This window comes from Halopenitus salinus (genome assembly GCF_042662125.1).
Classification (GTDB): domain Archaea; phylum Halobacteriota; class Halobacteria; order Halobacteriales; family Haloferacaceae; genus Halopenitus; species Halopenitus salinus.
The window spans coordinates 1-111306 of the sequence record NZ_JBHSXL010000008.1 but is presented as its reverse complement, the minus strand read 5'-3'; the positions used below and the strand labels follow the sequence as shown (position 1 = coordinate 111306).

The following is a 111306-nucleotide window of genomic DNA, read 5'->3' as shown; positions in this document are numbered from 1 at the left end:
GCTCGGCCGAACCGTCACGGATCCGGCCACACGACGCTTTCGCCTACTCCTGCTCGCGACCGTTCGCCTCGTCGAGGGTGATCTCCGTGACCTCGATGATCCGGTCGTCCGCGAGGAGGTCCTCGACGGCCGCGTCGGGGACGTCCTGGTCGAGGTTGTAGACGGTGATCGCCTCGCCGCCGTACACCTCGCGGGCGTTGAACATCCCGGCGATGTTCACGTCGTGGTCGCCGAGGACGGTCCCGATGAGGCCGATCACGCCCGGCTCGTCGTAGTTTCGCGCGACGAGCATGTGGCCGTACGGGACGGCGTCGACGCGATAGCCGTCGATGCGAACGATCCGCGGGTCGTCGCCGGCGAAGAGCGTCCCCTCGACGGACAGCTCCTCGTCGCCGTCGGCCACGGTGACGCGGACGAGGCTCTGGAAGTCCTCGCTCTGGCGCGTCTTCGACTCCACGACGTCGATTCCGCGGTCCTCGGCGAGCTGTGGCGCGTTGACCGCGTTGACCTGCCACTCGAGGGGCTCGAAGACGCCCTTCAACGCGGAGGCGGTCACGAGGTCGACCTCCTCGGCGGCGATGTCACCCTCGTAGGTCACCTCGACCGACTCGATGCGCTGGTCGAGCAGCTGTGCTGCGACCTTGCCGGCCGTCTCCGCGAGGTCGATGTACGGCTCGATGCGCGGGAAGGCGGTCTCGTCGACAGAAGGTGCGTTCAGCGCGTTGAGCACCGGCTCGTCGTTGAACGCCGCGATCACGGCGTCCGCGGTGTCGGTCGCGACGTTCTCCTGGGCGGCCTCGGTCGAGGCGCCGAGGTGCGGGGTCAAGACGACGTCGTCGACGTCCAAAAGCGGCGAGTCCTCCGGAAGCGGCTCGCTCGCGAACGAGTCGAGCGCGGCGCCGGCGAGCGTCCCGTCCGAGACCGCGACCGCGAGGGCGTCCTCGTCGACGATCCCGCCGCGGGCGCAGTTGATGAGGTACCCTCCCTCGAGCTGGGCGAGCTCCTCCTCGCCGATCATGCCCTCGGTCTCGGGCAAAAGCGGGGTGTGGACCGTCGCGAAGTCGCCGCGGGCCAGCGCGTCGTGGAGGTCCTCGACCAGCTCGGCGCCGAGGCGGTCCGCGCGCTCCTCGGAGATGTAGGGGTCGTAGACGACGAGATCCATCCCGAGCGAGTCGAGACGCTTTGCGACCTCCTGGCCGACGCGGCCGAGCCCGACGATGGTGAGCGTCTTGTTGTTGACCTCCGCGCCGAGGTACTCGCCTTTCGCCCACTCGCCGCCCTTCAGCCGGCCGTGGGCCTGCGGGATGGAGCGTGCGACCGCGAAGGTCATCGCCACGGTGTGTTCGGCGGCGGCCCGGACGTTCCCCTCCGGGGCGTTGGCGACGATGACGCCGTGATCGGTCGCGGCCTCGATGTCGATGTTGTCGACGCCGATGCCCGCGCGCCCGACGATGACGAGCTCCTCCGCGGCCTCGAAGACCTCGCGGGTGACCTCGGTGCCGGACCGAACGATCAGCGCGTTCGCGTCGGCGATGGCCTCGTACAGCTCCTCGCCGCCGTCGACGTCGTAGGCCGTCTGTACCTCATAGCCCGCCTCCCGGAGTCGATCGAGGCCCGCGTCCGCGATCGGATCCGTCACGAGGACGTTCATACGTGTAGAACTCCTCGGGTCGTGGTTAATCCTTTTTCATCGAGCGCGGCGTTCGTGTCCCGTGATATCACGGATCGAGAGCAGGGGGATCACCCGGAGAGCGGGAGTCGATGTCCCGTCAGCGAGGATCGGTCACCCCGAAAGCGGGAACGACTCGACCGTCTCGTAGACGGGCCCGTCGGACGTGAGTCGCGACCGCTTCAGCCGCACCGCCTCCGCGGTGAACGTCCCGACGTCGGGATCGCGCTCTCGGACGACCCGCTGGACCAGGTCCTTCCCACGCGCGTCGTTCATCCGCGCCAGGGTGACGTGCGGGGTGAACTCGTGGTCGTCCGGCTCGTAGCCGAGCGCCGCGGTTCGCTCCTCGAGCGTCTCGTGGAGCCGCGCCAGCTCGGCGGCCCCATCGTCGACTCCGGCCCAGACGACGCTGATGTACTCCATCGACGGGAAGACGCCGAGCCCGCCCACCCCCACCGTGAACGGCTCGACGTCCGCCTCCTCGACCGCTCGACGCCCGGCCTCGATCGCGGCGTCGACGTCGCCCTTCGGGGTCGGCTCGTCGCTCGCGCCGGTTTCCGTCCCCGTTGTTTCCTCCGGCACGTCGCCGAGGAACGCGAGCGTCACGTGCGCCTGTTCGGGATCCGTGAATCGTAACCCCGCCGCACCCCGAAGGCCGTCTTGCACGTCCGAGATCCCGTCGGCCAGCTCGTCCGGAAGATCGATCGCGAAGAACGCGCGCATTCGTCCGGACGGTCGGGACGAATCCGCAAAAATCGATCGCCGACCGCCGTTGCGGCTCCCGTACTCCCCCGTCCGACCTCGTCGTCTCAGACGCCGACTCCCCCGCGGACGTAACCCTTACCCGCGACGACCGCCAAATCGAAGCATATGACCGACACGCCGGACGATCAGGGCCACGAGTTCTCCTCGGGACAGGGGCTCGACGAGGACTACGAGGAGTTCACCCTCGATCCGCCCGAGCTGAAGGCCGACCCGACCGCGGTCGACCCCGTCGACACACGCGTCATCACCGACGAGCTCGACCGGCGGAACATCGCCGACGACCAGGTCGACGTCGAACAGCTCGTCGACGTCGGGCTCTCCTACATGGGGATCAACCGCTTCGAGGAGGCCACGGAGACCCTCGAGCGGGCCGTGATGTTCGCCGAGGACGACTCCCTCGAGGCCCAGGAGGCGCTCGTCAACAAGGGCGCCGCCCACGCCGAACTCGAGGAGTACGACCGGGCGATCGGCGCCTACGAGGAGGCGTTACGGATCGACGACGACTCCGAGCACGCGGCGACGGCCGAGACCAACCTCGCGTACGCGCTCTGGGAGTTCGGCCGCCACGAGGAGGCGCTCGAACACGCCGAACGCGCCGTGGAGGTCGATCCCCGGTTCGCCCAGGGGTGGTACAACCGCGGATTCTTCCTGCTCGAGCGGGGGCTCGCCGAGGACGCGGTCACCGCCTTCGACAACGCGATCCGTCTCGGCCACCGGAACGCGGACGTCCTCGAGGAGAAGGCCCGCGCGCTCGAGAAGGCCGGCGACCACGAGGAGGCCGAGGAGGTGGCCGAACAGGCGGAGGAGCTGCGCGAGGAGCGCGAACGGGAGATGGTCGACGAACACGGCGGGCGAGCCCCCGGAGAGGGCGCTCGAGGTGGCGGCGGCGCGGGCGGACTCGACTCGGAGTTCGGAGGCCTGTAGATGCTCCTCCGCGAGCGCGACACGCCGAAGGGACTTCTCGTCTCCGTCTGTGATGCCGACTGTCTCGGCGAGACCTTCGAGAACGGAGTCGCGACGCTCACGGTCGAAGAGGAGTTCTACGGCGGTCCCGACGCCGTCGAGGCGACCGACGAGGAGGTCGTCGCCGGACTCCGTCGCGCCCAGGTCGCGAACCTCGTCGGCGAGGAGGCCGTCGGCGTGGCCGTGGAGGCCGGCCTCGTCGACGAGGAGACCGTCCTCGAGTTCGAGGGGACGCGCCACGCCCAGATGCTCCGGATGTGACTCCCCCCTTCTCCGCTCCGTTCACCTCCTCGGGAGTCACGGCCGAAGCGGAACCACGCGGGTCGCCGTCGCCTTCCAGGTGAGCCCGATCCGCCGTCCGGACGAGAGATCCAGCCGCGAGACGCTCTCTGCGGTGACGAGCACCCGAAACGTGACCTCCCCGGCGTCGACGTGAACCGTCCGGATCGTCTCTCCCCGCTCGACGGCCGCCACGGTCCCCTCGATCCTGTTTCTCGCGCTCGTCGCCTCGGGCGTCGGCGTCTCCTCGAGCGCGGAAAGCGTCACCGCGTCCGCGCCGATCCGCAACTGGACGCGGTCGTCCACGGCCGCGTCCGCGCCGAGGCCGCGAACCTCGCCGATCGGCGTCTCGACCGTGAGGATCTCGCCGTCCGTTCCGGTCACGGAACCCTCGATCACCGTCTCCGGGGCCCGTGCCGCCGCCGTCAACGCGGCGTGTAGCCGGTCGTACCGGGCCAACAGCGCGTCTGCAGTTTCGGTCAACCGGCTCCCGCCGCCGCCCCGGCCGCCCCGCGTCCGCTCGACGAGGTCGCCGAAGGCCGACTCGAGCGTCTCGATACGGGTGAGCGCGCGTGCCCGAGAGCGCTCCAGTTCGGCGGCGGCGCTCGCGGTCGACCCGGTCCGATCGATCGCCCGCAGCAGCGCGGCGTCGCGTGCGTCGAACTCGACGCCGTCCTCCGAGAGGACCGCCTCGCCGCGGCCGGTCGTTTCGTTTCTCACGCGAGCCGATCCGCGGGCCACGCTCTTGAATCGCGGGGTCGCCGATCGCACTCCGCCTCAGCTCGCGTCCTCCTCAGCTCCCGTTCGCCGCCATCGCGTTCTCGATCTCGTCGAACAGGGCGGCCACGCGCCCCTCGATCTCCTCGCGAATGTCGCGCACCCCGTCGATCCCCTCTCCCTCGGGGTCCGAAAGCGCCCAGTCGCGAACGTCGACGTCCGCGCCGACGTCGCCGACGTCGAGCGTCGAACAGCCCATCGTGGCGACGTAGTCACACGACCGGAGCTCCTCGAGGGTGATCGCGCGCGGCGTCCGATCCGAGAGGTCGAACCCCTCCTCGGTCATGACCTCGATCACCTCCTCGTGGACCGATTCGGCCGGGTCGGTCCCGCCGGTCACGATCTCGACGCGGTCCGAGAGCCCGCGACGCTCGCGCTCGCGTTCGGCGAAGGCGGTGGACATCTGCGATCGCCCGGCGTTCTGGACGCACATGAAGGCGATTCGGATCGGTTCGGTGTCGGTCTCCGTCGGTTCGGTGTCGGTGGGTTCGGTGTCGGTGGACATGGTGTCGTGTCGGGTGTTCGATCGCCGGGTGTTCGGTGTTCGATCGTCGGGTGTTCGGTGGTCGATCCGGTCGTGTGTCCGATGGTCGTGGGCGATCTGCGTCAGTTCTCGGTCGTCGTTCAGTCGTCGGTCGTCGTCGATTCGGCCGACCCGTCGAGGCGTCCGGTCGTCTGGCCGGTCCAGTCGTATCGATCCTGGAAGTACAACGCGACGTTCACGAGTCCCAGGAGGACGGGCACCTCGATGAGCGGCCCGACGACGGTCGCGAACGCGATCTCGGAGCCGACGCCGAAGACGGCGACTGCGACCGCGATCGCGAGCTCGAAGTTGTTCGAGGCGGCGGTGAAGCCGATGGCGGTCGTCGTCGAGTAGTCGGCGCCGACCTCCCGGCCCATCCAGAAGCTGACGAGGAACATCACGACGAAGTAGATCGCAAGCGGCACGGCGATCTCCAGGATGTCGCTGGGCTGGCCGACGATGCGTTCGCCCTGCATCGCGAACATCACGATCACCGTAAACAGCAACGCGACGAGCGTCAACGGGCTGATCCGCGGCTCGAAGGACTCCTCGTACCACTCGACGCCCTTCGTTCGCGTCCCGACGTATCGCGAGAGGATCCCGGCAGCGAAGGGAATGCCGAGGAAGACGGCGATCGCCCGAAAGACCTGCATCGGCGTGACGCCGAACTCGGAGATCCCGGCGACGAGCGTCTCCATCCCGAAAAGCGGCGGGAGGAACAGGGCGAAGAACCACACGTACACGCCGTAGGTGACGATCTGGAAGACGCTGTTGAACGCGACGAGCCCCGCGGCGTACTCCGAGGAGCCGTCGGCGAGCTCGTTCCAGACCAGCACCATCGCGATACACCGGGCCATCCCGATGAACACCAGTCCGAGGAAGAACTCCGGGCGGGCGGGGAGGCCGGGGACGAGACCGCCGAAGAACACGACCGCCAGGGCGAACATCACCGTCGGCCCGATCAGCCAGTTCTGAACCAGACTCAGCCCCAACACCCTCACGTTCCTGAAGACGGCCGGGAGCCGGCCGTAGTCCACCTTCGCCAGCGGCGGGTACATCATGAGGATGAGCCCGATCTCCACGAGGTGGAGCTCCCGGATCGGCCGGGTCACCGACGGCGCGACGGTGCCGAGTCCGATGCCGACGGCCATCGCGCCGAAGATCCAGACGGTGAGATACTTGTCGAGAACGTCCATCGAGCGCGGGTCCCCACAGTCCGGACACTCGCAGCTCGGCCCGTGGTCGTGTGTGAGCTCACTCATCGACGCTCACGCTTCCCTCCAGGACCGTCACGATCGCGACCGCGCGGTTGGTCGCCCGATACATCCGCCAGCGGCCGTCCTTCCTGGCGTCGACGAGTCCCGCATCGACCAGCCGCGAGAGCGCGTGACTGAGCCCGCTCTCGGTGACGTCGACGAACGCCTGGAGCTCGCACACGCACAGTTCCTCGTCCGCGGCCGCGAGCACGCGCACGAGCGTGTAGCGCGTCTCGTTGGCGAGCGCGGCGAGCACCTCGAGCTCCGCGGTCGCCCGATCGGATCCGAACGCCGTCTCCAACGTCTCGAGCTCGTCGAGGCGCCGATCGACGTCCTCGCTACGGCACTCGTCGAGTTCGTCCTCGAGGTACCGACGAAGCCGCCTCGTTGCTTGTGCCATCACGAATTAGTTGAGCGACTATTCAATTAAACTCTTCGAGGAGGAAATACTGCGTTCTTCAGATACCGATTCAATGGCGATAATGGCCGATATTTCTCGTTGGACGGTGTACACTAGTTGAACTGTCGTGAAAGTGATCTGGGGTCGACCATGCTCGCGGACAGGACGGCGGGAGCCACGTCTCGCCCCGTCCCCGGATCATTCTGTATCGTTCTATGCAGTTTATCGATGCCGATCGAACTCGATCGCGGCGATCCACCGTGATCGGGAGGCATCGTTCACGGGCGAGCGATCAGTCCCGCGAGCTCGCTTGCACCGTCGGCCGACTCGTGATACGGCGATCGGTGGAACGGTTCGGTCCTCACGACGACTCTTCGATCGCGAGCATCGTCGGCCTCAGCGATCGCGATTCACCCACTCCAACGACATGTGACCCTCCCGCGCTGAAGCGGAGGTATCGCTATCGCCCCGTCTCACGGCCCGTTCGAACGAACTCCACCGCTCACCGGATCCACGGTCGGTTGCTACCCTTCTCGGTTCGGTCGAAACGCCGGGACGATCGGAACCCTCGTCGCTTTCGCGTCTCCTCTCGTTCCGTCGTCCCCGTTGTTCCCGATCTCGTCGATCGATCCGATCTTCTATAGTACATATCGCGATATCAACACACGTCGACGATGGATCCGTCCCTCGCTCGGCGTGTGACCGTTCGATGTCCTCCACCGCCGAGTTGCGCTCGAGGGCGCGACGTCGGGGTCAAACCAACGTCTGTATATCCCCCTCGCCACATCTACGTGGTAGAGACGGAACAATGGTCGACGTAACCATCATCGGATGCGGGAACCTCGGAAGCGCCCTCATCACCGGACTGGCGAAGGCGGGGAACCACGACGTCACGGCCTACGACATCGACGAGAGCGCCCTCGAACGGGTCGCTTCGTACTGTGAACGGACCACCTCGGACATCGAGGAGGCGGCGACCTCCGAGGTGGTCGTCGTCGCGGTCAAGCCGGACATCGTCGAAACCGTGCTCGAATCCCTCGAGCTGTCCGCCGATCAGACGCTCGTCACCGTCGCCGCGGGCGTGCCGATCGACTTCGTCAACGCGCACACCGACGCCACCGTGGTTCGCATCATGCCGAACCTCGCGGCCGAGACCGCCGACATGGCGGCCGCGGTCGCCTGGGACGAGGTCGACGAAGGCGTGCGTGCCCTCCTCGCGGACCTCGGCGAGTTCGTCGAGATCGACGAGGAGCACATGGACGTGGCGACCGCCCTCAACGGGAGCGGTCCCGCCTTCGTCTTCTACTTTTTGCAGGCCATGAAGCGCGCCGCCGTCGAGGAGGGCCTCGACGACGAGGACGCCGAGGTGCTCGCGGCCCAGACGGTGAAGGGCGCCGCCGAGACCGTCCTCCGGTCCGACCGGAGCGTCGACGAGCTGATCGACGCGGTCTGTTCGCCGAACGGCACGACGATCGAGGGCATGGAGGTCCTCTGGGACAGCGACCTCGAGGCGGAGACCGGCGACGCGCTCGCGGCGGCCGCCAGACGCTCCAGGGAGTTGGCCGAGGAGTTCGAGCATGATTGAGGCGGTAGAGACCGACGCGGTCGACCGAACTCGACGCCTCGCCGCGAACGCCGACCGCGTCGTCGTCAAGGCCGGAACGAACTCGCTCACCGACGACGAGTCGAATCTCGACGACGAGAAGCTGGACGCGTTCGTCGACGGCATCGCCTCGCTGATCGACCGCGACAAGGACGTCGTGGTCGTCTCCTCGGGCGCCATCGGCGCCGGACAGGGCCGCATCGGCCGGACCGGCGGAACCATAGAGGAGTCGCAGGCGCTGTCGACGATCGGCCAGAGCCACCTCATGCGCCGCTACACCGAGAGCTTCGAGCGGTACGACGAGACGGTGGCACAGCTGCTCGTCACCGAACACGACCTCGAAAACCCGGAGCGGTTCACCAACTTCCGCAACACGATCGAGACGCTCCTCGAGTGGGACGTCGTCCCGATCATCAACGAGAACGACGCGGTCGCGACCGAGGAGATCCGGATCGGCGACAACGACATGCTCTCGTCGTCCATCGCCATCGGCGTCGACGTCGATCTCCTCGTCACGCTCACCGACGTCGGCGGCGTCTACACGGGCAACCCCAAGGAGGACCCCGAGGCGGAACGCATCGAGGCGGTCGGCCGCAACTACGCCGAGGTGGAGTCGATCATCGACGAGAGCGCCTCCGACGGCTTCGGCGGCATCCGAACCAAGGTCCAGGGCGCCCGCACCGCGAGCGAGCACGGCATCCCGGCGATCATCGCCCGGTCGGACGAGCCGGACGTGCTCGATCGGATCGCCACCGGCAAGCCCGTCGGAACCGTATTCATCCCCGTAAACGGAGATCACGATGACTGAGAAATCCACGGAAACGATGGTGACCGGAACATCAACGGAGACGAAGGTTTCGGAGGCACAGTCCGCGGCCCTCGAGCTGGCGAAGCTGTCCGAGGACGAACGGAACGCGGCGCTTCACGACGTCGCGGACGCCATCGAGTCCGAACGCGATCGGATCCTCGAGGCCAACGCGGTCGACGTCGAGGAGGCCGAAGCGCGCCTTGCCGAGGGCGAGTACACCCGTGCGCTCGTCGACCGCCTCGAGTTGTCCCCCTCGAAGCTCGAGGACATCGCGGAGATGGTCCGAAGCGTCGCCGGCCAGGACGACCCCCTCGATCGGACCCTCGAGTCGAGGCGGCTCGATTCCGGACTGGAGCTGTACAAGGTCTCCGTCCCCATCGGCGTCATCGGCACCGTCTTCGAGTCCCGGCCGGACGCGCTCGTCCAGATCGCCGCGTTGAGTCTCAAGTCGGGCAACGCCGTGATCCTGAAGGGCGGAAGCGAGGCGAGCGAGTCGAACCGCGTGCTCTATGAGATCATCCGGGAGGCCACCCCGGAAGTCCCCGACGGCTGGGCACAGCTCGTCGAGGCGCGCGAGGACGTCGACACGATGCTCGGGATGGACGACGAGATCGACCTCCTCATGCCGCGGGGCAGCTCGGCGTTCGTGAGCTACATCCAGGACAACACGAGCATCCCGGTCCTCGGCCACACCGAGGGCGTCTGTCACGTGTTCGTCGACCGCGAGGCCGACCTCGAGATGGCGACGGAGATCGCCTACGACGCGAAGGTCCAGTATCCGGCCGTCTGCAACGCCGTCGAGACCCTTCTCGTCCACGAGGCGGTGGCCGAGGAGTTCCTGCCTGCCGTCGCGGAACGCTACCGCGAGGCGGGCGTCGAGCTCCGGGGCGACGAGACGGCCCGGTCGATCGTCGAGATGGACGCCGCGACCGAGTCGGACTGGTCGAGCGAGTACGGGGACCTCGTGTTGTCCGTCCGCGTCGTCGACTCGCTCGAGGCGGCGATCGATCACGTCAACGATTACGGATCGAAACACACGGAGTCCATCGTGACCGAGGACGCGGGTCGCGCCAGCACGTTCATGCGGAGCATCGACTCCGCGAGCGTGTTCCACAACGCCTCGACGCGCTTTAGCGACGGCTACCGGTTCGGACTCGGAGCCGAGGTCGGGATCAGCACGGGCAAGACCCACGCCCGCGGTCCGGTGGGCCTCGAGGGACTCACCACCTACAAGTACCACCTCGAGGGAAGCGGCCAGATCGTCGGCACCTACGCCGGCGACGACGCGAAGCCCTTCCTCCACGAGGAGTTCGAGGGCGAGTGGAACCCCGGCCACCTCCGCGGGGAGTGAGCACGGTAGATAGACTGTCGGATACCTGTCTATTCCGAGAAAACGATCGGAACGTTACGTTTCGGACTTCCGATTGATTCGATCCGGACCGGTCCGACGTTCGATCGGCGATTCGCCGTTCATTGGTTCCATTCTCCGAGTATTCGACCACCGCTGATATTCCGTCCCGATCGCGTCCGTAGGAATCACTCTGATTCGGATCTCGATAATTACGAATTCCGTCATTCATCCAAAACTGTCAATTGACGCCTGTATCGACCATCGCTTGAGGGCTCCAATTCGAGTTACACGAATACGGATGTAAGTTCGGGTCGGCGTAGCGATCGACGTTCGGTCGTGGCGTTCGGTAGTTCTGAACGATATCGGATCCCGCGGTGTCCGTGTTCCAACTCCAGTTCGTTCGCTTCCGTCCCCGTCCAGATCCGTGATCCCGTGATGGAGACCCGATGAGCGCTCCGTCGATCCCTTTGGCTCGGACGGTGGTCGTCGCTGGCGGATCCGCTTCGTCCGGACGTCCGTTCGACAATGTGGTAAGATTTTTGCCGGCGCGCCGTAACGTCGAGTCATGGGAAACACGGCACGAAACCGGATCGGCTCGGTTCGGACGGCATTCGACATCGTCGAGTCGCTGCAGGACCTCGACGGAGCCGGGGTCTCGGAGCTCGCCTCCCACCTCGACGTTCCAAAGAGCACCGCGCACAACTACCTCAGTACGCTCGAGGAGATGGGCTATCTCACGAAGGAGGACGGCCAGTATCACGTCGGCGTCCGATTCCTCGGACTGGGCGCGTACGTCCGGAACAGACGGAAGATCTACGAGATCGCCAAACCCGAGGTCGAACGGCTCGCCGAGGAGACGACGGAGCTCGCGAACCTGCTCGTCGAGGAGCACGGCACCGGGACCTACCTCCAGCGCGCACAGGGCTCGCGAGCGGTTCAGGTCGAAGCGCACGTCGGCACCAGCGTCCCGCTTCACTGTACCGCGCTCGGCAAGTGCATCCTCGCACACCTCCCCGAGTCCCGGGTCGACTCGATCCTCGAGGAGGCGGGCTTCGAGCCCGTCACGCCGAACACCGTGACGAGTCGCGAGGAGCTCGAAGAGCAGCTCGAACGCATTCGCGAGTGCGGGTACGCCCTCGACGACGAGGAGCGGATCGAGGGGCTCCGATGCGTCGCCGCCCCGATCCTCAGCAACGACGACCGGGTGCTCGGGTCGATCAGCGTCTCCGGCCCCTCGAACCGGATCCAGGGCGACCGATTCCGGGAGACGCTCCCGAACAAGGTGCTCGAGACGGTCAACGTGATCGAGCTCAACGTGACCTATTCGTAGGTCCCTCGACGCTCCGACCGATCGCGATCGGCGCTACCCGTCGAAGGTGAAGACGGGCTTGCAGGTCTCGGAGGCGAGGAACGCCTCGAACGCGGCGGTGGGGTCCTCCACCGAAAAGCCGTCGTCCACGATCGCTTCGGCGTCGACCGAGCCGTCCTCGAGTAGTCGAAGCGCCTGCTCGAAGTTCCGCCACGTCGACCCGTAGGAGGTCTCCACGGTCACCTCCCCGCGGACCGCCCCGGCGAGCGAGACGGTGCTCGGACCGTTCGGGATCCCGACCATCACGATCTCGCCGCCCTTGCGCACGTGCTCGATCCCGGTCTCGATCCCCGAACGGTGCCCGGTCGCATCGAAGATCCGGTCGAAGCCGCCGCCTCTGGTTCGCTCGTCGGCGACCCCCTCGAGCGACGTCTCCTCGACGTTGACCGTGTCGATTCCCAGATCCGAAACGAGCGGCAGGCGGGCCGCCGTATCGCGTCCGAGCCCGGAGACGACGACGTCCGCGCCGATCGAGTCCGCGATCGCCGCGGTCAGGACGCCGATCGGACCCGGGCCCTGGACCAGAACGTCGTCACCCGGTTCGACCGAGGATCGCGTGAGGACGGCACGCGCCGCGATGCTCGTCGGCTCGGTGAGCGCGGCCGCACGAAGCGGAACGGTCTCCGGGACGCGATGGAGGTGCTCCGGCGGGACGCACACGTACTCCGCGTACGCGCCGTCCCGGTGCATGCCGGTAATGTCGAAGTTTTGACACACGTTCGACTGCCCGTTTCGACACTGGAAGCACTCCCCGCAGTCGTGGACCGGCTCCTCGGTCACCGTTTCGCCCGGACGGAAGCTCGTGACGTCGTCCCCGACGGCCTCGACGGTGCCGGCGTACTCGTGGCCCATGACCCGGGGGATGGGCACCCAGTGGTACTCCTCGTCGTATTTGTACGCGTGCGCGTCGCTCCCGCAGATCCCGGCGGTGTGGACGCGCACCAGGACCTCGTCCGGGGCGGGCGTCGGGCGCTCGCGGTCCTGCAGTTCGACCGTCTCGGCTCCGGTTTGTACGATCGCCTTCATTCTGGTTCCCGTCGCGGCCGGCCGTCGGCCGACCGAGTCGATTCGTACTATCTCGCGCCGATATATAGCTCTCGGGGTGGCAGAATTACCGCTCGACGTCGTGTTCGAGGGTGCCGATGCCCTCGATCTCGATCTCCACGTGGTCGCCGTCCTCGAGGTCGTCGACGCCGGCGGGGGTGCCCGTGATGATGACGTCGCCCTCCTCGAGGGTCATGTATTCGGTGATCTCCTCGATGATCTCCGGGACGGAGAAGATGAACTCCTCGGTGTTCGAGGACTGGCGGACCTCCCCGTTGACGCGAAGTTCGACGTCGGCGTGTTCGGGAACGTCCTCGGCCAGGACGGGACCGAGCGGACAGGAGTTGTCGAACGCCTTTCCGCGGATCCAGTTCTGCTCGATGTGCTGGTCGTCGCGGTTGGAGACGTCGTTCGCGATGGTGTAGCCCGCGATGACGTCCTCGGCGTCGTCGGCGCTCACGTTGCGACACTGCTCGCCGATGACCACGGCGAGTTCGACCTCGTGTTCGACGTCCTCCTTCCCCTCGGGAAGCGTGATCGTGTCGCCGTGGCCGGAGACGGCGTTCGGCGGCTTCAAGAAGAGCAGGGGGCGATCGGGGATGTCCATGCCCTCCTCCTCGGCGTGCCGCTCGTAGTTCAGGCCGACACAGACGATCTTCGAGGGTTCGGTCGGCGAGAGGACGTCGACCTCCTCGGGGTCGTAGGTCTCCTCGCCGAACTCGATGCCGTCGTCGTTCCATGTGCCGCTTCGGATCGTTCCAGCCGGGTCACGGAACCGTACTCGTGCCATACGTTCAAGGTTCGAACCCATCTGAATATGTCTTTCCATCGCGGCGTAATTCGTTTCCGTCGCCGGTCCGGATCCCCGTCCTCGCCCCGCCTTTCCCCGGGACGGGAAGAATTTTATAGCAACGAGCGACACCTCGTTGTATGCCGAAGACGAACTTCCGACAGCGGCTCCTCGACGGGGAGACGGTCGTGGGGACCTTCCAGCTCCTCGATTCCGCGATGGTCTCGGAGATGATCGGCGTGGCCGGAATGGACTACGTCATATACGACCAGGAACACGGTCCGCTCACCGCCGAGACGACCCTCGATCTCGCGGCGGCGGCACAGAACCGCGGCGTCGCGCCCATGGTTCGGGTCCGGACGAACAGCGAGGCGGAGATCCAACGCGCCCTCGACATCGGCACCGCCGGCGTCCAGGTCCCCCAGGTGGAGACGCGCGAGGAGGCCCAACGCGCCGTCGATGCCGCCCGGTACGACCCCATCGGCAGCCGCGGCCTCTCGCAGTACGTCCGGGCCGGCGACTACTGGGGCAGCGAGACCTACACCGACGACCAGAACGAGGAGGTCTTCCTCATGGTCCAAGTCGAGGGCGAACGCGGCGTCGAGAACATCGAGGAGATCCTCTCCGTGGAGGGGCTCGACGCCGTCTTCCTCGGCCCCTACGACCTCTCGCAGTCGCTCGGCATCCCCGGACAGGTGACCCACGAGAAGGTCGAGTCGCTGATGACGGAGGTCTGTGACCGCGCCGCCGAGGCGAACACCGTGGTCGGCGCCTTCGCCGACACCCCCGAGATCGCGAACCGGTGGATCGACGCCGGCGTCCAGTACGTGACCCTCGGCGTCGACGTCGGCCTCTGTACGGAACACCTCGGGTCGCTCGCCGACGACGTGAACACGGACGCGAACTGATCGTCGGCGTGGGCTGATCGCCGATACCGACGCGAACTGACTGGCCGCTCGCCGACACGGCCGCGACCCGGCGTTCGACCGACGGGAACTACCGCTCGACGTCGATCGCCTCGCCGCTCGCCGCCGACCGGTGGAGCGCCTCGACGATCTCCAGGTCCCGGAGCCCGTGGCGACCGTCGGGTTCGATCTCGGCGCCCGTGAGCACGCGGTCGGCGAAGTAGTCGAACTCCTCGCGCATCTCGTCGACCTCGTCGCTCGTCCCGTGGGCGACGTCGAGTTCGAGGTCGCCGGCGGCGACGTGGAGGGCCGCCTCGCCGTGGAACGCGGGACGAAGCTCGATCTGCCCGTCGGTGCCCGTGATCTTGAGCTGGGTGTCCTGATGTGCGTTCTGTGAGGCGGTCGAGACGAACTGCACGTCGTCCTCGAAGGCCATGATGAACGCGGAGCGCTCGTCGTCGAGCCCCTCGAAGGCCGGATGGTTCGACGCCATGTTCGCCTGCACGGAGACCGGGTCGCGATCGAGGAGGTATCGCGTCGTGTTGATCGAGTAGATGCCGAGATCCATCACCGAGGTCCCGTATCCGGTCAGGTCGGGGGTGAGCCGCCACTGGTCGGCGTCGGGGATCATCTCGAGGAGCGGCTGGGTGTTGTCGCCGTACGCCTGGACGGGCTCGCCGATGAGTCCCTCCTCGATGAGTTCGCGCGCGCGCCTGACCGCCGGCTCGGTCTGCATGCGGTAGGCGATCATGAGCGGGACGTCGGCCCGTTCGCACGCCTCGACGAGTCCCTCGGCCCGCTCGACCGTCGCCTCCATCGGCTTCTCACAGAGGACGCCCTTGCCAAGCTCCGCGGCCGTCTCGGCGTACTCGCGGTGGAAGGCGTTCGGCGTCGCCACGTAGACCGCGTCGTAGGCGTCGACGGCGACCCCGTCGTGATACTGGTCGTAGGTGATCCCGTGGGCGACGTCGTGGCGCTCGGCCAGCCGGTCGGCCTTCTCGGCGTCGCCGCTTACGAGCACGGTGGTCTCGCCGAGCGTCGACTCCTCGATGGCCGGCATCGCGACGTCCGTGGTCCACCACCCGAGCCCGACGAGGGCGTACCTGACGGTCCCCTCGGTCGTCGTCTGCCAGTCGCGGGCGTCGTAGCCGCGCATCCAGTCGGCGAGTGACATACCGTCAGATCGCCGGCGGTTCGCAAAAGGGTTTCCACGCGATCGACGGTCGCATTCCCTCGATCGTTGGAAGATCAGCCTCCGGTCGAGCGTCGAGAAGGCCGCTCCGATGACGCTATCGGCGGTCGACTTCGCGCTTTTCCCAGTCCTTCTCGAAGAGGTTGATCGTGTGGACCGCGTCCTCGGTGTAGGCGTGCTCCTCGACGACGTCGTGGTTCAGCTCGATGCCGAAGCCGGGACCGTCGGGGACCTGCACGTAGCCGTCCTCGACCTCGAGGGGATCGACGAGGAGATCGTCGACCCAGTCGACGTCGTAGGTCTGGAACATCTCCTGGATGCGGAAGTTCGGGATGGACGTACAGAAGTGGGAGTAGATCGCCCCGGCAACCGGACCCTGCGGGTTGTGCGGCGCGATGTCGACGTGGTCGGCCTCGGCGAGCCCGGCGATCTTCTTGCCCTCCGTGATGCCGCCGGTGTTCATGAGGTCGGGCTGGAAGACGTCGATGTCCGTCCGGGTGACGAGCTCGAAGAAGTCGTGTTTCGTCATGTGCCGCTCGCCGGTCGCGACCGGGATCGGCGACTTGTCGGCGACCTCGGCGAGGCTGTTGAAGGAGTCCGGGGGACACGGCTCCTCGAACCACGTCGGGTCGAACTCGTCGAGCTTCTGCGCGATGTCGACGGCCTGGCCGGCCGAGAAGCGGCCGTGACACTCGATGAGGAGGTCGACGTCGGGACCGACCGCCTCGCGGACGGCCCGGACGATGTCGACGGAGTGGTTCATGTCCTTTCGGGACATGGACTGCCAGGCGGTCCCGAACGGGTCGAACTTCATGGCGTCGTAGCCGTCGTCGACGACCCGCTCCGCCGCCTCGGCGAAGCCCTCCGGCTCGCCCTCGGTGTCGGTGTACCATCCGTTCGCGTACGCGCGAAGCTCGTCGCCGTGAACCTGCCCGCCGAGCAGGTCGTAGACCGGCTCGTCGAGCAGCTTGCCCTTGATGTCCCAGCAGGCCATGTCGACCGCCGAACAGACGGTCGTGTTGACCACGTTCCGCGAGAACCACTCGTCGCGGTACATCTCGAGCCAGATCTTCTCGGTGTCGAAGGGGTCCTCGCCGATGAAGTACTTCGACATCTCGTCGATCGCCGCCGCGACCGTCCGGGGCTTGTCGTGGGTCGTCGCCTCCGCGAGCCCGGTGACGCCGGCGTCCGTCTCCAGCTCGACGAACACCCACGGCTTCCACGGGTTCGCGACGATATACGTCTCAACGTCGGTGATCCGTACGTCTGACATACGATCGATAAGGTTCCCAGCGGAGTATTAAACCTGTTGATACTGTTCGACTCACTCGTCCGATCGTTCCACAATATTGAACAAATTCGGGCCGAGAGGCGTCTCGAGGGGCGCCGTCGATCGCCTTGTTGGCCTCCGCTTGGGAGCCTCCGATCGGCGGATCGCGACGACCGTTTTCACAACAGATGAGCTATGTATTCAAACATACATCGGAATGATTCTCTATTCATATCGAGTATTCACGGCCATCGGATCGAGCGTACCGAAATCCCCACATATTCCTCCGATATATGTGGATACTCGCCATTTCTCCACCGTCAACCGCCACTCCCGATCCGGTACAGCGAAGGGTGACTTCCTGTGTCTCCTCAGATTATTTTGTATTCTGTCCATTCGTTATTTTGGGGAGTATCTCCCGCTACTGACGGATCGAACGGGGAACCGGTCGCCGTCCGCCTGTCGCTTGTCATCGGTCGTCGGTCGTCGATCGTCGGTCGTCGGTTGCTTGTCGTCGGCCGCCGGCTGCTTGTCGTCGGCCGCCGGCCGATGCCGTCCCGAACGCGACGCGAAGCTTTTTGCACGCCACTCGCCTCACGTGCGTGTATGCGTTACCGAGCCGTCGAGTCGACGGGGGAGTATCTCGCCCGCCTCGAGACGGACGCGGACTGGCGCTCGGAGATCGAGGACCTGGCCCGCGAGGTCGACGCGGAGGCGGGCTGGTTCCAGGCGGTGGGCGCCGTGCGGGACGCCGACGTCTGGTACTACGACCAGGCGGCCGCCGAGTACCGATCCGTCACCTTCGAGGAGCCGCTCGAGGTCGCCGCTTGCCTCGGGAACGTCGCCCGCCTCGAGGGCGACGTCTTCGCCCACACCCACGCCGTCCTCTCGCGCGAGAGCGGCCAGGCCCTCGCGGGCCACCTCGACGCCGCGACGGTCCTTTCGGGTGAGGTCCATCTGCGAACCTTCGAGGAACCGCTGGTGCGCGAACACGACGAGGCGACGGGACTCGACCTGTGGCTTTGACCCGCGGAGGTCGACCTCGATGACCGAGATGCGTCCCGACGACGAGCGGTACTTCGCCCGCATCGAGGAGCGGCTGGACGAGGCGTTCGATCGCGCGGAGGCCGCACGCGAACAGGGTCGCGACCCCGAGACGGAGATCGAGATCCCGGTCGCGCGCGACATGGCCGACCGCGTCGAGAACATCCTCGGGATCGACGGCGTCGCGGAGCGTGTCCGCGAGCTCGACGGGAAGATGTCCCGCGAGGAGGCCGCCCTCGAGCTCGTCACCGACTTCGTCGAGGGGACCGTCGGGGACTACGACTCGCGCGCCGGCAAGGTCGAGGGCGCGGTTCGGACCGCGGTCGCGCTGCTCACGGAGGGAGTCGTCGCGGCCCCGATCGAGGGGATCGACCGCGTCGAGCTGCTCGAGAACGACGACGGCAGCGAGTTCGTCAACGTCTATTACGCCGGGCCGATCCGCTCGGCCGGCGGGACGGCCCAGGCGCTTTCGGTGCTCGTGGCCGACTACGCGCGGTCGCTCCTTGGAATCGACGAGTTCCGTCCGCGAACGGAGGAGGTCGAACGCTACGCCGAGGAGGTCGCCCTCTACGACAAGGAGACCGGACTCCAGTACACGCCGAAGGACGCGGAGACGAAGTTCATCGCCGACCACATGCCGATCATGCTCGACGGCGAGGCCACCGGCGACGAGGAGGTCTCCGGCTTCCGCGACCTCGAACGCGTCGACACCAACTCCTCGCGCGGCGGGATGTGTCTGGTCATGGCCGAGGGGATCGCCCTGAAGGCCCCGAAGATCCAGCGGTACACCCGCGAGCTCGAGGAGGTCGACTGGCCCTGGCTCCAGGACCTGATCGACGGGACGATCAAGGCGGATGACGAGGAAGGCGATGACGCGACGGACGACGACGGCGGGCCGGACGGGAACGACGGCGAGGTCGGCGACGGAACGGCTGACGACCACGAGATCGAGGGATCGGATGGGGACGCTTCCGCGGAGCCCGGATCGGACGCCGACGATCGGGCCGGCGAGCCCGACGGTCCCGCCCGCGTCGACCCGGCCACGAAGTACCTGCGCGATCTGATAGCCGGACGGCCGGTGTTCTCACACCCCTCCGAGTCCGGCGGGTTTCGACTCCGGTACGGCCGAGCGAGGAACCACGGATTCGCGACCGCGGGCGTCCACCCGGCGACGATGCACCTCGTCGACGACTTCCTCGCGACCGGCACGCAGATCAAGACCGAACGCCCCGGCAAGGCCGCCGGCGTCGTGCCCGTCGACTCGATCGAGGGGCCGACCGTTCGGCTCGCCAACGGCGACGTCCGGCGGATCGACGACCCCGAGGAGGCGCTCGCGGTCAGAAACGGGGTCGAGAAGGTCCTCGATCTGGGCGAGTATCTCGTCAACTACGGCGAGTTCGTCGAGAACAACCACCCGCTCGCGCCCGCTTCCTACGTCTTCGAGTGGTGGGTACAGGACTTCGAGGCCGCCGGCGCCGACGTCCAGGCGCTCTCGGACGACCCGCACGTCGACCTCGGGTCCCCCACCGTCGAGGAGGCGCTCTCGTGGGCCACCGAGTACGACTGTCCCCTCCACCCCGAGTACACCTACCTCTGGCACGACGTCTCGGTCGAGGACTTCGAGACGCTCGCGCGAGCCGTCGCCGACGGCGAGGTCGTCGAGGGCGTCCTGGCGATCGAGCACACCGAGGCGACGACGGGGGCGCTCGAGTCGCTGCTCGTCGAGCACTCGCGGACGCCGGACGCGCTTCGGATCCCGAAGTGGCGTCCCCTCGCCCGATCGCTCGGGGTCGACGACGGACTTCGACGGACGTGGGAGGACCTCTCCGCGGAGGCGCGATCGTGGGACGGCGGCGAGAACGCCGTGAAGGCCGTCAACGAGGTCGCGCCCTTCGAGGTGCGCGAGCGGGCGCCGACCCGGATCGGCAACCGGATGGGCCGCCCGGAGAAGTCGGAGAGCCGCGATCTCTCGCCGGCCGTCCACACGCTCTTTCCCATCGGCGAGGCCGGCGGCTCCCAGCGAAACGTCACGGATGCCGCCCGGCTCATGGACGACTCGGGCCACCGTGGCCGACTCGAGCTCGACGTCGCGGACCGCGAGTGTCCGGACTGCGGAACCCACACCTTCCGAAATCGCTGTCCCGACTGTACGTCCCACACCGAGCCGTACTACGAGTGCCGCGACTGCGGCACGGAGTGCGAGCCCGACGAGGCGGGCCGCGTCGAGTGTCCCCGCTGTGAACGCGAGGTGACGGCGGTCTCCCGCCGGGAGATCGACCTCAACGACGCCTATCGCTCCGCGCTCGAGTCCGCGGGCGAACGCGAGTCCGCCTTCGAGATCCTCAAGGGCGTAAAGGGGCTCACCTCGACGAACAAGACGCCCGAACCGATCGAGAAGGGCGTCCTGCGCGCGAAAAACGGCGTCACCTCGTTCAAGGACGGCACGGTCCGCTACGACATGACGGACCTGCCCGTGACCTCGGTCAGGCCGGCGGAGCTCGACGTGACCGCCGACCACTTCCGCGAGCTCGGTTACGAGACCGACATCGACGGCGAGCCGCTGCGCCACGACGATCAGCTGGTCGAGCTGAAGGTCCAGGACATCGTCCTTTCGGACGGTGCCGCAGAGCACATGCTCCGGACCGCCGACTTCGTCGACGACCTCCTCGAGCAGTTCTACGGCCTGCCCGCCTTCTACAACGTCAACGAGCGCGACGACCTCGTCGGCGAGCTCGTCTTCGGCATGGCGCCGCACACGAGCGCCGCGACCGTCGGTCGCGTCGTCGGATTCACCTCCGCGGCGGTCGGGTACGCACACCCGTACTTCCACGCCGCCAAACGACGCAACTGCTTCCACCCGGAGGCGACGATCCGGTACGTGGACGACGGGGGAGCCCACGAGGATCCGATCGGCACGTTCGTCGAGGAACGTCTCGATCCCGCCACCGCGGAGGAGGACGACTTCGGGACGCTCGTTTCGGACCTCGACGGGGAGGTCCGCGTGCCGTCGATCGACGACGACGGGACCCGAACGGCACGGCCGGTGGAGGCCGTCTCGAAACACCCCGCACCGGATCACCTGATCCGCGTCGAGACCGCGGACGGGCGAACGCTTCGCGTCACCCCGGATCACACGATGTTGCGGCGTTCAATCCCCGATGACGACCGTAATTCGGGGGGCGACGACGGCTCCGCCATCGAACGCGTTCCCGCGACCGAGCTGGCCCCCGGCGACCGCGTTCCGGCGGCCGCCGTCTCCGATGATCCTTCTCGACGTCAACCCGATCGAGCCCCGGCCCGAGCGGACGGCGGTGCGGCGGAAGCGTTCGGCGGCGACGCGACGGAGCTCCCCGTCTCGGACCGGAATTCTCGTGAATATGTGGCCGTTTCGTCGGTCGAGACGGTGACGACGGGTTCGGACTACGTATACTGCCTCACCGTCAGCGAGACGCACTCGCTGACCTGTAACGGGATCTACGCCGGCCAGTGCGACGGCGACGAGGACTGCGTCATGCTGTTGATGGACGGGCTGTTGAACTTCTCGAAGTCGTTCCTCCCCGACAAGCGAGGCGGTAGCATGGACGCGCCCCTGGTGATGTCCTCGCGCATCGATCCGTCGGAGATCGACGACGAGGCCCACAACATGGACATCGTCAGGCGATATCCCCGCGAGTTCTACGAGGCGACCCTGGAGATGGCGGACCCGGGCGACGTCGAGGACGCCATCCGGATCGGCGAGGACACCCTCGGCACGCCCGAGCAGTACCGCGGGTTCGATCACACCCACGACACCTCGGATCTGGCGCTCGGACCCGACCTCTCCGCGTACAAGACCCTCGGGTCGATGATGGACAAGATGGACGCCCAACTGGAGCTCTCGCGCAAGATCCGGGCCGTCGACGAGACCGACGTCGCCGAACGCGTCATCGAGTACCACTTCCTGCCCGACCTGATCGGCAACCTGCGGGCGTTCTCCAGACAGGAGACGCGGTGTCTCGACTGCGGCGAGAAGTACCGACGGATGCCGCTCACCGAGGAGTGCCGCGAGTGCGGCGGCCGGGTGAACCTCACGGTCCACGAGGGCTCGGTGAACAAGTACATGGAGACCGCCATCGAGGTCGCGGAGCGCTTCGACTGCCGCCCCTACACCAAACAGCGGCTCCAGGTGCTCGAGCGCTCCCTCGAGTCCGTCTTCGAGGACGACACCAACAAGCAGTCCGGCATCGCGGACTTCATGTAGCCGCGTTCGGTTACCGTTCCGTGTCAACGTGGGTCATGCTTAAGCAAGGCGGACGCGTATCGTTACGCATGGCCTCCGAAGAACCGGTATTCGCGGACGTGAGCATCGGTCAGACCGTCTACGACGAGGACGGGACCGAGCTCGGCTCGGTTCGCGGCGTCGACGACGACGGATTCTACGTGGCGACCGGGGACGGCGATCTGACGCTGACCGAGGCGCGCGACGTGTTCGGGACCGCCTACGTCATGTGGCGCTGTTGGGACTGCGGGGAGATGGGCGAGATCGCCGACGACCTCCCGGCCGAGTGCCCGAGCTGCGGCGCGCCGCGCGAGGACCTCTACTACTGGGCCGAGGACTGACCGGGACGCCGATCCCCGTTCTCGACGACGACCGACGACCGCCAACGATTTTTCCGCCGCCGCCCGAGTTTCGGACATGCACGTCCTCGTTTTCGGCGCCGGCAGCCTCGGCAGCCTCGTCGGCGGCCTGCTCGCGCGCGCCCACGAGGTCACGCTCGTGGGTCGTGATCCCCACATGCGGCGCGTCCGCGAGGACGGCCTCGCGATCGAAGGAGCGATCGAGGCCCACGTACGGCCTCGGGCGCTCACCGACGGGACCGGCGAGCGCGCCGACGTGGCGATCCTCACGACCAAGGCGTACGACACGGACGCGGCCGCACGGGTGCTCTCGACCGGCGAGTACGACACCGTCCTCTCGCTGCAGAACGGGCTCACGGAGGAGCGGCTCGTCGCCGCGCTCTCCACGCGGGTGCTCGCCGGGACCGCGACCTACGGCGCCCGCCTACGCGATCCGGGGACCGTCGAGTGTACCGGGACCGGCGAGGTGACGATCGGGTCGCTCTCGGGGGGGATCGACCCGGACGCCGAGCGGATCGCGGAGGCGTTTCGATCCGCCGGCATGCGCGCCGCACTCGCCGAGGACATGCCCCGCCGGCGATTCGAGAAGCTCGCGGTCAACGCCGGCATCAACGGTCCGACCGCGCTCGCGGACGTCGACAACGCCGCGGTCCTCGCGGGGCCGGCCGGCGACGTCGGCTGTGCGGCGGCTCGCGAAGTCGCGCGCGTGGCCCGCGCGGAGGGGATCGACCTGTCGAACGCCGACGCGCTCCGCGCGCTCGAACGCGTCGCGGAGGCCACCGCGCGGAACCACTCGTCGATGCGGCGGGACCTCGCGAACGGCCGTCGAACCGAGGTGGAGGCGATCTACGGCGCAGTCGTGGACCGCGCCGCGGCTCACGACGTCGACGTTCCCGTCTGTCGGACGATCGGGGACCTGATTCGTGCGGCCGAGTCCGACGGGCGTGACGGCTGACGACGCGGTTCGCTTCGGAGGATTCGATCGGCCGCTCAGCACCACTCCTCGAGGACTGCGGCGTCGGTCTCCTCGACCGACATCCACGCGTCCTCCCGCGAGACGTCCGCGATGACGAACTCGGAGCGCGACCGCGTCGCGTCCACCGACGCCATCACGTCCGGGGAGGATGCACCATCGAGCGCGTCCCGGGCCTGCGGCAGGACCGGATCGCGTGAGTCGGTGTCCGGCTCGTCCCAGGGAGTGGAACTCCGTGACATACGTGTCATCAATTGACACCCACATATAAACCCATCGGAACGAGATCATCGAAATCCGAAATATACACGATCGTGGTGGACGTTTGGGTTCATATATGACGAATACTACCCCGTGTGTTGTCCTATATAGCGATATTGTGTGATCATTGGAGTATTCAGTTCCGTTCGGAAGTCGATGTGCGAACGCCGTCGGGCGGCGGTTCGCCCCTCGACGACCCGCCTTCGCAGTATACAAGAGGTGTGACGGCGAAAGGCGGTCCATGAAGGTAGCCGACGCGATGACGCCCCGCTCGGATCTCGTGGTCGTCGAGATTCCGGGCACGCGCGACGACGTCCTCGAGTACATTCAGGAGTACGGCTTCTCCTCGGTTCCGGTCGTCAAATCCACCGACGCCGGCGAAGTCTACCGCGGGATCATCTCGCGTGACGATCTGATCGACCAGCCCGACGAGGACCAGCTCGCGATGTTGATGCGCGAGGTCCCGACCATCGGCGCCGACGCGGACATCCGCGACGCCGCCGAGTTGATGGTCGCGGAGTCCGCTCGCCGGGTCCCGGTCGTCGACGGCGACGCGCTGGAGGGCATCCTCACCGTCACCGACGTGATCCACGCGATCGCACGCGACGAGGTCGACGGCGACGCGACCGTGGGCGAACTCGCGACGCGCGCGGTCAACGCGACCCACGTCGACACGCCGCTTCCGGTCGCGGAACGCGAGATCGGACTCTCCGAGGTCCCCTACGCGGTCGTCCTCGACGACGAGGCCACCATGGCGGGGATCCTCACGGAGGTCGACGTGCTCGAGGTCGCCCGCGTCGTCGAGGGCGAGGAGGGGACCGGCGACAGCTTCGCGAACCAGGACGACGAGTGGGCCTGGGAGGGGATCAAGGCGGTCGGAAACCGGTATCTCCCGACCCGTAACGTCGAACTCCCGCTCGGCCCGGTGAGCGAGTTCATGACCGCGGACGTCGTGACGGTCTCGAGCCGGCGCACCGCCGCGGAGACCGCCCAGGAGATGATCAAACACGACGTCGAGCAGATCCCCCTCGTCGCCGGCGGCGAGCTCGTGGGCATCGTCCGCGACATCGACCTGCTGGAGGGCGTCTGATCGATGGCCGGCAGCGACCTGGTCGAGCTGGCGAAACGGCGCGGGTTCTTCTTCGGCTCGAACGGGGCCTACGGCGGCACCGCCGGGTTCTACACCTTCGGTCCGCGCGGCGCCGCGCTCAAGCGGAACCTCGAGGACGCCTGGCGCGACCGGTTCACGCTCAAGGAAGGCAACCAGGAGATCGAGGCCCCGACGGTGATGCCCGAGCCCGTCTTCGAGGCCTCCGGCCACCTCGAGGGGTTCGACGACATGCTCGTCGAGTGCGGCGAGTGCGGCGTCTCCCACCGTGCCGACCACCTCGTCGAGGACGCGACCGACATCGAGGACGCGGAGGCGCTTCCCGGCTCGGAGGTCGAGACGCTCATTCGCGACCACGACATCGCCTGTCCCGCCTGCGGGACGCCGCTCGCGGGCCGGGAGGTCGAGGACTTCAACCTCATGTTCGCGACGAACATCGGCCCCGGCGATTCGAAGCCGGGCTATCTCCGACCCGAGACCGCCCAGGGGATCTTCGTGGAGTTCCCGCGGCTCAAGGAGTACGCTCGCGGCCAGCTTCCCTTCGGCGTCACCCAGATCGGCCCCGCCTACCGCAACGAGATCTCGCCGCGCGGCGGCCTGCTCCGGCTCCGTGAGTTCACCCAGGCCGAACTCGAGCAGTTCATCGACCCCGAGGACGACGACCCGCCCCTCGATCGCGTCGCCGACGTCGAGGTCCGGCTCTACCCCGCCGACGAACAGGGGACGGACGGCGAGACCTACCTCGAGATGCCGATCGGCGAGGCGGTCGCGGAGGGCGTCGTCGGCTCCGCGTGGGTCGGCTACTACCTCGGGCTCGCGAACGAGTGGTACGAGCGGATCGGCGTCGACATGGACCGGTTCCGCTTCCGCCAGCACCTGCCGGGCGAGCGGGCCCACTACGCCGCCGACTGCTGGGACGCCGAAAGCGAGATCGACGGCGACTGGATCGAGATCGCGGGCTTCGCCTACCGGGGCGACTACGACCTCTCGAAGCACGCCGAACACGCCGACGACACGTTCACCGTCTTCAAACGCTACGACGAGCCACGAACCGTCGAGCGCGCGACCGTCGACCCGGACATGTCCGTTCTCGGGCCCGAGTTCGGCGGTCGTGCCGGCGAGGTCGCCGCGGCCCTCGAACGGCTGGTCGAACGCGATCCCGACGCCTTCGAGGCCGACGCCGTCACCCTCGAGCTTGACGACGGCGAGACCGTCACCGTCGAGACGGACCTCGCGAACTTCTCGATCGAGGACACGACCGAGACCGGCGAGCACGTCACCCCGCACGTCGTCGAGCCGTCCTTCGGCGTCGGTCGGACCGTCCAGACGCTCCTCGCACACGCGTACGCGGAGGACGAGGTCGACGGCGAGGACCGAACCTATCTCGGTTTAGTCCCCGAGATCGCGCCGGTCGACGTCGCGGTCTTCCCGCTCGTGAGCAACGCCGACCGGCTCGTCGAGCTTTCCGAACGCGTCGCCGACGACCTCCGTGATCGCGGACTCGCCGTCTCCTACGACGACTCCGGATCGATCGGTCGTCGCTACCGCAGACAGGACGAGATCGGCACGCCATTTTGTGTCACCGTCGACCGCGACGGGATCGAGGGCGAGGGACCGGACTCCGTGACGGTCCGCGAGCGCGACGGCGCGCGCCAGGTTCGCGTTCCCGTCGACGACCTCGTCGAGGAGCTCGACGCGCTGTTGGGCGGGAACGACGCCGCCTTCGAGGACCTCCTCGAACGCCACGACCCCGTCGAGACCGACGTCGAGACGGCCTAACCCGGGACACATGGACGATCGACACGCCCGCCACGACGGCGGGGCAGCGGTCCGCTGGCGCGAGCGCGTCGAGTTCGAACGCCGGATCGTCCACGCGGCCGGCGCGCTCTACGTGGCCCCGTACCTCCTCGGCTGGCTCTCGTGGGACGGGACGCGAGCCCTGCTCGTCGCGGGGCTGATCGTCGTCTCGCTCCTCGAGTTTCTCCGGCTCGTGATCGGTCTCGATCACGCGATCTACCGCACCCTCACGCGCCCCTACGAGCGCGAGACCGTGGCCGGCTACGCGCTCTATCAGGCGAGCATGACCTGCGTCGGCCTCTGGTTCGCGCCCGCGATCGCGATCCCCGCGATGTGGATGCTGGCGCTCGGCGACCCCGTAAGCGGCGCGCTCGGGCGGAACGCGGCCGACGAGTGTAAGCGTCCCCGCGTCTGGATCGCGACGTTTCTCGTCTGCCTGGCGGTCGCGCTCCCGATCACGGTTCCGGCCTTCGGCCCGGTCACGGGCGCGACCGCGGCCGTGGTCGGCGGGTTCGCCGCGGCCGTCGCCGACGGGCTTCCGCCGATGATCCGCGGTCGGGCGGTCGACGACAACCTCACCATCCCGATCCTCGCCGCCGCCGGGATCTGGGCCGTCGTGTCGGTGCTCGGGTGAGGCGGTGGGGACGCCCGGGTGAGGCGGTGGGGACGTCCGGGCCATCCCGCGTTGACGTCCAGTCGCGCCGCCGGCTCCGACCAACCCCATTTATCCCTCCGTTCGTCCTACTGGAGGGACATGCCGGTCTCCGAAACCGAACTTCCCGGCGTCGGGAAGAAACACGAGATCGACCTCGGCGACGGGGAGACGCTCGTGATACTGACACACAACAGCGGCCGACGCGAGGTCTACAAGCGGCCGAGCCCGGACGCCGACTCCGAGAAGCTCTTCGATCTCCCCGACCAGCTCGCACGAACCGTGGGAACCATCCTCGAGGGCGCCTACTTCCAGCCCGTCGAACACGACGCCCAGGAGGCGATGCTGCCGGGCGGAGCGATGATCGAGTGGTTCGAGGTCATCGAGGGTTCATCCGTCGTCGGCAAGACGCTCGGCGAGATGGACTTTCGCGCCGAGACCGGGGCGTCCGTCGTGACGATCCAACGCGGCGAGAGCGACGTCATCGCGAGCCCGGGCCCCGACACGGCTCTCGAGGTCGGCGACACCCTCATCGTCGTGGGCGATCGCGAAAGCGTCGAGGCGCTCGGCGACCACCTCGGGCGTCCCATCGACGAGCGGTGATCGTCGTCGTGTCGATGCTTCTTCGCCTTCGCCCGGAGATGATGTCCGATGGCGGCTGAGAGCCTGCTGTTCGAGGTCGGCGTGCTCTTCGCGGCGGTGGCGCTCGTGGGTGCCGTTGCGACCCGGTTCGGACAGTCGGTCATCCCCTTTTACATCCTCGCCGGGATGGCGTTGAATCCCCACGTCCTCGGGGCGTCCCCGCTCCCGATCGTCGGCGGGTGGCACGTCCAGGAGACGACGTTCGTCACCGTGGGCGCGGAGCTCGGGATCGTCTTTCTGCTCTTCTTCCTCGGGCTCGAGTTCAACCTCGAGCGTCTGGTCGAGAGCAAGGACCGGATCGGCCGCGCCGGGACGATCGATCTGCTCGTCAACTTCGGTGTGGGATTCGTCCTCGGGTACGCGATCTTTCGTTCGTTTCTTCCCGCCTTCCTGTTCGCGGGGATCGTCTACATCTCCTCGTCCGCGATCATCACGAAGTCGCTCATCGATCGCGGCTGGATCGCAAACGACGAGGCCGGACCGATCCTCGGGACGCTCGTCTACGAGGATCTCTTCATCGCCGTGTACCTCTCCGTCGCCTCCGCGCTCGTGCTCGGCGGCGGAGACGTCGGCGAGGCGGCGAGATCCGTCGGCGTCTCGCTCGGGTTCATCCTCCTCCTCTTAGCGCTCGTCGTCTACGGGAGCGATCCCTTCGAGCGGCTGTTGGCGACCGACTCCAGCGAGTTCTTTCTCCTCCGGGCGATCGGCGCCACCGTCTTCGTCGCCGGCGCGGCGCTCGCCGTCGGGGTGAGCGAGGCCGTCGCGGCCTTCTTCGTCGGGATGACCTTCTCTGCGACCTCCCACGTCGACCGGCTCGAACACCGTCTCGAGCCGATCCGCGACGTCTTCGCCGCGGTCTTCTTCTTCTGGATCGGCCTCGTCACCGACCCGTCCCTCTTCGCCGGGGTCGCCGCGCTCGTCGCGCTCGCGGTCGTCGTCACGGCGCCTGCGAAGTTCTACTCCGGTTATCTCGGCGGGCGCGTCTACGACCTGAGCGTCCGTCGCTCGACCCGCGTCGGACTCGGGATGGTCACCCGCGGCGAGTTCTCGCTCATCATCGCCGCCGTTGCGATCGTCGAAGGCTCGCGGCTCGCCGGCCCGGTCGCGGACACGATCTACGCGTTCGCGGTCGGTTACGTCCTCTGTATGAGCGTCCTCGGGACGATGCTCATGCAGTACTCGGCCCCCTTCGAGCGGCTCCTCGTCGATCGGCTGGGGGAGCCCGCGGCCGGCGAGTGATGACTTCGACGATCGTCGAAGTACAATATCGACGGTATGGTTAGCTTTTTACTTCGGTCCCCGGAATCGGTGTACATGGGACTGGAAGACGACGCGAGGGAGTACCACCGACAGGAGCCCTCCGGAAAGATCGAGATCTCGACGACCAAACCGACGAACACCCAACGCGATTTGAGCCTGGCGTACTCGCCCGGCGTGGCGGCGCCGTGTCTCGACATCGAGGCGGACCCGGAGCGTGTCTTCGAGTACACGGCGAAGGGGAACCTCGTCGGCGTGGTCTCGAACGGCTCGGCCGTCCTCGGCCTCGGCGACATCGGCCCGGCCGCCTCGAAACCCGTCATGGAGGGCAAGGGCGTCCTCTTCAAGCGGTTCGCCGACATCGACGTCTTCGACGTCGAGCTCGATCTCACGGACGTCGACGCCTTCGTCGAGACGGTCGCCGCGATGGAGCCGACCTTCGGCGGCATCAACCTGGAGGACATCGGCGCGCCGGCGTGTTTCGCCATCGAGCGTCGCCTCAGCGACCGGATGGACATCCCCGTCTTCCACGACGACCAGCACGGCACCGCCATCATCTCTGGCGCGGCGCTCCTCAACGCGGCCGAGGTCGTCGACAAGGACCTCGAGGACCTGGAGATCGTCTTCTCGGGTGCGGGCGCGTCGGCGATCGCGACCGCGCGGTTCTACGTCTCCCTCGGCGCGCGAAAGGAGAACATCACGATGTGTGACTCCTCGGGGATCCTCACCGAGGAGCGCGCGGAGGCGGGCGACCTCAACGAGTTCAAACGCGAGTTCGCCCGCGACATCGAGGGCGGCGACCTCGCCGACGCCATGGAGGGCGCGGACGTCCTCGCCGGCCTCTCCGTCGGCGGGATCGTCTCGCCGGAGATGGTCCGGTCGATGGCCGACAACCCGATCATCTTCGCGATGGCCAACCCCGATCCGGAGATCACCTACGAGGAGGCGAAGAACGCCCGCGAGGACACGGTCATCATGGCGACCGGCCGATCGGACTACCCCAACCAGGTCAACAACGTCCTCGGGTTCCCGTTCCTCTTCCGTGGCGCCCTCGACGTCCGCGCGACCGAGATCAACGAGGAGATGAAGCGTGCGGCCGCCGAGGCGCTCGCGGAACTCGCCCGCCAGGACGTCCCCGACGCGGTCGTGAAGGCCTACGGCGACGAGCCCCTCCAGTTCGGGCCCGAGTACGTCATCCCGAAGCCGGTCGATCCGCGGGTCCTCTTCGAGATCGCGCCGGCGGTCGCCGAGGCCGCGATGGACTCCGGCGCCGCCCGCACCGACGTCGACGCCGAGCAGTACCGCGAGCGGCTGGAGGCCCGCCTCGGAAAGTCCCGCGAGATGATGCGCGTCGTGTTGAACAAGGCGAAAAGCGACCCCAAACGCGTCGCGCTCGCGGAGGGGACCGACGAGAAGATGATCCGCGCGGCCTACCAGATCGCAGAACAGGGCATCGCGGAGCCGGTGTTGCTCGGCGACGCCGACGAGATACACCGCGTCGCCCAGCGGCTCGGCCTCTCCTTCGAGCCGGAGATCGTCGATCCGAGCGAGCGGAGCCTCGAGTCGTACGCCGACCGGCTCCACGAGCTGCGAAAGCGCAAGGGGATCACCCGCACCGAGGCCGGCGAGCTGGTCCGTCGCGACACGAACTACCTCGGCAGCGTGATGGTCGAACGCGGCGACGCCGACGCGCTGCTCACCGGTCTCACCCACCACTACCCGTCGGCGCTTCGGCCGCCGCTGCAGGTGGTCGGCTCGGCCGAGGACGCCGACCACGTCGCGGGCGTCTACCTGCTCACGTTCAAAAACCGGGTGGTCTTCTGTGCGGACACCACGGTCAATCAGAACCCCGACGAGGAGGTCCTCGCCGAGGTGACCAAACACACCGCCGAGCTGGCCCGCCGGTTCAACGTCGAGCCGCGCGCCGCGATGTTGTCCTACTCGAACTTCGGCAGCGTCGACGACGCGGGGACGCGGCCCCCGCGCAAGGCGGTCGAGCTGCTCCACGAGGACCCGGAGGTCGACTTCCCGGTCGACGGCGAGATGCAGGCCGACACCGCCGTCGTCGAGGACATCCTCGAGGACACCTACGACTTCGCCGAGCTCGAGGAGCCCGCGAACGTGCTCGTCTTCCCGAACCTCGAGTCGGGCAACATCGGCTACAAGCTGCTCCAGCGGCTCGGCGGCGCCGAGGCGATCGGCCCGATGCTCGTCGGCATGGACGCGCCCGTCCACGTCCTCCAGCGCGGAGACGAGGTCAAGGACATCGTGAACCTCGCCGGCGTGGCCGTCGTCGACGCCCAGGAGTAGCCTCGCTCCGTTCCGTCCCCATGGCCGACCTGAACCCGATCGCGAAGCGCATCCACAACGTGCAGCCGGATCCCGTCCGGATCGTCCTCGAGAGCGGCGACGCCGGCGTCTATCGGTTCGACTCGACCGAGTTCTTCCAGCGCGAGTTCCGCGGGGAGGGACGTCGGATCGACGCGGACGCGGACGCGGACGCCGACTACCGACTGATCACCTCCGAGGACTACGAGCGCGTTCTGCTCGGTCGCAGCGCCCCCGACGTGGAGGGCTGGGAGATGATGGGCGCGATCGCCGAGGCCGAACCGGTCGAGGAGTAGCTCTCCGAAACCACTAACCCCGCCTCCCGCCTTCTCTCCACAATGAGCGACTGGACGGAGACGTACCGCCCGCAAAGCCTCTCGGAGCTGCGCGGGAACGACAAGGCGGCCTCGAAGCTGGCCGAGTGGGCCGACACGTGGGACGACCACCGCGAGGCCGTGATCGTCCACGGCAGCCCCGGGATCGGCAAGACGAGCGCTGCCCACGCGCTCGCGGCCGACCGCGGGTGGGAGACCGTCGAGCTCAACGCCTCCGACAAGCGCACCGCCGACGTGATCGAACGCTTCGCGGGGCGGGCGGCGAAGAACGCCACGCTCGCGGGAAGCGCCTCCGGCGGCGGGGCCGCCGGCGGAGATACCGAGAGCCGCCAGCTCGTGATCGTCGACGAGGCCGACAACATCCACGGGAACTACGACCGCGGCGGGGCCTCCGCGATCACGGATCTGGTGAAGGAGTCCGGCCAGCCCATCGTCCTCATCGCCAACGACTACTACGGGATGTCCCGCGGCCTCCGGAACGCCTGCCGCGACATCGAGTTTCGCGACGTCTCGGCGCGTTCCATCGTGCCCGTCCTCCGCGACATCTGTCGCCGCGAGGAGGTCGAGTACGACGGCGACGCGCTCGAGCGGATCGCGGAACGCAACGCCGGCGACCTTCGCGGCGCCGTCAACGACCTCCAGGCGATCGCGGAGGGCCGCGACCGCCTCGCACTCGAGGACGTCGTCACCGGCGACCGGGACCGGACGATCGGGATCTTTCCCTTCCTCGACGCAGTCTTGAAGGAGGAGAGCGCGAACGAGGCGCTCCAGTCGGCCTACGCCGTCGACGAGACGCCGGACGACCTCACGAAGTGGATCGAGGACAACATGCTCGAGGCCTACGACGCCTCGGAGGCCACGCGCGCGTACGAGTTCCTCGCCAACGCCGACGTCTGGCTCGGTCGGGTTCGCGCCACGCAGGACTACTCCTACTGGCGGTACGTCACCGACAACGCGGCCGCCGGCGCCGCCGCCGCACGCGACGGGACGAAGGGCGGATGGACTCGCTGGGGCAGACCGCAGTTCTGGCCGGCCACCGACTCGACGGCCGAGGCCGTCCTCGAGCGGATCGCGGCCGCGGAGGGCTGTAGCGTGGCGACCGCCCGCCGGGAGATACTGCCGTTCCTCGCCGCGATCACCCACCACTGCTCCCCGCGGGATCTGACCGTCCGGATGGCCGCCGCCTACGACCTCGACGAGTCCGAGGTGGCCTTCGTCACCGGCTCCGGCGAGTCGACGAACAAGGTCGAGTCGATCGTCGAGGACGCACGGGCGCGTCGCGAGGAGCTCCTCGAGGAACACGCCGCCGGCGCGTTCGCCGGCGTCCCGGATCGGGACGGCGACGAGGAGGGAGCGGATGCGTCGACGTCGGATACCGAGGCGGTCGCCGAAGCGTCCCCCTCCGGCGACTCCGGTGGAGGACCCGCGGACCCCGCTGTGGAGTCCGGGGACGACGATAGCTCCGACGGAACCGGCGGAAACGGCGACGACGACCAGCTCGGGCTCGGCGACTTCGCGTGACCGTCCCCCTCGGCTACCGTTCCTGCTTCACTCACTCCCGCCGTGACGCGGCGGCGCCGAGCGTTCCCGTATCCGACCCGGACAGTTCCCACCCTGCGGTCGCCGTGGCCAGCACGGTCGCCGCGAGCAGGACCCGGTTGACCGTCTCCCAGAACCCCGGATAGATCACCAGATCCCGACCGAGGAGGAGGGTAACGAACAGCGCCACGAGCGCGATCGCGGACAACACGCGAACGCGGCCGCGCGCATCATCGGGGATCCCCGCGTTCGGGACCCGGAGGACGACGGCGAGGAGCCCGAGGAATCCCACCAGCGTACATAGGTAGAACACGGCCTGTGCCCCGGGCGAGTAGGTCACCAACGGCACGGCCCGCGAGAACACGGCTCCGAGGAGGACGCCGCCGAGGCCGGCACCGATCGCGAATCGAAGCGTTCGGGGCGACGTGGGACCGTCCCCGTCGCCGCTCTCGAACAGGACCACGCCGAGCAGGGTGACGATCGCCAACGCGACGACCAGGTGGGCGGCGTGCGTCGAGAGGGTGTAGCCGCCGGGAACGAGCCCGCCGATCGTCACCGTGATCGCGCCCACGAGGATCTGCACGGGGAGGATGGCGACCGCGAGCGTGGCGGCGATCCGGGTCCGACGGGATCTATCGCCGAGCCACGTCCAGGCGGCGAGGCCGAGTATCAAAAAGCCGGTCACCATCGCCCACACGCGGTGGAACCACTCGATGAAGTCGGGGTTGAGCGTGAGCGTCGGAATGAGCTGGTCGGAACAGAGCGGCCACTGCGCCTGACAGGCCAGCCCGGAGCCGGTTCCGGAGGTGTAGACGCCGAGCGCGACGAGGACCGTCGTCATCGCCGTCGTCACGGCGGCGTACCGTCGGAAGGTGAGCCGTGACGGCCACCACGAGTGACTCATGGGTCGAAAATCGGACGCGCCCGTACTTAGGGGATTCGACGCTTGCCCGCGCGTGGGAACGGCGGCGAACGTCGTTCGTGTCCTCGAGGCAGTCGTTCACGCTCCGGTGGACGTCGTTCGTGTCCTCGAGGCAGTCGTTCACGCTCCGGTGGACGTCGTTCGCGCGTCCTCGTGCCGTCCCGACTGGCGTCGTCGGAATCGGCTCGGCTGCTCGAGCCGTCGGATCGGCTCCGTTACTGGAACCCGATCCGGCCGCTGCCCCGCTCGCCGAGCGTCTCCTGACCGCCGCCTTTGAACTGCTGTTCGACGTCCTCGTAGTAGCTCATGATGTCCTCGGTGATCGTCGGGCGGACCGACTCCATGGCGCGACGGAAGTGTTTCATCTCGACCTCCGTGGCCTCGTCGTCGTCGCGCAGCGCCTCGATCGCGGCCTCGCGAGCGATCCCCTCGAGGTCGGAGCCGACGTAGCCGTCGGTGATCTCGGCGATCTCACGCAGGCTCACGTCCGGGGCCAGCGGCGTGTCGTCGGTGTGGATCCGGAGGATCTGCTCGCGGCCCTCCTCGTCCGGCTGGCCGACCATCACGAGCCGGTCGAACCGGCCCGAGCGCAACAGCGCGGGGTCGATCATGTCGGGGCGGTTGGTGGCGCCGATCACCATCACGTTGCCCATCTCCTCGAGGCCGTCGAGCTCGGTGAGGAGCTGGTTGACCACGCGCTCGGAGACGTTGTTGCCCATCTCCTGGCCGCGCGAGGGGGCCAGCGAGTCGAGCTCGTCGAAGAAGACGATGGTCGGCGACACCTGTCGCGCCTTGCGGAAGGTCTGTCTGATCGCCTTCTCGGACTCGCCGACCCACTTCGAGAGCAGCTGGGGCCCCCGAACCGAGATGAAGTTCGCGTTCGTCTCGTTGGCGACCGCTTTCGCCATCAGCGTCTTGCCGGTGCCCGGCGGACCGTAGAGCAGGACCCCTTTCGGGGCCTCGACGCCCATCCGGTCGAACTTCTCGGGGGCGGTGAGCGGCCACTCGACCGCCTCCTCGATCTGCTGTTTGGCGTCGTCGAGTCCGCCGACGTGGTCCCAGGAGATCTTCGGCAGTTCGACGAGCACCTCGCGCATCGCCGAGGGCTCGACCTCGTTCAACGCGCCCGAGAAGTCCTCGCGTTTGACGATCATCCGGTCGATGAGGCTCGGCGGGATGTCCTCCTCGTCGAGGTCGATCTCCGGGAGGTACCGCCGCAGCGCCTTCATCGCGGCCTCCTTGGTGAGGCTCTCGATGTCCGCGCCGACGAAGCCGTGGGTGTCGTCCGCGAGCCCGTCGAGGTCGACGTCGTCGGAGAGCGGCATTCCGCGGGTGTGGATCTGGAGGATCTCCTTGCGGCCGACCTCGTCGGGGACGCCGATCTCGATCTCGCGGTCGAACCGGCCGGGCCGGCGGAGGGCGGGATCGACGGAGTCGACGCGGTTCGTCGCGGCGATGACGATCACCTGGCCGCGCGTCTCCAGCCCGTCCATCATCGTGAGCAGCTGGGCGACGACCCGGCGTTCGACCTCGCCGGTGACGTCCTCGCGTTTGGGCGCGATCGAGTCGAGCTCGTCGATGAAGACGATGGAGGGCGACTCCTCCTTCGCGTCCTCGAAGATCTCACGGAGCTGCTGTTCGCTCTCCCCGTAGTACTTCGAGATGATCTCCGGGCCGGCGATGGAGAAGAACGACGCCGACGTCTCGTTGGCGACGGCCTTCGCGAGCAGCGTCTTGCCGGTGCCCGGCGGGCCGTGCAACAGCACGCCCTGTGGCGGCTCGATGCCGAGCTTCTTGAAGATCTGCGGGTGCTTCATGGGGAGCTCGACCATCTCCCGCACGCGCTGGATCTCGTTTTGTAAGCCGCCGATGTCCTCGTAGGTGATCCCGCCGCCGGCCTTCTCGAACCCGGATATCGGCTCCTCGCGGAGCTCGACCTCCGTGTCCTCCGTGATCAAACAGACGCCCTCGGGCTCGGTCTCGACGGCGATGAGGGGGATCGCCTGTCCGGGCGAGCGCATGAACGGGTGGTTCGTCGAGCTCATCACGGGGACGATGTCGCGTTCGACGACCGGCCGCTTGAGGATCTGGCGTTTCACCATTCCCGCGGCGTCGGAGCCGAACTGCACGGACGCCTCCTCGGGCGGGGCCAGGACCAGCTTGCGCGCCTTCTCGGGTTCCGCCTTCCGGATCGTCACGCGCTCGCCGATCCCGACGTCCGCGTTCTGCCGGGTGAACCCGTCGATGCGGACGGTGTCTGTGTTCCAGTCCTGCCGGTCCGCGCGCCACACCTTCGCCGCCGTCGTCTCCGCGCCGTCGATCTCGATGATGTCGCCGGGGGAGAGCTTCAGGTGCAACAGCGTGTCGGGATCGAGTCTGGCGATGCCGCGTCCCGAGTCGTTCGGGTACGCCTTCGCCACTTCGAGTTGGACTTCGTTCATGGTTGGCTCGCGGGGGGTACCACTACCTGCTCGTGGCCCGAGGATAAGCCTGTTGCTCCGGCCGATCGTACGCCCGCTTCCGGCGATTCCGCGCGTTCGCGGAACCGTTCGCGTGTCATCATATCACACGGTAGGGAGAGGGGATACAAAACCCCGTCGCCCGTGTCGGTTTTCGCTCCGGCCCCGAAGCGAAGGTCGCCGCGATCCCTCCGACTCCACGTCCGGTCACGCTCGGCACCTCGAAACTGGGGACTCTTTACCTGCGAGGTCGATTCCCCGGCATGAACACCCTCGCGTTCGACGGGCGGACGGGTGCCGCCGGCGACATGATCTGTGCGGCCCTGATCGCGGCCGGCGGCGACCCCGCCGTTCTCGCCCCGATCGAGGACGCGCTTCCGGTCCGGTTCGACGTCGGGGAGACGACGAAGAACGGGATTCGCGCCACGACCGTCGACGTCCGGCTCCTCGAGGACGAGATCGAGGACGAACGTCCACACGGCCACCACGGTCACGGCGATCACTTGCACGACCACGATGACCAGTCACATGGCCACGATGACCACCCGCACGAACACGACGATCATTCACATGGCCACGACCACTTCCATGATCACTCCCACGCCGAGGGTTCGGGCGCTCATCGCACGTACCCGGAGGTCGTGGCGATCGTCGAGGGGATGGGCCTCCCCGCTTCCGTCGAGGAGAACGCCCTCGTCGCCTTCGAACTGCTCGGGGAGGCCGAGGCCTCGATCCACGGGACGGACCTCGCGGAGACGCACTTCCACGAGGTGGGCGCGGACGACGCGATCGCGGACGTGGTCGGCGCCTGCCTGCTGCTCGCGGACCTCGAAGTCGACCGCGTCGTGACCGGGCCCCTCTCGGTCGGCGACGGCGAACTCGAGATGGACCACGGGACCTATCCGATCCCCGCGCCGGCTGTCGTCGAGATCGCCGACCGTGCCGGGCTCACGCTCCGCGGCGGTCCCGTCGAGGCGGAGCTCCTGACGCCGACGGGCGCCGCGATCCTCGGCGCCGTCGCCGAGAGCGTTCCGACGCTCCCGGAGATCGCGGTCACGGCCGCCGGCTACGGCGCCGGACGTCGGTCCTTCCCCGACCGTCCGAACGTCCTACGCGCCCTGATCGGCCGGTCGATCGAGGAGGAGACGGACCGATCGCGCGACGAGCGCTCCCGGGGGGGTCTTTCCCCGAGCCGCGGCGGGCTCGTTCGCGACGAGGTCGCGGTCCTCGAGACCAACGTCGACGACGTCTCCCCGGAGGTCCTCGGCGGGCTCCAGGAGACGCTCGCCGCGGCGGGCGCGCTCGACGTGAGCGTCGTCCCCGCGACGATGAAGAAGTCGCGGCCGGGCCACCTCGTCACGGTCGTCTGTGACCCCGCTGACGTCGATGCGGTGGTCGAGCGACTCGCCCTCGAGACGGGCACGCTCGGAATTCGCGAGTCGAGCGCCCGGCATCGGTGGATCGCGGAGCGGTCCATCGAGACGGCGACGATCGACGTCGCCGGCGACCTCCACGACGTCGACGTGAAGGTCGCCGCCACTGCCGACGGCGAGGTATACGACCGAAGCGCTGAGTACGACGACGCCCTCGCGGTCGCCCGGGAGACGGGCCTTCCGGTCCGCGAGGTGATGTGCCGGGCGGAGGAACGTGTTCGTGAGGACGCTCGCGACACGGGTGCGGAAGACGGGAGTTGACGGAGGGACATGCGGGAGCAGAGAGAAGGGATTTGAACCCCGTGAAGACGGTGGCCCCGCTCCGCTCGGCGCTGCGACTTCCCTGGTACAAATTCCTTCGGCTAACCACGGCGCTCACGAACTGTTCGCGCCGCGGATGCGGGAGAAGGGATTTGAACCCTCGAACCCCTACGGGAGCGGATCTTAAGTCCGCCGCTTTTGGCCAGGCTCAGCCACCCCCGCGCGTTCTCCGCGTACCCCGGGCGGGGACAAACAACTTTCGGCACGCGTTTTCCATCCTCCTCGCCATCCGATCGGGCGGGTGACCGCCGTGCGACCGTCGACGGATCCGAACGACCGTCGCTACCAGTCGACGGAGAGCGTCCCGTCGCCGTGTGGATCCGGCGCGATCTCCTCGTCGGTTCGTCGGTCGACGACGTGAATGACGCCGTCGCCCTTCTTGGCGGGACACAGTTCCGCCGCCTCGACGTTCGCCTCGAGCTCGTCCTCGCCCACGTAGTAGGACCGCGGACGCGCCATCCCGGTCGAGAGGTCCATCTCCCAGTTGTCGGCCGCCTCCGCGCAGCGTCCGGCCCCGAAGCACTTGTTCGCCTCGAAGACGATCTTGTACGGCTTCTCCTCGATCGGAGGTCCCTCCCCGCCGAGATCGCTGGGCCGAACGACGTCGTCGCGCTCCTCGCTCATACCTCTCCGTCCGTGTTCGGTCGCCTTTCGTCTGTCGGTCGCTGCAGTTCGCGATCGCGGGTCGGTCGGCGCGACCATCCCGCTTGGAGTTCCGGTCGTCGCCCCGACACGCTTAGGCGCCCGCCGGGAGTAGCCGTCCCCAGTGATCGTCGTCGCCACCGACGACTTCCGGCTGTATCACGCCGTCGTCCAGGAGCTGCGCGACCGCGGCGTCGTGTTCACGACGGTAGAGCCCGACGAGCCGCTTCCCGAGGGCGCCACCGTGATCATCACGGCTCCGGACGATCGTCCCGAGGCCGGCGACGAGCCGCCCTCGGACGTCGAGTTCGTCACGGCAGATCCGGATCGACCGCGTGCGGCCGTCGATCAGGCACTCGCCGTGCTCCGTGGCGGCGGCGGGCGGACGATCGTCGGCGTCGATCCCGGGCCCTCACCCGGTATCGCGGTCCTCGTCGGCGGGACGGTCGTCGCGGCCTTCCAGGTCCCGCTCTCCGAGGCGGTCGAGACCATTCGCTCGGAGGTCGAGGAGGAGCCGGACCCGCTCGTGCGCGTCGGCGACGGCGACCGTCTGAAGGGCGCCAGAATCGTCAACGACCTCCCGGAGGACCTCGAGGTCGAACTCGTCGACGAGACGGGAACGTCGCCGTATCTCGGAACCGGCGCGCGCGGGATGGGGGACGTGCTCGCCGCCGTCAACATCGCTCGGATCGCGGGCGAACCGATCTCGAGTCGCCACGTCGAGCCGACCGAGGGTGAGATACAACGGATCAAGAACGAATCTCGGCGGCGCTCCGCCGGCGACCGGACCATCGACGAGTCCCTCGCGCGTCGGGTGGCCGTCGGCCAGTTGACCCTCGAGGAGGCGCTCGAGGAACACCGCGACGGAACGGACGGTTCCTGAGGCGGCGCTACTCGCGAACGCTCCGAGCGGGAGCGACCCCTCCGAACTGAACGCTCCGGAACTCGATCGAACGCCGCGGCTCGTGGTTCGTGAAAACGAAAGGGGAGCCCACGCCGAAACGGCGTGGGCGTGCCGCCCTAAATAGGTCCCCGCTGACGCTTCGGCCCTCCAAGCGAAGCGTCACCTGAACGCAATGGCTACGTCAACTTAAGCGTGCCGGGGACGGCAGCAATCCCCTGTCCGGCCGGTCAATCGGTCAGCCCGTAGCCGCGTCGGAACAGGGCCACGTCGATCAGCGCGACGACCGCCGTCAACCCGACGAGAACGACGAGGGAGAACCGCGGATCGACCTCCGCGGTCCCGAGGAAGCCGTACCGGACGCCGTTGACCATGTAGACCATCGGGTTGAGAAGCGAGACGTCGCGCAAAAGCGGCGTGAGGTCCTCGAGCGAGTAGAAGACCGCGCCGAAGAAGACGAGCGGACGGAGGATGAACTGGTTCATCACGGTCAGGTCGTCGAAGTCGGTCGCGAGCAGTCCGCCGATCACGCCGAAGCTCGCGAACAACAGCGTGATGGTGATCATGAACGCGAGGAGGTAGACGGGCTCCTCGACCGGCACGGGCCGATACAGCCCGGAGATGATCCCCCAGCCGATGACCGCGATCAGCCCGCCGACGAGCAGCCCGCGGGTCGCCGCCGAGAGGATGTACGCCCAGACCATCCCCGTGTAGGACAGCGGCGAGGTGAGTACCTCGTGGATGTACTCGTTCCAGCGCCCGTGGAAGATCGAAAACGACGCGTTCTCGAAGCTGTTCGAGACCGCTCCGAGGACGATCAGCCCCGGGAGGATGAAGAGGATGTAGGGCACGTCGGCGATCGTTCCCACACGCTGGCCGAGGATGACCCCGAAGACGGAGAAGTAGAGCACGTTCGTGATGAACGGCGGCGCGAACGTGTTGCGCGGCCGGCGCACGAACCGGAGGATCTCGCGTTTCGTCAGGGTGAGGAACCCGGTGAGATCCACCGACGTGCTCGTGTTCGACTCGTCGGTACCCATCATCGGCCTCCCTGCGTACGATCGTCCCCGTAATGTGAACCCGTCCCGCGGGTGCCGCCGTCCGTGGCCATCGCCTCGAGTTCGTCCGCCGCCGCCGCGTCGTCGGTCGGCTCCTCGTCCTCGCGCTCCGTCTCCTCCCGGCCAGCCTCGCCGTTTTCGCCGTCCGTCGTCTCCTCGCGCCGGGTGAGGTCGACGAACACCTCCTCCAAGGACGTCCGCTTGATCTCCAGATCGAGGATGGCGTGGCCCGCCCGGTCCAGCTCGCGGACCAGATCGGGGGCCACGAGTCCGCCCTGGCGCGCGGTCACGACGAGGCGGTCGCCCTCGCCCGTCACCGATTCGACGCGGTCGTCCCCGTCGCGGATCGACTCGGCGATCGTGGCCGCGTCCGCGTCGTCGTCTCGGAGGGTGACCACGATCCGGTCGCTGCCCTGGTCCATCAGATCCTCCGGGGAAGCGACCGTCACGATCTCCCCCGAATCGAGGATGGCGACCTCGTCGCACAGCCGTTCGGCCTCCTCGATGTAGTGGGTGGTGAGCAGGATCGTCGTCCCCCGGTCGTTGAGATCGGTGACGAGCTCCCACAGGTCCCGGCGCAACTGGACGTCGACGCCCGCGGTCGGCTCGTCGAGGATGAGCAGGTCCGGGTCGGTGACGAGCGCGCGAGCGAGCATGAACCGGCGTTTCATCCCGCCGGAGAGCCAGTCGAATCGCGTGTCGCGTTTCTCCCAGATCCCGACCTGTTTCAGCGCCTCGTCGGCCCGCCGGCTCGCCTCCTCGGGCGGGACGCCGTGGTAGCCCGCCTTGTGCTCGAGGACCTCGCGGATCGGGAAAAAGCGGTCGACGTTGAACTCCTGGGGGGCGAGCCCGATCCGGTCTCGCGCCTCCCGGTAGTCGTCCTCGACGTCGTACCCGAAGACGGACGCCGATCCTCCCGAGGCGCGAACCAGCCCGACGAGGACGTTGATGAACGTCGTCTTCCCGGCCCCGTTGGGACCCAACAGCCCGAAGAACGACCCCTCCGGGACGGAAAGCGACACCCCCTTCAGCGCCTCCACGTCCCCGTAGCGTTTGCGGAGATCGCGGATCTCCAGCGCGTTCGTCATGTTTCGTATCGACGCCGCGCGCGTGGTTAAACGCCGCGAAGGGCGAACCCCGTGTCGATGGACGACACCCGACACGACGGCGCGGATCCGCACGCTTTAGCGGCGGCGGCGCCTGGCTCGCCCATGGACGTACTCGAGGTCGCCGCGGACGCGATCGCGACCGGGCCGGTGTGTGATCCCTGCCTCGGCCGGCTCGTCGCCGACCGGAGCTTCGGGCTCTCGAACGCGGAACGCGGTCGATCCATGCGAACCACGCTCACGCTCTCCCGCGACGAGCCCTTCGAACCTCCCGAGCCGGCCGACTGCTGGGTGTGTGAGGGTCGGTGCACCGAGTTCGACGAGTGGGCCGAACGCGCCGCCGCGGCGGTCGCGGACGTCGACTTCGACACCTACAACGTCGGCACGCGACCGCCGCCGCTCATCGAGGAAAACGGGCGGCTACTGCGCGAGGAGTGCGGACTCGATCCCGACGCCGGCGAGGCGTTCAAATCCGAGTTCAACCGCGAGGTCGGAAAGCGCGTCGGCCGGCTCACCGGCACGGAGGTCTCCTTCGACCGCCCGCACGTCCAGTTCACGATCGACCTCGCCGAGGAGCGGATCGACGCCAAGGTGAACTCGGCGTTCGTCTACGGACGCTACCGGAAGATCGAACGCGACATCCCGCAGACCGAGTGGCCCTGTCGGGAGTGTCACGGATCCGGTCGCGACGGCCGGGAGCCGTGTGACCACTGTGGGGGGACCGGCTACCTCTATGAGGACAGCGTCGAGGGGTTCGTCGCGCCCGTGGTCGAGGACGTGATGGACGGCACCGAGAGCGTCTTCCACGGGGCCGGCCGCGAGGACGTCGACGCGCGGATGCTCGGGACCGGCCGGCCGTTCGTCGTCGAGGTCGAGGAGCCACGCCGCCGTCGAGTGGACGTCGAGCGCCTCGAGGCCGACGTCAACGCGCTCGCCGACGGAGCCGTCGAGGTCGAGGGGCTCCGCCTCGCGACCCACGAGATGGTCGAGCGCGTCAAGCGGCTCGACGCATCCAAGCGGTACCGGGCGTTCGTCGAGCTCGCCGAGGCCGTGGACCGCGACGACCTGCGGGACGCGGTCGAGGAGCTCGAGGGGGCGACGATCGAACAGTACACGCCGAACCGCGTCGATCACCGGCGCGCGAACCTCACGCGCGAGCGCGAGGTGTACGACGCGGCGATCGTCGAGTCGGTGGAAGTGGCGTCGGAGGATGCGTCGTCGGCCGAGATGACTCTCGCGGACACAGCACCCGACTTCGATCCGGACGATCCGCGTCACGTGATCGTCGACGTCCACGGAGAGGGGGGCCTCTACATCAAGGAGCTCGTCTCGAGCGACGAGGGACGGACGGAGCCGAGCCTCGCCGGGCTGTTGGGCGTCGATGCGACCGTCATCCACCTCGACGTTCGCTCCGTCGAGGGCGAGGACGAACTGTTCGAGGACGAGTCGTACTTCCTCGATCCCGACGAGTAGCTCCCGATCGTTCGTTCGATCCTCGTCGCCTCGTGGTTCCCTCCGAATCGACGGCCCGTCCTCGGTCCTCCAGCTTCACTCGGTGATCGCCACTCGTCCTCCTCGAACGCCAGCGCCCCCAGTGAGCGATCAGCTTTCATCCGTCATCGAGCAGGGTGTCCACTTGGCGGTTCGTCCCACCAGGTGCAACGACTCCCCCGTCCCGCGGTCGACCATCTCTCGGGTCTCCGCGTGTGGGTCCATCGAACCGATGGAATCTGTTCTGGATTCCGTTGGACGTCGGCACACATGGACTCGCCGATCGTCGAGACGTTTTTTCGGCTGCGGCCACCACTCCGCGTATGAGCGAGATCTCACTGGCGATCCCCCAGGGCGTCGTGGACGGGCTACCCGACGATGGCGAGACGACGAAACGCGACGTCGAACGCGCGGTCGCCGGTATCGAGTCGCGGATCAACCGCGAGATCGACGAGGCGGACGGCGTTTCCCAGGCGGCGGAGATCGTCGTTGACGCCATCGAGTTCCTCGAGGAGCGCATGGAGCGATACGACGAGTTCGTCCCGGAGCTGCGCGCGTGGGGGCAGTCGCCGATCTACGCGATCACCTGGCGGAACCTCTATGCCGAACTGATCGCCCAGCTGTACGATCACGAGTGGCTCGCCGAGGAGCTCGACCGGGAGCGCAACTACCGGATCGTCGAGGACGGGATACGGTTCGGCGGGTAAACGGTTTCCGCTTGTCGAGGACGGGGCCCGGTTCGACGACTGACCGGCTTCCGTCCGTCGCGGACCGGTTACCGATCTCTCACCGACCGCATTTAAGCGTCCCCCGCCCCTTGCTGGCGTATGGAGATCGAGTTGCGCTTTTTCGCCACCTTTCGGGAGGCCGTGGGGTCGAAGACGACCTCCATCGAGGTCGCCTCCGACGCCGCCGTCGAGGACGTGCTCTCGGCGCTCGAGGACGAATACGACGGACTCCGCGGCAACCTGATCGAGGACGGCGGGCTCGCCCCCCAGATCAACGTCCTCTTGAACGGCCGCGAGGTGTTGCACATGGAGGGCCTCGACACGGCGCTTTCGCCGGGAGACACCCTCTCCATCTTCCCGCCCGTCGCCGGCGGAGCTACGGACACCGACCGCCGCGAGCGATCCTACCGCGGGATCTCGAGGCGGCTCGCCGCCCACTACCTCCGCAACCTCGGCGGCTCGTTCGTCGACGCCGACGACCCCGAGGACGCGACCCGGATCGAGGGCGACGGCTGGGCCGCCGACCTCGACGCCGGAAAGGTGACGGTTGGAGGGTCGCTGCAGCTGACCGAGGTCCGGATCGCGTTCACGGGGGAGCCGGGCGTTCTCGACGACCTCATCGATCGCTTCGCACAAAAAGCGATGCGCGCCGGCGGATAGCGCCCGGGCGGATGGACGCCGACGTCGACCTCCCGTTCGACGGCCCGGTCCTTGTGACCGCCGGCGCGCTCGCGAGCGTTCCCCTCTCCACGCTTCCGGACGCGTTGTCGGCCGTTCAACGCCATCTCTCGGCTCGGACCGGGGAATACCGCCGCGAGTACGAACGCGTCCTCGTGGAGGCCGATCGGGAGGTGTTTCTCGTCGAATCCGACCACTGGCTCGAGATCGGCGACGCGCTCGGGTTCGACGATCGGACCCGAAAGGCCGTCCGACGGACCCACGAGACGCAGCTCGAACGCTCCGGCTCCGCCCACGACCGCCGCGAGGAGTTCGAGTCCGCCCTGGAGATCCGATCCGCGGTCGTGATCGGCGTCGCCTGATGTCTCCGCCATCGACTGAGGTGTCCCACCGTCGGTTGGCGTGTCCCGGCGTGGGTCCGTGTCCATCGCCGCGACTCCGATACCGCTTTGATGCACCCCCCGCTCACTCGGAGGTATGAACGCGGATCTCCGCTCGGGCGTTCGCGACTGCCTTCCGCTTCTCCTCGGCGTCGTTCCCTTCGCGATGGTGACCGGAATCGCGGCGATCGACGCCGGCTTGACGCCCGTTCAGGCGGTCGGCATGTCGGCGGTCGTCTACGCGGGCGCCTCCCAGATCGCCGCGGTCGACCTGCTCGGCGAGACCGCGCCGCTCGCGGTGGTCGTCTTCACCGCGGTCGTGATCAACCTCCGGCTGCTCATGTACTCGGCCTCCATCGCTCCACACCTCGCCGACTACTCGCGGCGGACCCGCGCCGCGCTCGCGTATCTGCTCACCGACCAGGCGTACGCGCTCTCGCTCACGAAACAGGAGACCGGCGAGGTCGACGACATCCGGTCGTACTACCTCGGCGTCGCGTTGACCCTCTGGATCACGTGGATCGTCTGTACCGCCCTCGGCGTCGTCGTCGGCACCAGCGTCCCCCAGGAGTGGGGACTCTCCTTCGCCGTCCCGCTCGTCTTTCTCGCGATCCTCGTCCCCGTGATGACGGATCGTCCCCGGATCGTGGCCGCCCTGGTCGGCGGCGCGGTCGCGGTCCTCGCCGCGGGCGCGCCGTTCAACCTCTCGCTCCCGATCGGCGCGGTCGCCGGGGTCGCGGCCGGACTCGTCTCCGAGGCGGTGGGGAACCGATGACGGAGTACGGCGCCCCCGCGATCTGGCTCGCCACCGTCGCGATAGGGATCGCAACCTACGGCCTCCGGTTCTCGTTCATCCACCTGTTCGGCCGGATCGACGACGTGCCGCCGAAGCTGGAGCGGACGCTCCGGTACGTCCCGCCCGCGGTGCTCGCCGCCCTCGTCGTGCCCCAGCTCGTCTCGATCGAGGCGACCGCCCGGGCGACCCTCCTCGACGCGCGTCTGATCGCCGGGCTCGCCGCGGGCGTCGTGGCCTGGCGAACCGGGAACGTCCTCGCGACGATCGCCGCGGGGATGGGCGTGTTGTGGCTCCTTCGGTTCCTGATCCTTTGAACGGGTCCCCGTCGAGCCGGTCGACCGGAGTCCGCCGTCGTCTCCTTCGCCACCCACCATCGTTTTGGTCCCTTCGCTCGAACGGACACGCATGTACGATCGGATCCTGTTGCCCGTCGCTCCCGATGGCGACACGATGCGAGCGGTCCCCCACGTCGCGACCCTGGCCGAGCGATACGGCGCGACGGTTCACGTTCTCTCCGTGGTCGACTCGATGGAGGAGGTGCTCAACGACCCCCGAATCGGCACGCTCGCGGACCGCCTCGAGACGGCGGCCTACGACCGCGTTCACGACGTGGCCGAGGCGCTCGAGGCGACCGACGCCGACATCGATGTCGTCACCCACGTCGAGCGCGGAACGCCCCACGAGACCATCCGTTCGGTCGTCGAGTCCATCGACGCCGACCTCGTGGTGATGCCGACGCACACGCGACAGGGACTCGAGCGCGTGCTGCTCGGCTCGATCACCGAACGCGTCATCCGGGAGTCGCCGGTTCCCGTGATCTCGGTTCCGATGGACGACGACAACGACGACTGATCGACCGTCCTCGAGGATCGAACGCGACGACGATCGTCCCCCTGGACCTACCGCCCCGACGATCGTTCCCGGCCGACGGGGATATGTACCTTCCCCGACCAGACCCGTCCGTGCGCGCGTTCCGGATCGCCTACGACGGTCGTCCGTTCTCCGGGTTCCAGCGGCAGCCGGACGTGCCGACCGTCGAGGACGCGATCTTCGACGCGCTCGAGGCCCTCGGCGTCGCGGATCTCCCTCGCACCCCGGACGGGGGCCGTCCTCGACCGCCGGGGTACGCCGCCGCCGGCCGAACCGACGCCGGCGTCTCCGCCGCGGCCCAGACGATCGCCCTCGATGTGCCCGACTGGCTCACGCCGCGGGCGTTCAACGGTCAGCTCCCGAAACACGTCCGGGCGTGGGCGGCCGCCGATGTCCCCGACGATTTTCACGCGAGACACGACGCGAGCGCCCGGACCTACCGCTACCACCTCTACGCTCCGACGGCGGCGATCGACGACTCGCCCGCGGCGGTCTCGTCCCTCGACGACGGTCGAGTTCACGACGCGCTCGAACGTCTCTCCGGCACCCACGACTTCCACAACCTCACGCCCGACGACGGGGGAACGGAACGGACGCTCGATGCGTCCGCACGGCGCGAGGGCGATCTGCTCGTCGTCCGCGCGCGCGCCGACGGATTCCCTCGCGAGTTCGTTCGTCGCCTCGTCACGCTCGTTCGCGCCATCGGAATCGGTGACGCCCCGCCCTCACGCATCGACCGCGTGCTCGCTTCGGAACCGCTCGATGGTCCTCGCGGTATCGCCCCCGCGCCGGCGACGCCCCTCGTGTTGTGGAACGTGGAGTACGACTGCGAGACGGCCGATCTCGACGGGACCGTTCGATTCGAGGTCGATCAGGAAGCCGCGGAGAGCGCATTCACCGCCTTTCGCGAGGAATCCCTCGAGGCCCGCCGGACTGCGGCGGCGCTCGATTCGGTTCGCGACCGGATCGACGGGGACCTCGTCGACACGTGACCGGGCGCGGATCCGGGATCTCCTTATACACTTTCCACGAAGATTCTTTATACGTTCGTCCGAGATACTTCCTTATTCATGTTCAATAAGATCCAGAAACGACTAAAAATACTGTGTATGTTCGTTATATTCTCGTCCAAGTCGGTGATTGGCGATCCAGAACACGCGGACTCATCGGAGGTCCCGGATGGGTGACTTCAGGATGACGGACGCCGGTCCCGTTCCGATCGGGGATGGCCGCGGAGGACGCTCCGAACTCGCGGACCCCGGGAGGGTTGGCGACGTCCTCGACGTCGCGACCCTCGACGCTCCCGACGCCCAACGTGACCTGATCGTCGGCTTCATCGCCGATCGGGTTCGGGAGGCGAACGCCGACGGCGTCGTCGTGAACATGAGCGGCGGACTCGACTCCACGGTGACCGCGGCGCTCGCGACGGCCGCGCTCGGGCCCGAGCACGTCTACGGGCTGATCTTCCCCTGTAACAAGACCGGTGCGGTCAACGCTCGGGACGCGGAGGGCCTCGCCGAGGCGCTCGGGATCGAGCACGACACCGTACACCTCCAGCCGCTTTTCGCCCAGTTCGGAAGCCTCGTTCCCGACCGATTCGATCTGCACGACGAGCCGGCGCTCACGGGAAACCTCATCGCTCGACTCCGGATGTCGATGGCCTACCTCGCCGCCAACGCGACGGATCGTCTCGTGATCGGTACGACGAACCGGAGCGAACGGCTCCTCGGGTACCTCACGAAACACGGCGACGGCGCCGCCGATCTGCTGCCGATCGGCCACCTCTACAAGACCGACGTTCGTGCGCTTGCCGACTCCCTCGACGTCCCCGAATTCGTCACCGAAAAGCGTCCGACGGCGGGATTCCTGCCGGGACACTACGATCGCGACGATCTCGGCGCCCCCTACGACACGGTCGACGCGGTGTTGGCGCTCGCCGTCGATGCCGGGATGGATGCGGACGCGATCGCCGATCGGATCGACGTCAACGAGGAGGTCGTCTCGAGACTGCTCGACCGCCACGACTCGACCGACCACAAGCGGTCGACGCCGCCCATCCCCTCGCGGTAGCTACCCGGCCGCCCGGACGCTCGGCCGCCCGGACGCTCGTTCACCTCGCGGTTCCCGATCGGCTCGAACGTCCGGTGAAGCGCTACGTTCAAGTGCGATCGGTCGATACACCTCGATGCACGCGCCGTTGGTCCAGTGGTAGGACAGAGCCTTCCCAAGGCTCTAGCCCGGGTTCAATTCCCGGACGGCGCATTTTCCGAACGGAGTGAGGAAATTCGCCAACGGGAATTGAACCCTGGGAGTCGCAGTCCCGGAACGGCTGAGCGGAGCGAGGCCGCACGCCCGGACCGCCTCCCTCTGGTTCAATTCCCGGACGGCGCACTCCTTGCGGTCGTGTCCCGTCCGACGTCCCGCTCGCTTCGCTCACGGGACTCCCGGACGGCGCATTTTCCGAACGGAGTGAGGAAATTCGCCAACGGGAACTGAACCCCGGGAGACGCGGGCCCGGAACGGCCGATCTGCCCGTGACGGCGTCCCCGTCTCGAACTCGTTCGGTCAGTCCTGCTCGTCGGGCCGGGTGAGGTCGCGTTTGAACTCGTCGAACGGGTCCAGATCGTCGGGAAGGTCGAACTCGATCTCCCGCTCCTCCTGTCGGCTCTGCAGTCGGCCGTCCTCGAGGTCCTTCGCCTCGGATTCCCATCCCGGCTTCACCCGAATGCTCTTTGCGGGCATCCCGACGACGATGTGGTGGTCCGGCACGTCGCCTTGGACCACGGCGCGCGCACCGACGACGCTGTTTTTCCCGATCCGACAGCCTGCACGGACCATGGAGTCGTAGGTGACGCGCGCGTCGTCGCCGATCTCCGTGTGGAAGTTCCGGATCGCGGTCTGGTCGACGATGTCGTGGTCGTGGCTGTAGACGTGTGCGCCGTCGGAGATCGACACCCGATCGCCGATCGTCAGCCGGCCCCGGTCGTCGAGGTGGACGTCGTCGTGGATCACGACGTTGTCGCCGATCTCGATGTTGTGTCCGTAGGTGAAGGTGATCCCCTTGAAGAACCGACAGTCGTCGCCGCACTCGGCGAAGAGGTGTTTGCCGAGCATCTGTCGGAACCGCAACGCGAAGTGGATGTTGTCGGCCATGGGCGTCGCGTCGAACTGCCGCCAGAGCCACTGGAGGTACTTCGATCGGCGGAACGCCTCCTCGTCCTTTTCGGCGTAGTACTCCGACTCCAGCGTGGCGTTGCAGGGATCGTAACTCTGGAGGCGAACCTGCTCGGCCGGGGAGACGCGCTCGCCGGCCTGCCACGCCTCCCACGCCTCGCGATCCCCGTGGAGATCGATCAGGACGTCCCTGACGACCTCACAGGTGTCCTCCTCCGAGGAGAGGCGTTCGTCGACCTCGTCGATGAGGGCCTGAACGCCGGCCTCGGCCGCGTCGGGGAGGGACACGTGTCGCTTTGTCATCGCCGACTGTTCGACACCGATCCACAAAGGAATTCGGTTGTGCGACGATCTCGACACACCGATCACTCGCGTGTTTTTGAACCCGCAATCCCGGTGCTCTCGTGGCCGATGCGGTTCGCGTCGCCCTCTCGTGATCCACCACGCTTCGGTCGCTCCTCACGATCGAACCACACGCGCTAAGTGGGTCGATCCCCTACGAACGCGCATGCACTACCGCGAGCTCGGAGACTCCGGCGTCGAGGTCAGCGAGGTCGGCTTCGGTGCCTGGGTCGTCGGTACCGATTGGTGGGGCGACCGCAGCGAGCAGCAGGCGATCGACATGGTGCGTCACGCCCTCGATCGAGGGATCACCTACTTCGATACCGGCGACGTCTACGGCCACGGCGACTCCGAGGAGCTCGTCGGGAAGGCGCTGGCGGAACACCGCGACGAGGTCACGCTCGCGACGAAGATCGGCTACGACTTCTACGACAATCCGCAGGCCGGCCACGGCGAACTCCCGAAGGAGCTGACCCCCGAATACCTCCGTGAGGCCCTCGATCGATCCCTCGATCGGCTCGGCACCGACCACGTCGAGTTCCTCCAGCTACACAACGCCAACGTCGACGAGGTGACGCCCGAGGTGCGCGACGTCCTCCGCGAGTTCAAAGCCGACGGGCGCGCCGAGGCGATCGGGTGGGCGCTCGGTCCGTCGATCGGCTGGCTCGCCGAGGGTGACGCCGCGATCGAGGACGACGTCTTCGACGCCGTCCAGACGGTCTTCAACCTCCTCGAGCAGGACCCCGGCATGCACTTTCTCGAGACGGTTCGCGAGCTCGATTCCGACACCTCGATCCTGGCGCGGGTTCCCCACTCGTCGGGGCTACTCAACGAGCAGGTCACGCCGGAGACGGAACTCGGCGACGACGACCATCGGTCCCATCGACCGACCGAGTGGTACGAGACCGGGTGGGAGAAGGTCGAAGCGCTCCGATTCCTCGAGCGTGACGGCGATCGCACGATGGGCCAGGCGGCGATCCGGTGGTTGCTTCACAACGACGAGGTCGCCTCGGTGACGCCGACGTTCCGGACGACGGCCGACATTGACGAGTGGGCCGAGGCCAGCGAGGTGCCGCCGCTCTCCGCGCAGGAGTACGACCGCGTCCAGGAGCTGTACGCCTCGAACTTCGAGATCGACCGGTTCGACGGCATGGACGCGCTTCGGACCTCCGTCGACGGCGAGGACATCGAGGCTGCGGGGCTGGACAAGCGAGCCGCCTCGTACTGACCGCTCGGCGGAAGTGGCGAACAGCCGGCGCTTCTTCCGATCCACGACGGGCCGCCGGACACCCGCCTCGGCCGTCGTGGGCGATCGCTCAGATCACTCGACGGGAGTGGTGCTGGCTTCCGATATATACCTTCGTCAAGTCGTCGACCTCGCGTCGTCCGATCCCGGCTCTCCCGTCGTCGAATCGCGGATCCCTCCGTCCGATCGTCGACCTTTCCGGTTCCCGTCGAAACCCGACGACTGAAGTCCATCGTCTCGGAGAGAACCCACTTTCGCTCCGCTCTTCGATGACGGCGTTTCGCGACGGTCCAACCGGAAACGGGCGGCTCGGAAAAAACCCATCGTCACACGGGGCTCGGTGGGGGTAACCCCTCGTCACCGCCGCCCGGTGGTGATAGGGATCCGCGGACCTTCAGTCGACCGATCCGTCGGAGACCGAGTTCGGAACTCGTCTCCGTTGACGCGATCGTGTTCGTCTCCCGTCTCCGCTACCGTCGGGGTTTTGACCGCGCACTCGAAACCGGACCGTATGGAACTGTTCGCGGTTCCGGATCTCCCCGAGGTCCGCGAGGGCGACGACCTCGCCGGCATGATCGCCGACCGGGTCGATCTGCGTCCCGACGACGTCGTGTGTGTGGCGAGCACGGTCGTCTCGAAGGCCGAGGGACGCGTCTGCGACTACGACGCGTTTCCGGCCGGACCTCGCGCTCGCGAGATCGCGGCGAGCCTGGAGGAGGTCACCGGCGAGCCGAAGGACCCGCGCTTCGCCCAGGCGGTCCTCGAGGAGTCGGTCGAGATCCTCCTCGAGTCGCCGTTTCTGCTGACGGCCACGCGCTTCGGCCACGTCGGCGTCAACGCCGGGATCGACCGGTCCAACGTCCCGGACGGCGATCTCCTGTTGCTTCCGGAGCGTCCCTCCGAGAGCGCGGCACGGATCCGATCGGGGATCGACGCGGACCGCGTCATCGTCACGGACACCTGCGGGCGACCGTTTCGCCACGGCCAACGCGGGGTCGCGATCGGGTGGTCGGGACTTCCGGCCAGCCGCGACTGGCGAGGCGAAGCCGACCGCGACGGCAGGGAACTCGGTGCCACGGTCGAGAACGTGATAGACGAGCTGGCCGCGGCCACGAACCTGGTCGCCGGCGAGGGCGACGCCGGCACGCCGGCCGTCGTCGTTCGCGGGTTCGAGTTCGGCGACCACGAGGGATCCGACGCGCACTTCCGTGAGGTCGACGGCGACCTCGTTCGTCGGGCGATCCGCGAGTGGTCCACCGAGGCGTGAATTCCCGCGGCAGCTGAAACCGCTACTCACACACTTCAGACATGTTCGGAATCGAACTCACCCCGGAACACGAGCTGGATCGACTGGTCGACCTCGGCGTCGCCGCCGAGGCGGCCGGCTACGACGCGGTCTTCGCGACGTGTCACTACAACAACCGTGATCCCTGGGCGTTCCTCTCCCGGCTCGCGCTCGAGACGGAGACGGTGCGGGTCGGACCCGGGGTGGTGAATCCCCTGGAGACCCACCCCGTGACGCTCGCCTCCCGGGTCGCGACCCTGGATGAGGCTTCCGGGGGTCGAGCCCTGTTCGGGGTCGGGCCCGGCGACCCGTCGACGCTTCGGAACCTCGGGCTCTCCGACGGGCGGGGACTTCGTCCCGTCCTCGAGGCCTTTCGGATCGCGAGACGGCTCTGGGACGGAGACCGGGTCGATCACGATGGCACCTTCGAGGCGGCCGACGCCGGACTCAATTACCGGCCGCCACAGGGAGCCGACATCCCGGTTCTCGTCGGCGGGGAGGGACCGCACATGTGTCGGATGGCGGCCAAACACGCGGACGGGCTCCTGTTCAACGGTTCGCATCCGGCCGACCTCGGCTGGGCGCGCGACCGGGTCGAAGAGGGACTCTCACAGCGCTCGGACTCCCGCGGAGGGTTCCATCTCCTGGCGTACGCGAGCGTCAGCGTCGCCGAGAACGCGGATGCTGCCCGCGAGGCCGCCCGTCCTGCCGTGGCGTTCATCGCCGCCGGCGCCGCGCCGCCCGTCCTCGATCGCCACGGGATCGACGCCGACACGGCCGAGGCGATCGGCGACCGAATCAGCGCCGGCGAGTTCTCCGCGGCGTTCGAGGCCGTCACCCCGGCGATGATCGACGCCTTCTGTATCGCGGGGACGCCGGCGGACGTCGCGGACCGCGGGGAGGCCATCCTCGAGCACGCCGACGGGATCGTGGTCGGATCGCCGCTCGGTCCCGACCTCGAGGACGCCGTCGATCTCGCGGCGACGGCGCTCGGGGACGTCGTGGATGGCTCGTCCGGTTCGGAACCGCCGACTTAGTTCACTCGCCGAGCGACGGGAACTGGATGCCGACCTCGTTCGCCAGCGCGCCGACGGCCAGGTAGGCGATGGCGACCACGGAGCCGACGATCAACAGCTGTCCGACCAGGAAGGAGACGATCGAGAGCGGATCTCCGCCCGCGACAACGTTCTCGAGGAAGATGTTCGCGAGTCGCGGGACGCCGCCGACGAGCTCGGTGATGAACTCCACCGGTGTGTACATGTGGGCGGCTACGGCGTGGGGGGTCCTAACTGCTGTGGAACGTCTCGAGCGGGACACCGTGGCCCGACGGCACGTCACTTCCGCAACCGAACCCCTTTCCCCCTCCGGCGGCCAAGACGGACCAATGAGTACCCTGTTTTGGATCCTCTCCGGGGTTCTCGCCTACACCGCGATCGCGATGTGGCTTCGCAACCGCGGCGCGTTGCCGGAGTCGGTCCGGATCTCCGGTCCCCTGACGACGATCCACACGACCCGGGGTCGAGCCCTTCTCGACCGGCTCGCCCGCCCGAAGCGCTTCATCCGGGCGATCGCCAATCTCGGCGTCGGCGTTGCGCTCGTGGTCATGGCCGGCACGTTCCTGCTTTTGATCTTCAACGCGATCGAGATCCTCTCGAACCCGCCCGCCCCGACCGGGATCAACACGCCCCAGAACGTCCTCATCATCCCCGGCGTCAACGACTTCCTCCCGCTTACGGTCGCCGTCGAGATCGTCTTCGGATTGCTCGTTGCGCTCGTCGTCCACGAGGGGGCTCACGGCCTGCTCTGTCGCGTCGAGGACATCGAGATCGACTCGATGGGCGTCGCGCTCTTCACCCTCCTGCCGATCGGCGCCTTCGTCGAGCCCGACGAGGAGTCCACGAAGCGGGCCGACCGCGGGGATCGGACCCGGATGTTCGCCGCGGGCGTCACCGCGAACCTCATCGTCGTCATCGTCACCTTCGGCCTGCTCTTCGTTCCGATCGCCGGCGCGGTGTCGGTCGCGCCGGGCGCCGCGGTCGGCGGCGCCTACCCCGGCTCCCCGGCCGCGGAGTCGGGAATCGGGTCCGGCGATCGGATCGTCGCCGTCGACGGAACCCCGGTCGAGACCCCCGACGAACTCCGGGACGTGCTCTCGGAGAACCCGAACGAGCGCGTCACGGTCGCGCTCCACGACGGCCGCGAACGCGTCGTCGACCGCCGGCTGCTCGTGACCGGCGTCGCCGCGGTCTCGCCGCTCGCGGGGGAGAACGGGCTCTCCGCGAACGACACCATCGCCGCCGTCGACGGCGAGCCGGTTCGGACCGAGGCCGCCCTCCGCGAGGCCGTTCGCGACGGGGACGTTCACACCTTCGAGACCGCGAACGGAACCACGGTCGAGGGACCGGCCGGCGCCCTCGTCGCGGTCGTTCCGGACGCCCCCTTCGACGCCGCCGGCGCGCCGGCCGGCGAACACGTGGTCATCACCGCGGTCGGCGACGAGCGCGTCGTCGACCAGCGCGGCTTGAGCGAGGCGATCGACGCGCGCGCCGCGAACGAGACGGTCACGATCGTCGCCTACCGCGACGGCGAGCGAGTTGAGTACGACGTCGAGCTCGGATCGATCGCCGCCGCCGACGGCACCGACGACGACGGAGCCTACCTCGGCGTTCAGATCGCCGGCGGGGTAAGCGGCGTGACCGCCGACAGCCTCGGAGTCCGGTCGTATCCGGCGGGACAGTACCTCTCGATGTTGACCGGCTCCGCGAGCGACTCGCTCGTTGGGACGCTGCTTCTCGTGACGGTTCTTCCCTTCTACTCCATCGTCGATCCGGCTACCGACTACAACTTCGCGGGATTCGTCGGGACGAACGTCCCGTTCTACGAGGTCTCGGGCCCGCTTTCCGTTCTCGGCGATCCGGCCGTCTTCCTCGCCGCGAACCTGCTGTTTTGGACCGGCTGGATCAACCTCCAGCTCGCCTTCTTCAACTGCATCCCCGCCTTCCCACTGGACGGGGGACGCATCCTCCGGACCGCGACCGAGGCGGTCGTCTCCAGGCTCCCCGTGAGCTCCAAATCCGAGCTCACCCGAGCGATCACGACCGCGATCGGCGTGACGATGCTCGCGGCGCTGTCCGTGATGCTGTTCGGTCCGATGCTGCTTCAGTGAGCGGCCGACCGTCGGTGGTCGTTCGGGGACCACGGTCGGTTCGATCGGAACGTGACCCGCGTCCCGGGTGGAACGCAACCCTTACCGCTCGGGGGCGTGGAGACGGCACATGCGCGAGCACTTCGAGATACGGGCCCACGACGGGGCCGCCCGGATCGGCTCCCTGACGGTTCCCCGGGCCGGCGTCGACGTCGAGACGCCCGCGCTGTTGCCCGTCGTCAACCCGAACGTGCTCACGATCGACCCCTCCCGGCTCCGTTCGACCTTCGGCGTCGACGTCCTGATCACCAACTCCTACATCATCCACAGCACCGACCGGGTCCGCGAGCGCGCACTCGAGGAGGGACTCCACGACCTCCTCGGGTTCGACGGCGCGATCATGACCGACTCCGGATCCTTCCAGCTCGCCGAGTACGGCGACATCGACGTGACGACGGCGGAGATCCTCGAGTTCCAGCACGCGATCGGGTCGGACATCGCCACCCCGGTCGACGTCCCGACCCCTCCCGACGTCGACCGCGAGCGCGCGGCGGCCGAACTGGAGACGACCGAGACCGCGCTCGCCGACGCGGCCGCGGTCGACACCGGCGACATGCTCGTGAACGCCCCGGTTCAGGGATCGACGTATCCCGACCTCCGCGAGCGCGCCGGTCGCCACGCCGCGTCCACCGACTTGGACGTCTTCCCGGTCGGCGCGGTCGTGCCGTTGATGAACGGCTATCGGTACGCCGACGTCGTCGAGGTCGTGATGGGCGCCAAACGCGGGCTCGACCCCGATTGTCCGGTCCACCTGTTCGGCGCCGGCCACCCGATGATGCTCGCGCTCGCGGTCGCGTGCGGCTGTGACCTCTTCGACTCGGCCGCCTACGCGCTCATGGCCCGGGACGGCCGCTACCTCACGGTTTCGGGGACCGAACACCTCGAGGACCTCGAGTATCTCCCCTGTTCGTGTCCGGTGTGTTCACAGCACGCGCCGGCGGACCTCCGATCGCGAGGGGACACCGAGCGCGAGCGACTGCTCGCCGAGCACAACCTCCACGTCACCTTCGCCGAGCTTCGCCGCGTCAAACAGGCGATCCGGTCGGGGAACCTCCTCGGACTCGTCGAGCGCCGCGCGCGTGGGCATCCCGCGATGTGGGACGGCTACCGGGCGCTCCTGGATCACCGCGGCGAGCTGGAGCGGACGGACCCGGTCTCGAAGGGGACCTTCTTTTCGGTCTCCGCGGATTCGCCGTCCCGTCCGGAGGTCGAGCGACACCACGACCGGCTCGGTCGGCTCACGGTGCCCGACCGCCTGCTCGTGACCGAGTCGAAGCCCCCCTCGGATCACGACTACGACGCGGTCTGGCGGATCCGTCCGCCGTTCGGTCCCTACCCCCCCGCGCTCTCCGAGACGTATCCGCTGACCGCGGAGGTCCCCGAACGCCCCGACGTCGCCGCGGAGCGGGCCGCCGCCGAGGGCGTCGCACGACTCGCTCGCGAACACGCACACGCGAGCGTCACGCTCGCTCACGACGACTGGGACCCCGCCGCGCTCTCGGCGGTTCCGGAGGCGGTCGAACTGGAGGACCTCTCGCGGCTCGGCCGATCGAACGGATGAGCGTGGTCAAAAAATCAACCGTGACCCAAAGGCACATTTACGCGCGAACCCAATCGTCCACAACGAATGTCCCACAGTCCGTCACTTCCGGATCGACCCCGACTCGACCTCGATCCGGAGATGAGCGAGGCCGAGCGACTGGAGGCGATCCGCAAACACTTCGCCCGGATCGTCCAGGTGAACGACGAACTCGAGGACCGCCTCGAGGACGCGGAGAGCCAACGCGAGGACCTGAAGGACGACGTCGACTCGCTGAAACGCGAGAACGAGGTGCTCAAGACCTCCTCGCTGTACGTCGCGTCGGTCGAGGAGATCACGGACGAGGGCGTCGTCATCAAACAGCACGGCAACAACCAGGAGGTCCTCACCGAAACCGCCTCGCGGCTCGAGGCGGACCTCGAACCGGGCGATCGCGTGGCCATAAACGACTCGTTTTCGATCCAGACGGCCCTCGACGACGAGACGGACGCCCGCGCACAGGCCATGGAGATCCAGGAGTCCCCGGACGTCGAGTACGCCGACATCGGCGGGATCGACGAGCAGATCCGCGAGGTTCGAGAGGCCGTCGAGGACCCCCTCGAGAACCCCGAGATCTTCGACGCCGTCGGGGTCGATCCGCCGAGCGGCGTGCTGTTGCACGGTCCGCCGGGCACCGGCAAGACGATGCTCGCCAAGGCCGTCGCCAACGAGTCGGACGCCACCTTCATCAAGATGGCCGGCTCCGAGCTCGTCCGGAAGTTCATCGGCGAGGGCTCCAGGCTCGTCCGTGACCTCTTCGAGCTCGCCGCCGAACGCGAACCCGCCGTCATCTTCATCGACGAGATCGACGCCGTGGCCGCAAAGCGGACCGACTCGAAGACCTCCGGGGACGCCGAGGTCCAGCGGACGATGATGCAGCTGCTCTCGGAGATGGACGGCTTCGACGAGCGCGGGGAGATCCGGATCATGGCGGCCACCAACCGCTTCGACATGCTCGATGAGGCCATCCTTCGTCCCGGTCGCTTCGACCGGCTCATCGAGGTGCCGAAACCCGGCGTCGAGGGGCGCGAGCGAATCCTCGAGATCCACACGGAGGACATGAACGTCGACGACGACGTCGACCTCTCGGCGGTCGCCGCCGACCTCGAGGACAAAAGCGGCGCCGACATCGCCTCGCTGGCCACCGAGGCGGGGATGTTCGCGATCCGCGACGACCGCACGGCCGTCCGGCGCGGCGACTTCGAGGACGCCCTCGAGAAGCTGGAGGACGCGGACGAGGTCGCGGACCGAAACGTCCACTACCAGTACTGATCCCTGCGGTCCCCGGCCACCCGTTTCGTAACCCCTTAGCGGCGCGGCGGCCTACCTCCGGCGATGGCATCGATCCACGTCGCCGGCGGCGTCGGCGTCGCCCCGACGGAGATGGCGGCCTACGACGCGGCGCTCGCGGACGCGAACCTCCACGATTACAACCTCGTGACGGTCTCGTCCGTCGTCCCCGCCGACGCGACCGTCGAGCGCGTCGAGCACGCGCCCGATCTGGGTCCGGCCGGGAACCGCCTTACCGTCGTTCAGTCGAAACGGGTGGTCGGCCCCGACGAACTCGACGCCGACGACGCGCCGGCGGAGATCGTCGCGGGACTCGGGTGGACGACCGGTCCGGGTCCCGGGCTGTTCTACGAGGTCTCGGGCACTGACCCCGAAGCCGTCAGGAAGCGGATCCACGAGGGGCTCGATGCCGGCGGCGAGCTTCGCGACTGGGAGCTTCCCGATCGCGAGCTCCACCTCGAGTCGGCGGTTCCCGTCGCCGACGCGCACACCTGCGTCGTGGTGCTCGCCGCCTACGGCCACTCCGATCCGATCGTCTGAGCCGTTCCCTCTCCACGGTTGCCCGCGACGCCGGCTCGATCCGATCGCGATCGCCGACGCCTTTTTCACCGTCCTGTCCGTATCGATCCCACCCCTCAATGAACGGCAACAACCCGTATGCCGGACCCCCAGGCGTGACCGCGGCCGGCGAACCGGAGACGCCGCCCGTCGACCTCTCGGCCACCCAGGAGCGCGAGCTCCGAAGCGCGGTCGCCGGGATCGTCACCCAGACCGAATCGTACCTGCCCGACAGCTACGTCGTCGGGTCGGAACTGTCCGTCGGAAGCGACGGCCCGCAGGCGACGGTCGCGGTCAATCCCCCGGCCGGCCACCCGGTCTCGGCCGGGTTCACCCCCGACCCCGAGGACCTGGACGCGGGACTCGAGAAGACGGAAACCGACGAGGTCGCGAAGGGCCTCGCGGCGAGCGCCGCGCTGCAGGTCATGAACGCCATCGGCGACCTCACGCCGACGGCGAAGTGACGCGGGGCGGAACCCCCTCGATCGAACGAGACGGTCCCGTTCTACTTGCCCCAAAAGGGGTCCCTGCTCCGGCGTTTGTCGAGGTAGCCGTGAAGCGCCTCGAGTTCGTCCGCCGGAATCTCGTCCGAGAGCTCCTGTTCGAGGATCTTCGCGTGCTTTTCGGGTAGCTCCGTCCAGAGCACGTCGCCCTCCTCGATCTGTCGGCCCACGGTGGGCCCGTCGATGGCGACGCTCACGCGCTCGCCCGCCCGCGCCTCCTCGACGTCCTCGCCCTGGTTTTGGATCCCCGACAGCTGGCCGATCCGATCCGGCTCGCCGTTTCCGAACTCCACGACGTGACGGTTGTTCTGGAGGGTCCCCGCGAGCACCTCGACGCCGACGACGGCGGGGTCGTTCTGTCTGAAGGTGTGGTCCGGAAGCAGCCGAAAGCGCGCCGGACGCACGATCTTGTCGAGCACCGTCTCCTGTTTCGAGCGCTCGCGCTCCTCGACGAACGTCTCGTACTCCTCTATCAGCTGGTAGATGACGTCGTCCGAGAACAGCTTGACGTCGGCCGCCTCCAGCTCGTCGCGGGCGCTCGCGAGGAGATCGACGTTGAAGCCGAGGATCGCCTTGTGCTCCTCCTGGTTGGCCGTCTCCGCGATCGCGACGTCCCGCGGCGCGATGTCGCCGACCTCCGCGCGCATGATCGGGATCTCCGCCTCCTCGAGCGCGCTCGCCATGGCCTCGAGGGACCCGAGCGTATCGGCTTTGATCACGACGCCGTCCTCTCCGGTCTCGACGTCGATCTCCTCGAGTTCCGCCTTCACCTCGGCGACGACGTCGTCGACGTCCCGGTCCCGGACCACGCGGACCGGGGCGCCGGCCATGGCGTCCTCGAGTCCCGGAGCCGCGATCTTCACGCCCGCGGCCGCGGCGACCTCCTCGACCCGCTCGAACTGCTTTTCGGTGCGGATCTCCGCGAGCGGCTTCGGCTGCAACAGCGCCCGAATGTCCGTGACGATGGGCTCGTTCTGTCCGCCGATGACGACCCGATCGTTCGTGCGGATCACCCCGTCGTAGATCACGGCGTCGACGGTCGCGCCGAACCCGCGCTCCTCTTTGACCTCGAGGACCGTCCCGACGCCCGGCCCCGCGACGTCGATCGCCATCTCCTCGCGCATGAACCGCTGGGAGAGGCCCATCAACACGGTGAGAAGGTCGGGGATTCCCTCGCCGGTCATCGCGGAGACGGGAACGACCCCGATGTTCTTCTGGAAGTCCTGAACCCGCCAGTAGAGATCGGCGGAGAAGCCGGCATCGGAGAGCTCGCCGATGAGCGAGTAGAGGTTCTCGTCGAGTCTCGACCGTGCCCGCTCGGATTGGGCCTCGTAGGTCACCTGGGTCGGCCGCCCCTCGTTCGGGTTCCACCCGGGCGTGGTGTCGATCTTGTTGGCGGCGACGACGAACGGCGTCCCGGTCCGCCGAAGGATGTCGATCGCCTCCTCGGTCTGCGGCTGGAAGCCGTCGTTGACGTCGACGACGAGCACCGCGATGTCCGCGAGCGCCCCGCCACGCGCGCGAAGCGTCGAAAACGAGTGGTGTCCGGGCGTGTCGATGAACAGGAGGCCGGGGAGATCGAAGTCCTCGGGCTGGACCAGCTCGCCGGCCATCGAGGAGATCGTCGAAAGCGGGATGTCCGTCGCGCCGATGTGTTGGGTGATCGCGCCCGCCTCGCCCTCGCTCACGGCGGAGCCGCGTATCTTGTCGAGCAGGCTCGTCTTTCCGTGGTCGACGTGGCCGAGCACGGCGACGATCGGCGTTCGAAGGGTGTCGGGATGTGTATCGTCGGTCATGAGAATCGCCCCGAGAAGGCCGGTATATCGTCTTCGAGTCGGGGACGCCAGTTAAGTGTTTCAAAACGTCGAGGAGCCACGAACTCCGTCCTCGCGGGTCCTATCGCACCGCGTCGATCCGCGCCGCGCGTTCGTCGGCCGTCTGACGCCCCCGTGGCGTTTAAGGTGGACGGCCGGGTTCCTTCGAACATGGTCGAAATCCTCGCGGAGAACCTCTCCGGCAAGGCGGTCATGGGCTCGGACGGCACCGAACTCGGCGACCTCTACAACATCACGATGGATCTGAAGACGGGCGAGCTCAAACACCTGCTCGTCTCGCCGCACGAACAGCTCGATCCGAGCCGCAGCGGCTTCTCCACCGACGAACGAGGCCGCCTCGAGGTGCCGGTCGGAGCCGTCCAGGCGGTGAAGGACTACATCGTCGTTTCGCGCTGATGCAGGTCCTCGACTCCTCCGCGTTCATCCACGAATACCGCACGGAGGAACCGACCGCGTCGGTCCCCGAGGTCCACGAGGAGCTCTCGGGCGGCCACGCGCTCCGGTTCGACGCGATGGAGGGATCGGGCATGCACGTCCACGTCCCCGCCGACGACGCGATCCGCCGCGTCCGACGGGCCGCCCGCGAGTCGGGCGACGCCGACGTCCTCTCCGAGACCGACGTCCGCCTCGTCGCCTCCGCCTTCGAGCTCGACGCCACCCTCGTCACCGACGATTACGCGATGCAGAACGTCGCCGAACGGCTCGACGTGGCGGTGAACCCCATCGACCGTGAGGGGATCACCGAGGAACGCGAGTGGCTCTTTCAGTGTGCGGGCTGTGGTCGCACCTTCGATGACGAGGCCGATCGCTGTCCGGTCTGTGGGAGCGATCTGACACGAAAGAACCCGAGCTGATCGCGCTCGTGGGGCGATTCGAGGGGTCCGCGTTCACGGCTCCGGCGGAGATCCCCCGTAGGCGTCGTGGTCCCCGTAGAAGTTCAACATCCCGAACTTCACCTTCTCGGGCGATACGTCGATCAGCTCCTCGCGCTCCTCCGGCGGGAACCGCCCCCGGACCGAGTACTTGCCCATGTCCGCGCTCGTGTAGCGTCGGTCCGCGAGGATCCGCACGCCGAAATCGTCGGGTCCTCGAACCACCCGTCCGAGCGCCTGCCGGGTCTTGCGGACCGTCGGCACCTCGACGGCGTAGGTCCACCCCGGATCGCGTCCGGGCGAGGCGTCCGCGAACGCGCGGTCGTAGGCCTCCTGGACGGCCTCCATTCGGTCGTCGAGGTGGGGATACGGCACGCCGATCACGATCGCCGTCCGGGCGTCGCCGTCGTCGAAGCTGACGCCCTCGGCGAGCGTCCCCCAAAGCGAGGTGAAAATCGCGGCGTTCTCGCTCCCGACGAGCCGTCGTCTCAGCTCCTCCGCGTCCTCCCCGGGGCGATCGAGCAACAGGGTCCCGAGCGGGTCGTCTCCCGTTGACTCCGGGTCGGTCGGCCCTCCGTCCATCCCGCTTTGGAGCCGTTGGTGGTACCGCTCCGCCTCCGAGTACGACGGGAAGAACGCGAGCGTGTTCCCCGGGGTAAACCGGATCGCGTCGCGAAGTAGGTTCGCGATCGTCTCTTGAACCTCCGAATCCGACCGATCCGCGGCGAAAAGGGGCGGCGTGTCCACCGCGTAGGTCAGTCGGTTCTCCTCGGGATACCCCATTCCGTAGGCCATCGTGGCGACGTCCTCTAAGCCGAGCACCTCCGAGGTGACCTCGAAGGGGCGAAGCGTCGCGCTCATCAACACGGAGGAGGCGACCTCCTCGAACAGCTCGCTCGTCACGTCCCGCGGGATGCAGGTGTACAGCTCCGCGCGCCCGTAGACCTCCTCCGTGGTCTCGTTGCGTCGGACGGAGACGACCGGATACTGGCCGAGTTCGGTCCCCTCCTTCATCCACGTGGCGACGAACCGCGCGGCCTGTAACGTCTGTGACTCCCTGCGCGTCGTGGTCTCGCCCTCGCGATACTGCCGGTCGTACTCCTCCTCGAGGGCGCGCCCCAGCTGGACGGCGAGTTCGGCCTCGACGTCGATCCCGCGTCCCTCATAGCGGTTCAAGAACGCGAGCGTGAGGTCGTCGCGCCGGTCGTCGTTGTCGATCGGGACGTCCTCCCAACGGTCGCCGACGGTCGCCGCGGCCCCGTAGCCGAACGACTCCTCGTAGGTCTCCACGAGCGCCTCGTTGAACGCCGACAGCACGTTCTCCGCCGCCTCCGCTCTGGAGTCGTCCACCTCCTCGAGCTCGTCGAGCGCCGATTCGAGGGTGTTCTCCGTGAGCGTCCGCGTCGCGTGCTCGCGTGCGGCGTCCTCGACGTTGTGCGCCTCGTCGAACACCGTGAGGATCTCGCTCGGCTCCCGGTCGATCCACCGGAAGAACTGCTCTCTGATCGTCGGATCCAGCAGATGGTGGTAGTTGCAGACGACCAGATCCACCCCCTCCATGCCCTCCTTCAGGAGCTCGTAGCCGCACAGCCCCCGCTCGTCGGCGTACTCGTAGACCTCCTCCGGAGTGCGAACGTCCTCGAAGAGCCACTCGAAGAACGCGTCCGTATCGCGCGTGAGGTTCGCGTGATAGCGGTCACAGACGTTCGACGACTCGACCTCCTCGAGTTCCGATTCGACCTCCTCGAGCTCCTCCATCACGGCTTCGCGTGCCGCCGCCGCGTCGTCGTTCCCCTCGCGGCTCTCCGCGAGCAGCTCCTGCTGGCGTCGCTCGAGTTCGGCCCTGTCGGATTCGCTCTCGACGAGCGAGCGCGTCGCGTCCCGAAGCGTCTGGCACTCCCGGTAGTCGACGTCGATGTGGCACATCGACGACTTCCCCTTGAACACGACCGCCCGGATCGGCTCGGTTCGGGTGATCGCCCGCGCGTCCTCGACGAACTGGCGCATCTGCTGGTGGACGTTGGTCGTGATGACCACGGTCCGATCGTGTTCGCGCGCATACTCGAGGGCGGGCACGAGCGCGGAGAGGGTCTTTCCGGTCCCCGGCGCGCCCTCGAAGAGCACGTCCTGGCCGCGCGAGAGCGCGTTCGCTATCCGATCCATCGCCTCGCGCTGGTTCGGATAGGGCTCCTCGTAGGGGAAGAACCGCAGGTACGCCGGGTCTGACACGTTCCCGGGTTGGTCGTCATCGAGTAAAAGGGGTCGGGTGCCTCGGCGGAAGTGGTTCGACGCCGACAAACACGTCCGGCTCTCGGTCTCCCCGGGAGCGTGAAACCGGGTCGTTAAAGATTCGGCGGGCGGAAATCGCCGACGATGACGATCGAAGACCGCGATGACGCCTACCTCATCACGCACGCGTTGGCGAAGGACACCCTCTCGCGGCTCCGGGACGTCGAGACCGAACAGGTCGCCTTCCGGAAGGGGCTCGTCAAGCTCGGCCGCATCTGCGGGTACGAGATCATCGACGGCGCCATGGAGACGGAGTACGTCCCGGTACACACCCCGCTCGCCGAGACGACGGGCGAGCGCGTGAAGGGCCTCGACGACGTCGTGATCATCAACGTCCTGCGCGCCGCGACCCCCTTCGTCGAGGGGCTGTTGAAGGCGTTCCCGCGGGCGAAACAGGGCGTCATCTCGGCCGGCCGCGACGAGGAGGCCGGAATGAACGACGACGGCGAGTTCCCGATCACGATCGACTACGTCAAGCTCCCGGAGATCACCGAACGCGACACCGTCATCGTCGCCGACCCGATGCTCGCGACCGGCTCGACGATGTCCGCGGTCCTCGACCACGTCCTCAGCGAGGCCGACGGGTTCGAGAACCTGTTCGTCCTCTCGGCCGTCTCCGCCCCCGACGGGCTCGTTCGCGTCGGCGAGGCGGTCCCCCAGGCCGACCTCCTCACCGTCGCCATCGACGACCGGCTCGACGAGGACGGCTTCATCGTCCCCGGCCTCGGCGATGCGGGCGACAGGGCGTTCCGAACGACGTGACCGCCGTTTCGAACGACGTGACCACCGTTCGACGTGATTCATCGATCGCCCTGAACGGTCGGTCTTCATCCCGCGGTTGCTGAGTCCCGATCCCTCCTCCCCTTTTAAGTCGAAGCCGGTCGAGGTGCCGGTATGAGCGACACGGAGGCCGACGCCCCCTGTAGCGCCTGCGGGGACCCGACGCCGGACGCGCTCTCGCGAACCGTCCGATTGAGCGTGGACCGGGCGAACATCGACACACAGCGGCTCTGTCCGGACTGCTTCGCCGAATGGATCGCACGTTACCAACGCGAGATGGAGACGGAGACGGATCCCGTGGATGGCGGCGGTGATCACTCGGACATCATCGTCGACTGATCGGCGGCTCGGCGACGCCTTTCCGCCGGAGGTTTATCACCGATCGCGACCCAGCCGCCGCGTGTCCTGAGACCTCCCCCGCGGCGAACGAGGCGGGTGCGTGATACACCGCCGCGGGAACGATTTGGACGACGACGTGTCGCCCCGACGTATCACCTGCTCGCCATCGCTTCCCGCGAAATCCTGACTCCGTCGCGATCGTGATCGGTTACTCCCCGATCTCGATGCGCCCGCTCGTCGCGCTTCGCAGGCGGTCCTCGAGCTCCTCGGCGTCGTCGATCGGCACTCGAACCTCGAAGGAGACGTCCTCGCCGTAGGTCGCCTCGAAGTCGGCACCGGTCGACTCGAGGATCCCGCGAACCGTCCCGGAGTCGTCGTAGACGCACTCCAGGTCCAGTTCCCGAGCGGGCTCCTCCTCGATCACGCCCGCGGCCTCGATCGCCTCCTTCGTCGCTCGCGAGTAGGCCCGAACGAGCCCGCCGACCCCGAGGTTCGTCCCGCCGTAATAGCGAGTCACTACCACGACGGCGTTGCGGATCTCCTCCCCCTGGAGCACGTTCAAGCAGGGCTTTCCGGCGGAGCCGCTCGGCTCCCCGTCGTCGCTCGCGTACTCGCGAAGCATCGCCTCGCTCTCGGGCGAACCCCTGTCCGAGGAATCGTCCGGAACGCGATATGCCGGCACGTTGTGCGTTGCGTCCGCGAACTCCGCCTCGATGGTCTCGACGAACGCTTCCGCGTCCTCGACGGAGGCGGCCGGTGAGGCGTGGCCGATGAACTCCGATCCGCGGACCTCGAAGGCGGAACGCGCCCGTCCGGCGACCGTCCGGTACGGTTCGACCATCGTCGGCTATCCCTCCCGCCTCCCCTCGCGTCGACGCTCGAGGGCGACCCGCGTCGGCGGCGCCAGCCGGTAGAGCGCCGCGAACGCCAGGACGCCGACGATCTCGGCGAGTTTGGAGACGATCGCGTACGGGTCGGCGAGGAACGCCTCGACCGGTGCCGACCGATGCCACACGAGAAACCCGAGCAGGAACGTCGAGAGCGTTCCGGCACCGAGCGCGTACAGCCGCCGGTACTCGCCGCCGCGGAACGTGGCCACGGCGATCGCGAGCGTGAACGCCGCCGCGAGCACGAATATCGGTGCTCGTTGACCGTCTCCGCTCCGGAGCCGCGGCCACGCCCACAGCACGTGGGCCGCCGCCGAGAGCAGGCTCGCCTGGATCGCGACGAGTCGGAGCGCGCGTTTTCGCCCCGACCGTTCGATCCCCCCTCGTCCCGTCGAGTCGTCGTCGGTCACGCACGTCACTCCCACGGATGACGTCCCGGCGCGTCCGGCCACAACGGGTACCAGTAGGACTCGTCGTCCTCGACGCCGAGTTCGCCCTCGAGCACCGACCGGAGCTTGAACTCGACGCGCTCGTCGCGGTCGTGGTCTCCGTCCGGGACGAACGGGTAGTAGCTCCCGCGTCGGAACGAGTAGATCCAGTAGGCGCGCCGCTCCTCGTTCTCGAACCCGAAGACTGCGGCGAGTAGCCGCGATCCGAACCCGGATTCGACGAACGTATCGGCGGCGAAGTGAACGCTCGTCACCAGGTCCTCCGGATCCTCGTCCTCGAGGACGAACCACCGGTACCCGTGTTCGTCTGCGTGCTGGTGGTACCCGGTTCCGGTCTCGTCCTCGCCGGCGCCGAGGATCGCCTCGACCTCCTCGACGGCGTCGCCGAAGGCGGTCGAGTCGACGTCGGAGAAACAAAGCGCCGCCTCCCCGACGTGGTCGTACCCGAGGTCCGCCTGCATCGTCATGTACGCGGTCGACATGCCGAAGAGGTCCTCCGGATCGGCCTCCCGGGTCGCGTCCGATTCCGCGTTCGTGCCGAGGACCGACCGGATCGTCTCGAAGAGTCCCATCTACTGACCGTGGATTCGTGCCCCGGGGATTAGGGCCTTTCTCACGCCGTTTCCATCTCGCGTTCGAGCTCGCGGAGCCGCTCGACGCGTCGCTCGGTCGGGGGGTGGGTGCTCGCCAGCTTGCCGATGATGCCGGACCGGATCGGGATGATGAAGAACGCGTTCATCTCGGCCTCCTGCCGGAGGTCCTCCTTGGGAACGCGATCCATCCGACCGTCGATCGAGAGGAGGGCGGACGCGAGTGCGCTCGGGTTCCCGGTGATGCTCGCGGCCCCCCGGTCCGCGGCGAACTCGCGGTACCGCGAGAGCGCGCGGATCAGCAGGAACGAGACGACCCAGATGACGAGCGAGACGGCGATCGCCACCCACACAGGTGGGGCGTTTCGGTCGTTGCCGCCGAAGAGCCATCCCCACCGCACGACGAAGAAGGCGATGGTCGAGAGGAACGACGCGATGGTCATCACCATCACGTCGCGGTTCTTGACGTGTGCGAGCTCGTGGGCGATCACGCCCTCCAGCTCCTCCTGTGAGAGGGTGTTCGTGAGCCCGGTCGTGACACAGACCGTCGCGTTCCGCTGGTTGCGTCCGGTCGCGAACGCGTTCGGAACCTGCGTGTCGGCGATCGCCACGGCCGGCTTCGGGAGGTCCGCCTGTTGGCTCAATCGTTCGATCGTCCGGTGGAGTTCCGGCGCCTCCTCCGGCTCGACGGTTCGAGCGCCCATGCTCCTGAGCGCGAGCTTGTCGCTGTAGTAGTACTGGATGAACGAGAACGCGCCCATGAAGACGATCGCTCCGCCCATGCTGATCATCCCCGTCTCGAGCAGGAACGCGATGAAGACGAGATAGAGGGCGAAAAGCAGGAACATGGTCAACGCCATCCTGCCTCTCAGACCCCAGTCGGTGCTCCACTGCATACCCGCGGATAATCGTCGCAGGTGGTAAAGGTTGCCGAAGCCGGGAGCCCCCACCGCCTCCGCACCGACCCGCACGCTTTTGGCGGCTCCGGCCCAGGATCGACCATGAGCAGTAGGCGGCGCAAACCGGACTGGCTCAAGATGCGGCCGCCCGCCGGGAGACGGTTCACGGAGATCCGATCGACGCTTCGCGACCGGAACCTCAACACGGTCTGTGAGGAGGCGAACTGTCCCAACCTCGGCGAATGCTGGTCGGGCCGCGACGGACCCGGTACGGCCACGTTCATGTTGATGGGCGACCGCTGTTCTCGCGGCTGCAACTTCTGTGACGTCGAGACCGGCGGGATGGAGCCCCTCGATCCGGAGGAGCCGGCGAACGTCGCCGAGGCAGTCGCGGAGATCGGTCTCGAGTACGTGGTCCTCACGTCGGTCGATCGCGACGATCTGGAGGACGGTGGATCGGCACACTTCGCCGAGACGATCCGGGCGATCAAGGAACGCGACCCGGGAATCCTCGTGGAGGTACTCATCCCCGACTTCGGCGGCGATCCCGACGCGATCGACCGGATCGTCGAGGCGGGACCGGACGTCATCGCCCACAACGTCGAGACCGTCGAACGCCTCCAGTGGCCGGTTCGCGACCGCCGGGCGAACTACGAGCAGTCGCTTCGCGTGCTCGAGCGCGTGAATCGAACCTCCGAGATCCACACCAAGACCAGTCTGATGCTCGGGCTCGGCGAGTACGACCACGAGGTCTACCGGGTGCTCTCGGACCTGCGTGAGATCGGCGTCGACGTCGTCACCTTCGGCCAGTACCTCCGCCCCTCCCGATCCCATCTCGCCGTCTTCGAGTACGTCCATCCGGACGTCTTCGAGACGTGGCGACGCGTCGCCGAGGAGGAGTTCGGATTCCTCTACTGTGCTTCGGGCCCCATGGTTCGGTCCTCCTACAAGGCGGGCGAGCTGTTCGTCGACGCGCTCGTACGCGAGGGGCGCTCCGTCGAGGAGGCACGCCGCCGGGCACGGGCGGCCGCCGGCGGGAGTTGAACTCGGATCTCCTTCGACCGTCCCTGCCGCCGTTTCGTATCGTCGATCCCGACGAAAACCCTAATACTCGGGCGTCGGTGTCTTCGTCCATGGGACGGTGGACGCGACCCGCGACCCGCACCGATCCGACGGGGCTGACCCGCGCCGACGGGCAGCCGTCGCCGTCGAAACGGAGGCCTCGATGAGCGATCCGGCGGCGACGGAGGCGGACGAGCACGACTCCGATCGTCCCGGAAGCGACGCGACCGACGGCGCCGACTCGTCGCGCGATCTCACGATCGTCCAGGCCGTCAGGGAGGGGCTCGAGGCCGAGCTCGAACGCGACGAGGACGTCCTCGTGTTGGGCGAGGACGTCGGGACGAACGGCGGCGTCTTCCGGGCGACCGAGGGGCTCATGGCGGAGTTCGGCGAGGACCGCGTCGTCGACACCCCGCTCGCGGAGTCGGCGATCGTCGGCGCGTCGGTCGGCATGGCGTCGATGGGGCTCGCTCCGGTCCCGGAGATCCAGTTCTCGGGGTTCATCTATCCCGCCTTCGACCAGATCGTCTCACACCTCGCGCGGTTCCGAACGCGAACCCAGGGGCGGATGCCGCTTCGGGTCACCCTGCGGGCCCCCTACGGCGGCGGCATTCGCGCGCCCGAACACCACTCGGAGTCGAAGGAGGCGTTCTACGTCCACGAGCCCGGCCTGAAGGTCGTCGTCCCCTCGACCCCCCGCGACACCAAGGGACTGTTGATCGCGTCGATCCGCGATCCCGACCCGGTCGTCTTCCTGGAGCCGAAGCTCATCTACCGGGCCTTTCGCGGCCCCGTTCCCGAGGAGCCGTACACGGTCCCCCTCGGCGAGGCCGCGAGGAGACGGGAGGGCGAGGACGTCGCCGTCTACACCTGGGGCGCGATGACCCGGCCGACGCTCGCGGCGGCGGAGACCCTCGCCGAAGAGGGGATCTCCTGTGAGGTCCTCGACCTCCGGACGCTCTCGCCGCTCGATCGCGAGGCGATCGTGGATGCGTTCGAACGGACCGGCCGCGCGGCGGTCGTCCAGGAGGCGCCCCGGACCGGCGGACTCGCCAGCGAGATCGCGGCCATCCTCCAGGAGGAGGCGCTGTTGTATCAGGAGGCGCCGATCGGTCGGGTGACCGGCTTCGACGTACCCTATCCCCAGTACGCCAAGGAGGACTACTACCTGCCGAACGAGGCGCGCATCGCCGAGGGCATCCGTGAGGTCGCGGGGTTTGAGCCATGACCGTCGCGGGGCGTCGACCATGACCGTCGAGGAGTTCTCCCTTCCCGACGTCGGCGAGGGGATCGCGGAGGGTGAGATCGTGAGCTGGCTCGTCGAACCCGGCGAGGCCGTCCGCGAGGATCAGCCGATCGCTGAGGTCGAGACCGACAAGGCCCTCGTTGAGGTCCCCTCACCCTACACGGGGACGGTGCGCGAGCTGCACGTCGAGGAGGGCGCGGTCGTCCCGGTCGGGACGGTGATCGTCACGATCGAGGTTCCGGACGAGGAGAGATCCGTCGGCTCCTCGCCCCCCGTGGACGACGGGGAACCGCCGGGGGATGACGGAGGGGCGTCAGCGGACGGCGAGGAACCACCCGATGGTGAAGCGGAGCCGCCAACGGATTCGGCTTCCTCGAGCGGCCGGACGTTCGCTCCGCCCTCCGTCCGCCGCCTCGCCCGCGAACTCGGCGTCGATCTCGATGGCGTCTCCGGGTCCGGCGTCGGCGGTCGCATCACCGAACCGGACGTTCGCGAACACGCGGAGGACGACGGGGACGATGGGGACGACTCCAAACGCGAATCGCCGTCCTCCCGTGTCGAGATGGCCGGTGACGGTCCCGAATCCGGCGTCTCCGGCGCCCGCGAGCGAACCCTCGCCGTGCCGGCGACCCGGCGTCTCGCCCGCGAACTCGGCGTCGACCTCGAGGTCGTCCCGACCGATCGGACCCGCGACGGGGAAGCCCTCGTCACCGCCGAACAGGTTCGCGAGTACGCGGCCGCCCCCGACGCGCGCGAGCGCGCCGACGCGAGTTCGGAGCGATCCGAGGCGTCCGGTCGCTCGACATCGACGACGTCGGAGGGACGCCACGAGGAGACGACCCCCTACCGCGGCGTTCGCCGGGCGACCGGCGAGCGGATGCAGCGATCCAAGTTCACGGCCCCGCACGTCAGCCATCACGACACGGCCGAGGTGACCGCGCTCGTCGAGGCGCGCGATCGGCTCCGGTCGAGGGCGGACGAGCGTGGGATCCGGCTCACCTACCTCCCCTTCGTCATCAAGGCGGTCATCGCGGGGCTCGAGGAGTATCCGATCCTCAACTCGGAGCTTCGAACCGTCGGGGAGGACCCCTCCGATGACGCGGGTTCGGGCGACGCCGAGATCGTGACGAAGCGGTACTACGACGTCGGGATCGCGGTCGAGACGGACGACGGGCTCCTCGTTCCGGTCGTCGAGGACGCCGACGAGTTGGGGCTCTTCGAGCTGGCGGAGACGCTTTCGGATCTCATCGAGCGTGCCCGCGCCCGCGAGTGCTCCCCCGAGGAGCTTCGCGGAAGCACGTTCACGATCACGAACTTCGGGGCCATCGGCGGGGAGTACGCGACCCCGATAATCAATCCGCCCGAGACGGCGATCCTCGGGCTCGGTGCGATCGAACACCGGCCGGTCGCCGAGCCCGCCGAGGAACTCGGCGGCGCGCGAGCCGGTGGAGCGGCATCGGTATCCGAAGGTGGGGGAGCGGACCCGGCGAACGGCCATCGGGTCGTCGCTCGTCCGACTCTCCCGCTTTCGCTCTCGATCGACCACCGCGTGATCGACGGCGCGGTCGCCGCGCGGTTTATGAACACGGTGCGGGCGCATCTGGAGGACCCGATGCTCCTGCTCGCGGAGTAACACGGTATCACGGAACACACAATCATGGTAGTAGGAGACGTCTCGACGGGAACGGAGGTATTGGTCATCGGCGGTGGACCGGGCGGCTACGTCGCCGCCATCCGCGCCGCACAACACGGGCTCGACGTCACGCTCTGCGAGCGGGACGCCTACGGCGGCGCGTGTCTCAACCGCGGGTGTATCCCCTCGAAGGCGCTCATCACGGCGACGGACGTGGCCCACGAGGCCGGCTCCGCCGAACACATGGGCGTTCACGCCGACCCGGCGATCGACTTCGAGGGGATGCAGTCGTGGAAGTCGGGCGTCGTCGGACAGCTGACCGGCGGCGTCGAGAAGCTCTGTAAGGCGAACGGCGTGAACCTCGTGGAGGGGACCGCCACCTTCGTCGACGAGCACACGGCCCGAATCGCCCACGGCGGCGAGGGGCGCGGCTCGGAGTCGATCGAGTTCGAACACGCGATCATCGCAACCGGATCGCGACCGATCGAGATCCCCGGCTTCTCCTTCGGCGACGACCCGGTGTGGTCCTCGAAGGAGGCGCTCGCGGCCGAGACCGTCCCCGATCGGCTCGTGGTCGTCGGCGGCGGCTACATCGGGATGGAACTCGCGACCGTCTACGCCAAGCTGGGCAGCGAGGTGACCGTCCTCGAGATGCTCGATGAGATCCTCCTGCCCTACGGCGAGGACGTCACGCGCGTCGTCGAACGCCGCGCCGCGGACCTCGGCATCGAGATCCGGACCGGCGAGGGGGCGACCGGCTGGTCGAACGCCGCGGACGGCGGGATCCTGATCGAGACGGAGCCGCCGGCGGACAACGACGGTGAGGATGTCGATGCCGACGACTCCGGATCGGACGACGCCGGCGATCAGGCGACGGACGACGCCGGTTCGAGCTACCACGCCGACAGGGTGCTCGTCGCCGTCGGCCGCGGACCGGTCTCGGACACCCTCGATCTCGAGAACCTCGGCCTCGAGACGGACGACCGCGGATTCATCGAGACGGACGACCGGGCGCGGACCGACCTCGATCACGTCTTCGCCGTCGGCGACGTCGCCGGCGACCCGATGCTCGCGCACGCGGCCTCCAGGGAGGGGATCGTCGCGGCCGAGACGATCGCGGGCGAGCCAGCCGCGCTCGACCACCAGGCCGTCCCGGCGGCGGTCTTCACCGACCCGGAGATCGCGACCGTCGGGCTGACGCCCTCGGAGGCCGAGGCGGAGGGCTTCGATCCGGCGGTCGGGGAGATGCCGTTCAACGCCTCCGGGCGGGCGCTCACGACCGGCCACACCGACGGGTTCGTTCGGATCGTCGCGGACGAGGAGACCGGCTTCGTCCTCGGCGGCCAGATCGTCGGCCCGGAGGCCTCGGAGCTGATCGCGGAGGTCACGCTCGCGGTCGAGATGGGCGCGACCGTAGAGGACGTCGCGGCGACGATCCACACGCACCCGACGCTCGCGGAGGCCGTGATGGAGGCCGCGGAGAACGTTCGGGATCAGGCGATCCACACGCTGAATCGGTGATCTGACGCCTCTCGGCGGTCTCCTTTCGCATCGGCGATCAACCGATCAGCTCGAACTGCCGGCCGATCGCCGTCTCACCGGGGAGGCCCCAGTAGACGAACCGGTGTTGGCCGATCCCCAGTTCGGGACAGACCGTCAGATCCGCGGTCGAAAGCGTGTCGGCGACGGACTCCTCGCGAAGCGTGATCGACCAGGTGTATCCGCCGCCGGAACCGACCGTCTTCGTCTCGTCGGGATAGGTGACGGCGCTCCCGTCGGTCGTCCCACGGACGTCGCGCCAGCCCGAGGCGGTCTCACGCTGGATGGCGAGATGGTCGCTGCTGGCGATCTCGACGTCGACGCCCTGATCGAGACAGCGAAGGACGACCCGCAGATCGCTCCCGTACGTCTTTTCGGTCCCCTGTGCGGCGAGTTCGAACCGGACGTCTTCTGCGGTGTAGGCGCTGACGTAGCTCATTCCCTCCTCGGAGAACCGCTGGTCCAGCCGCCGGAACCCCTCCTCCTCGCACTGCAGGTCGTCGATGTCGCCCGAGGGCCCCTGCGGCCCCTCGCCGGCCGCGAAGTCGAGACACCCCGAGACGCCGAGGGTACCGGCGGTTCCCACGCTCGCGAGCAGGTCCCGTCGTGACAGCTCCATGTCGAGGGTATCGGGCGCAGTCGTATGAACGTCCCGACGTTCGATCGGGCGTGGCCCCGTCCTGGCCGATTCGGCGTGGATCGCGTTCGTCGGACGGCGTGGGTCGCGTCCTTCGGAACGGCTTTCCCACCCGCCACCCTGGTCGGCGTATGAAGCTCTTCGGCTCCAGCGGCGTCCGCGGCGTCGCGCTCGATGACCTCTCGCCGGAGTTCGCCATGCGGATCGCGAAGGCCGCGGGGACGGTCTGGGGGACGGACCGGGTCGCCGTCGCCCGTGACACGCGGACCACGGGGGAGCTGCTCTCGAACGCGGTCGCCGCGGGGCTCGCGGCGGTCGGCCGCGACGTCGATCGCCTCGGCGTCGTCCCGACGCCCGCGGTCGGGCGGTACTGCGAGGAACACGGGATCCCCTGCGTGCTCGTCACCGCCTCGCACAACCCGCCCCAGTTCAACGGCATCAAGCTCGTCGGTGCCGACGGCGTCGAGTTGACGGTGGACGCGCTCTCGCGCGTCGAAGAGCTGGTTCTCGAGGAGTCGTTCGCCGACGCCGACCCCCTCTCGGCCGGTTCGACCCGCGAGATCGACGGGGTCGCGGACGCGTACGTCGAGTCCGTCGTCTCCGCCGTCGACCGGGAGGCGATCGTCGACGCCGAGTTGACCGTCGCCGTCGATCCGGGCCACGGGGCAGGGTCGGTCGCCAATCCCGAGGTGTTCCGCCGGCTCGGCTGTTCGGTTCGCACGGTCAACGCCCAGCCGGACGGTCGCTTTCCCGGCCGGCTTCCCGAGCCCGTCCCGGACCACCTCGACGACCTCCGGCGGCTGGTTCGGACGACGGACGCCGATTTGGGGATCGCCCACGACGGCGACGCCGACCGGGCGGTCTTCGTCGACGAGACCGGGACGTACATCGAGGGGGACGCCTCCCTCGCCGCGCTCGCGGCCGACGCGCTCTCGCCCGGCGACGCGGTCGTCTCCGCGGTCAACGCCTCCAAGCGGCTCGTTGACGTCTGTGAGGACGTCGGCGCAGACCTCGAGTTGACGCCCATCGGGGCGACCCACATCATCACCCGCGTTCGCGAGCTGGAGGCCGAAGGTCGGCGCGTCCCGATCGCGGGCGAGGGCAACGGCGGCGTCTTCTTCCCGGAGTACCGCCTCTCGCGCGACGGCGCCTTCATCGCGGCGCGCTTCCTCGAACTCCTCGCGGACGGGGCGACCGCGAGCGAGGTCGTGGCGCCGTACGCGGACTACCACAACGTCCGGTCCGGGCTCGAGTACGGCTCGACGGCCGAACGCGACCGGCTGCTCGCCGCCGCCGAGGACTATGCGCGCGCGGCCGACGCGGCGCTCGACACCACCGACGGCTATCGCCTCGACCACGACGACGGGTGGGTGCTCGTTCGGCCCTCGGGGACCGAGCCCAAGATCCGCGTCTACGCCGAGGCGCGCTCGGACGACCGTGCGAGCGAACTCGCCGCCGATCTGATCGACGCGCTTGAGGACGCCCGCTAGCTCACTCCTCCGTCTCCGCGATCACCGACTCGAGGAGGTCGAGGACGTCACGCGCCGTCGTCAGGCGGTCGTGGATCACACCGGAGACGAGAAGCGACAGCTCCTCGTCGTCGAGTTCGGCACGGACGGTCGCGGCCTCCCGCAGCGACTCGTACTCCTCGGACCGCGTCAGGTCGTCGACCGCGCGCAACAGCGCCACCGTCTCCTCGTCGGCGAACCGGGAGACGATCGGGGTGAGCTCCTTGATCCGGTAACGGAGCTCCTCGGCCGGCTTCGGGGGGCACTCGACCCTGAACGGCTCGCCGTCGAGCCGGTCGATCCACGTCCGGTGGACCGCGACCGCGGTCCGGAGCGCGCCGGGGTCCTCGACGTAGTGGTCGAGCTTCGAGGGCGAGTAGTCCGCGTACTCCAGAAGCGTCCGGAGCGGCTCCTCCCCGGCGGCGTGCTCCGCGACGTACTCCCGCAGGTCCGCGGGCGGTCGGTCGACCTCGACGAGCGGATAGCGCTCCGCGGTCTCGAGGACGTCGAAGACCTCCCGCGCGCTCTCGGCTTTCAGAAGCGTCTCGAAGTCCTCCTCGACGGCCTCGTTGTACGCCTCGATCGGCTCCTCCAGCTCCTCGACCGGCGCGTCGAGGTCGACGTCGGCGTGTTCCTCGATCCGCTCGAGCTCAGAGACGTGCTCTGCGAGCTCGTCGCGCGCCTCCCGCGCGTCGTGTCTCGCTCGCCGGTACGCGTCGATCGCCTCGTCGCGTCGCTCGAGCAGGTCGACGTACTCCCCCGCCGGCTCGAGCGCCTCGCGTGCGGCCTCGAAGTCCTCCGTCGAGAGCCGCCGTTTGTCGGCCGCCTCGTCGGCCGCCTCGAAGGCGTCGCCCGCGGGCACGTCCTCGTCCACGTTCGTCGCCGCGTCGAACTCGCTTTCGAACCGGACGTACGACTCGAAGTCGCCGGTTCCCGTCGCGTCCTCCTCGTATCGGTCGAGCACCCGGATCGCGGTCCGATACCCGTCCGCGGCCGCCTCGACGCGTTCGCGTCCGATCTCCTCGATCCGGTCCTCGATGGCGTGGCGCTCGTCGTAGCGCTCGCGCAGCTCGGCGGCGGCGCGGGCTGCCCTCGTCACCGCCTCGTCCGCCTCCCCGACCGCGGGTTCGCCCGGCTCGACGTGGGTCCCCTCGTCCTCGTCCGCCGCTCGCGAGTCCGTCATCTCACTCCGCCTCCCGGGTACGCATCGTCAGTACACCTCGTCGGGCTCGAAGACCCGTTCGCCGACGTGCTCGCCGTCGATCGTCCGGTGGAAACACGACCGGTGGCCGGTGTGGCAGGCGCCGCCCGTCTGGTCGACGAGGTACAAAAGCGTGTCCTCGTCGCAGTCCACCCGCACCTCCTCGATCGACTGGACGTGTCCGGAGGTCCCGCCCTTGTGCCACAGCTCCTCGCGCGAGCGGGAGTAGTAGTGGGCCTCGCCCGTCTCGAGGGTCCGGTCGAGCGCCTCTGGCGAGACGTACGCGAGCATCAACACCTCCCCGGAGTCCGCGTCCTGGGCGATCGCGGGGACGAGACCGTCCTCGCCGAAGTCGACGTCGACTTCGGCCTCCTCGATCCCGCTTTCGGATTCGCTCATACGACACTCGAGGCGGACCGGTCGAATAGGCCTTTTGGGGTCCGCGGCCGTGTTCACTCCACCGTTCCGGAATCGGCGTCGGGATCGGATCCGGTGTCGGCATCGGGGTCGGGGTCGGAATCTGCGTCCGCATCGGGAGCGTCTCCGCTCGCAACGTCCTCCCAGTAGTCCACGCCGTCGTCGATCGCGTAGTACCCGTGTAGCGACCGCGAATCGCGCCCGCCGGGCGGCGATCCGACGTAGACGCCGAAGTTCCCGGAATCGGGATACACGGTCACGCCCGGGTCCTCCATCGTCGAGACCATCAGGTATCGAAGCGTTTCCTCGGAGTCGTTGATCACGCGATGTGCGCCCGCCTCGTTCGCCGGAAACGCGACGTAGTCGCCGGCCTCTATCGGGTACGTTTCCCCCGCGAGCCGAAGCGATCCGGACCCCGAGAGCACGTACATCGCCTCCTCGTTCGCGGCGTGGTAGTGGTACGGCCACGAGCGGGATCCGGCGGGCAGCTCGTAGAGGCCACAGCCGATCCGCTCGCCGTCGCCGGCCTCGCCGAGCTGCTTGCGGCGGAACCTCGCCTCCCCGTGCTCCTCGGCGTCCCACTCGAGTTCGGATTCGTTGACGGGACCCATGGGCCGACCTGGGTCGGCGACGCCATAGCCGTTGTGGCGCTTCGTCGCCCGGATGACTCAAACGCCCCTTTGTGCCAATTGTGGTGTTTTCACGGACGGACGCGTAGCCGGGACCATGACCGCCTCCCGACGTCGCTTCCTGGCCGGGCTCTGTCCCGTCGCCTTCGCATCGCTCGGCGGGTGTCTCGGAAGCGTCGGTCGCTTCGGCGACGGAAGCGGGAGCGAGGACGGGGAGAACGGCGGCGTCACGGTCCACGACGTGACGGTTCGTCCCGCGGTCGTCGCGCTCGACTCGCCGGACTCCTACGGCGTCTACGGCGACCGGAACGAACAGTACCTGATCGCCGACGTCGAGACCGCCGACCCCGGGGCGTATCCCGCGGACGGGTTCGCGATCGGGACTCCGGACGGGACGCACCCGGCGACCGCCGGGATCGGGGAGGACCCGTGGTCGCTGCCCGGATTCGGCGACGCCTACGGCCTTCCCGAGTCGGATCCGGCGGCGCGTGGATGGATCGCCGTCCCGCTCTCCAAGCCGCTGTCCGGGGCCGAGGACGCCCGACTCGTCCGTCCCGACGGCGAGCACGCGCTCCCCGAGGCGGCACGTGCTCGACTCGTCCGGCCGCCGACCGACTTCGAGGTCTCCTTCGAGGCTCCCGAGTCCGTCTCGATCGGCGGGACCGTCACGGCGCGGGTGACGGTCTCGAACGTCGGGGACGTCGACGGGACCTTCGTCGCCGCCCTCAACCGCCGGGGGCCGCGGATCGCGTACGCTCCCGCGGAGGCGATCGCGATCTCGGTGCCGGCCGGTGAGATCGCCGTCCGGAAGTTCGAGTTCCCCGTCTCCGATCCGGAGATCGCGGACCTGGAGGACCCGAGCATGCGACTCGACCTCCGGTGGCGCGACGGCGACCGCACCCGCGAGACGACCATCGAGGCCGGCGGCTCCGCCTGACGGGCGGGTATCGCCCGATGATCGGTCCGCCTGCGGTCGGCCTCACACCAGCCCGATCGCTCGCAGGAACGCGAACAACGCGTCGCCGTAGGTGAGAGAGACGACGAGCCCGAGGAACATCGGCACCACGAACGGCATTCCCGGGGAGACCCAGACGCGGTCCCGGTCGGGCTCACAGACCGTCTCGAGCCCCTCACGGAGCGTCCCGGGATCCGTTCCGTAGGCGGATCCCTCGATCGACGCGAGAAACCGCTCCGCCGCCCAGGGATCCGGGTCCGGCTCCGGGTTCATGTCCGGATTTGGCTCCGGCTCCGAGTCCGGCTCCGACTCCGGCTTCGGCTCTGACCCCGGCTTCTCTGGACCCTCGCCGCCGTCGGTCGCCGGCTCCAGATGCGTGCCGCCGTCGGTCGGATCGAACGTCTCGTCGACGGTTTCCGGGTCACGATAGCGGTCGGGCTCCTCGAGAACCGCCGCGAGCGTCAGGCCGCGCCAGCGGAGGTACATCCGGAGCGCGTCGAGGTCGAGCCCGCGCCGCGTGTATCCCTCGCGCGTCTCGAAGAGCCGGCCATGCAGGTCGGGGAGGCGCTCGACGTCGACCGGCCGGGCGAGGAACATCGCGGCCGAGAACCGCCCCCGAAGCGCGTTGTAGACGCCGAGCCCGATCGGGTAACAGACGCCGATCAGGACGGTGTTCGTGAGGACGGTCAACGAGAACACGCCGACGTGCGTCTCGACCGCCGGAAGCGCCGGGATCCCGGCGACCGGCAGGACGTAGCTCGGGTAGGTCGGGAGGACGATCGCGATCGCGGCCAGCGCCTTGGCGTCGGCGCCGCCGAAGCCGCCGACGTACCAGAACCCGATCCCGAGCGGCGCGACGAAGAGCAGGCTGATCGCGATCCTGACGAGAAACAGCCGCCCGTCGAGCCCCGAGAGCGGCCACCGGAGCGCACTCTCCCAGAGGAGACAGACCGCTCCGAGGGCATAAAGCGGCGGCCAGATCCGGTTCGGGAGCCGGCGCGTCCGGACGTCGCGAAGCGCCGCCCACGCGAGGACCGGCACGATGGCCAACCGCAGCAGGTCGGGTGCCGTCGCGTACATACCTCATCGGTACCGCCGATCGCCAAAGGGGTTGGGATCGGGGGAAACGCCGACTGGATGGCGACACGTCCTCCCGGCAAGATACATGCCGAAAGAGCCCCTACGGACGTACATGACCCCTGAACTCGCGGATCGGGAGTGCGAGGCGTGTTCCTCCGCCGAGGACCCGCTTTCGGCGGACGAGTACGCGGAACTGCTCGACGAACTGGACGACGACGTCTGGACCGTCGTCGACGACCACCACCTCGAGGGGACCTACGCGTTCGAGGACTTCCGGGAGGCGTTGGACTTCACGATAGAGGTCGGCGAACTCGCGGAGGAGGAGTGGCACCACCCCGACGTCCACCTGCGGTGGGGCGAGGTGACGGTGGAGATGTGGACCCACGCGATAGACGGGCTCCACGAGACGGACTTCGTCATGGCGGCGCGGATGGACCGGATCTACGACGACTTCGCCGACTCGGAGGAGTGATTCGAACTCGGCTACTTCCAGCCGCCGCGCCCGGCGGTCGAATCCCCGTCTTCGCTGCCCCACTCGTCGCCGTTAGCCCTCGGCTCGTCATCGGCCTCGCGAACACCCTCGTCGGCGTCGCGTCGAGCGGCTCGTTCGGCGCTTCGTCTGTCCATCACCTCGCGGCGGTCGTGTTCCGAGCGCACGAGGAGGTAGAGGACGACCGGCGCGACGATCGCGAGCAGGATTACGATGGAGACGAGTCCCGCCCCCGCCATCACCCGAGGAAGACGTCGACGATGTCGCTCGCTCCGGAGGTGGTGTCGCGGTAGAGCTCCGAGTAGCCGCAGTTGGTACACGAGACGACCTTGAAGCTGTTCGTCTGGATGTCGAACATCTTCGAGAGGCCGCCGCCGGTCGTCGAGATCGCGCCGACCTCGGTTTCGCCGTGGCCGCACTTCGGACAGCCGGGATCGTCGCCGGCGTCGTCGGGATCGTCGATCGCGTCGTCGTTGGTCGATTCGATCTCGCTGGAGGGCGAGTCTGAATGCGGGGCCATGTTCGGCGATCGATCGGTGACCGTAATCAATCTTCTCCCGACGCGCCTCGCGGCGGCTCTCGGGCATCCGTCGGGTGCGTCCGTTCACCGGCAACCGATCGCCGGGACCCGCACGTTCTTTGCCGCGGGATCGATACCCGAGTACGGTGCAGGCTCGCTGGCTCCCGACGTGGCGGTATCGCGACACCGTCCTCACGCTGTGTACGCTCGCGTTCCTCGTCACGATGGTCGGCCGCCTGGCGATCAGCCCGGTCGTGCCGGCGATCACGGACGAGTTCGGGGTCTCGAACGCCGCCATCGGCGTCGCCCTGAGCGGGATGTGGCTCGCCTACGGGCTCGTCCAGTATCCGAGCGGGGTGCTCGCCGACCGCTACGGCGACCGGACGGTCGTCCTCGTCTCCGTCGGCGGGACCGCGGTCGCCTGTCTGGTCGTGGCGCTGGCGCCCGTCTTTCCCGTCTTCTTCCTCGCCGCGATCCTGCTCGGCGCGCTTGCGGGACTCCACTTCAGCGTCGCCACGACGCTCGTCTCGCGGCTCTACGACGACGTGGGAAGCGCGATCGGGATCCACAACGCCGGCGGGACGGTCGCGGGGCTCGCGACGCCCGTCGCCGTCGCCTGGATCGCGAACCGGTACGGGTGGCGACCGGCGGTCGCGATCACCGCCGCGATCGGGATCCCAACGGTCGTGCTGTTCGCCTGGCGCGTGCGGCCGGTCGATCCACGCCGGATCGACGAGTCGCTTCGCGACCGGTTTCGACTCGAGCCGATGGTCGACCTGCTCTCGCGGCCCTCGATCCTCTTTACGCTCTGGCTCGCCCTCGTCGGCGAGTTCGCCTGGCAGGGGGTCGCCTCGTTCCTGCCGACCCTGCTCGTCGAGCGCCACGGCTACTCGACCGCGCTCGCCGGCGCGCTCTTCTCGCTGTACTTCGTCGCCCAGGGGATCGGCCAGGTCGGCGTCGGGATCCTCGCGGACCGCCTGGGACGCGACGGGGTCACTGCCGGCTGCATGCTCGCCGGCGTCGTCGGGATCGCGGCGTTGACGCTCGAGGACGGGCTCGTCGTCCTCGCGGTCGGGTCGGTCCTCGTGGGCTTCGCCATGAGCTTCGGCCCGGCCGTGTTGCCCCGGTTCTTCGAGGAGATGACGGCCGACGAACGAAGCGCCGGATTCGGGCTCGTTCGGACCGTCTACATGATCGTCGCCTCGCTGGGATCCGTCGTGATGGGGTTCCTCGCCGACCGGTTCGACTGGGGGATCTCCTTCGGGTTCCTCGCCGTCCTCCTTGCGCTCGTCGCCGTCTCGCTCGCGGTCAACTGGGCGCTCGACCTCGACTACTGATCCGAACCGGCCGCGGCTCCCGCCGGACGAAGCGGCTTTAGGCGGTCGTCCCGGATCGGGACGTAATGAGCACTCCGACCCCCGACGCCTACGAGCAGGGGCGCGGCATGGACGCGCACAACGCCGTGATGCGCGACGTCCGCGCCGAGCGCGAGGAGACCTACGACCCCCACGAGCCGACCCGGGTGTGGATCGACGAGGACAACACCCCCGACGGCGTCCGCCAGTCGCTCACGATCATCCTCAACACCGGCGGCTGCCGGTGGGCCCGCGCCGGCGGCTGTACGATGTGCGGCTACGTCGCCGAATCCGTCGAGGGCGGCAGCGTCCCCCACGAGGCGCTGATGGACCAGATCGACGCCTGCCTCGCCCACGAGCGGAACAACGCCGAGTACCCCTCGGAGCTCGTCAAGATCTACACCTCCGGATCGTTCCTCGACGAGCGCGAGGTCCCCGCCGAGACGCGCGCCGCCATCGCCGATACCTTCGCCGATCGCGACCGGATCGTCGTCGAGTCGCTGCCCGACTTCGTCGAGGCGGATTCCGTATCGGATTTCACCGAGGTCGGCCTCGAGACGGACGTCGCAATCGGTCTGGAGACGGCCACCGATCGCGTCCGCCGGGACTGTGTGAACAAGTACTTCGAGTTCGCGGACTTCGAGGCCGCCTGCGCGGAGGCCGTCTCCGTCGGCGCCGGCGTGAAGGCGTACCTCCTGATGAAGCCGCCGTTCCTCGCGGAGCCCGAGGCGGTCTCGGACATGGTTTCCTCCGTGCGCCGCTGTGTCGACGTCGAGGGATGTCACACCGTCTCGATGAACCCGTGTAACGTCCAGCGGTACACGATGGTGGACGAGCTGTTCTTCGAGGGGGGCTACCGGCCGCCGTGGCTCTGGAGCGTCGCACACGTCCTCGAGGAGACCGCCGACGTCGACGGGATCGTCGTCTCCGACCCGGTCGGACACGGCTCCGACCGCGGCGCGCACAACTGCGGGGAGTGTGACGACCGCGTCCAGACCGCGATCAAGGACTTCGACCTCCGACAGGACCCGAGCGTCTTCGAGCAGGTCTCGTGTGCGTGCGAGCGCACCTGGGAGCACGTGATGGCCGAGGAGACGTCCTACAACATGCCGCTCACCCGGTGAGACGGGCGTCGGATGGCCTTCCACGGCTCGGGACGTGGCCGTGCGGCTCGGTCCGCACGACTCAGGCCGTTCGGTGGATCCGGACCGCACAGACCAACGCCACGACGCCGGCGAGCGTCCCGATCGCGAACGCGACGCGGTAGCCGGCCATCGTGTACACGCGGACGCCGTCGAGCAGTTCGCCGGTCCAGTAGACGTCGAGGACCCAGCCCATGAGCGTCGGGAACGACGCCGCCCCGAAGAACGCGGCCCCGTTTATCGTCCCCAACGCGATCCCGCTCGCGCGCTCGTCGAAGCGCTCGCGGACCATCGGGTAGGTCAACACGACGGCGCCGAAGAGGGCGCCGACCAGGAAGAACGCCGCTCCGACGACGACGAGCGGGGGGTCGCCGAGGAGTGCGATGGTCCCGACGGCGATCGTATACCCCACCGTCGACGCGAGGATGAACTCCGAGCGACGGCCGATCCGATCCGTGACCCACCCGAACGCCGGGGGACCGATCACCGTCCCGATCCCGCCGAGCAGCGTGATCGTCGAGGCGGTCGTCACGCTCACGCCGTAGACCTGGACGACGTAGGGGATCCCCCACAGGCCGAGCAGGGTCAAGTTGATCCCGCCGACGCAGTAGAGCATCACCGCGGCGACCCAGATCCATCGGTCGGCGAGGATCCGGCCGAGATACGTCCGTATCTCCCCGACCGAGGGCCGTGACTGTTCCGGAGTGTCCTCGATCGGCTCCAGCCCCGCGTGCTCGGCCGAGTCGCGGACGAGGAGAACGACGAGCGCCGACATGGCCAGCCCGAACCCCGCGAGTCCGAGGAGGACCGTCCGCCAACCCGCGAGCGAGACCGCCACGGCGAGCGGCGTCGTCGCGAGGATGCCGCCGACGCCGCTCACCCCGAAGGAGATCCCGTTCATCGTGCCGAACTCGTCGACGCGGTACCAGTTCGCACAGAAGCCGAGCAGCGAGACGAAGATGACGCTCCCGCCGAGGCCCACCAGGAACCGGCCGCCCAGCGCCGAGACGTAGGTGTCCGCGAGCGCGAACCAGATCGCCCCGACGTTCATCACGGCCCCGCCGCTCGCTGCCGTCATCCTGGGGCCGATCCGGTCGACGAGCACGCCGGTCGGGATCTGCAACAGCGCGTAGACGAGAAAGAACATCGCGTGCAGCGTCCCGAGCTGGGCCCCCGTCGTTCCGAGCGCGTCCATCAGGTCGCCGGCGAGCACCGCCGTCGAGAGCCGGTAGACGTTGACGAGCAGGAACGAGACGGCGAGGATGCCCCACAGCACCCAGCGCCGGCGGTACGGGTCCGACCAGGCGCGGCGGATCGTCGAGTTGCTCACGTCCGATCGACATTCGGTTCGACCGACTTGAAGCTGCACCTTCCGGAGAGGCGCTCGGTTCGTTTCACTCACTTCGCGCCACTCCGACTTCCCGTTCGCTCCGCTCACGGGAATTCCGGAGAGGCGCTTGATTCGTTTCCCGGTGGAGTTCCGGCGGACGCGACGCGTCGCTACTCGCGTTCGATCCGGAACCCGACGACGTCGTCGATCGACAGCGGATTCCCCGGGTACGGCGGCGAGGAGTCCGGGTCGTTGTACGCGCGCGGCGCGACGTCGTTCGGCCCGTTCGGGTACAAAAGCGACGCGAGAAGCTGGATCTGATCGCGACCCACGCCGAGTTCGAACTGCCCGCCTCCGTAGAGTTCGATGTCGTTCCCCAGGCAGTACTCGATCGTTTCCAGAAGCGATCTCAGGGAGCCGAACCGTGAGGGCTTGACGTTACACCACCCGGGATCGACCGGCAGCGACCGAAGGCTCTCGCGGTCGGACACCGGGTAGTCGAAGGCGATCCGGTCGGCCTCCGCGGACAGCGACTCGCGGGTCTCCACCGTGAACGCCGGATCCTCGATGACGACCTCCGGGAACGAGTCGATCACCAGATCGTACAGCTCCGGGTCGGCCGGCACGTCGACGTCCGTCCCCTCGTACCAGCCCTTCAGATCGAGGATGCGGACGGCGTCGGTGTCGGCGATCGCCGCCACCAGATCCGTCGTCCACGCCGGGGTCGGATCGAGCTTGAACTCGAGGTCCGGATCGGCCGACAACAGCCGCTCGATCCGGTCCGCGCTCGGCGGGTCGCCGAGCCGGGTGGAGACCACGAACCGGACCGGCTCGACCTCGCGATCGAGGACGCTCGCGACGTCGGTCCCCGCCTGTCGACACGCCAGATCGAGGGCCGCGCTCTCGTAGGCCCACCGCCGATAGGCCCGCGAGGGCTCCCGTTCGGGCCCGCCGTCCGCGAAGAGGTCGATCTCCCCCAGGTGGTTCGAGAGGGAGTCGATCGTCCACTCGCCCGCGAGGTCGAGGTCCGGCGCCTCGGGGAACCGGTCGTGGTCGACCTCGTCGTAGGTGACGTCCTCGCCGCGTCCAACGGCACCCTCGCCGGAGAGCTCGATCTCGGTCGTGACGCGCTCGAACTCGCTCGTCGTTTCGGCGCGGCGCTGGCGCCGTTCCTCCGTCTCGATGTGAACGGGGAGATCGGCGATCGCGTCGTACAGAGCCATGTCGGGTGGACGGCGCGGATCCACTTGAACTCGGGGACGCGGGTCACGCGTGAGGGAGGCGCGGACGGGCGTCGCATCGACCCGCCCGTCGTGCCACTCCCTCCCGTGAGGATGGCGGATAAGAAAGGCATTTGAGTGGCCCACGAGACGGTTGGTACATGACCGAGGACGCCGACGACGCCGTAGAGACCTTCTACACCGAGGAACGCTGGCAGAACTGGATCACTCGCGTCGAGGAGGAGGACCTTGATCCCGAAAACGAGGACTCCGCCCGTCTGCTCTTGAACCTCCAGGACGACGCCGCCATCGCGGTCGCGAAGATCCTCTCCGCGCTCGACGACGGCCGGATCGACGACGACCGCGCCCTCGAGGAGATCGAGACGGTCCGCGAGATCGTCTTAGCCGACGTCGAACTGGAGGACGAGGAGGAGGCGATGTTGATAGACGGCGTCCAGACGTCCCTCGTCCCCGTCTTCTACGCGGCCGAGGAGTACGTCGTCGGCGGTACGGTCGAGGGCGACCTCGACGAGTACGTCCGCGCGGCCGCCGACGCCGAGGCCGACGAGGACCTCGATGCCGCCCTCGGGTACGTCGTCCAGGCCGGCACGCGCGTCATCGATGGCGACCGCCTCGACATCGAACTCGTCGAGGACCTCGAGTACGGCCTCGTCTCCGAGTGGGTCAACGGCCTCGACTCGCTGCAGTCGGCCATCCAGGACCCCGAGGTCGTCGAGGAGGACTGAGCGGAACCCCGCTCACAGTCAGACGAAGAAGGTCCTCGTGACGCCGTCGGCGAACTGAACGGTGATCACGAAGAAGTCCCCCTCCCTCGGCGTGTCGTCGAACTGGAACGTCACGTCGGTTCCGGTCGCCGGAACGGCGATCTCCTGATCGAGGGGATCGATCGGTCCGGGTATCTCGAATGTCTGTCCCGTCGACGCGAGCGTGGCGGAACTCACGTCTCGATTATTGCCGCCACCTCCTCTACCCGGCGTCTGTTCGAAGTAGAAGTTGAACCCGAGCGCCTCGATCGTCGCCGATTCGCCCGTCGGATTCTCCAGCGGCACCGTGACGCTATCTCCCGAGATGCTCGGGGATCCCGTGGTTATGCTCGCGGAGGCTTGCTCGCCGGGAGCCGGTGTTCCGGTCTCGAGTATCTGTATCTCGGCCGTCGTCGAATCGAACTCCGACGTCGCATCGACCGCCGTCGCGTTCACGCGAACGTCCTCGGTCACGCCCGCCGTGTCGACGCGCACCGACGCGGTCCCCTCGGCGGTCGTCGTGACCTCGTGTGTCGTCCCGAGGCTCTGGCCGTCCGCGTCGACCAGGGTCGCATTGCTCCGGGTGACGTTGAACCGGACCGTCGCCCCCTCCACCGGATTCGTGAACTCGTCTCGAACCCGTGTGGAAACCGCGGTTCGCTGGCCGGCACTCACCGTCCGGTATCCCTCCCCTCGGGAGGTGATGTACGCCGGTTCGGGGTCCTCGACCGTCGACGCCGCATCCGCGCTTCGGACCTCGACGCGCGAGAGACGAAGCTGGTAGGACCGTCCGCCGCCCCCGGCGAGGGTGACGGCGACCCGCTCTGGACCGCCGCCGGTCGTCGCGTTTTCGACGTTCAGGACGCGCGCGTATGTCCCGTTGAGGTCGCGTCCCGTCCGGTCGATCCACCCGTCCGCGGACAGCCCAGCCGGCGTCTCGAGTCGAAGCGTGATGTCCCCGCCGTCGGCCGATCGGATCGTCGTCGCCCGGGTCGAGGCGCTCACGGAGTCGCTCGTGACCGGAACGGTGGACCCCCCCGCGGAGAGGTCGCCGTCGATCGTCGTGAGATGGATCCGTTCGCCCTCCTCGCCGCCGATGAGGGTCTGGCTGGCGAGCGGGATCGGCCGGTCGCCGGCGACGCGATAGGCCTGCTGTCCGGTCACGACCATCGGCTGCGCGTTGAGCACGTTGTAGTTCGGGTCGTAGCGAACGTCACGGGTCGCGTAGCTCCGGTCGCTCACGTTGTTCGCGACGAACGCGCGGGCGTTGTCGGCCTCGGCGTCGACCGCCTCGACGTTCTCGATCGACACGTTCCGCTCCCCCGTCGTCGCGATCCGGTTGGGCGGCGGACCGGGGTTGACGAAGATCGCACGACTCGGGTACTGCACGCCGGTCTTCACCGTCGTTCCGAGGGTTGTATCGCGCTCCGCCGTGGCCAGGACGTCGTTTCGCACGTCCGTGAGGTCCGCCGCCGCCTGCTGGTAGGCGTTGAACTCGACCTGGCGGTTCTGTTCGGGCACGACCGCGACCTGATAGACCGACAGGCCGACGATGAGAAACCCGAACAGGAAGATGACCCCGACCTGTACGGACTGTGCCCGGTCCCCCTCGCGAACGTCCATCGTCCCTTCAAGGGGCGCCCACGGCCATATAGTTGGTCCCCTGCGGACGCCGGATCGACGGCGCCGGCGAACGACCTCGAGGGGGTTCGTTTCGATCGACCCCGAGCACCTCCACACCGCGACGTCGGTCAGTCCCGCACCGCGACGTCGATCACGTTCGCCCCGTCGTCGTCGATCGCCGACTCGAGTTCGTCCACGAGTTCCTCGTAGGTCTCCGCGGACGCGGCGTCGGCGCCGTGGCTCTCGGCGTTCTGCACGAAGTCGACGCCCGGATCGAAGTCCATCATCGAGAACTCCGGATCCTCGCCGCGCTCCCCGAGGACGCGCGCCGCGTTGTCCTTGAGGATCCGGTAGTTGTGGTTGTTCGAGACCAACACGGTGAGATCCACGTCGTAGCGGGCGGCGGAGTACAGCGAGTGCGGGTAATAGAGGTAGGAGCCGTCGCCGACGGTCCCGATCACGGAGCGGGGGTTCTCGCGGTCGTTCTCCGCGATCGCGGCGCCGACCGCCGCCGGGAGACCGTAGCCGAGTCCGCCGGATTTGTTGCCGTGGAGCTGTCTCGGGCCCATCTCGATCTGGGTGTAGAGGGCGCCGCGCGTGGTGACGCTCTCGTCGACGAGGTACGCCTCGGGGGCGACCTCGGCGATCGCGTCCGCCAGCTCGGGCTTCGAGAGGAACCGCTCCGTTTCCGCCCCGTCCCCGTCCGCGTCGTCCGCTCCGCTCGCCTTCGCGGCCTTGAACTCCCGAACCGCCTCGAGACGCCGCTCGCGTTCCGATTCGGGGACCCGATCCTCGACCGCGTCCGCGAGCGCCTCCAGCGTCTCCGAGACGTCGCCGAGCAGGCTTACGTCGACCGGCTCGTTCTTTCCGATCTCCCAGGGGTTCGTCCCGACGGCGACGACGTCGGTATCCGGCGGCGTGATCGGTTCCGTGTGGCCGAGCGTCGGCGTGTGGTGTGAACAGCCGAGCAGGAGCAGCGTGTCGGCGTCGTGGATCTCCCGGAGCGCGTCGGCGCTCTTTCCGGCCGCCGAGATCCACTGGTCGTGGCCGGTCGGGAAGGCGATCGCCGACTGGAGCACCTCGCCGTGGACGCGAGCGCCGGAGGCCTCCGCCAGCCGGACCGCCTCGTCGATGGCGTCCTCGCCGTCCCAGGCGATCTGGGCCCCGGCGATGATCGTCGCCTCCTCCCCGTCGGCGATGATCTCGGCGGCGCGTTCGATCCCTTCGGGTCGGCCGGGACCGAGTTCGGGAGTCGGGGTGTACGGTCGGATCGGCTCCGAGACCTCGCCGAGGAGCGTGTCGACCGGGAACGCAAGGAAGACGGGCCCCATCGGCGGCGTGGTCGCGACCTTGAACGCGCGGCGGAGCATGCTCGGAATGGCGGTCGAGTCCTTCACCTCGGCGCTCCATTTCGTGTACTGCCGGGTCATCTCGACGACGTCGCCCTGGAGGATCGGCTCCTGGTGTTGGGTGGCGGTCTTGTGGGCGCCGGTCGTGACGATCACCGGCGCGTTCGCGCGCGCCGCCCCGTAGAGGTTCCCAAGGCCGTGAGCCATCCCCGGCGCGATGTGGAGGTTGACCACACCGACCGGCGTCTCGTCGCCGTGTTCGCGTCGCGTACAGGCGTATCCGGAGGCCATCCCGACCGCGATGTCCTCGTGGACGCCGAGGACGTACTCGAGGTCGCTGCGGTCGGCCGCCTCGACGATCGGCACCTCGGTCGTTCCCGGGTTCCCGAAGAGGTACTCGACGCCGTACTCCTGTATCGCCTCCACGAAGTAATCCGCACCTGACCGTGTCATATGATGATGATCGATACACCACGGCCCGTGGTTAATTAGCTATCGACCGCGTTCCGGAACCCGCTGCCGGAATCACCCGGATGCGTCCACACCGAACGCCGAACTCGCGTGGTTCCCCCGGTCCGTGCCGTTCGTCGGATCGCGACCCCTTTTCACCGCCACCGTTAACTCGCGACCGGCTGTGGTTGCCACGATGAGCGATCCCGACGGGACGGCGGGCGAGGACGCGCCCGCGCTCACGATCGACGCGGACAGGTTCCGACGGAGCTTCGAGGCGTACTCCGAAATCGGCGCCACGGAGAACGACGGACTCCACCGGCTGGCGCTCTCGGACGCCGACGCGACCGCCCGCGACCGGTTCGTCGACGACCTCCAAGCGCTCGACCTCGCGGTCACGATCGACGAGATGGGCAACGTCTTCGGGCGACGCGAAGGGACCGACCCGGACGCCGATCCGGTTTTGATCGGTTCCCACCTCGACTCCCAGCCCCGGGGAGGCCGATACGACGGCCAACTCGGCGTGCTGGTGGCGCTGGAGACGCTCCGCGCGCTGGACGACCACGGGATCGAGACGACGCGGCCGGTCGAGATCGTGAACTGGACGAACGAGGAGGGATCGCGCTTCGAGAACCCGATGCTCGGCAGCGGCGTGTTCACCGACAACGTCGACCTCGAGGAGGCCTACGACCTGCGCGACGGCGACGGGGTCCGATTCGTCGACGAGCTCGAGCGGATCGGCTATCGCGGCGAGACGTCGTGTGAACCCCGCTCGATCCACGCCTTCCTGGAGCTACACGTCGAGCAGGGACCGACCCTCGAGGAACGCGGTACCCCCGTCGGGATCGTCGAGGGCGTCTTCGGGATGGCCTGGCTCGAGGCGACGATCGAGGGGCGTGCCGACCACGCGGGACCGACCCCGATGCACGCACGCTCCGACGCGCTCGCCGCGGCCGCCGCCGCGATCGACGAGATCGAGGCGCTCCCGGGACGTCTCTCCGAGGACGCGGTCGCGACCGTCGGCCGCCTCGACGTCGAGCCGAACTCGGTCAACGTCATCCCGAGCCGAGCCGAGTTCACGATCGACGTCCGCAGCTACGACGACGCGACGGTCGAGGCGGCCATCGACCGCGCGTCCGCGGAGGTCGAGGCCGCAAGCGATCGCGTGGGCGCCGACGCGAGCGTGTCTGAGCTGTGGCGGATCCCCCACACCGAGTTCTCCTCGCGCGTGTGCGATGCGGCCGCGACCGCGGCTGAGGCGGTCGACGCGGACGCGGAGCGGGTCGTCTCGGGCGCCGGCCACGACGCGAAGTACCTGAACGACGTCACGGACGCCGCGATGCTGTTCGTGCCGAGCGCGGACGGGATCACCCACAACGAGGCCGAGTTCACGCCCTGGGACGACTGCGTGGCCGGCGCGCGGACCTTCGCCGAGGCGACCCGCCGTCTCGCGGCGTGAGTTCCGGTTCCGTTGCGGTCGGTCGACGTCTCATTCCCGGTCGAGGGCCCGGATCCGGTCCCGCACCGGGAGCGTGGGCCGCTCCCGCGCGAGCGCGGCGACGGCGTCAATGAACGCGGTGCGATAGCTGGCCGGACCGGCGACCCCGGGCGCGTCGGCCGCGCGCTCGCCCGCGAACCCGAAGGCGATGACCGCGAGGATCGCGGCGTCCGTCGCGGTCGCCGGCGGCGCGTCCCCGTCGCCGAGGGTCGACGCGAAGGTCGCGAGCGTGCTCCCGAGCATGCAGCCGCTCCCGACGAACGTCCCCATACGCTCGTCCCCGACGGCGAGCTCGTAGGCGCGCTCCGCGGTCGCGACGACGTCCGTCTCGCCGGAGGCGACGACGACGGCGCCGGTCTCGTCGGCCAGCGCCCGCGCGGCGGGACCGATGGAGTCGTGTTCGCCGACCGACTCGACCCCGCGGACGCTCGCCGCCTCGCCCGCCAACCCGGCGATTTCGCCGCGGTTGCCCTTGATGACCGCGACGTCGACGGCCTCGAGGATCCGGTCGACCGCCGAGACGCGAAACGAGGTCGCCCCGTATCCGACCGGATCGAGCACGACCGGCGCGCCCACGTCGTTGGCGCTCTCGCCGGCGGCGATCATCGCACCGACGTCCTCCTCCGTCATCCGGCCCGTGTTACACAGCACGGCGTCGGCGCCGGCGGCCATCTCGCCGGCCTCCGCGGGCGCGTCGGCCATGACGGGCAGCCCGTTCCAACAGAGCGTGACGTTCGCCGTCTCGCTCATCGTCACCTCGTTCGTGAGGTGGTGGACGAGCGGCTCCGAATCGGCGATCGAAGCGAGGGTGTCGGCGAGCGCGTCGCCCGTGATACCCTCGGGAGTCAGGGAGTCCTCACGCGGCATCGACCACGACCTCCCGCAGTCGCCTCGCCGCGGCCTCGGGGTCGTCCGCCGCCGTGATCGCGGAGATGACCGCCACGCCGGTCGCACCGGCCTCGATCACGGCGCCCGCGTTGTTCGCGTCGATGCCGCCGATCCCGACCACGGGGATCTCGACCGCCGCCGCGATCTCCCGGATCCGGTCCGTGCCGATCCCGTCCTTGGCCGCCTCGACGTCCTTCGAGGCGGTTCCGTAGACCGCGCCGACGCCGAGGTAGTCGGCACCGGCCGCCTCGGCGATCTCGGCCTCCCGCACCGTCGACGTCGAACACCCGACGATCGCCCCCTCGCCGAGCTGCTCGCGAGCGACTTGGATCGGGAGGTCGGTCTGTCCGAGGTGAACTCCGTCGGCGTCGACGGCCGCCGCCAGGTCGATCCGGTCGTTGACGATCAACGCCGCGGCCGCCGACCCCGTGAGCTCCCGGAGCCGCTCGCCCAGCCGGTAGCGTTCCCGTGCGCTGCGGTCCTTCTCGCGCAGTTGGACGGCGTCGACCCCGCCGGCGAGCGCCGCCTCGACCACCGCCTCCGTTCCGCGACCGGCCGAGCGGTCCTGCTGGGTGACGAGGTAGGTCCGCCAGTCTCGTGGTTCCATCGCCCGAGCATACAGGACGACCCGTAATGGCGATTCCGGCCGCGGATCCTGGCTTCGCGGGACCGGCGACGGGATCCCGGCACAAGACCCAAGCGTTGTCGGACCGATCCTCGAACATGGACACCTCCATCGACGCGGACCTGGCCTCCGAGTCGGGTTCCGCGGGCGGCTCCGCTCGAGGATCCGGTTCCGTCGACGGGTCCGGCTCCGACGACCGCCCGATCGTCGGCGTGGACGGGCGGGCGTTCTCCGTGCGTGCGTTCGCGATCGCGTTCGTGTCGGTCGCTGCCGGCGGATTTCTCGGTGGAGCCCTCCTCGGGATCGTCCCGCTCGTCGGAGGGACCCTCGGAAATGCGCTCGGGATCGTCGCCGCCGCGTTCCTCGTCGGCGCGGTCGGTGCCGACCGGCGGTACGTTGAGACCGGGCTGGCCGGCGCGGGGATCGGGACGGCGAGCGCGCTCGCCGGGCTCGTCTCGGTCGGCGTCCTCCCCGTCGGCATCCAGTTCCTCCGCGAGTACGGATTCGGCGTGGCGGCCTTCGGCGCGGCCGTCGGGCTCGCCTTGACGCTCGTCGGGTACTACTTCGGACGCGACCTTCGGGACGGACTGACGCGCAACATCGACCGATAGCGAGCCGACGTTCCTCGTTCGATCGCCCGTCTACCGGACCACGAATCGGCCGTTCTCACGCTCGAGGAACCCGGCGTCGTCGAGTCGTGAGAGCGCTCGTTCGACGGACTCGTTCGAGCCCTGTACCCCGGCGGCGATCGCCTCCGGCGACCCGTCCGTCTCGACGACGGCCGCGAGTATCTCCGCGTAAAATCGGCTGTCGGCCTCCGGGCCGAACCGCTCGTCGATCCGCGAGAGGACGTCCTCCATCCGTCCGTGGACCCACCGCTGGGCGAGGGACAGCTCGCGGTCGAGCTCCTGGAGACGTCCGAACTCCCCGGCGAGTTCCGACAGATCGTCGGTATCGCTCTCGTTCGCCGTTTCCACCTCGATGGAGAGATGCGGACATCGGCCGGTCATGTCTAGTCCCGGACTCGCCGGATACGCGCTCTTGGCGCCGAATCCGTACGGGGAGACGCTCACCTCGAGCCGAAGGCTCCGGGAGATGCGGAAGTACTTGCGGCGCGTCCCGTCGGTCGTCGACTCGATGAGGCCGGCCTCCTCGAGCTTTCGGAGGTGGTCGATGACCGCCTTCGGGCTAACGCCCAGGTACTCGGAGATCTCCGTCACGTAACAGGACTTGTGCGAGAGCAGACGGAGGATGCGCCGTCGATTCTCGTTGCCGAGGAGATCGAGCAGCACCGCGGAGTCCATTGACGTGAGGTTAGCGACAGAGACGTATAACCTTGGCTCACCACGCGCTCGGCGAACGAGGTGCCGTTCGCCGGCCGTCTCGTCGCCTTGGGAACGAGGTGCCGTTCGCCGGCCGTCTCGTCGCCTCGAGTCGAGACGATGCCCGTACTTTCAATACCGTTCCGGCTGTAGGTTCGGATTAGGCCCATGAACATCGATGATATCGCGGTGCCGGAGTACGTCGAGGTCGACGTCGACGAGCGTCTCGCAAAGGTCCGCTCCCTCTTCGACCGGGAGAACCCGAAGGGGGTAATCGTCACCGAAGACGGCGAGTACGCGGGCGTCGTCGGCGAGAAACAGCTGATCCGGTCGCGGATGGGCGACGACACGAAGGTCTCCGTGGTGATGAAGCCCGCCCCGGAGATCGATCGCCACGAGGACGTCCGGGAGGCGGCCCGGCTGCTCATCGAGGGCAACGTGAAGATCGCCCCGGTCTACGAGGGCGAGAAGCTCTACGGGATCATCACGGAGGACGGGATCCTCGAGGCCGTCATCGACAGCTTCGATGCGAACACCGTCGACCAGGTGTACACCGCGGACGTCGTCACCATCGGCGAGAAGGAACACGTCGGACAGGCGATAAACCGGCTCCGCAAACACGGCATCTCCCGGCTGCCGGTCAAAAACGAGAACGGGGCGCTTTCCGGGATCGTCACGACCAACGACATCGTCGACTTCGTCGTGCGCGACCAGGACCGCCAGGGCAGCGGCGACCGCGCGGGCGACATCGACCGGATGCTCGATCTCCCCATCTACGACCTGATGTCGAGCCCCACGCTCACCGTCCGCCCCGACGAGACGACGAAGGTGGCCTTGGAGCGCATGTTCGACAACGACATCGCCGGTCTCGTCGTCACCCCGGCGGACGACGAGGACGCCGTCGAGGGGATCATCACCAAGACCGACATCCTCCGGTCGCTCACCTTCACCGAGGAGGAGTCGATGGACGTCCAGATCACGAACATCGAGCTGCTCGATACGATCTCGCGCACCCACGTCATCGAGTCGATCCAGGAGGTCACGAACAAGTACGGCCGGATGCAGGTCCTTCACGCGCACGTTCGCCTGCACGAACACAAGGAGAAGCTCCGGGGCACCCCGCTCATCCAGTGTCAGATCCGGCTCCGCACCAACAAGGGCCAGGTCATGGGAACCGGCGAGGGATACGGCGCCGAACACGCCTTCCACGTCGCGCTCGACAAGCTCGAGCGGAACGTCCTCGAGATGAAGGGCGTCAACGCCGACGAGAAGTACCGCGGACAGCTCCTCCGCAAGCTCGGCGAGCTGTGAGCGGTCGCTCCCGCATCGCCCCCGATCGGCTCTCGGCCGCCTGAACGACGTCGTCCGTCCCTCTTCGTCGTCCGTTCTTTTCGTTCGTCGATCCCCTCCGATCCTACCGATCCCTCACAGCCCGTTCCCATCGATCCCTCACAGTCCGTCCATTCCGGGGCCTCCGTCCGTCCCCTCGATGCCCGACCCGGTGATCCGGAACGTCGCCTGATCGCCGGCCGCTCGCGACCGGTGTTTCTCGAGTGTCGCGCGACGGTTCCCGCCACGGAACCGGTCGAGTCGCAGTATCACCCCGGTCCAGTGTTCGAGCGTGTTCCCGCCGAGCGGCCGCGTTCTATCGCTTTCCGGGTCGGTGTACACCTGGTTGGTGGCGACCACGGCCAGGTCGTGTCGCCGCGCGAGCGAGAGGAGGTGGGTGATCTGGTCGGCGATCGTTCTGAGCGCCTCGCCGCCCTCGACGTCCGCCGCGCGCTCGATCCGGTAGAACCCGGTGGCGGAGTCGAGCACGATCAGATCCGCCTCCGGCGCGAACTCGGCGGCGTCCCGAACCGCCTCCGCCTGGTCGTCGAAGTCGTACGCCTCCGTGATGATCAGTCGCGAGGCCACGGACTCCACGTCGCCGTCGGTTTGTACCTCCGCGATCTGACGAAACCGCTCGATCGACAGCCCCTCGGTGTCTATGTACAGGACGGTCCCGCCTCCGCTCGCCACCTGCACGGCCGCCGACAGCGCGAGGTTGGTCTTTCCGGCCGCCGGCGGACCGTACAACTGGGTGACGACGCCGCGGTCGAACCCGCCGCCGAGCAGGTCGTCGAGCGGCTCACAGCCGATGGGGACGGGATCGCTCACTGGGCCGTCTTCGTCGTCATCGAGTAAAAACCGCGGGGATCGACGGTTCGGCCCCGCCGACCTCGACCCCCCACACGTTTCACTCCGGAGCGTCACCGTCGGGTATGGACGGTCGGAACCGCACGGAGGACCTCACGAATGCGGACCACGCCGACGCCGAACGGCTCGTTCGACGCTACTACGCGCACATCGACGCGGGCGACTACGAGGCGCTCGCGGCGCTTCTGGATCCGGCGTTCGTCCACGACCGGCCCGACCGAACGCTCGACGGCCGCGATCGTTTCGTCGCGTTCATGCGCGATGAGCGGCCGATGACCGACACCGAACACGTCGTGGACGCGGTCTACGCGAACGGTTCGGACCGTGCCGCACGCGGCCGCCTCCTCGATGCCGACGGGGAGGTGCTGTTCGCGTTCCTCGACGTCTTCTCGATCGGCACAGACCGGATCGAGTCGCTTCGAACGTACACGGGGGACGACGAGCCGGCGGACGCGACGAATCGGTGATCTGCCGTCGATGGGCCCGACGAATCGGTGATCTGCCACCCGGGATCGACCGGCGGTTCGCTGGACGCGTCGATCAGTGAGCCGGTGGATCACCCCCGGGTTTTTATCCCTTGGCGCGCCCACCCGGTACCGTGCGACTCGTACAGGTGATGATCCCGGCGGGCAAGCGGGCCGCGGTCGTCGATGCCCTCGACGAGGAGGGGATCGACTACGTCGTGACGGACGAGACGAGCGGCCGGAAGTACACGGGCGTCGTCTCCTTTCCCCTGCCGACGTCGGCCGTCGAGCCCGTCCTCGAGCGGCTCCGCGAGGCCGGGATCGACGAGGGGACCTACACCGTGATCGTCGAGGCGGAGACGGTCATCTCGCGCCGATTCGAGCAGCTGGAGGAGGACTACGCCGAGGAGGCGGAACACGGCGAGGACCGGATCGCAAAGGAGGAGCTCCAGGCCAAAGCGAAGGACCTGGTCTCGGGTATTCGGACCTACGTCCTCATGACCGTCATCTCCGCGGTCATCGCGACCGCCGGCCTGCTCCTCGACTCGCCGGCGACGGTCGTCGGATCGATGGTGATCGCGCCGCTCATCGGGCCGGCGATGTCCGCCGCGGTCGGCACCGTCGTGGACGACGACGAGCTGTTCGCGCGGGGCATCCGCCTGCAAGTGCTCGGCATCGCGCTCGCCGTCGCCTCCGCGGCCGCCTTCGCCGCTGCACTCCGAACCCTCAACCTCGTTCCACCTGGAATGGATCCCCTCGCCCTCGCGGAGGTGTCCGAGCGTCTCGCCCCGAACGTCCTCGCGCTCGCGGTGGCGATCGGCGCCGGCATCGCCGGCATCGTCTCGTTGATGACGGGCGTTTCCTCCGCGCTGGTCGGCGTGATGATCGCGGTGGCGTTGATCCCGCCCGCCGCCGCCGTGGGGATCGGGATCGCCTTCGGAATCCCCCGGCTGGCGCTCGGGTCGGGCGTGCTCGTGTCCGTCAACGTCCTCTCGATCAACCTGGCCGCGCTCGTCGTGTTGTGGTACGAGGGCTACCGACCCGATTCGTGGTTTCGGGAGGCGGAGGCTCGCTCGGCAGTCCTCACGCGCGTCGCGGTCCTGCTCGCCGCGATCGCCGTGCTTTCGGTGTTCCTCGGCGGGGTCACCTACGACTCCTACACCGCGGCGACGACCGAACAGGACATCCGCAACGCGGTGGAGACCGAACTCGAACTCGCCGAGTCGGAACTCGAACTGCTCGAGCTCGAGATCCACAGAACCGGGCGAATACCGCCCCTGCGGACCGAACGCGTGGTGATAACCGTCGGTTCCGAGCCGGGGTCGACGGTCTCCGGGCTCGCGGACCGCCTCGACGCACGGATCGAGCCCATCGTCGACGGGCCCGTCGACGTGGAGGTCCGCATCCTCACCGTCGAGCAGTCCGGGTGAGACAAGCCGCTCTTTGTGCCACCGCTGGCTTAAGGACTTCACCCGTCCTACGGAGCCGTATGGATAGACGACTCATCGGCGCGCTCGCCATCGTCGCGGTCGTGCTGCTCGCCGGCTGTGCCGGCGTCGCCGGCAGTTCCGACGCCCCGGGCGAGACCGAACCCGAACGAACCGTCGAGGTGACCGCGAGCGGCGAGGCGACGGCCGAACCGGATCGTGCGACCGTCACGGTCGCGGTCGAGGCGCGCGGCGACTCGCCACAGGCAGTCCGCGAGGAGCTCGCGAGCGACGACGAATCGCTTCGGGCAGCACTCGCGGACTGGGGCCTCGATGACGACCAGATCCGGACGACCCGATACGACGTCCGCGAGGAACGTCCCTACCCCGAGGAGGAGCGGAACGAGTCCAGCCAGTACGTCGGCGTCCACCAGTACGAACTCGAGATCCACGACGTCGACGCCGTCGGCGAGGTCATCGACGTCTCGATCGGCGCCGGCGCCGACCGCGTCCAGCGCGTCCAGTTCGGACTGAGCGACGAGCGCGAGTCCGAACTTCGGACGACCGCCTTCGAGAACGCGGTCGAGAACGCCGACGCGAACGCGCGAACCCTCGCGAACAGCACCGGCCTGGAGATCGTCGACGTCTACACGATCTCCACGACGAACCACCACGTCTCGCCGTACCGGGCCGAGCCCACGGTCGCTGAGGATGCCGGGAACGGGGGTGGCGGCGTTCCGACCACGATCGAAAGCGGCGACGTGACCGTCGACGTCGAGGTCCACGTGGTCTTCGAGGCGGAGTCCGGGTCCTGATCGAATCCTCTGGGGCCTGATCGGGCCCTCGTGTCGAATCCCGGTGTTCGAACATGTTCGCCAACGAGGGTAACCGGACGGCCCTCCTACGATCGATATGCACGCGACGAGCGACGAGCAGGCACGTCCGACGGGCGAGGCCGAGGAACGGTCCGCGGAGACGACGGTGACGGTCCGGTGTACCGGCCACGTCCGAACGGAGCTCGGCCGATCCGAGTTCACCTACACCTTCGAGGGCGACACGCTGCGCGAGTTCCTCGACGCGCTCTTCGAGGAACACCCCGAGCTCCAGGAGCTCCTGATCGCGGAGTCGGAGGACGAGTCGACCGCCCACGGGTGGGCGCCCGCCCCCGAGGAGCTGCCGGGCACGTGGCGGAAGAACCCCGTCGGCGAACAGACGGTGGCGTACGCACGGGTGCTCGTCAACGGGCGGTTCAACGAGAATCAGCGCGGGTTCGACACGAAACTGGAAGACGGCGATCGGGTCGCGCTGGTCTACCCGTTCATCTTCTGCTGTTGACGTTCATCCTCCGCTGTTGTTCGCTTCCGCTTCCTTGTTGTTCGCTCCCGATCCGGTGTTGATCGTGCCCGATTCCCGCCCGGCCCATCCCCGGTCGGCCGTCACTCCCGGGAGGGAAGCTCCGGCTCGTAGCCGACCGCCTCGACGGCCGCATCGAGGACGCCATCGACGTTCTCGTCCTCGGTGACGCTCATGTACGCGTCGGCCTCGACGTCCCGGGATCGGTCCGCCTTGTTGCAGACGGTGATGAGCGGAACCGACTCGTCGAACAGCGACCGCAGCTCCTCGCGCAACTCGAGTTGGACGCCGATCGGATACCCGCAGTCGCCGGAGGCGTCGACCACGAACAACACGCAGTCCGCGAGGTGCTCGAGCGCGGAGACGGCCTGCAGCTCGATGTCGTTGCGCTCGGCGAGCGGCCGGTCGAGCAGCCCGGGGGTATCGACGATCTGATAGCGGATGTGGTCGCGCTCGAAGTGGCCGATCTGCACGCCGCGGGTGGTGAAGGGGTACTCCGCGATCTCGTTCGACGCGCGGGTGACCCGGTTGACGAACGAGGACTTGCCGACGTTCGGATAGCCGGCGACGACGATCGCCGGCTCGTCGAGTCGGACGTCGGGAAGCGTCTTCAACTCGTCGCGCGCGTCGCCGATCGATCGCAGATCGTCGGCCACCTCCTCCGTGACGTCGGCCATTCGGGCGAACGCCTGTTTGCGGTGTTTCCGGGCCGTATCGACGTCGCTTTTCCGCAGCTTCGTCGTGTACTCGTCGCGGATCGATTCGATCTGGCGGCTCGCCCACATCACTTCCGAGAGCGACTGCCGGAGCGCGTCGACGTCGACGATCGCGTCGGCGAGTTCGTAGTAGAACGGATCGACGTCGTACTCGAAGTCCGGCCAGGAGGTGACCACGTTCGAGAGGTTGTCGGAGAGCACGTTCCCCGCCGTTCGCAGCATCGACTCCTGGGCCTCGTGGCCCGACTTCGCGCGCCCGGCGCGGGCCGCCCGCGAGAACGCCTTGTCGATGAGTTCCTCCGCGCGGGGGGTCGTCGGGAGGTCCTCGAAGATCATACGGTTCGTTGCGCACCGGCGCGTATAAGCCCGTTCGTTCGAGGAAACGTGGTCTCCTCGCGGAAACACACGATCTCGCCGGTGAACCCCGGATCGAGAGCCGCCGCTCGCGGTCGTGTTCGGACTGAGGGGAGTAAGCCCCCTTCCGTTCGACTCGACATTCGGCTGAGCGTCCACGCCGTGGCCGGACTACCTAGCGGCGCGGACTTGCACCGGCGAGGATTCGCCGTTCCATCCGTTCCTGCCCGTCCGCGGAGCGAGCACCGCGTATCCCTCACGGCAGGGCCGTTCGGGTTGGTCGCGGTGCGAGCACCGCGTATCCCTCACGGCAGGGCCGTTCGGGCTGTTTGCGCCACGTCGTGCCGCATGTCCCTCGGCGGGTTATCTCCCTTCCCTTGCGGGTCGGTTCGCACGCCTCATCGGTCGGGGCAGGGGGTCGCGTTTCTGTTCCAGAGCCAGCCGTCTCCGACTCCGGGCTTGTGCCCGGTCGCCCGTCCGGCCGGTGGGGGGACTTTCCTCATGCCGTGGACGGCGAGCCGTCCCGGCACGGGAGTCGAGCTCCCTCTGTCCGTCCGTCGGTAGGCGACCGGTCCCGATAAGGATTCCGTCGAGCGTTCGTTCGTCTCCCCGCTCGCCGTGGTATCCGGCATGGTACCGTGGAACATCGTTATCCCGTTGGACCCCGAACGGACCGACATGACCGTATCGATCCCCGGAACGTCACGACCGTGAGTCCATCGGACGCCTCGAAGTCGGGCGATTCTCGATCGAGATCGTCACGCCATCGACGCGCGTACGCCGGCGTCGCGATCGGCGCGGCGTGGATCTCCGGGACGTTCGCCGTCCAGCCGCTGGTCGGGGTGTTCGTCCCCGCCGCGCTCGCCGAGGGGATCATCGTCCGGTCTCCCGGCTGGCTGTCGACCATGGCGGTGAGCCTGCTCGGATTCGGGACAAAGCCGGCGCTCGTCGCCGGGGTCATCGCCGCCCTCCTGCTCGCGAGCGGGGTCGCCGGCGTCCTCCGACACCACGTGCCGATCGGTCCCTCGACGATGGCGTTCGTCGGGGCGGGCGTGACCGCCGGGTCGTTCCTCCTCGCCGGCGCGCCACTCTCCGCGGGCCTGCTTCTCTCGGTCGCCGTCGTGACCGCCGTGGCGGCCCTCGTGGCACAGTTGGTGCGGGCGCGACCCGATCTCCCGGGGCGGCGGCGGTTCGTTCGCCGCGTCGGATACGCGGGCGTCCTCGCGGGAGTCTCGACGGTCGGTCTTCGATGGCTCCTCGATCGTCTCGCACGGGGATCGGACCGGCTCGCCGGCGTTTCGGAGAGCGACCGGGTCGCGGAGCCGTTGGCGCGATCGACGTCCCCGCCGGAGGGCGATCCGGCGTTCGATTTCGAGGGGATGCCGGCCGCCGTCACGCCGCCCGAGGAGCACTACGTGGTCGACATCAACGTCGATCCGCCGAGGATCGACCCGGAGACGTGGACGCTCGACGTCGAGGGTGCGGTGGAGCGATCCTACTCCCTCTCCTACGACGAGCTGATCGGTCACGACGCGGCCGTCGATCGGACCGTGACGCTCGTGTGCGTCTCGAACGTCGTCGGCGGGGACCTGATCGGGACGGGACACTGGACGGGCGTTCCCCTCTCGGATCTCGTCGCCGCGGCGGGTCCCGCTTCCGACGCCGTCGACGTGGTGACCCACGCCGCGGACGGATACAGCGAGGCCATCCCGCTGGAGCGGGTCGAGCGCGAGGACGTCATGATCGCCTTCGGAATGGGCGGGCGGACCCTCGAGACCGAACACGGCTTCCCGGCCCGGCTGATCGTCCCCGGACGCTACGGGATGAAGATGACCAAGTGGATCGACCGTATCGAGGTTGTACCCGGCGATCACGAGGCCTACTGGGAGGCCCGCGGCTGGGACGAGGAGGCGGTCGTCAACACCACCTCCTACGTCCGCGGCGGCGTGCGGGATGGGGACGCCGTCATCATCGGGGGCGTCGCCTTCGGCGGTCTCGAGACCGGGATCGAGGAGATCGCTTCCGTCGAGGTCAGCGTCGACGGCGGCGAGACGTGGAGCGAGGCCGAACTGGAGCCGCAGCTCGCACCCCACGCGTGGCGTCGATGGCGCCACGAGTTCGCGGCCCCGGATCGAAGCGAGTTCGAGGTGGTGACGCGCTCGATCCGGCGTGACGGGACCGTCCAGACCGCCGAGGAGTCGAGCCCTCGACCGAGCGGCGCGACCGGGTGGCATCGAGAGACGATCGAGGTCTCCTGACCCGCGGACCGGAGGGCCGTCCGTGGCCCCTCGATACGAGCGAAGCCGCTCGATAAGAAGGCTTATTCGGCATGCAGCCGGACCCCGCAGACATATGGTAGCGATCGAGGTACCGGAGGTCGACTACACCGAGTACTCCAATCGCCAGCTCGTCGCGGTTCCCCTCGCGATCCTGGCGATAGCGCTTTTGATACTCGGCGGGTGGTACCTCGCGACGGGCGCCCCCGCCGACCTCGGCGTCGAGTTCACCGGCGGAGCCGAACTGCGGCTCTCCGTCAACGAGAGCGCGGACTTCGAGCCGGGAACGCCGGCGGCCCGCGGGACGCTCGAGGACCCGGAGACGTTCTCGGTCGAGCCGTCCTCGATCCAGTACGTGCCCGGCGACGAGACCTACGTCGTGACGTTCCGCCCCGACGCCCCCCCCGACGGTTCCGGGGAAAGCGGCGACTTCGGCTCCGTGGCCGGCGAGGCGCGTGACGTCGGATTCACCGTCGATGCCCAGGACCGGGTCTCCGCGAGCTTCGGTAGCGGCGTCCAGACGCAGGCGCTCGGCGGGCTCCTCGTCGCCTTCCTCGGCATGAGCGTGCTCGTCTTCGCGATGTTCCGGACGTTCGTTCCGTCCATCGCCGTCGTCCTCTCGGCCTTCTCGGATCTCGTGATCCCCGTGGCGGTCATGAACCTGCTGGGGATCGATATGACCCTCGGGACCGTCGCGGCGCTCTTGATGATCATCGGGTACTCCGTCGACTCCGACATCCTGTTGAACAACTCCGTGTTGCGCCGGACCGGCGGCTTCTACGAGTCGGTCAGCCGGGCGATGCGGACCGGCGTCACGATGACGATCACCTCCATCGCGGCGATGGCCGTGATGGCCGTCGTCGCGACCGTCTTCGGCGTCGACCTGCTCCGTGACATCGGAATCATTCTGGCGGTCGGGCTGTGTGCCGACCTGATGAACACCTACCTGCTCAACGTCTCGCTGCTTCGGTGGTACAAGTTCGAGGGGGTGTCCGATCGATGATCGACGCCGTCAAGAAGCACTGGCGGATCGGGCTGCTCGTCCTCGTTCTCCTCGCCTCCACGGTCGTGCTGTTCGCCCCGCAGTTCGCGCCCGACGCCGGCGCCGAGGGGATAGCCGCCGAGAACGACGCCGAGGCGCAGGGGTTGACGAACCTCCAGTTCGGCCTCGATCTCGACGGCGGAACGCGAATACGCGCCCCGCTCGTCGGCTACACCGCGATGGAGGTTCCCTTCGACGGCGCCGATCCGGCGACGGTCGCAAGCGAGGTCGCGGCCGAACTCCCCGAGACCACGAGCAGCGACGTCAACGCCGAGCTCCGGAGCCAGGAGGACGGCGGGTCCGGCGCGGTCGAGGTCACGGACCCAGACGTGAGCGAGGAACAGTTCGAGTCCGCGCTCGCGGCGGCCGGCTACGAACACGACGGGATCCGCGAGGGCGTCACCGAGGAGACCCGCGAGGCGACGATCAACGTCATCGAGGGGAAGATCAACGAGGCGGGCCTCTCGGGCGGCAGCGTCCGGGAGATCGTCGACGCCTCCGGCCGGTCGTTCGTGCTCATCGAGGTCCCCGGCGAGGACATCGAGAGCGTCACGAGCCTGATCGAGGAGCGCGGCACCGTCCGGATCGACATCTACGTCCCGGGCGGATCGGACGGGAACGGGACGGTCGAGCGGGGCGTGTTGACCCAGGACGACTTCGAGAACATCGGCACCGCGACCCGAACCGACCAGGGTGGCTCCTACGTGCCCGTTTCGGTGATCGACGACGCACCCGAGGGCGAGGAGTCGCCCGCCGAACGGCTCCAGCGAACCGTCCAGGAGGCCGACTCGGCGGCCGGCGGCGGCGACGACTGGACCTGTACGGAGGACTACACCGAGAGCTCCGACCCGTGTCTCCTGCTCGTCGTCGACGACGAGGTCGTCAACTCCTTCGGAATGGACGAAACACTGCTCGGGCCCATGCTTCGTGGGACCTGGGTGAACGATCCCGGATTCCGACTGACGACCGGCGCCGCCGAGGGCTCCTTCGAGCGCGCCCAGCAGATCTCCATCAACCTGCGGGCCGGCGCGCTGCCGGCCGAGCTGGGCGACGGCTCCGCCTCGTTCATCTCGCCGACCCAGGGCGAGCAGTTCAAGTTCTACTCGCTGATCGTCGGCGTCCTCTCCGTGTTCGCCGTGGCCGGGATGGTCTTCCTCCGCTACCGCGAGCCGAAGGTCGCCCTCCCGATGACGGTGACGGCGCTCTCCGAGGTGTACGCGCTCCTCGGCTTCGCCGCGCTCGTCGGGTATCCGCTGGATCTCGCGGTGATCGCCGGGTTCATCGCCGTGGTCGGGACCGGGGTCGACGACCTCGTCATCATCGCCGACGAGGTGATGAGCGAGGGCGAGGTCAACTCGCGGAAGGTCTTCGACTCGCGGTTCCGGCGTGCCTTCTGGGTGATCGGCGCCGCCGCCGCGACGACGATCATCGCGATGGCGCCGCTCATGGTGTTGAGCCTCGGCGACCTCTCCGGGTTCGCCATCTTCACCATCCTCGGCGTGCTCATCGGCGTGTTGATCACCCGGCCGGCCTACGGCGACATCCTCCGGACGCTCCTCACGGAGCGGTGACCCGGGCGGACCGCAGCGGCGGATCGCGTCGCTGATCCGTGTCGGTCGCCGCCTCCTCGTCGCCTCGTTCGCCACCACGCCGGCCGTCGCTCAGTTCCCGAAGTCCTCGAGTCCCGCCTGTTCGCGCTCCGCCAGAATCCGATCGCAGGTCGACCACGTTCGCCGCGTACACGCCGGAAACTCCCCCGTTTCGTCCACGTACGTCTCGAGGAACGCGCGCGTGTCGGGATCGCTCGGATAGCCGCTGCCGACCGGTCCGCGGTCCGGATGGGAGGCGTCGATCGCCGCCATCCGTCGGTCGCGTTCGACCTTCGCGAGGATCGAGGCCGCCCCGACGACCGGATCATCCTCGTCCGCGCCGTGGCGGGCGTCGACCTCGAGGGCAGGGACCGGACCCCGGAAGTCGGCGTCCTCGCGGAGCAGTCCCTCGGTCGCCTCCCGCAACCGACGGGCGAACCGGTCCTCGGAGACGTCACCCGCGTCGACGACCAGCCGGATCGCTTCGTCGTCCGAGCTCTCGCGATCGATCGAGTGCAGGGCCGCCGCGATCGCTCGCGCCTGCGCGGCGACGGTGAGCGAGTTCATGTCGGTCTCCGGGTCGTCGATCTCGGACGGTTCGACCGCTCCGACGCCGACGATCGTCCCGGAGTCGGACCGGATCCCCTCCGCGAGGTCCTCGCGACGGGCGGGCGCCAGCCGCTTCGAGTCGTCGATCCCCTCCGGCAGCCGATCCGGGTCGGCACGGACCGCGGCGGCGATCATCGGCCCGAGCACGGGACCCTTTCCGGCTTCGTCGGCGCCGACGTACATCACCCGGGTCGATCGGGCGCGGGCGACAAAGACGTTGCCGGTCGCGGGTGACGAAGCCCTGGCTGGTCGTGGACGTGGAAGCCCATGGCTGGTCGCGGATGTGGGTGCCGTGGTCGGTCGTGGGTGGCGGCGTCCGACCGTCAGCTCAACTTGCCGAGCGCCTCGAAGAAGTCCGACTGGGGCCCCGCGATCCGAAGCGGCGTTTCGGACCGCGAGATCGACACCTCGACCGGTCCCTCGAACCGGCGTGGCTCGCGTCCGTCGCTCGTGATGATCGCGGGCTCGCTGCCGGTCGTGGAGACCACGACCTCCGCGTCGAGTTCGACCGCGAACGGCGGCATTCCGTCGCGTGCACACATCTCGTTCACCACCGCGATCTCGAGGTCCGGGTGTACGATCGGCCCGCCCTCGGAGAGGTTGTAGGCCGTCGATCCCGTCGGGGTGGAGACCAACACGCCGTCCGCGTGGCTCTCGGAGTAGACCGACCCGTCGACGCGGACGGCGTACTCGAGCCCGCCGCCGTGTCCGCGGCGGTCGCCCTGGATCACGATCTCGTTCGCCGCCGGATTCGACTCCCAGCCGTCGACGCGCGCGACGAGCCGGGACGCCTCCCGAACGGAGAGATCGTCCGCCCGGAACTCCCCAACGGCGTCGAGAACCGCGGATTCGGCGTCCTCCGGGGGAACCGCGTTGAGGAACCCGACCTCCCCGAGGTTCACCCCGAGGATCGGCGTCCCGTCCGCGTTGCGGGCGGCAAAAAGCAGCGTCCCGTCGCCGCCGATCGCCACCACGAGATCACAGCCGTCGAACGTCTCGATCGGCGATCCCGAGAGATCGAGCGCCGCGGCGGTCGACTCGTCGATCCGCACCTCCACGTCCCGATCGACGAGCGCGTCGCGGAGTTCGCCCGCGAGCGAGGCGGCTCGGGGATTGTTCCGCTGTGCGACGATGCCGGTCTGCATACCGGAGGGTGTGGGCCCGCCGAGAAAAACCACACGTAAAGTTTCAAGCCCTCGCCGACCCAGTTCCCGAACGTGATCCGCCGATCGACCCGCGAGCCGATGCGGGCGGACGCGCCGAGGGGGACGCCATGAGCGACGACGAGGACGACTGGTTCGAGCGTGCGCGCCGCGAGCTCGAGGAGGAGTCCCCCGAATCCGGATCGGAGGCGGATTCTGAGTCGGAGGCGGATTCTGAGTCGGAGGCGGATTCTGAGTCGGAGGCGGATTCTGAGTCGGAGGCGGATTCTGAGTCGGAGGCGGATTCTGAGTCGGAGGCGGATTCTGAGTCGAAGCCCTCCGAGCACGGCTCGGAATCGGACGAGCACGCGGGCGATGGACCGGATTCTCGACCACGGTCGGCCGACCGCGAGACGCGCCCAGCTTCCGGTTCCGACTCCGGTTCCGATTCGGGAGACGACGAGGATCAAACCGACGAGTTCGGGTTCGGAACCTTCGACGGTGAGGGTTCGAGGGACGCGAATGGCGGCGGGGCGGACGGCGCCGCGGCGGACGACGCCTTCGATCGCGGCGGTTCCGATGCCACCGGCTTCGGGGGCGGGAATGACGCGTCCCCGCCCGAGTTCGACGACTCGGGCGGGTTCGACCCGGGCGGTGGAGGCGACGACTTCGGGTTCGGGTCCTTCGGCGGGGCCGACGAGGAGGGCGGATTCGCCGCTCCCGGCGGCGGAACGGACTTCGACGAGGAGGCGTTCGAGTCCAATCTCGACCGGATCGACGTCGGGATCGAGGGGCTTGACGAGATGATCCTCGGCGGCGTGCCCACGCGGTCGTTGATGGTTACGATCGGGTCCGCGGGGACCGGAAAGACCACGTTCTCGCTGCAGTTCCTCGAGGAGGCGCTCTCGCGCGGTGAACGTGCGGTCTACATCACCCTCGAGGAGAGCAGGGAGGCGATCCTCTCGACGGCCGAGGAGAAGGGATGGGGATTCCGCGAGTACGAGTCGGAGGGGCTGTTGGCCGTCGTCTCCATCGACCCGATCGAGATGGCCAACTCGCTGGATTCGATCGGCAACGAACTCGCGACGCTCATCCGTGAGTTCGGCGCCGAGCGGTTGGTGCTCGATTCGGTCTCGCTGCTCGAGATGATGTACGACCATCCGGCGAAACGGCGGTCGGAGCTCTTCGAGTTCACCCGGTCGCTCAAGGAGGCGGGCGTGACGACGATGTTGACCTCCGAGGCCAGCGAGTCGAACCCCTACGCCTCCCGACACGGGATCGTCGAGTACCTCACCGACGCCGTCTTCGTCCTCCAGTACGTCCGACCCTCCGACTTCCGCGAGACGCGGCTGGCGATCGAGATACAGAAGATCCGAAACGCGAACCACTCCCGGGAGACGAAGCCCTACGAGATCACGGACGAGGGGATCTCCGTCTACCGGCGTGCGAACATCTTTTGAGGATCGACCGAGGGGTCGACCCGACCTCGTGCTCTCGGGGACCGGCCAACGAACCCTCGGACGGTCAACGAACCACGGTGACCGGGATCTCGGCCTTGCGGACGACGCCCTCCGCGACGCTTCCGAGGAGGACACGCGAGAGCCCCGTCCGTCCCTGGCTGCCGATGACGATCCCGTCGAAATCGTCGGCGGCCTCGAGGATCGTGTGGACCGGTCTGCCGACCTCGACGAGGGTCTCGGCGTCGATATCGGCCCGTTCGACCGTCTCCGAGAGCAGCGTCTCCGCGTTCCGCTCGGCGTTTTCGTACCAGTCCTCGGTGAGCCCGGAGACGCCCATCTCGGCCCCCGAAACCGAGCGCGCGGGGTTGATCACGTGCAACAGCGTGATCCGGGCGTCCGGCCACTCCTCGGCGGCGAACTCGACTGCCCGATCCGACTCCTCGGAACCGTCCACCGGCACCAGTATTCGCTTCGCCATGAACGGCGATTCGGCTGACGAGGTCATAAAACCGGTGGCGGATCGCCTCGCGGACCGGGGGCGGCGCGCCTCGAGGAATCCTCACCGCGTTTATTACCGAGACCCTCATGTACCGAACCATGGAGACGCTATCCGACCTGACGGTCGCAGAGGAGACGGTCCTCGAGGCCTGTGGAGCGGTCGAGCTGCCGGAGTTCGGGGTCATCGAGCAGGTGTGGGAGACGGACCCGATCCCGGAGGCGGAGATCGCGGAGCGCGCGGGCGCGGCGGTTCGCGACCTCGAGTTCGGC

General features: G+C 68.3%; 105 protein-coding genes, 2 tRNA genes, 1 other RNA gene and 2 pseudogenes. 65 read left to right on the top strand and 45 right to left on the bottom strand.

The window, feature by feature from the left end:
- Positions 1 to 43: 43 nt before the first annotated feature.
- Both serA and thpR read right to left on the bottom strand, forming a co-directional pair.
- Entirely contained in the window at positions 44 to 1651 is a 1608-nt protein-coding gene (serA, locus tag ACFQE9_RS08825) for a phosphoglycerate dehydrogenase (RefSeq protein ID WP_379743402.1), read from the bottom strand.
- 132 nt (positions 1652 to 1783) lie between these two features.
- Positions 1784 to 2392, bottom strand: a complete 609-nt coding sequence (gene thpR, locus ACFQE9_RS08820) for an RNA 2',3'-cyclic phosphodiesterase (protein WP_379743399.1) — start codon at positions 2390 to 2392, stop codon at positions 1784 to 1786.
- Between the two features lie 147 nt (positions 2393 to 2539).
- On the opposite strand from thpR, the gene ACFQE9_RS08815 reads away from it, so the two are divergent.
- Entirely contained in the window at positions 2540 to 3358 is an 819-nt protein-coding gene (locus ACFQE9_RS08815) for a tetratricopeptide repeat protein (protein WP_379743396.1), read from the top strand.
- Positions 3359 to 3658, top strand: a complete 300-nt coding sequence (locus ACFQE9_RS08810) for a DUF424 domain-containing protein (RefSeq protein WP_379743393.1) — start codon at positions 3359 to 3361, stop codon at positions 3656 to 3658.
- A gap of 36 nt (positions 3659 to 3694) precedes the next feature.
- Here ACFQE9_RS08810 and ACFQE9_RS08805 read toward each other — a convergent pair whose 3' ends face one another.
- The 4 genes from ACFQE9_RS08805 to ACFQE9_RS08790 all read right to left on the bottom strand — a co-directional run bounded on the left by ACFQE9_RS08805 (position 3695) and on the right by ACFQE9_RS08790 (position 6632).
- Entirely contained in the window at positions 3695 to 4396 is a 702-nt protein-coding gene (locus ACFQE9_RS08805; protein ID WP_379743390.1) for a TOBE domain-containing protein, read from the bottom strand.
- A gap of 73 nt (positions 4397 to 4469) precedes the next feature.
- Positions 4470 to 4958 (bottom strand): low molecular weight phosphatase family protein, encoded by a 489-nt coding sequence (locus ACFQE9_RS08800; RefSeq protein WP_379743387.1) that lies wholly within the window; start codon positions 4956 to 4958, stop codon positions 4470 to 4472.
- Between the two features lie 119 nt (positions 4959 to 5077).
- Positions 5078 to 6238: an ACR3 family arsenite efflux transporter gene (gene arsB / locus ACFQE9_RS08795; protein ID WP_379743384.1), complete on the bottom strand. Its 1161-nt coding sequence runs from the start codon at positions 6236 to 6238 to the stop codon at positions 5078 to 5080.
- Positions 6231 to 6632 (bottom strand): ArsR/SmtB family transcription factor, encoded by a 402-nt coding sequence (locus ACFQE9_RS08790; protein ID WP_379743381.1) that lies wholly within the window; start codon positions 6630 to 6632, stop codon positions 6231 to 6233. The genes arsB and ACFQE9_RS08790 overlap by 8 nt, the downstream gene beginning before the upstream one ends.
- Positions 6633 to 7440: 808 nt before the next feature.
- Between ACFQE9_RS08790 and proC the strand changes: the two genes are divergently transcribed.
- The 4 genes from proC to ACFQE9_RS08770 all read left to right on the top strand — a co-directional run bounded on the left by proC (position 7441) and on the right by ACFQE9_RS08770 (position 11724).
- Positions 7441 to 8217, top strand: coding sequence for a pyrroline-5-carboxylate reductase (gene proC / locus ACFQE9_RS08785; RefSeq protein ID WP_379743378.1), 777 nt, complete (start codon positions 7441 to 7443; stop codon positions 8215 to 8217).
- Entirely contained in the window at positions 8210 to 9043 is an 834-nt protein-coding gene (gene proB, locus ACFQE9_RS08780) for a glutamate 5-kinase (protein WP_379743375.1), read from the top strand. Before proC ends, proB begins: the two co-directional genes overlap by 8 nt.
- 19 nt (positions 9044 to 9062) lie before the next feature.
- A complete protein-coding gene (locus ACFQE9_RS08775; protein ID WP_379743743.1) occupies positions 9063 to 10394 on the top strand; it encodes a glutamate-5-semialdehyde dehydrogenase in 1332 nt (443 codons plus the stop codon).
- A gap of 565 nt (positions 10395 to 10959) precedes the next feature.
- On the top strand, positions 10960 to 11724 hold the full coding sequence (locus ACFQE9_RS08770; protein WP_379743372.1) for an IclR family transcriptional regulator: 765 nt from the start codon (positions 10960 to 10962) through the stop codon (positions 11722 to 11724).
- Between the two features lie 33 nt (positions 11725 to 11757).
- Here ACFQE9_RS08770 and ACFQE9_RS08765 read toward each other — a convergent pair whose 3' ends face one another.
- Positions 11758 to 12789: a zinc-dependent alcohol dehydrogenase gene (locus tag ACFQE9_RS08765; protein WP_379743368.1), complete on the bottom strand. Its 1032-nt coding sequence runs from the start codon at positions 12787 to 12789 to the stop codon at positions 11758 to 11760.
- Positions 12790 to 12874: 85 nt separating this feature from the next.
- Positions 12875 to 13597 (bottom strand): fumarylacetoacetate hydrolase family protein, encoded by a 723-nt coding sequence (locus tag ACFQE9_RS08760; RefSeq protein ID WP_379743365.1) that lies wholly within the window; start codon positions 13595 to 13597, stop codon positions 12875 to 12877.
- A gap of 140 nt (positions 13598 to 13737) precedes the next feature.
- Here ACFQE9_RS08760 and ACFQE9_RS08755 point away from each other — a divergent pair, with 140 nt between their 5' ends.
- A complete protein-coding gene (locus ACFQE9_RS08755; protein ID WP_379743362.1) occupies positions 13738 to 14505 on the top strand; it encodes an HpcH/HpaI aldolase family protein in 768 nt (255 codons plus the stop codon).
- Positions 14506 to 14593: 88 nt separating this feature from the next.
- Here ACFQE9_RS08755 and gfo6 read toward each other — a convergent pair whose 3' ends face one another.
- Positions 14594 to 15676: a D-xylose 1-dehydrogenase Gfo6 gene (gene gfo6 / locus ACFQE9_RS08750; protein WP_379743359.1), complete on the bottom strand. Its 1083-nt coding sequence runs from the start codon at positions 15674 to 15676 to the stop codon at positions 14594 to 14596.
- A gap of 115 nt (positions 15677 to 15791) precedes the next feature.
- Positions 15792 to 16967: a mandelate racemase/muconate lactonizing enzyme family protein gene (locus ACFQE9_RS08745; protein ID WP_379743356.1), complete on the bottom strand. Its 1176-nt coding sequence runs from the start codon at positions 16965 to 16967 to the stop codon at positions 15792 to 15794.
- Positions 16968 to 17570: 603 nt separating this feature from the next.
- On the opposite strand from ACFQE9_RS08745, the gene ACFQE9_RS08740 reads away from it, so the two are divergent.
- The 4 genes from ACFQE9_RS08740 (at position 17571) to ACFQE9_RS08725 (ending at position 23580) form a co-directional block, all read left to right on the top strand.
- Positions 17571 to 17990 carry a PPC domain-containing DNA-binding protein gene (locus ACFQE9_RS08740; protein ID WP_379743353.1) on the top strand — a complete coding sequence of 140 codons (420 nt, stop codon included), beginning with the start codon at positions 17571 to 17573 and terminating at the stop codon, positions 17988 to 17990.
- 28 nt (positions 17991 to 18018) lie between these two features.
- Complete coding sequence (locus ACFQE9_RS08735) at positions 18019 to 22248, top strand: DNA-directed DNA polymerase II large subunit (RefSeq protein WP_379743740.1); 4230 nt, start codon at positions 18019 to 18021, stop codon at positions 22246 to 22248.
- A gap of 68 nt (positions 22249 to 22316) precedes the next feature.
- Positions 22317 to 22607 (top strand): DUF7130 family rubredoxin-like protein, encoded by a 291-nt coding sequence (locus tag ACFQE9_RS08730; protein ID WP_379743350.1) that lies wholly within the window; start codon positions 22317 to 22319, stop codon positions 22605 to 22607.
- 76 nt (positions 22608 to 22683) lie between these two features.
- The gene (locus tag ACFQE9_RS08725) at positions 22684 to 23580 is read left to right on the top strand and encodes a ketopantoate reductase family protein (protein ID WP_379743347.1); all 897 of its coding nucleotides are present in this window, start codon (positions 22684 to 22686) and stop codon (positions 23578 to 23580) included.
- Positions 23581 to 23615: 35 nt separating this feature from the next.
- Here the strand turns inward: ACFQE9_RS08725 and ACFQE9_RS08720 are convergent, their stop codons facing one another.
- Positions 23616 to 23840 (bottom strand): DUF7556 family protein, encoded by a 225-nt coding sequence (locus ACFQE9_RS08720; RefSeq protein WP_379743344.1) that lies wholly within the window; start codon positions 23838 to 23840, stop codon positions 23616 to 23618.
- Positions 23841 to 24100: 260 nt separating this feature from the next.
- On the opposite strand from ACFQE9_RS08720, the gene ACFQE9_RS08715 reads away from it, so the two are divergent.
- From ACFQE9_RS08715 to ACFQE9_RS08680, 8 genes are all read left to right on the top strand, one after another.
- Positions 24101 to 24949: a CBS domain-containing protein gene (locus tag ACFQE9_RS08715; RefSeq protein ID WP_379743341.1), complete on the top strand. Its 849-nt coding sequence runs from the start codon at positions 24101 to 24103 to the stop codon at positions 24947 to 24949.
- Between the two features lie 3 nt (positions 24950 to 24952).
- A complete protein-coding gene (gene glyS, locus ACFQE9_RS08710) occupies positions 24953 to 26746 on the top strand; it encodes a glycine--tRNA ligase (RefSeq protein ID WP_379743338.1) in 1794 nt (597 codons plus the stop codon).
- A 10-nt stretch (positions 26747 to 26756) separates the two neighbouring features.
- Positions 26757 to 27398, top strand: coding sequence for a dolichol kinase (locus tag ACFQE9_RS08705; protein WP_379743335.1), 642 nt, complete (start codon positions 26757 to 26759; stop codon positions 27396 to 27398).
- Positions 27399 to 27518: 120 nt separating this feature from the next.
- Complete coding sequence (locus ACFQE9_RS08700) at positions 27519 to 28019, top strand: cation:proton antiporter regulatory subunit (protein ID WP_379743333.1); 501 nt, start codon at positions 27519 to 27521, stop codon at positions 28017 to 28019.
- A 48-nt stretch (positions 28020 to 28067) separates the two neighbouring features.
- Complete coding sequence (locus ACFQE9_RS08695) at positions 28068 to 29297, top strand: cation:proton antiporter (protein ID WP_379743330.1); 1230 nt, start codon at positions 28068 to 28070, stop codon at positions 29295 to 29297.
- A 75-nt stretch (positions 29298 to 29372) separates the two neighbouring features.
- Entirely contained in the window at positions 29373 to 31625 is a 2253-nt protein-coding gene (locus ACFQE9_RS08690; RefSeq protein WP_379743327.1) for an NADP-dependent malic enzyme, read from the top strand.
- A gap of 20 nt (positions 31626 to 31645) precedes the next feature.
- Complete coding sequence (locus ACFQE9_RS08685; RefSeq protein WP_379743324.1) at positions 31646 to 31939, top strand: transcriptional regulator; 294 nt, start codon at positions 31646 to 31648, stop codon at positions 31937 to 31939.
- Positions 31940 to 31981: 42 nt separating this feature from the next.
- Positions 31982 to 33499, top strand: coding sequence for a replication factor C large subunit (locus ACFQE9_RS08680; RefSeq protein ID WP_379743321.1), 1518 nt, complete (start codon positions 31982 to 31984; stop codon positions 33497 to 33499).
- Between the two features lie 31 nt (positions 33500 to 33530).
- Here the strand turns inward: ACFQE9_RS08680 and ACFQE9_RS08675 are convergent, their stop codons facing one another.
- Complete coding sequence (locus tag ACFQE9_RS08675) at positions 33531 to 34421, bottom strand: COX15/CtaA family protein (RefSeq protein ID WP_379743318.1); 891 nt, start codon at positions 34419 to 34421, stop codon at positions 33531 to 33533.
- A 233-nt stretch (positions 34422 to 34654) separates the two neighbouring features.
- The gene (locus tag ACFQE9_RS08670; protein ID WP_379743315.1) at positions 34655 to 36880 is read right to left on the bottom strand and encodes a CDC48 family AAA ATPase; all 2226 of its coding nucleotides are present in this window, start codon (positions 36878 to 36880) and stop codon (positions 34655 to 34657) included.
- Positions 36881 to 37161: 281 nt separating this feature from the next.
- Between ACFQE9_RS08670 and larC the strand changes: the two genes are divergently transcribed.
- A complete protein-coding gene (gene larC / locus ACFQE9_RS08665) occupies positions 37162 to 38592 on the top strand; it encodes a nickel pincer cofactor biosynthesis protein LarC (RefSeq protein WP_379743312.1) in 1431 nt (476 codons plus the stop codon).
- 137 nt (positions 38593 to 38729) lie between these two features.
- Here the strand turns inward: larC and ACFQE9_RS08660 are convergent.
- Positions 38730 to 38814, bottom strand: a tRNA-Leu gene (locus tag ACFQE9_RS08660).
- A gap of 120 nt (positions 38815 to 38934) precedes the next feature.
- Positions 38935 to 39276, bottom strand: coding sequence for a ferredoxin (locus ACFQE9_RS08655; RefSeq protein WP_379743309.1), 342 nt, complete (start codon positions 39274 to 39276; stop codon positions 38935 to 38937).
- Positions 39277 to 39418: 142 nt separating this feature from the next.
- Here ACFQE9_RS08655 and ACFQE9_RS08650 point away from each other — a divergent pair, with 142 nt between their 5' ends.
- A complete protein-coding gene (locus ACFQE9_RS08650) occupies positions 39419 to 40177 on the top strand; it encodes a hypothetical protein (protein WP_379743306.1) in 759 nt (252 codons plus the stop codon).
- Between the two features lie 248 nt (positions 40178 to 40425).
- Here ACFQE9_RS08650 and ACFQE9_RS08645 read toward each other — a convergent pair whose 3' ends face one another.
- The gene (locus ACFQE9_RS08645) at positions 40426 to 41235 is read right to left on the bottom strand and encodes an ABC transporter permease (protein ID WP_379743303.1); all 810 of its coding nucleotides are present in this window, start codon (positions 41233 to 41235) and stop codon (positions 40426 to 40428) included.
- Positions 41235 to 42341, bottom strand: a complete 1107-nt coding sequence (locus ACFQE9_RS08640) for an ABC transporter ATP-binding protein (RefSeq protein WP_379743300.1) — start codon at positions 42339 to 42341, stop codon at positions 41235 to 41237. Before ACFQE9_RS08640 ends, ACFQE9_RS08645 begins: the two co-directional genes overlap by 1 nt.
- 123 nt (positions 42342 to 42464) lie before the next feature.
- On the opposite strand from ACFQE9_RS08640, the gene ACFQE9_RS08635 reads away from it, so the two are divergent.
- The 11 genes and pseudogenes from ACFQE9_RS08635 to ACFQE9_RS08590 all read left to right on the top strand — a co-directional run bounded on the left by ACFQE9_RS08635 (position 42465) and on the right by ACFQE9_RS08590 (position 49564).
- The gene (locus tag ACFQE9_RS08635) at positions 42465 to 43832 is read left to right on the top strand and encodes a tRNA pseudouridine(54/55) synthase Pus10 (protein ID WP_379743297.1); all 1368 of its coding nucleotides are present in this window, start codon (positions 42465 to 42467) and stop codon (positions 43830 to 43832) included.
- A 341-nt stretch (positions 43833 to 44173) separates the two neighbouring features.
- Entirely contained in the window at positions 44174 to 44557 is a 384-nt protein-coding gene (locus tag ACFQE9_RS08630; protein WP_379743294.1) for a hypothetical protein, read from the top strand.
- A gap of 120 nt (positions 44558 to 44677) precedes the next feature.
- Positions 44678 to 44953, top strand: a pseudogene (locus ACFQE9_RS08625) (ubiquitin-like small modifier protein 1); the annotation flags it as partial.
- Complete coding sequence (locus ACFQE9_RS15255; protein ID WP_465261098.1) at positions 44930 to 45238, top strand: MoaD-like domain-containing protein; 309 nt, start codon at positions 44930 to 44932, stop codon at positions 45236 to 45238. The pseudogene ACFQE9_RS08625 and the gene ACFQE9_RS15255, both read left to right, overlap by 24 nt.
- A gap of 11 nt (positions 45239 to 45249) precedes the next feature.
- A complete protein-coding gene (locus ACFQE9_RS08620) occupies positions 45250 to 45618 on the top strand; it encodes a DUF8048 family protein (RefSeq protein WP_379743291.1) in 369 nt (122 codons plus the stop codon).
- 115 nt (positions 45619 to 45733) lie between these two features.
- The gene (locus ACFQE9_RS08615) at positions 45734 to 46411 is read left to right on the top strand and encodes an AzlC family ABC transporter permease (RefSeq protein WP_379743288.1); all 678 of its coding nucleotides are present in this window, start codon (positions 45734 to 45736) and stop codon (positions 46409 to 46411) included.
- Positions 46408 to 46746 (top strand): AzlD domain-containing protein, encoded by a 339-nt coding sequence (locus ACFQE9_RS08610; protein WP_379743285.1) that lies wholly within the window; start codon positions 46408 to 46410, stop codon positions 46744 to 46746. Before ACFQE9_RS08615 ends, ACFQE9_RS08610 begins: the two co-directional genes overlap by 4 nt.
- Before the next feature lie 91 nt (positions 46747 to 46837).
- On the top strand, positions 46838 to 47284 hold the full coding sequence (locus ACFQE9_RS08605; RefSeq protein WP_379743282.1) for a universal stress protein: 447 nt from the start codon (positions 46838 to 46840) through the stop codon (positions 47282 to 47284).
- 83 nt (positions 47285 to 47367) lie between these two features.
- Positions 47368 to 48294, top strand: a complete 927-nt coding sequence (truA, locus tag ACFQE9_RS08600; RefSeq protein WP_379743279.1) for a tRNA pseudouridine(38-40) synthase TruA — start codon at positions 47368 to 47370, stop codon at positions 48292 to 48294.
- A 187-nt stretch (positions 48295 to 48481) separates the two neighbouring features.
- The gene (locus ACFQE9_RS08595; protein ID WP_379743276.1) at positions 48482 to 49372 is read left to right on the top strand and encodes an NAD+ synthase; all 891 of its coding nucleotides are present in this window, start codon (positions 48482 to 48484) and stop codon (positions 49370 to 49372) included.
- 121 nt (positions 49373 to 49493) lie between these two features.
- Positions 49494 to 49564, top strand: a tRNA-Gly gene (locus tag ACFQE9_RS08590).
- Between the two features lie 303 nt (positions 49565 to 49867).
- On the opposite strand, the gene ACFQE9_RS08585 is transcribed toward ACFQE9_RS08590, so the two are convergent.
- On the bottom strand, positions 49868 to 50779 hold the full coding sequence (locus tag ACFQE9_RS08585; RefSeq protein ID WP_379743272.1) for an acyltransferase: 912 nt from the start codon (positions 50777 to 50779) through the stop codon (positions 49868 to 49870).
- Between the two features lie 205 nt (positions 50780 to 50984).
- On the opposite strand from ACFQE9_RS08585, the gene ACFQE9_RS08580 reads away from it, so the two are divergent.
- The 3 genes from ACFQE9_RS08580 to ACFQE9_RS08570 all read left to right on the top strand — a co-directional run bounded on the left by ACFQE9_RS08580 (position 50985) and on the right by ACFQE9_RS08570 (position 54386).
- Positions 50985 to 52046: an aldo/keto reductase gene (locus tag ACFQE9_RS08580; RefSeq protein ID WP_379743268.1), complete on the top strand. Its 1062-nt coding sequence runs from the start codon at positions 50985 to 50987 to the stop codon at positions 52044 to 52046.
- A gap of 529 nt (positions 52047 to 52575) precedes the next feature.
- The gene (locus ACFQE9_RS08575) at positions 52576 to 53331 is read left to right on the top strand and encodes a coenzyme F420-0:L-glutamate ligase (RefSeq protein WP_379743265.1); all 756 of its coding nucleotides are present in this window, start codon (positions 52576 to 52578) and stop codon (positions 53329 to 53331) included.
- A 41-nt stretch (positions 53332 to 53372) separates the two neighbouring features.
- Positions 53373 to 54386 (top strand): 5,10-methylenetetrahydromethanopterin reductase, encoded by a 1014-nt coding sequence (locus ACFQE9_RS08570; RefSeq protein WP_379743262.1) that lies wholly within the window; start codon positions 53373 to 53375, stop codon positions 54384 to 54386.
- 1 nt (position 54387) lies between these two features.
- Here ACFQE9_RS08570 and ACFQE9_RS08565 read toward each other — a convergent pair whose 3' ends face one another.
- Positions 54388 to 54609, bottom strand: coding sequence for a hypothetical protein (locus tag ACFQE9_RS08565; protein ID WP_379743260.1), 222 nt, complete (start codon positions 54607 to 54609; stop codon positions 54388 to 54390).
- A gap of 124 nt (positions 54610 to 54733) precedes the next feature.
- Here ACFQE9_RS08565 and ACFQE9_RS08560 point away from each other — a divergent pair, with 124 nt between their 5' ends.
- From ACFQE9_RS08560 to ACFQE9_RS08540, 5 genes are all read left to right on the top strand, one after another.
- Positions 54734 to 56515: a site-2 protease family protein gene (locus ACFQE9_RS08560; protein ID WP_379743257.1), complete on the top strand. Its 1782-nt coding sequence runs from the start codon at positions 54734 to 54736 to the stop codon at positions 56513 to 56515.
- 109 nt (positions 56516 to 56624) lie between these two features.
- Entirely contained in the window at positions 56625 to 58115 is a 1491-nt protein-coding gene (gene tgtA, locus ACFQE9_RS08555; RefSeq protein WP_379743254.1) for a tRNA guanosine(15) transglycosylase TgtA, read from the top strand.
- A gap of 66 nt (positions 58116 to 58181) precedes the next feature.
- Complete coding sequence (gene pan2 / locus ACFQE9_RS08550) at positions 58182 to 59405, top strand: proteasome-activating nucleotidase Pan2 (protein ID WP_379743251.1); 1224 nt, start codon at positions 58182 to 58184, stop codon at positions 59403 to 59405.
- 63 nt (positions 59406 to 59468) lie between these two features.
- On the top strand, positions 59469 to 59963 hold the full coding sequence (locus tag ACFQE9_RS08545) for a pyruvoyl-dependent arginine decarboxylase (RefSeq protein ID WP_379743248.1): 495 nt from the start codon (positions 59469 to 59471) through the stop codon (positions 59961 to 59963).
- 98 nt (positions 59964 to 60061) lie between these two features.
- The gene (locus ACFQE9_RS08540) at positions 60062 to 60445 is read left to right on the top strand and encodes a DUF5811 family protein (RefSeq protein ID WP_379743245.1); all 384 of its coding nucleotides are present in this window, start codon (positions 60062 to 60064) and stop codon (positions 60443 to 60445) included.
- A 41-nt stretch (positions 60446 to 60486) separates the two neighbouring features.
- Here ACFQE9_RS08540 and infB read toward each other — a convergent pair whose 3' ends face one another.
- Positions 60487 to 62280: a translation initiation factor IF-2 gene (infB, locus tag ACFQE9_RS08535; RefSeq protein WP_379743242.1), complete on the bottom strand. Its 1794-nt coding sequence runs from the start codon at positions 62278 to 62280 to the stop codon at positions 60487 to 60489.
- A gap of 189 nt (positions 62281 to 62469) precedes the next feature.
- Here infB and ACFQE9_RS08530 point away from each other — a divergent pair, with 189 nt between their 5' ends.
- Entirely contained in the window at positions 62470 to 62715 is a 246-nt protein-coding gene (locus tag ACFQE9_RS08530; protein WP_379743239.1) for a PRC-barrel domain-containing protein, read from the top strand.
- A complete protein-coding gene (locus tag ACFQE9_RS08525) occupies positions 62715 to 63173 on the top strand; it encodes an NOB1 family endonuclease (RefSeq protein WP_379743236.1) in 459 nt (152 codons plus the stop codon). The genes ACFQE9_RS08530 and ACFQE9_RS08525 overlap by 1 nt, the downstream gene beginning before the upstream one ends.
- A gap of 33 nt (positions 63174 to 63206) precedes the next feature.
- Here the strand turns inward: ACFQE9_RS08525 and ACFQE9_RS08520 are convergent, their stop codons facing one another.
- Complete coding sequence (locus ACFQE9_RS08520; RefSeq protein ID WP_379743233.1) at positions 63207 to 65420, bottom strand: ATP-dependent DNA helicase; 2214 nt, start codon at positions 65418 to 65420, stop codon at positions 63207 to 63209.
- A gap of 144 nt (positions 65421 to 65564) precedes the next feature.
- On the opposite strand from ACFQE9_RS08520, the gene upp reads away from it, so the two are divergent.
- Together upp and ACFQE9_RS08510 are read left to right on the top strand one after the other, a co-directional pair.
- On the top strand, positions 65565 to 66242 hold the full coding sequence (upp, locus tag ACFQE9_RS08515; protein ID WP_379743230.1) for a uracil phosphoribosyltransferase: 678 nt from the start codon (positions 65565 to 65567) through the stop codon (positions 66240 to 66242).
- Between the two features lie 132 nt (positions 66243 to 66374).
- Positions 66375 to 66599 (top strand): DUF7569 family protein, encoded by a 225-nt coding sequence (locus ACFQE9_RS08510; RefSeq protein WP_379743227.1) that lies wholly within the window; start codon positions 66375 to 66377, stop codon positions 66597 to 66599.
- Positions 66600 to 66807: 208 nt separating this feature from the next.
- On the opposite strand, the gene ACFQE9_RS08505 is transcribed toward ACFQE9_RS08510, so the two are convergent.
- Genes ACFQE9_RS08505 through htpX form a run of 4 tightly spaced genes read right to left on the bottom strand, consistent with a single transcriptional unit; the run spans position 66808 to position 69421 of the window.
- Positions 66808 to 67440, bottom strand: coding sequence for an IMPACT family protein (locus ACFQE9_RS08505; RefSeq protein ID WP_379743224.1), 633 nt, complete (start codon positions 67438 to 67440; stop codon positions 66808 to 66810).
- A 6-nt stretch (positions 67441 to 67446) separates the two neighbouring features.
- Positions 67447 to 67896, bottom strand: a complete 450-nt coding sequence (locus ACFQE9_RS08500; protein ID WP_379743221.1) for a hypothetical protein — start codon at positions 67894 to 67896, stop codon at positions 67447 to 67449.
- A gap of 5 nt (positions 67897 to 67901) precedes the next feature.
- Entirely contained in the window at positions 67902 to 68507 is a 606-nt protein-coding gene (pspAB, locus tag ACFQE9_RS08495) for a PspA-associated protein PspAB (protein WP_379743217.1), read from the bottom strand.
- A 41-nt stretch (positions 68508 to 68548) separates the two neighbouring features.
- Complete coding sequence (gene htpX / locus ACFQE9_RS08490) at positions 68549 to 69421, bottom strand: zinc metalloprotease HtpX (RefSeq protein WP_379743214.1); 873 nt, start codon at positions 69419 to 69421, stop codon at positions 68549 to 68551.
- Between the two features lie 105 nt (positions 69422 to 69526).
- On the opposite strand from htpX, the gene lipA reads away from it, so the two are divergent.
- From lipA to lpdA, 4 genes are all read left to right on the top strand, one after another.
- Positions 69527 to 70468, top strand: a complete 942-nt coding sequence (gene lipA, locus ACFQE9_RS08485; RefSeq protein ID WP_379743211.1) for a lipoyl synthase — start codon at positions 69527 to 69529, stop codon at positions 70466 to 70468.
- Between the two features lie 181 nt (positions 70469 to 70649).
- Positions 70650 to 71714, top strand: coding sequence for an alpha-ketoacid dehydrogenase subunit beta (locus ACFQE9_RS08480; protein WP_379743208.1), 1065 nt, complete (start codon positions 70650 to 70652; stop codon positions 71712 to 71714).
- 19 nt (positions 71715 to 71733) lie between these two features.
- Complete coding sequence (locus ACFQE9_RS08475) at positions 71734 to 73365, top strand: dihydrolipoamide acetyltransferase family protein (protein ID WP_379743205.1); 1632 nt, start codon at positions 71734 to 71736, stop codon at positions 73363 to 73365.
- 24 nt (positions 73366 to 73389) lie between these two features.
- Positions 73390 to 74886, top strand: a complete 1497-nt coding sequence (lpdA, locus tag ACFQE9_RS08470) for a dihydrolipoyl dehydrogenase (protein ID WP_379743202.1) — start codon at positions 73390 to 73392, stop codon at positions 74884 to 74886.
- A 37-nt stretch (positions 74887 to 74923) separates the two neighbouring features.
- Here the strand turns inward: lpdA and ACFQE9_RS08465 are convergent, their stop codons facing one another.
- On the bottom strand, positions 74924 to 75523 hold the full coding sequence (locus ACFQE9_RS08465) for a hypothetical protein (protein WP_379743200.1): 600 nt from the start codon (positions 75521 to 75523) through the stop codon (positions 74924 to 74926).
- A 149-nt stretch (positions 75524 to 75672) separates the two neighbouring features.
- On the opposite strand from ACFQE9_RS08465, the gene glmM reads away from it, so the two are divergent.
- Positions 75673 to 77031 carry a phosphoglucosamine mutase gene (gene glmM, locus ACFQE9_RS08460; protein ID WP_379743197.1) on the top strand — a complete coding sequence of 453 codons (1359 nt, stop codon included), beginning with the start codon at positions 75673 to 75675 and terminating at the stop codon, positions 77029 to 77031.
- Between the two features lies 1 nt (position 77032).
- Here glmM and ACFQE9_RS08455 read toward each other — a convergent pair whose 3' ends face one another.
- The 3 genes and pseudogenes from ACFQE9_RS08455 to ACFQE9_RS08445 form a co-directional block, all read right to left on the bottom strand.
- Positions 77033 to 78232 carry a DUF7118 family protein gene (locus ACFQE9_RS08455; protein ID WP_379743193.1) on the bottom strand — a complete coding sequence of 400 codons (1200 nt, stop codon included), beginning with the start codon at positions 78230 to 78232 and terminating at the stop codon, positions 77033 to 77035.
- A 27-nt stretch (positions 78233 to 78259) separates the two neighbouring features.
- Positions 78260 to 78649, bottom strand: coding sequence for a phosphoribosyl-AMP cyclohydrolase (hisI, locus tag ACFQE9_RS08450; protein ID WP_379743190.1), 390 nt, complete (start codon positions 78647 to 78649; stop codon positions 78260 to 78262).
- Positions 78650 to 78807: 158 nt separating this feature from the next.
- Positions 78808 to 79278 (bottom strand): annotated as a pseudogene (locus ACFQE9_RS08445) (cupin domain-containing protein); the annotation flags it as partial.
- A 115-nt stretch (positions 79279 to 79393) separates the two neighbouring features.
- On the opposite strand from ACFQE9_RS08445, the gene ACFQE9_RS08440 reads away from it, so the two are divergent.
- Positions 79394 to 80233 (top strand): COG1361 family protein, encoded by an 840-nt coding sequence (locus tag ACFQE9_RS08440; RefSeq protein WP_379743187.1) that lies wholly within the window; start codon positions 79394 to 79396, stop codon positions 80231 to 80233.
- Between the two features lie 42 nt (positions 80234 to 80275).
- Here ACFQE9_RS08440 and ACFQE9_RS08435 read toward each other — a convergent pair whose 3' ends face one another.
- On the bottom strand, positions 80276 to 81331 hold the full coding sequence (locus ACFQE9_RS08435; RefSeq protein ID WP_379743184.1) for a prepilin peptidase: 1056 nt from the start codon (positions 81329 to 81331) through the stop codon (positions 80276 to 80278).
- Between the two features lie 112 nt (positions 81332 to 81443).
- On the opposite strand from ACFQE9_RS08435, the gene ACFQE9_RS08430 reads away from it, so the two are divergent.
- Positions 81444 to 81803: a 4a-hydroxytetrahydrobiopterin dehydratase gene (locus ACFQE9_RS08430; RefSeq protein ID WP_379743179.1), complete on the top strand. Its 360-nt coding sequence runs from the start codon at positions 81444 to 81446 to the stop codon at positions 81801 to 81803.
- Positions 81804 to 81814: 11 nt separating this feature from the next.
- Here the strand turns inward: ACFQE9_RS08430 and ACFQE9_RS08425 are convergent, their stop codons facing one another.
- A complete protein-coding gene (locus ACFQE9_RS08425; RefSeq protein WP_379743176.1) occupies positions 81815 to 82060 on the bottom strand; it encodes a hypothetical protein in 246 nt (81 codons plus the stop codon).
- Positions 82060 to 82341 (bottom strand): zinc ribbon domain-containing protein, encoded by a 282-nt coding sequence (locus ACFQE9_RS08420; RefSeq protein WP_379743173.1) that lies wholly within the window; start codon positions 82339 to 82341, stop codon positions 82060 to 82062. The genes ACFQE9_RS08425 and ACFQE9_RS08420 overlap by 1 nt, the downstream gene beginning before the upstream one ends.
- Positions 82342 to 82487: 146 nt before the next feature.
- On the opposite strand from ACFQE9_RS08420, the gene ACFQE9_RS08415 reads away from it, so the two are divergent.
- Complete coding sequence (locus ACFQE9_RS08415; RefSeq protein WP_379743170.1) at positions 82488 to 83678, top strand: MFS transporter; 1191 nt, start codon at positions 82488 to 82490, stop codon at positions 83676 to 83678.
- Between the two features lie 65 nt (positions 83679 to 83743).
- Entirely contained in the window at positions 83744 to 84820 is a 1077-nt protein-coding gene (locus tag ACFQE9_RS08410; RefSeq protein ID WP_379743167.1) for an archaeosine biosynthesis radical SAM protein RaSEA, read from the top strand.
- 61 nt (positions 84821 to 84881) lie between these two features.
- Here ACFQE9_RS08410 and ACFQE9_RS08405 read toward each other — a convergent pair whose 3' ends face one another.
- Entirely contained in the window at positions 84882 to 86168 is a 1287-nt protein-coding gene (locus ACFQE9_RS08405) for an MFS transporter (RefSeq protein ID WP_379743165.1), read from the bottom strand.
- Between the two features lie 170 nt (positions 86169 to 86338).
- The gene (locus tag ACFQE9_RS08400; RefSeq protein ID WP_379743162.1) at positions 86339 to 87391 is read right to left on the bottom strand and encodes an enolase-like domain-containing protein; all 1053 of its coding nucleotides are present in this window, start codon (positions 87389 to 87391) and stop codon (positions 86339 to 86341) included.
- Positions 87392 to 87549: 158 nt separating this feature from the next.
- Here ACFQE9_RS08400 and ACFQE9_RS08395 point away from each other — a divergent pair, with 158 nt between their 5' ends.
- On the top strand, positions 87550 to 88134 hold the full coding sequence (locus ACFQE9_RS08395; protein ID WP_379743159.1) for a DUF2150 family protein: 585 nt from the start codon (positions 87550 to 87552) through the stop codon (positions 88132 to 88134).
- Positions 88135 to 88152: 18 nt separating this feature from the next.
- Here the strand turns inward: ACFQE9_RS08395 and ACFQE9_RS08390 are convergent, their stop codons facing one another.
- The gene (locus tag ACFQE9_RS08390; protein WP_379743156.1) at positions 88153 to 89775 is read right to left on the bottom strand and encodes a hypothetical protein; all 1623 of its coding nucleotides are present in this window, start codon (positions 89773 to 89775) and stop codon (positions 88153 to 88155) included.
- 128 nt (positions 89776 to 89903) lie between these two features.
- Positions 89904 to 91577, bottom strand: a complete 1674-nt coding sequence (locus tag ACFQE9_RS08385) for a thiamine pyrophosphate-binding protein (RefSeq protein WP_379743153.1) — start codon at positions 91575 to 91577, stop codon at positions 89904 to 89906.
- 193 nt (positions 91578 to 91770) lie between these two features.
- Between ACFQE9_RS08385 and ACFQE9_RS08380 the strand changes: the two genes are divergently transcribed.
- On the top strand, positions 91771 to 93033 hold the full coding sequence (locus ACFQE9_RS08380; protein WP_379743150.1) for a Zn-dependent hydrolase: 1263 nt from the start codon (positions 91771 to 91773) through the stop codon (positions 93031 to 93033).
- A 30-nt stretch (positions 93034 to 93063) separates the two neighbouring features.
- On the opposite strand, the gene thiM is transcribed toward ACFQE9_RS08380, so the two are convergent.
- Together thiM and thiE are read right to left on the bottom strand one after the other, a co-directional pair.
- Entirely contained in the window at positions 93064 to 93939 is an 876-nt protein-coding gene (gene thiM / locus ACFQE9_RS08375) for a hydroxyethylthiazole kinase (RefSeq protein ID WP_379743147.1), read from the bottom strand.
- Positions 93929 to 94567 (bottom strand): thiamine phosphate synthase, encoded by a 639-nt coding sequence (thiE, locus tag ACFQE9_RS08370; RefSeq protein WP_379743144.1) that lies wholly within the window; start codon positions 94565 to 94567, stop codon positions 93929 to 93931. The genes thiM and thiE overlap by 11 nt, the downstream gene beginning before the upstream one ends.
- 26 nt (positions 94568 to 94593) lie before the next feature.
- Between thiE and ACFQE9_RS08365 the strand changes: the two genes are divergently transcribed.
- Positions 94594 to 95196 (top strand): hypothetical protein, encoded by a 603-nt coding sequence (locus ACFQE9_RS08365; RefSeq protein ID WP_379743141.1) that lies wholly within the window; start codon positions 94594 to 94596, stop codon positions 95194 to 95196.
- A 30-nt stretch (positions 95197 to 95226) separates the two neighbouring features.
- Here ACFQE9_RS08365 and ACFQE9_RS08360 read toward each other — a convergent pair whose 3' ends face one another.
- Positions 95227 to 95889 carry a metalloregulator ArsR/SmtB family transcription factor gene (locus ACFQE9_RS08360; protein ID WP_379743138.1) on the bottom strand — a complete coding sequence of 221 codons (663 nt, stop codon included), beginning with the start codon at positions 95887 to 95889 and terminating at the stop codon, positions 95227 to 95229.
- A 186-nt stretch (positions 95890 to 96075) separates the two neighbouring features.
- Here ACFQE9_RS08360 and ACFQE9_RS08355 point away from each other — a divergent pair, with 186 nt between their 5' ends.
- Positions 96076 to 97218, top strand: coding sequence for a CBS domain-containing protein (locus ACFQE9_RS08355; protein WP_379743135.1), 1143 nt, complete (start codon positions 96076 to 96078; stop codon positions 97216 to 97218).
- A gap of 138 nt (positions 97219 to 97356) precedes the next feature.
- On the opposite strand, the gene radB is transcribed toward ACFQE9_RS08355, so the two are convergent.
- The gene (gene radB / locus ACFQE9_RS08350; protein ID WP_379743132.1) at positions 97357 to 98067 is read right to left on the bottom strand and encodes a DNA repair and recombination protein RadB; all 711 of its coding nucleotides are present in this window, start codon (positions 98065 to 98067) and stop codon (positions 97357 to 97359) included.
- Between the two features lie 104 nt (positions 98068 to 98171).
- On the opposite strand from radB, the gene ACFQE9_RS08345 reads away from it, so the two are divergent.
- The 4 genes from ACFQE9_RS08345 (at position 98172) to ACFQE9_RS08330 (ending at position 101332) form a co-directional block, all read left to right on the top strand.
- Positions 98172 to 98573 carry a nuclear transport factor 2 family protein gene (locus ACFQE9_RS08345; RefSeq protein WP_379743129.1) on the top strand — a complete coding sequence of 134 codons (402 nt, stop codon included), beginning with the start codon at positions 98172 to 98174 and terminating at the stop codon, positions 98571 to 98573.
- A gap of 131 nt (positions 98574 to 98704) precedes the next feature.
- Positions 98705 to 100000 (top strand): TIGR00341 family protein, encoded by a 1296-nt coding sequence (locus tag ACFQE9_RS08340; RefSeq protein WP_379743126.1) that lies wholly within the window; start codon positions 98705 to 98707, stop codon positions 99998 to 100000.
- 59 nt (positions 100001 to 100059) lie between these two features.
- The gene (locus ACFQE9_RS08335; RefSeq protein ID WP_379743123.1) at positions 100060 to 100812 is read left to right on the top strand and encodes an SIMPL domain-containing protein; all 753 of its coding nucleotides are present in this window, start codon (positions 100060 to 100062) and stop codon (positions 100810 to 100812) included.
- Between the two features lie 97 nt (positions 100813 to 100909).
- Positions 100910 to 101332, top strand: a complete 423-nt coding sequence (locus ACFQE9_RS08330; protein WP_379743120.1) for a MoaD/ThiS family protein — start codon at positions 100910 to 100912, stop codon at positions 101330 to 101332.
- Between the two features lie 101 nt (positions 101333 to 101433).
- Here ACFQE9_RS08330 and ACFQE9_RS08325 read toward each other — a convergent pair whose 3' ends face one another.
- Complete coding sequence (locus tag ACFQE9_RS08325) at positions 101434 to 102402, bottom strand: NOG1 family protein (protein WP_379743117.1); 969 nt, start codon at positions 102400 to 102402, stop codon at positions 101434 to 101436.
- A 122-nt stretch (positions 102403 to 102524) separates the two neighbouring features.
- Positions 102525 to 102971: RNase P RNA component (gene rnpB / locus ACFQE9_RS08320), an RNA gene on the bottom strand.
- Positions 102972 to 103130: 159 nt separating this feature from the next.
- Between rnpB and ACFQE9_RS08315 the strand changes: the two genes are divergently transcribed.
- The 3 genes from ACFQE9_RS08315 (at position 103131) to ACFQE9_RS08305 (ending at position 107309) form a co-directional block, all read left to right on the top strand.
- A complete protein-coding gene (locus ACFQE9_RS08315) occupies positions 103131 to 104678 on the top strand; it encodes a molybdopterin-dependent oxidoreductase (RefSeq protein WP_379743114.1) in 1548 nt (515 codons plus the stop codon).
- A gap of 94 nt (positions 104679 to 104772) precedes the next feature.
- Positions 104773 to 105699, top strand: coding sequence for a protein translocase subunit SecF (gene secF, locus ACFQE9_RS08310; protein WP_379743111.1), 927 nt, complete (start codon positions 104773 to 104775; stop codon positions 105697 to 105699).
- Positions 105696 to 107309, top strand: a complete 1614-nt coding sequence (locus ACFQE9_RS08305) for a preprotein translocase subunit SecD (protein ID WP_379743108.1) — start codon at positions 105696 to 105698, stop codon at positions 107307 to 107309. Before secF ends, ACFQE9_RS08305 begins: the two co-directional genes overlap by 4 nt.
- Positions 107310 to 107399: 90 nt before the next feature.
- Here the strand turns inward: ACFQE9_RS08305 and rnhB are convergent, their stop codons facing one another.
- Both rnhB and ACFQE9_RS08295 read right to left on the bottom strand, forming a co-directional pair.
- Positions 107400 to 108119 (bottom strand): ribonuclease HII, encoded by a 720-nt coding sequence (gene rnhB / locus ACFQE9_RS08300; RefSeq protein ID WP_379743105.1) that lies wholly within the window; start codon positions 108117 to 108119, stop codon positions 107400 to 107402.
- Between the two features lie 140 nt (positions 108120 to 108259).
- Complete coding sequence (locus ACFQE9_RS08295) at positions 108260 to 109081, bottom strand: NAD(+)/NADH kinase (RefSeq protein WP_379743102.1); 822 nt, start codon at positions 109079 to 109081, stop codon at positions 108260 to 108262.
- 128 nt (positions 109082 to 109209) lie between these two features.
- Between ACFQE9_RS08295 and ACFQE9_RS08290 the strand changes: the two genes are divergently transcribed.
- Positions 109210 to 110538: a KaiC domain-containing protein gene (locus ACFQE9_RS08290; RefSeq protein WP_379743099.1), complete on the top strand. Its 1329-nt coding sequence runs from the start codon at positions 109210 to 109212 to the stop codon at positions 110536 to 110538.
- A gap of 64 nt (positions 110539 to 110602) precedes the next feature.
- On the opposite strand, the gene ACFQE9_RS08285 is transcribed toward ACFQE9_RS08290, so the two are convergent.
- On the bottom strand, positions 110603 to 111016 hold the full coding sequence (locus ACFQE9_RS08285; RefSeq protein WP_379743096.1) for a universal stress protein: 414 nt from the start codon (positions 111014 to 111016) through the stop codon (positions 110603 to 110605).
- Positions 111017 to 111306: the final 290 nt, after the last annotated feature.

Bases quoted from the DNA above. Each gene is read 5' to 3' on its own strand.
- serA (WP_379743402.1), bottom strand. From the start codon at position 1,651: ATGAACGTCCTCGTGACGGATCCGATCGCGGACGCGGGCCTCGATCGA.
- thpR (WP_379743399.1), bottom strand. From the start codon at position 2,392: ATGCGCGCGTTCTTCGCGATCGATCTTCCGGACGAGCTGGCCGACGGG.
- ACFQE9_RS08815 (WP_379743396.1), top strand. From the start codon at position 2,540: ATGACCGACACGCCGGACGATCAGGGCCACGAGTTCTCCTCGGGACAG.
- ACFQE9_RS08810 (WP_379743393.1), top strand. From the start codon at position 3,359: ATGCTCCTCCGCGAGCGCGACACGCCGAAGGGACTTCTCGTCTCCGTC.
- ACFQE9_RS08800 (WP_379743387.1), bottom strand. From the start codon at position 4,958: ATGTCCACCGACACCGAACCCACCGACACCGAACCGACGGAGACCGAC.
- arsB (WP_379743384.1), bottom strand. From the start codon at position 6,238: ATGAGTGAGCTCACACACGACCACGGGCCGAGCTGCGAGTGTCCGGAC.
- ACFQE9_RS08790 (WP_379743381.1), bottom strand. From the start codon at position 6,632: ATGGCACAAGCAACGAGGCGGCTTCGTCGGTACCTCGAGGACGAACTC.
- proC (WP_379743378.1), top strand. From the start codon at position 7,441: ATGGTCGACGTAACCATCATCGGATGCGGGAACCTCGGAAGCGCCCTC.
- proB (WP_379743375.1), top strand. From the start codon at position 8,210: ATGATTGAGGCGGTAGAGACCGACGCGGTCGACCGAACTCGACGCCTC.
- ACFQE9_RS08770 (WP_379743372.1), top strand. From the start codon at position 10,960: ATGGGAAACACGGCACGAAACCGGATCGGCTCGGTTCGGACGGCATTC.
- ACFQE9_RS08765 (WP_379743368.1), bottom strand. From the start codon at position 12,789: ATGAAGGCGATCGTACAAACCGGAGCCGAGACGGTCGAACTGCAGGAC.
- ACFQE9_RS08760 (WP_379743365.1), bottom strand. From the start codon at position 13,597: ATGGCACGAGTACGGTTCCGTGACCCGGCTGGAACGATCCGAAGCGGC.
- ACFQE9_RS08755 (WP_379743362.1), top strand. From the start codon at position 13,738: ATGCCGAAGACGAACTTCCGACAGCGGCTCCTCGACGGGGAGACGGTC.
- gfo6 (WP_379743359.1), bottom strand. From the start codon at position 15,676: ATGTCACTCGCCGACTGGATGCGCGGCTACGACGCCCGCGACTGGCAG.
- ACFQE9_RS08745 (WP_379743356.1), bottom strand. From the start codon at position 16,967: ATGTCAGACGTACGGATCACCGACGTTGAGACGTATATCGTCGCGAAC.
- ACFQE9_RS08740 (WP_379743353.1), top strand. From the start codon at position 17,571: ATGCGTTACCGAGCCGTCGAGTCGACGGGGGAGTATCTCGCCCGCCTC.
- ACFQE9_RS08735 (WP_379743740.1), top strand. From the start codon at position 18,019: ATGCGTCCCGACGACGAGCGGTACTTCGCCCGCATCGAGGAGCGGCTG.
- ACFQE9_RS08730 (WP_379743350.1), top strand. From the start codon at position 22,317: ATGGCCTCCGAAGAACCGGTATTCGCGGACGTGAGCATCGGTCAGACC.
- ACFQE9_RS08725 (WP_379743347.1), top strand. From the start codon at position 22,684: ATGCACGTCCTCGTTTTCGGCGCCGGCAGCCTCGGCAGCCTCGTCGGC.
- ACFQE9_RS08720 (WP_379743344.1), bottom strand. From the start codon at position 23,840: ATGTCACGGAGTTCCACTCCCTGGGACGAGCCGGACACCGACTCACGC.
- ACFQE9_RS08715 (WP_379743341.1), top strand. From the start codon at position 24,101: ATGAAGGTAGCCGACGCGATGACGCCCCGCTCGGATCTCGTGGTCGTC.
- glyS (WP_379743338.1), top strand. From the start codon at position 24,953: ATGGCCGGCAGCGACCTGGTCGAGCTGGCGAAACGGCGCGGGTTCTTC.
- ACFQE9_RS08705 (WP_379743335.1), top strand. From the start codon at position 26,757: ATGGACGATCGACACGCCCGCCACGACGGCGGGGCAGCGGTCCGCTGG.
- ACFQE9_RS08700 (WP_379743333.1), top strand. From the start codon at position 27,519: ATGCCGGTCTCCGAAACCGAACTTCCCGGCGTCGGGAAGAAACACGAG.
- ACFQE9_RS08695 (WP_379743330.1), top strand. From the start codon at position 28,068: ATGGCGGCTGAGAGCCTGCTGTTCGAGGTCGGCGTGCTCTTCGCGGCG.
- ACFQE9_RS08690 (WP_379743327.1), top strand. From the start codon at position 29,373: ATGGGACTGGAAGACGACGCGAGGGAGTACCACCGACAGGAGCCCTCC.
- ACFQE9_RS08685 (WP_379743324.1), top strand. From the start codon at position 31,646: ATGGCCGACCTGAACCCGATCGCGAAGCGCATCCACAACGTGCAGCCG.
- ACFQE9_RS08680 (WP_379743321.1), top strand. From the start codon at position 31,982: ATGAGCGACTGGACGGAGACGTACCGCCCGCAAAGCCTCTCGGAGCTG.
- ACFQE9_RS08675 (WP_379743318.1), bottom strand. From the start codon at position 34,421: ATGAGTCACTCGTGGTGGCCGTCACGGCTCACCTTCCGACGGTACGCC.
- ACFQE9_RS08670 (WP_379743315.1), bottom strand. From the start codon at position 36,880: ATGAACGAAGTCCAACTCGAAGTGGCGAAGGCGTACCCGAACGACTCG.
- larC (WP_379743312.1), top strand. From the start codon at position 37,162: ATGAACACCCTCGCGTTCGACGGGCGGACGGGTGCCGCCGGCGACATG.
- ACFQE9_RS08655 (WP_379743309.1), bottom strand. From the start codon at position 39,276: ATGAGCGAGGAGCGCGACGACGTCGTTCGGCCCAGCGATCTCGGCGGG.
- ACFQE9_RS08645 (WP_379743303.1), bottom strand. From the start codon at position 41,235: ATGGGTACCGACGAGTCGAACACGAGCACGTCGGTGGATCTCACCGGG.
- ACFQE9_RS08640 (WP_379743300.1), bottom strand. From the start codon at position 42,341: ATGACGAACGCGCTGGAGATCCGCGATCTCCGCAAACGCTACGGGGAC.
- ACFQE9_RS08635 (WP_379743297.1), top strand. From the start codon at position 42,465: ATGGACGTACTCGAGGTCGCCGCGGACGCGATCGCGACCGGGCCGGTG.
- ACFQE9_RS08630 (WP_379743294.1), top strand. From the start codon at position 44,174: ATGAGCGAGATCTCACTGGCGATCCCCCAGGGCGTCGTGGACGGGCTA.
- ACFQE9_RS08620 (WP_379743291.1), top strand. From the start codon at position 45,250: ATGGACGCCGACGTCGACCTCCCGTTCGACGGCCCGGTCCTTGTGACC.
- ACFQE9_RS08615 (WP_379743288.1), top strand. From the start codon at position 45,734: ATGAACGCGGATCTCCGCTCGGGCGTTCGCGACTGCCTTCCGCTTCTC.
- ACFQE9_RS08610 (WP_379743285.1), top strand. From the start codon at position 46,408: ATGACGGAGTACGGCGCCCCCGCGATCTGGCTCGCCACCGTCGCGATA.
- ACFQE9_RS08605 (WP_379743282.1), top strand. From the start codon at position 46,838: ATGTACGATCGGATCCTGTTGCCCGTCGCTCCCGATGGCGACACGATG.
- truA (WP_379743279.1), top strand. From the start codon at position 47,368: ATGTACCTTCCCCGACCAGACCCGTCCGTGCGCGCGTTCCGGATCGCC.
- ACFQE9_RS08595 (WP_379743276.1), top strand. From the start codon at position 48,482: ATGGGTGACTTCAGGATGACGGACGCCGGTCCCGTTCCGATCGGGGAT.
- ACFQE9_RS08585 (WP_379743272.1), bottom strand. From the start codon at position 50,779: ATGACAAAGCGACACGTGTCCCTCCCCGACGCGGCCGAGGCCGGCGTT.
- ACFQE9_RS08580 (WP_379743268.1), top strand. From the start codon at position 50,985: ATGCACTACCGCGAGCTCGGAGACTCCGGCGTCGAGGTCAGCGAGGTC.
- ACFQE9_RS08575 (WP_379743265.1), top strand. From the start codon at position 52,576: ATGGAACTGTTCGCGGTTCCGGATCTCCCCGAGGTCCGCGAGGGCGAC.
- ACFQE9_RS08570 (WP_379743262.1), top strand. From the start codon at position 53,373: ATGTTCGGAATCGAACTCACCCCGGAACACGAGCTGGATCGACTGGTC.
- ACFQE9_RS08565 (WP_379743260.1), bottom strand. From the start codon at position 54,609: ATGTACACACCGGTGGAGTTCATCACCGAGCTCGTCGGCGGCGTCCCG.
- ACFQE9_RS08560 (WP_379743257.1), top strand. From the start codon at position 54,734: ATGAGTACCCTGTTTTGGATCCTCTCCGGGGTTCTCGCCTACACCGCG.
- tgtA (WP_379743254.1), top strand. From the start codon at position 56,625: ATGCGCGAGCACTTCGAGATACGGGCCCACGACGGGGCCGCCCGGATC.
- pan2 (WP_379743251.1), top strand. From the start codon at position 58,182: ATGTCCCACAGTCCGTCACTTCCGGATCGACCCCGACTCGACCTCGAT.
- ACFQE9_RS08545 (WP_379743248.1), top strand. From the start codon at position 59,469: ATGGCATCGATCCACGTCGCCGGCGGCGTCGGCGTCGCCCCGACGGAG.
- ACFQE9_RS08540 (WP_379743245.1), top strand. From the start codon at position 60,062: ATGAACGGCAACAACCCGTATGCCGGACCCCCAGGCGTGACCGCGGCC.
- infB (WP_379743242.1), bottom strand. From the start codon at position 62,280: ATGACCGACGATACACATCCCGACACCCTTCGAACGCCGATCGTCGCC.
- ACFQE9_RS08530 (WP_379743239.1), top strand. From the start codon at position 62,470: ATGGTCGAAATCCTCGCGGAGAACCTCTCCGGCAAGGCGGTCATGGGC.
- ACFQE9_RS08525 (WP_379743236.1), top strand. From the start codon at position 62,715: ATGCAGGTCCTCGACTCCTCCGCGTTCATCCACGAATACCGCACGGAG.
- upp (WP_379743230.1), top strand. From the start codon at position 65,565: ATGACGATCGAAGACCGCGATGACGCCTACCTCATCACGCACGCGTTG.
- ACFQE9_RS08510 (WP_379743227.1), top strand. From the start codon at position 66,375: ATGAGCGACACGGAGGCCGACGCCCCCTGTAGCGCCTGCGGGGACCCG.
- ACFQE9_RS08505 (WP_379743224.1), bottom strand. From the start codon at position 67,440: ATGGTCGAACCGTACCGGACGGTCGCCGGACGGGCGCGTTCCGCCTTC.
- pspAB (WP_379743217.1), bottom strand. From the start codon at position 68,507: ATGGGACTCTTCGAGACGATCCGGTCGGTCCTCGGCACGAACGCGGAA.
- htpX (WP_379743214.1), bottom strand. From the start codon at position 69,421: ATGCAGTGGAGCACCGACTGGGGTCTGAGAGGCAGGATGGCGTTGACC.
- lipA (WP_379743211.1), top strand. From the start codon at position 69,527: ATGAGCAGTAGGCGGCGCAAACCGGACTGGCTCAAGATGCGGCCGCCC.
- ACFQE9_RS08480 (WP_379743208.1), top strand. From the start codon at position 70,650: ATGAGCGATCCGGCGGCGACGGAGGCGGACGAGCACGACTCCGATCGT.
- ACFQE9_RS08475 (WP_379743205.1), top strand. From the start codon at position 71,734: ATGACCGTCGAGGAGTTCTCCCTTCCCGACGTCGGCGAGGGGATCGCG.
- lpdA (WP_379743202.1), top strand. From the start codon at position 73,390: ATGGTAGTAGGAGACGTCTCGACGGGAACGGAGGTATTGGTCATCGGC.
- ACFQE9_RS08465 (WP_379743200.1), bottom strand. From the start codon at position 75,523: ATGGAGCTGTCACGACGGGACCTGCTCGCGAGCGTGGGAACCGCCGGT.
- glmM (WP_379743197.1), top strand. From the start codon at position 75,673: ATGAAGCTCTTCGGCTCCAGCGGCGTCCGCGGCGTCGCGCTCGATGAC.
- ACFQE9_RS08455 (WP_379743193.1), bottom strand. From the start codon at position 78,232: ATGACGGACTCGCGAGCGGCGGACGAGGACGAGGGGACCCACGTCGAG.
- hisI (WP_379743190.1), bottom strand. From the start codon at position 78,649: ATGAGCGAATCCGAAAGCGGGATCGAGGAGGCCGAAGTCGACGTCGAC.
- ACFQE9_RS08440 (WP_379743187.1), top strand. From the start codon at position 79,394: ATGACCGCCTCCCGACGTCGCTTCCTGGCCGGGCTCTGTCCCGTCGCC.
- ACFQE9_RS08435 (WP_379743184.1), bottom strand. From the start codon at position 81,331: ATGTACGCGACGGCACCCGACCTGCTGCGGTTGGCCATCGTGCCGGTC.
- ACFQE9_RS08430 (WP_379743179.1), top strand. From the start codon at position 81,444: ATGACCCCTGAACTCGCGGATCGGGAGTGCGAGGCGTGTTCCTCCGCC.
- ACFQE9_RS08425 (WP_379743176.1), bottom strand. From the start codon at position 82,060: ATGGCGGGGGCGGGACTCGTCTCCATCGTAATCCTGCTCGCGATCGTC.
- ACFQE9_RS08420 (WP_379743173.1), bottom strand. From the start codon at position 82,341: ATGGCCCCGCATTCAGACTCGCCCTCCAGCGAGATCGAATCGACCAAC.
- ACFQE9_RS08410 (WP_379743167.1), top strand. From the start codon at position 83,744: ATGAGCACTCCGACCCCCGACGCCTACGAGCAGGGGCGCGGCATGGAC.
- ACFQE9_RS08400 (WP_379743162.1), bottom strand. From the start codon at position 87,391: ATGGCTCTGTACGACGCGATCGCCGATCTCCCCGTTCACATCGAGACG.
- ACFQE9_RS08395 (WP_379743159.1), top strand. From the start codon at position 87,550: ATGACCGAGGACGCCGACGACGCCGTAGAGACCTTCTACACCGAGGAA.
- ACFQE9_RS08390 (WP_379743156.1), bottom strand. From the start codon at position 89,775: ATGGACGTTCGCGAGGGGGACCGGGCACAGTCCGTACAGGTCGGGGTC.
- ACFQE9_RS08385 (WP_379743153.1), bottom strand. From the start codon at position 91,577: ATGACACGGTCAGGTGCGGATTACTTCGTGGAGGCGATACAGGAGTAC.
- ACFQE9_RS08380 (WP_379743150.1), top strand. From the start codon at position 91,771: ATGAGCGATCCCGACGGGACGGCGGGCGAGGACGCGCCCGCGCTCACG.
- thiM (WP_379743147.1), bottom strand. From the start codon at position 93,939: ATGCCGCGTGAGGACTCCCTGACTCCCGAGGGTATCACGGGCGACGCG.
- thiE (WP_379743144.1), bottom strand. From the start codon at position 94,567: ATGGAACCACGAGACTGGCGGACCTACCTCGTCACCCAGCAGGACCGC.
- ACFQE9_RS08365 (WP_379743141.1), top strand. From the start codon at position 94,594: ATGGCGATTCCGGCCGCGGATCCTGGCTTCGCGGGACCGGCGACGGGA.
- ACFQE9_RS08360 (WP_379743138.1), bottom strand. From the start codon at position 95,889: ATGGACTCCGCGGTGCTGCTCGATCTCCTCGGCAACGAGAATCGACGG.
- ACFQE9_RS08355 (WP_379743135.1), top strand. From the start codon at position 96,076: ATGAACATCGATGATATCGCGGTGCCGGAGTACGTCGAGGTCGACGTC.
- ACFQE9_RS08345 (WP_379743129.1), top strand. From the start codon at position 98,172: ATGGACGGTCGGAACCGCACGGAGGACCTCACGAATGCGGACCACGCC.
- ACFQE9_RS08335 (WP_379743123.1), top strand. From the start codon at position 100,060: ATGGATAGACGACTCATCGGCGCGCTCGCCATCGTCGCGGTCGTGCTG.
- ACFQE9_RS08330 (WP_379743120.1), top strand. From the start codon at position 100,910: ATGCACGCGACGAGCGACGAGCAGGCACGTCCGACGGGCGAGGCCGAG.
- ACFQE9_RS08325 (WP_379743117.1), bottom strand. From the start codon at position 102,402: ATGATCTTCGAGGACCTCCCGACGACCCCCCGCGCGGAGGAACTCATC.
- secF (WP_379743111.1), top strand. From the start codon at position 104,773: ATGGTAGCGATCGAGGTACCGGAGGTCGACTACACCGAGTACTCCAAT.
- ACFQE9_RS08305 (WP_379743108.1), top strand. From the start codon at position 105,696: ATGATCGACGCCGTCAAGAAGCACTGGCGGATCGGGCTGCTCGTCCTC.
- rnhB (WP_379743105.1), bottom strand. From the start codon at position 108,119: ATGTACGTCGGCGCCGACGAAGCCGGAAAGGGTCCCGTGCTCGGGCCG.
- ACFQE9_RS08295 (WP_379743102.1), bottom strand. From the start codon at position 109,081: ATGCAGACCGGCATCGTCGCACAGCGGAACAATCCCCGAGCCGCCTCG.
- ACFQE9_RS08290 (WP_379743099.1), top strand. From the start codon at position 109,210: ATGAGCGACGACGAGGACGACTGGTTCGAGCGTGCGCGCCGCGAGCTC.
- ACFQE9_RS08285 (WP_379743096.1), bottom strand. From the start codon at position 111,016: ATGGCGAAGCGAATACTGGTGCCGGTGGACGGTTCCGAGGAGTCGGAT.